Source organism: Micromonospora humida (genome assembly GCF_016901255.1).
Lineage (GTDB): Bacteria > Actinomycetota > Actinomycetes > Mycobacteriales > Micromonosporaceae > Micromonospora > Micromonospora wenchangensis.
The window spans coordinates 57,198-151,695 of sequence record NZ_JAFEUC010000018.1; the positions used below are offsets into that span (position 1 = coordinate 57,198).

Sequence of the window (94,498 nt, forward strand, 5' to 3'; positions counted from 1 at the left end):
CCCCCGCCGCATGTTCGGCGTCACCCCCGCCCGGCTCGGCGCGCGCGGCACCGGCGCGGGCTGCACCGTCACCAACCCCGCCGGCCGTACGAAGATCGAGCGCCGGAGCACCGCGTCCCCCTTGGCGTCGAGCTGGTAGACGTCGAGCCAGCACCATCCGTCGTAGGTGATCCAGTCGAGCACCCGGATCACCCGGCACCTGATCGGCCTGACGAACTGCACACTGGCCGTCCGGCTCACGTCCACCAGGTCACCCGCCTTCGGCAGCGGCGCGTTCACCGCCAGCCCCAGACGTGCCGGAACCTGCGCCACTGCCTGATCCGGTGCCGGGCGGCCTCCACCACCGGGCAGAACCCGGCCTCGGCGCACCTCCCGCACCGCCGGTGCCGGTGCTGGTCCAGGCAGTCCCACGCCAGCCGGACCAGCAGCGGCACCTCGCGGTGGGCCGTCACGACGCCGCCCCGGGCCGGGCACCGCGCTCGTCGCTGGCACACATCGGGTGTCCTTTCCGGAAATAGCGCCGCCCCGCCCGCGCGCTATTCGCAACGAGCGGGACAGCGGGCTATTGTCGACGTCATTTTCGACGCCCCGGATCACCGTCCGGTGATTCACACCCTGCGACACGACCGACACCTTGCGCAACAACTCCCCTTCCCCCTAATGTCGTGTCGATTTGACGCGCGAGGGACGGAGGACAGAAATGGCGCAGGGGAAACAATTGTTGTTGCACCAGGGGTGCGGTGATGTTGCATGACGGAGGAAACAAGCGGTTCCACCGTCCCCCGGCGGCAGCTCGGGCGGCTGCTCACCCAGCTCCGGGAGGACGCCTCGGTCTCGCTGGACAGCGCGGCCGAGGGGCTGGACTGCTCCCGGCAGAAGGTGTGGCGCATCGAGAAGGGCCTGGTGCCGGTGCGGGTGGTGGACGCCCGCGCCATGTGTGCGATGTACCGGGTGCCCGAGGAGATGACGTCCATCGTCGCCGGGCTCGCCCGGGAGACCCGCGCCAAGGGCTGGTGGCATTCCTACGGCGACGTGGTCCCGTCCTGGTTCTCGCTCTACGTCGGCCTCGAATCGTCGGCCGCTCTCATGCGCCGATACGATTCGGAACTGATCCCGGGCCTGCTCCAGACCCGCGAGTACGCGGCAGAATTGTTTCTTCGCAAGAATCCCACCATGAGCCCGGCGGATCGCGAAAAGCTCGTCGAAGTCCGGATGCAGCGCCAGCACGTCCTGACCCGCCGGCTGCCCAGCGCGCCCACCCTCAGGGTGGTGCTGAGCGAGGCGGTGCTGCGGCGCACCCTCCCCGACCGGCAGGCGATGGCCGGGCAGCTCCGGCACCTGCTCCACATGGCCGCCCTGCCCAACGTGAGCCTGCGCGTCCTGCCGTTCGACGCCGGCCCGCCGCTGGCCAGCGAGACGGGCACCTTCGTCCTGCTGGACTTCCCGCAGGCGTTCGGGCGGGCATCGACGGAGCCGACTACCGTCTACCTGGAGAACATCACCGGCGCGCTCTATCTGGACAAGCCGGCCGAGGTCGCCGCCTACGACCGCGTCTGGGCCGACCTGGAGACGCTCGCGGCGGACGAGGCGGCGACAGAGAAGATCATCCGGGCGATCATCGAGGAGTGGGCATGACTGACCTGGCCGGGGCCGTCTGGCGCAAGAGCACCCGCAGCGGCGGGAGCGGCGGCGACTGCGTCGAGGTGGCCGACAACCTGCCCGGCCTGATCGGCGTACGGGACAGCAAGGACCAGACCGGCCCGGCGTTACGGTTCGCCCCGGCGGCCTGGTCCACCTTCGTCCGCGCAGTACCCCGCCGGCCGCGCTGAACCCCGTCGGGGCCGCCCGCCCGGGTGGGCGGCCCCGACGTCCCACGTCGGCGGCACGGCGTTGCCCGGAGAACGTCGGGGCCGCCCGCTACGGTGCTGCCCATGAGCGACACGGAAACCGCGAACCGCCTGCCCACGGCCGAGGAGGAGGCCCGGTTCTGGGCCCTGGTGGAGGCCGCCTGGGAGCGCCTCGGCCCCGAGCCGGCCGCCCTGCGCCGGGCGCTGCTCACCCGCGACCGGTCCGCCTCCGACGACGACGCGTACGCGTTCGACGGCTGGCGGGACGCCTTCCTCGACCAGTTGGGCCAGCTCTGCGCCGACCTGTCCAGCCCCGAGCTGACCGCCCTCGACCGGGTCGTCGAACGCAAGCTGTACGACATCGACCGCGCCGACGTACACGCGGTGGTCGACGGCTCCGACGACGGTTTCCTCTACGCCCGGGGGCACGTGGTGGCGCTGGGTCGGGAGTTCTACGAGGCGGTCCGGGCCGACCCGGTCCGGGCGGTGCCCGACGCCCACCTCCAGGGCATCTGCTACTTCTTCGCCCACCTGCACGACAAGCGGTTCGGCGACTGGCCCCGCACCGGCTCCGGCATCTCCCGCGAGTCGTTCAGCAACCCGGCGGGCTGGGTCGGCCAGTGAGCCGCCCGGCCGTGCCGAGCGAGCGCGACGTGCCGCTGCCCGACGGCGGCACCCTGCACGTCTACGACACCGGCGACGACGGCACCGGCCGGCTGCCGGTCGTCTGGCACCACGGCACCCCCAACATCGGCGCACCGCCGGCCCCGCTGTTCGCCGCCGCCGACCGGCTCGGCCTGCGCTGGGTGTCCTACGACCGGCCCGGATACGGCGGTTCCACCCGACGCCCCGGGCGGGACGTGGCCTCAGCCGCCGGTGACGTCGCCCGGGTCGCCGACGCGCTGGGCCTGCCCCGGTACGCCACGATGGGTCACTCCGGCGGCGCACCGCACGCGCTGGCCAGCGGCGCGTTGCACCCCGACCGGGTGGTCGCCGTCGTCGCCGTCGCCGGACTCGCCCCCTACGATTCGGCCGGGCTCGACTGGTTCGCCGGGATGACGCCGTCCGGGCAGGAGTCGCTGCGGGCCGCCACGCGGGGCCGGGCGGTCAAGGAGCGGCACGCGGCGTCCGACACCGACTACGACCCGGAGTTCACCCCGGCCGACCTGGCCACCCTGGCCGGGCCGTGGGCCTGGCTCGAAGAGGTGGTGGGTCCGGCGGTGCGGGGCGGCCCGGACGGCCTGGTCGACGACGACCTCGCCTACGTCACCCCGTGGGGCTTCGACCCGGCCCGGGTGGCCGTCCCGGTGCTGCTGCTGCACGGCGCGCGCGACCGGGTGGTGCCCGCCAGCCACAGCCGTTGGTTGGCCGGGGTCTGCCCGGCGGCCGAGCTGCGGATCACCGACGACGACGGGCACCTGTCGGTGCTCGGCGGCGCACCTGCCGCCCTGGAGTGGCTCCGCCGCTGATCGACGCCGGATGCTGCCCGACACGTTCACCAAACGCAACGCGACACGCCGCACACCAAAGGTGAACAGTTAGGGCAGCTCATGTTATTCTCCGGCTTCGATGCACCGCCGAGCAGACCCGGACGGGTCACCGCCCGAAGGACGCACTCCCCCCGATGTCGGCCCTACCCGCTCCGACCTCGTCACCGTCGTTACTGGAGCGGCCGGCCGGTGGCGCGCTCCAGCTCATCTTCACCACCCTGCCGGCACTGCTGCGGCTGACCTGCGGGCTGTTCGGTGCGGTGACCGCGCTCGCGGTGCGTACCCCACCGGTGCGGGTGCCGCTGCTGCTGGCCGCCGTGGCCGCACTCACCGGCTGGTCGCTGTGGTACGCGGCACGCGCCCTGCGGGTCGGCATCGGCCCGGGACTCGTCGCCGGGGACGTCACGGTCACCGTCACGGCGAGCCTGCTGGCCCCGGTGCTGGTCGCCCCGGAGGTACTGCCCGGCGAGGGTAGCTGGCTCGCGGTGCTGGCCAGCACCACCGTGATCAACGCGCAGGCCACCGCGCCGGCCCGCTGGTCAGTGCCGGCGGGCCTGCTGGTCACCGCCGGGTACGCGGCCGGCACCTCGGCCGCCGGCAACACCGTCGAGGCCGGCGCGCACGCGGCGACCCTGCTCATGCAGACGGCCTGCGCGGCGATGATGGCGGCGGTGATGCGCCGCTGGATAGGCCGGGCCGACACCTCCTTCGCCGACTTCCAGCGCCTGCGCCGGGACGCGGTGCTGGCCCGCACGGCCCGCGAGGTGGAGCGGCGGCAGAACCGGGACCTGCACGACACCGTCCTGGCCACGCTCACCATGGTCGGGCTGGGTGCCCTGCCGGCCGGCTCGGCGGCGCTGCGGGACCGGGCCGCCGCCGACCTGCGTACCCTGGTCCGCCTCGCGCACGCCCGGTCCGCCCCGGCGGGCGATCCGGCCGACGCCGGCCCGGTCGACGTCGACGCCGGCCTGCGCGCGCTGCTCGCCACCCACCCGCAGTTGCGGGTGACGGCCACGCTGCCGCCCTGCGCGGCACCGTCGGGGGTGACCGCCGCCCTGGTCGACGCCACCGCCGCCGCGCTGGCCAACGTGGCCCGGCACGCGCCGGACGCCGCCGTGACCCTGCGGCTGAACCGCGACCACGGCGGCATCGTGGTCGAGGTGGTCGACGACGGTCCCGGTTTCGACCCGGCCACCGTCCCCCTGCACCGGTACGGGGTACGCGAGTCGATCCGGGGCAGGATGGCCGAGGTCGGCGGCCGGGCGGTGGTGACTTCCGCCCCTGGCGTGGGCACCCGGATCAGGCTGGAGTGGCCGCATGTCGACTGACCTCGGCACGACCGACCTCGGCACGACCGACCTGGGCACGACCGCGTCGGCCCGCATACCCCGGCCGGCACAGAAGAGGGCGGCGGACCCGGCGGCGGCCGACGGCCCGGCGGCGGACGTGGGCCGGGCCTCGGACCGGGGGGCCCGGATCGCGGCGGTGGTCATCGCCCTGGTGTGGCACCTCGCGATCGGGCTGCCGGCGGTGCTCGGTGCCTGGTCGACGCTGGCCGCCCCCACGGTGGTCGCGGCCGGCTGGCTGGCCGCCTGCGCCCTCGGCGGGTACGCCGCACACCGGCTGCTGCACGGCGTGCCGCCACCGGCGCTGCCACTGGCGGCGGCCCTGCTGACGGTCGACGCGGCGGTCTTCGCGGCGGCCGGCCGGGAGCAGCTCTTCGCCGCCGCGAACTGGGCGTGGACGGGGCTGGCCTGGTTCTTCGTGGTGGTGCTCTGGGGTCGCCCGATCCGCTGGATGATCGTCCTGCTGGCCGGGCACGCGGCGATCGCGCTCGCCGCGCTGGTCGGTGACGGGGCGACCGCCCCCGCCGACCTGACCCGCTTCACGATGTACGTCTACGGCACCTCGTCGCTGCCGGTGGCGGTCTTCACCGGTGCGGCGGTGATCGCCACCCTCGCCCGGGAACGCGCCGACACCGCCACGGCGACCCTCGCCGTCCGCGCCGAACGGGACGCCGCCGAACGGGCCTGGGCGGACCGGCGGGCCCGGCTGGCGCTGGTCGGCGGTGCCGCCGAGCAGGTGTTGGCGGAACTGGCCGACGGTCGCGCCGACCCGGGCGACCCGTTCGTGCAACGGCGGTGCGTGCTCGCCGCGACCCGGCTGCGTCGCCTGATCGCCGAGTCCGACGACGTGCCGGACCCGCTGCTGCACGAGTTGCGGGCCGCCGCCGACCTCGCCGAACGCAACGGGCTGCCGATCGAGCTGATCGCCATCGGTACGCCGCCGCCCCTGCCCGTGGAGGTCCGTCGACGGCTGGCCGATCCGCTGGCCGCCGCCCTGGCCGATGCCACCGGTTGGGCCCGGCTGACCGTGGTGGCCGGCCCCGACGAGGTGGCGGTCAGTCTGGTCACCCCGGACGGGCAGGGCCCGGGGACGGCCGATCCGCCGACCACCCCGGCCGGCGACGACCAGGTGGAACACGTACATGAGCGGGACGGGGAGATCAGGTGGACGCAGACCCGATGGCGCAGGCCATGAGCGGGGAGCGCCCGGTCGGTGTGTCGATAGTCGACGACCATCCGGTGGTGATCGACGGTGTGCGGGCCTGGCTGTCCACCGAGCCCCGGCTGCGGGTGCTCGCCACCGGCGACGATCCGGAACTGGTCCTGCGGGCCGCCCCGGAGGCCGACGTGATCCTGCTGGATCTGCGGCTACGCGGGCGGATGGTGCTGGACAAGCTGGCCGAGCTGAGCACCGACGGCCGGCGGGTGGTGGTCTACTCCGAGCACACCGACCCGGCGACCATACTCACCGCGCTCGACGCCGGGGCGACCGCGTTCCTGGCCAAACACGAGGGGCGGGAACACTGCGTGGCCACGGTGCTCGCCGCCGCCAGCGACCGCCCGTACGTGCCGCCGGCCCTGGCCGGGGCGATGGTGGGCGATCCGCGCCCGGACCGTCCGGCCCTGTCGGACAAGGAGCGGGAAGCGCTGCTGCTGTGGTTCCAGTCGATGTCGAAGGCGTCGGTGGCCCGCCGGATGCAGATCAGCGAGCACACCGTCAAACAATATGTGGACCGCGCCCGGATCAAGTACACCCGGGCGGGTAGACCGGCCGCCACGAAGGCGGCGTTGCTGGCCCGGGCGATCGAGGACGGTCTCATCCGGCCGGAGGAGATCGGCATCTACCGGTCGCAGGCGTCGTACGACCGGCCGACCCCCTAACGGGTGTCATGACAGCCCGTCACGCCTCGGCGAGGCTGGAGCGCCAGGAGACCACTGCGCGGGGGAGGTCGTGACGATGCGCGAGAACATGTCCCCGTTCTTCATCGCACCGCACCGGTTCGATGCGCCGGAGAACGATTCCGCTCCCGTGCTCGACAGGCGTTACGAACTCGTCCCGGAGCCCGGCGAACGGGTGCTCGGCCGGTATCCGACGTCGGTGGCCGGCTGCCTGATCAGCCCGACCGGGGCCCGGCGGCACTGGGTGCTGCCCGGTCCCGCCTCGATCACCGTCACCGACCGCCGGCTCGCCTACGTCTGCCTCGCCGGTGACCTGGCCCTCGTCGCCGGGAAGATCGACGCGACGGGGGTCCGGCACCGGCGCAACGTCCGGCTGCCGCGCCTGGTCAGCGGGCAGGTCCGCTGGCAGTGGCCGTCCCGGTTGGAGCTGCGTACCACCGGCCGGCCCACGGCCCACGGCACCGCCGAGGCGGAACTGCTGGTGGTCTGCGACGCGCTGCGGACGATCCAGCAGCCGGCCCTGGCGCTGGGCGGCGCGGTGGGCCCGGTGACCGAGCTGGCCCGGCTGATCCGCCGGACGGTGGCCTGCTTCCGGGTCACCCACCCCGAGCTGGTCGAGCTGGCACCGCCGGAGCGGGACGTGCTCATCCGCCGGGCGACCGCCCCGCCGCTGACCGGTGAGACGCGGGTGACCCTGCCGGGGTCGCTGCCGGTGGAGTTCCTCTCCCGCGACGACTACTACCGGGTTCCCGAGCCCGGTAGCAGTCGGGACGCGGTCGGCAGCTGACGGTCAGGACGCCGTCGAGCGGCGGGGACGGCGGTCCAGCTCGGCGGCCTCCTGGAGGGTGGGCGCGGTGCCGCCCAGGTGCGCCGGCTGCCACCAGGAGTCGTCCGGGCCGGCCGGCTTGTCGGGGTACTCCTGCTGGGCCCGGTCGACGAGCGCGGTCAGCCGGGTCTTCAGCTCCGCCGTCATCGTATTGGCGTCCGGGTACGCCGCCGGGTCCATCGGCTCGCCCAGCAGGATGGTGATCGGGGTGTGCCGCCGGGTCAGCGTCTTCGGCCGGCCCTTCGTCCAGAGCCGCTGCGTCCCCCACAGGGCCACCGGGACCAGCGGCACCTCCGCCGACTGCGCCATCCGGGCCGCCCCGCTCTTCAGCTCCTTCACCGTGAACGAGCGACTGATCGTCGCCTCGGGGAAGACGCCCACCACCTCGCCGCGCCGCAGCGCGTCCACCGCCGTGTTGTACGAACCGACCCCCGCCGCGCGGTTCACCGGGATGTGCTTCATGCCGCGCATCAGCGGGCCGGACACCTTGTGCGCGAAGACGTCGTGCTTGGCCATGAACCGCACCAGCCGCCGGGACGCGTGCGCCCCGTACCCGCAGAAGATGAAATCGAGGTAGCTGACGTGGTTGCTGGCCAGCACCGCCCCGCCGGTACGTGGGACGTGGTGGTCACCGTCGACGGTCAGGCGCAGGTCGAGGACCCGGAACAGCGTCTTGGCGGTGGCGATCACGGGCGGGTACACGAGTTCCGGCATCCGGGTACTTTACCCCGCGTAGGTTACGCGACCGTAGGGCGGATTCGACCGACCGTGGCGACCACCCGACGCACCGTCAGTCGGCCAGTTTGTGCAGATCCAGGCGACCCCGGGCGAAGGCGTCCACCCGTCCCCAGCGGCCCGGGATGTCCAACACCTCGATCCGTCCCATCCCGACCGGCAGCACCGGCTCCACCGCCAGGTGCCCCTCGTGCGGCTCCAACCCGAGCATGGTGCGCAGCAGCAGCAACGGCGCCCCCGTCGACCAGGCCTGCGGGCTGCACGCCGTCGGGTACTCGACCGGGAACTTGGTCTGCTCCCGGGGATAGCCGCCGAACGCCTCGGGCAGCCGCCCGTCGAAGTAGGTCGCCGCGTCGAGGATGCCGCTGGCGATGGTGGCGGCCTCCTCGGCGAAGCCGTACCGCCGCAGCCCCCAGGCGATGAACGAGTTGTCGAACGGCCAGATCGTGCCGTTGTGGTAGCCGATCGGGTTGTACCGCACCTCCCCCTCGGCGAGGGTGCGCACGCCCCAACCGGTGAACAGCCGGGGGCCGACCATGTGCTGGGCGATCTTCTCGGCCCGGTCGTGGTCGACGATCCCGCTCCACAGCAGGTGCCCGATGTTGGAGCTGAGCACGTCGCACTGCCGGCCGTCCGGGTCCAGGGCCAGCGCGTAGAACTCCCCGTCGGCCACCCACCAGTCCCGGTTGAAGCGCTCCTTGAGCGCCGCCGCCTCCTGCTCCAGCCGGTCGGCGAACGCCGGGTCACCCCAGAACTCCCGGGCCATCCGGGCCGCCCGCAGCTTCGCGTCGTACGCGTACCCCTGCACCTCGCAGGTGGCCCGGGGGAACGGCGGCAGGCTGCCGTCGGCGTACGAGATGGAGTCCCAGGAGTCCTTCCAGCACTGGTTCTCCAGGCCGGTCTCGGTGTTGCGCCGCTCGTACCAGATGTAGCCGTTGCCGGCCAGGTCGGCGTAGTCGTCGATCCACTTCAGCGCGGCCCGGCACTCCCGTTCCAACTCCTTGACCAGGGCGACGTCACCGCTCCACCGCTCGTACTCGTCGAGCAGGACGACGAACAGCGGGGTGGCGTCCACCGACCCGTAGTACGGCGAGTGCGGCTGCTCCTCGAACGCGGCCGTCTCGCCGTAGCGCATCTCGTGCAGGATGCGGCCCGGGTCCTCGTCGCGGAAGTCGTCGAACCGGCTGCCCTGCAACGACGCCAGGATCCGCAGCGTGGTCTTGGACAGGTCGGGGGCGAACGGCAACACCTGCAGGCAGGTCAGGATGCTGTCCCGGCCGAACATGGTCATGAACCAGGGCAGGCCGGCGGCGGGCAGGGTCTGGCCACCGAGCGACAGCGGCGCGAACCGCAGCGCCGCCAGGTCGATCAGGCTGCGCCGGTAGGTGGCGGCCACCCGGTCGTGCTCGCTGTTGACCTTGGGGGCCTTGGCGATCCACTCCTGGAGGTCGTGCTGGAGGGCCAGCCGTTCGTGGCCGTGCGCGGTCACCCCGAGCCGCAGGTCACGCCCCCCGGGGCCGACCGCGAAGGTCTGCACGTCGATCTCGGCGTTCCACTGCTCGTTGGGCTCCAGGTGCACCGAGTACGCGAACCCGTTGCGGTCGTAGCGGGCCGGTCGGGACGATGAGATGACCGTCTCCCGCACGAAGTTGCCCCGCCGGTAGCCCAGCCGCAGCCGGTCGGACTCCGCCTCGGCGTACAACTCGCCCTTCTTGTTCAGGATCTCGTCCTTGACCTGGAAGAGGTCGGCGAAGTCGGCGCCGGCGTCCATCCGGATCTCCAGGTCCACCGCCTTCTCGTCGTGGTTGAGGATGGTCAGCTTCTCGCGGAAGCTGCCGCCGACCGCACGCTCCCGGATGATCGACAGCTTGGCGTCGACGTAGTGGGTGGCCATCCCGGGCACCAGGAAGAACCGCGCCTCGTAGTACTGGAGGTCGTCGTAGGACAGCGCGTTGAGCCGTTCCCCGTTGATGGTCAGCACCCAGCGGGACAGGAACCGCATGTCCAGGGAGAACAGCCCGGTCGGCTCGGTCGGGGTGGCCTCGATGTCACCGGTCTCCTCGGAGACGACGAACGTGTTGCCGTCCAGGATCCGGATCGTGTTGCTCTGTCCCATCACCGCACCTCCCGCTGGTGGAGCCGGCGCGGCCCCTGCGCGTCCGGGGAACCGGGGAAGATCCGTTCGATCTGCACCACCAGCCGGGCGTCACCGGTCACCGTCATGTCGCCGCGCAGCACCGCCGCCAGGCCGTTCTCCCGCCCCGCAGCCATCTCCTCGAACAGCGCCGGCGTGGTGCCTACGACCGTGTCGGCCTCCCGGTCCTCCTGGCTGACAGTGAGCTTCCCCCGGTCGACCCGCAGCAGCCAGTGGGTGGTCTGCGCCCCCTCGTGCAGATCGAAACGCAGTGTCCCGACCGCCTTGTCCAGCAGCGGCTCGTGATCCCGCCGGTTCAGGCTCTCGAAGAACCTCGTGGTCGCGTCCACCATCGGGCCCTCTCCCCCGTCGTCGCATCGACCTGCCGGTACCCGCACGGGGTCCCCGCCCGGCCCGGCGTCAACCTCGCCCGGATCGGGTGAGCCCGACCGGCGCGCACGACGACGCCGGCCCCCGGAGTGTCCGGGGGCCGGCGTCGGTGGGGCGGACGTCAGTTGTTGGGGTCGTCGGCGCTGATGTCGGCGAGCACCGACTGGGGTTCCCGTTCCACCGCGAGGTCACCCATCGACACCAGGCCCACCAGCCGACCGTCGTCGACCACCGGCAGCCGGCGTACGGCGTAGGTGCGCATCAGGTCGGCGGCGGCGACCGCGTCGTCGTACTGGCTGACCGTGATCACGTCCCGGCTGATGATCTCCTGGAGCCGGGTGCGGCTCGGGTCGCGGTCCTCGGCGACGCCCCGGACGGTGATGTCCCGGTCCGTCACGATTCCGACGACGTCGTCGCCGTTGGTCACCACCACGTCGCCGATCGCGCTGTCCCGCATCTCCTGCGCGGCGGCGGCGAGGGTGTCGTTGCCGTCCATCGTCACCAACCGGGTCGTCATGAACTCTCCGACCGTTGTCATGGTGCTCCCCTCTCGGTGTCGGCACGGCGGTCTACCCGCCGACCCCGAGCAGGTAACACCCCGCTCAGCGCAGTTCGGCCGCGACCAGCTCGGCGAGCTGCACCGCGTTCAGCGCGGCACCCTTACGCAGGTTGTCGTTGGCGCAGAACAGTGCGAGGCCGTGCTCGACGGTCTCGTCGGCGCGCAGCCGGCCGACGAACGTCGGGTCCTGGCCGGCCGCCTGCAACGGCGTCGGCACGTCCGACAGCGCCACCCCCGGCGCGCCGTCGAGCAGTTCCCGGGCCCGCTGCGGGGTGATCGGCCTGGCGAACCGGGCGTTGATCTGCAACGAGTGGCCGGTGAACACGGGCACCCGGACGCAGGTGCCGGAGACCTTCAGCTCGGGGATCTCCAGGATCTTGCGGCTCTCGTTGCGCAGCTTCTGCTCCTCGTCGGTCTCGAACGAGCCGTCGTCGACGATCGAACCGGCCAGCGGGAGCACGTTGAAGGCGATCGGCCGGGCGAACGAGCGCGGCGCGGGGAACTCGACGGCCGACCCGTCGTGGGTCAGCGCGGTGGCCCCCTCGACGACCTTGCGGACCTGCTCGTCAAGCTCGGCGACACCGGCCAGGCCGGCCCCGGAGACCGCCTGGTAGGTGGCGACGACCAGGCTGACTAGGCCGGCCTCGTCGTGCAGCGGGCGCAGCACCGGCATCGCGGCCATCGTGGTGCAGTTCGGGTTGGCGACGATGCCCTTCGGCCGGTCGGCCAGGGCGTGCGGGTTGACCTCGGCGACGACCAGCGGCACCTGCGGGTCGGTGCGGAACGCCGACGAGTTGTCGATCACCACCGCGCCGGTCGCGGCGACCCGGGGGGCCAGCTCCTTCGCGGTGCCCTTGCCGGCGGAGAACAGCACGATGTCCAGCCCGGAGTAGTCGGCCGTGGCCGCGTCCTCCACGGTGACCTCGCCGTCCCGCCAGGGCAGGGCACGCCCGGCCGACCGGGCCGAGGCGAACAACCGCACCTGCTCCGCCGGGAACTCGCGTTCCGCCAACACCTGCCGCATGACCCCACCGACCTGGCCGGTGGCTCCCACAATGCCGATCCTCATGCCCGCGAGGCTACCCAGCCGCAGGCCCACACCGGGAAGCCTTTCCCACCGCCCGGGTCGCCGCCCGCCCGTCCGGTCACCGCCCGTACCGGTCGCCGTACCGGAAACCACCCGACGGTACGCCCCGAAGCCCTGGAAGATCGGCCGTGACCGGGCCGTCCGGCCGCAGCATCCGCACCGCCGGTCCGACCCGGCACTCCCGGGGCGGCGCGACCGGAATCACACCGCCCCGGTCGCGCCGACGCCGGTCAGCCGACGTAGTCGGTCACCTCGCCGAGCCCGGAGGCGACCAGCTCGTCCCGGATCGCCGCCGCGTCGCCCTCGATGACCAGGGTCAACGACTCCGGGTGCAGGTGGGTGGCGGCAGCGGCCGACACCTGCTCGACGTCGGCGGCGAGCAGCGCCTCCCGCAGCCGGGCGTGGTAGTCGTCGGGCAGGTCGTGCACGACCAGGGTGGTCAACGCCGAGGCGATCGCCCGGGGGCTCTGCAACTCGACCGAGAGCTGCCCGGCCCGCCAGGACCGGGCCACCGCCAGCTCGTCCTCGGTGACCCCGCCGGCCCGGGTACGGCTGATCTCGCCGACCGCCTCGACCAGGGCCGGCGCGGTCACCGCCGTCTGCACCCCGGAGCTGACCGCGAACCGGCCGAACCGGCGGGACGAGGCGAAGTCGCCCCGGATGCCGTACGTGTAGCCGCGCACCTCACGGATCAGGTGGTTGAGCCGCGAGGTGAACGCCCCGCCCAGCACGGTGCCGGCGAGCGTCGTCGGCACGTGGTCGGGGTGGGCGCGGTGCGGTGCCGGGTGGCCCAGCCGCAGCGTGGACTGCACCGAGCCGGGCCGGTCCACCAGGATGATCCGCCGGCCGGCGGGCAGCGGCACCTCGATCGGGCCGCCCTGCTCGGCGGGGCCGCCGCCGGTGCCGGCGAACGCCGCCGCACCCAACGCGTCCAGGTCGAGGCGGTCCAGGTCACCGGCGACGATCAGGGTGCCGGGGCGCAGGAACCACTCGGAGTGGAAGACGGTGACGTCCTCCACGTCCAGCCCGGCCACCGAGCCGGGGTCGCCGTAGAGCGGGCGGCCCCACCGGTTGTCCGCGCCGAACAGGTCGGCGCGCAGCACCGCGTCGGCGCGCGGGCCGGGGTTGGCCCAGTCCATCCGCAGCGCGGTCGCCTCGTCGTCGCGGACCCGGCGCACGTCGTCGGGGTCGAGCCGGGGCGTGCGTACCGCCTCGGCGAGCAGTTCCACCGCCGCGCCGAGGCGGTCCACCGGCACCTGGACGCTGACCTGGAAGCTGTCCCAGTCCAGCCCGGTGGCCAGTTCGGTGCCGAGGCCCTCGACGGCCAGCGCGAACCCGGTGGCGTCCCGCTGCGCGGTGCCCTCCTCCAGCGCCTTGGCGAGCACCGCGCCGAGGCCCTCCTTGCCGACCGGTTCCCGGCCGGCGCCCGCGTCGAGCAGCAGCAGCGCGACGGCGAGGTTCTGGCCGGGCAGGTGCGCGGCGACCACCCGGCCACCGGCGACGTCCCGCCGGACCACGGTCGGGAACCGGTACGGGCGGGCGGTGCCCGGACCCGGCCGGGTGGTGATCAGGGTCATCGGGTCTCCTCCGGCAGGTAGGTCAGGGTCACCCGGTCGGCCGGGGTGAGCAGGTCGGCGGCCAGCTCGGCGATCTGCCCGGCGGTCACCGACAGCCAACCGGGCAGCCGGTCGGCGGTCCTCGCCGGGTCGCCGAACTGGGTGGCGTACCGGCCGAGCGCGTCGGCCCGGCCGTCCACCGTGGACATCTGCCGCCACCAGGCGGTGCTCAGCAGCGCCTTGGCCCGGTCGAGTTCGGCGGCGGTGACCGGCACGGTGGTGAGTTCGTCGACCACCTCGGCGACCCCGGCGGCGAGCTGTTCGGCGCTCACCCCGGGGCGGGCGGTGGCGGTGGCGATCACCGGTGCCGGGGCGTGCGCCAGATCCACCCCGTACGCCCCGACCAGGTCGGGTTGGGCGAGCCGTTCGCCGTCGGCGAGACGCTGGTAGAGCCGGCTGCCCCGGCCGCTGCCGAGCACCGTGACGGCCACCGTGGCCACGTCGTAGCCGGGACTGCCGAACGGGTGGGTGCGGTGCGCGACGTAGACCCGGGCGGCCGGCACGTCGCCGGTGACCGTCTCGACGACGGGTCGGCCGGTGCCGGCGACGGTGTGCCCGTCCGGTGCGGCGGGGATGTCACCGCGGGCCGGGATCGCCCCGAAGTACCGCTGCGCCAGCGTGAACACCTCGGCGGCGGTGGCGTCGCCGACGACGGTCAGCACGGCGTTGTCGGGCGCGTAGTACGTCTGGTGGAACGCCTGGAAGGTGGCCAGGTCGGCGGCGTTCAGGTCGGCCATCGACCCGATCGTCGCGTGGTGGTACGGATGCCCCGGCGGGTAGAGCAGCGGGAGCAGCCGCAGCCAGGCGTCGCCGTACGGGACGTTCTCGTAGCGTTGCCGCCGCTCGTTCTTGACCACGTCCCGCTGGTTGTCCAGGGTCTCCTGGGTGAGCGCGGGGACCAGCCCGCCCATCCGGTCGGCCTCCAGCCACAGGGCCAGTTCCAGGTGTTCGGCCGGGACGGTCTCGAAGTAGTTCGTCCGGTCCGGGTTGGTGGTGGCGTTCAGCGAGCCACCGGAGCCCTGGATCAGTTTCATGTGTTCGGTCTTGGCGACGTTGACCGAGCCCTCGAACATCAGGTGCTCGAAGAGGTGGGCGAAGCCGGTCTGTCCCGTCGGCTCGTGCCGGGAGCCCACGTCGTACCAGAGGTTGACCGCGACCGCCGGGGCGGTGCGGTCCTCGCTCACCACCACGCGCAGGCCGTTGTCCAGTCGGGTCGTCTCGATGGGCCAGGGGTAACCGCTGTCGGGCATGACCCGACGCTATCCGATCTCCACGCCCCGGTGGCGACGTGTCGCCACCGGGGCCTGCGGGTCAGCGGTCGGGACGGGTCAGTCGGGGGGTTCGATCGGGGGGACTGTCTGCTCGGAGGTGCGGTGCTCCAGCACCGTGTCGGGGGCGGCCCCCTGGTCGGCCTCGCGGAGGTCCGACTCGGCGAGGATCGCCTCGGCCTGGGCCTGCGGGTCGTCGCTGCCGACCGCTGCCTCCTCGGGCAGCAGGTGGGCCCGGGACTCCACCCGGTCCTGATCGCTCTGCTCGTGGGTCATGGGCATCCTGTTACCCAGCCGCCCCGCCCGTCACTCCGGCCCACCGCCGCCGACCCACCGGGTCAGCGGAACGGGCCGCGCACCTCGTAGGTGATGCCCCCGGCGGAGATCCCGGCCGTGCCGCGCTGGGAGGAGAAGTAGAGCCGGCTGCCGTCCGGGGAGAACGCCGGGCCGGTGATCTCCGACGAGGACTGCCCGGTGATCCGCAGGAACGGCGTCACCACCCCGGTCGGGGTGATCAGGTTGATCTCCATGTTGCCGCCGTCCTCGGCGACGTAGAGGTCACCGGAGCGGGTGCCGGTGATGTTGTCCACCCCGGTCAGCGGGGCGGTGCCGCCGGTCACCAGCGAGTCGTCGTACGCCAGGTCGATGCGCTGGCCGACCGCGTCGTACGCCCAGACCCGGTTGTCGCCCTTGGTGGTGAACCAGCAGGTGCCGTCGGCGTACCAGCAGCCCTCGCCGCCGGTGAACCGCTTCGCCCCGGCGACCTGGTTGCGGGTCGCCGTCGGTGAGCCGTCCGGGTCGGGCACCCGGGCCCAGCTCACCGCGCCGCTGGTGGCGGTGCCGGCGACCAGCACCTCCAGGGTGCCGGCGGAGAGGTCGCCCCAGACGGTGGGGCGGAACCGGTAGAAGCAGCCGTCGGTCTCGTCCTCGGTCAGGTAGACCACCTGGCGGACCGGGTCGGCCGCCGCCGCCTCGTGCTTGAACCGGCCCAGCGCCGGGCGCTGCACCGCGGCGGTGCCGCCCTGCGGGTAGGTCTCGTAGACGAAGCCCCGGCTGGTCTCCTCGCAGGACAGCCAGGTGCCCCACGGCATCGCGCCACCGGCGCAGTTCTGGTTGGTCCCGGACAGGATGCGGTACGCCGAGGTGACCGTGCCGTCGGCGGCGAACCGCAGCGCCGACGCGCCGCCGCTGGGGGTGACCTCCGAGTTGGAGACGTAGATCCAGCCGGTGCCGGCGGCGAAGCAGGCCCCGCCGTCGGGCGCGGGATGCCAGGTGTACGAGGTGCCCGGCACCGTCTGCCGGGAGCGGGCGACCACCCGGCTGGTGAAGCCGGCGGGAAGCTGGATGCCGTTGCCGTCGGCGCTGCCGAGCGGCCCGTAGGGACCGCTGCCGGGTTGGGCCGGTGCGGCCGACGCGACGCCGGACCAGAGGCTGCCGGCGAAGGCGGCGGCCCCACCGGCGACGGTGGCGCGCAGGACGGTACGACGGTCCATCGGATACCTCCGGGGGATGCGAGCGGTGCCGCCGAAGTTACCGACGGTGGCAGTGACGGAGGTGAACGTCAGGCGAGGGTTGGCCGACGGGCGGATGAGTCCTTGCCTCTGGTCGGGTACGCTTACCGGCGTGACGCGTACGTATCCATGGTTTAGGCAGCCGGCTGCGGAGCCGGTGACCTCACCATGAGCTGACGTCACCGCGTTTCGAGCCGGCCGGGCAGGAGCTTCGAGCTTCCTGCCCTTCTGTTTACGAGCAGCCGGCTCGACCCGGGCACCGGCCCCGGGCACGGTCGGCGGAAGGATTCCCACCGTGACGACCCCGGACAACGGGCCCACCCCGGACAACGGCGCGGTCATCGACCAACGGATCGACCGTGTCGTGCCGCTGACCACCCCCGCCCTGCTCCTGCACGAGCTGCCCCTGGACCCGCCGCTGGCCTCGGCCGTGCTGGCCGGTCGGCGCGACGTCGGCCGGGTGCTCGACCGCGCCGACGACCGTCTGCTGGTGGTGGTCGGCCCGTGCTCGGTGCACGACCCGGCGGCGGCACTGGAGTACGCGCACCTGCTGCGTGAGGCCGCCGACCGGCACGCCGACGACCTGCTGGTGGTGATGCGGGTCTACTTCGAGAAGCCGCGCTCCACGGTCGGCTGGAAGGGCCTGATCAACGACCCGGCGCTCGACGGTTCCGGCGACGTGAACACCGGCCTGCGCACCGCGCGGGCGCTGCTGCGCGACGTGGTCCGGCTGGGGCTCCCGGTGGGCTGCGAGTTCCTCGACCCGATCACCCCGCAGTACATCGCCGACACGGTGGCCTGGGGCGCGATCGGCGCCCGGACGGTGGAGAGCCAGGTGCACCGGCAGCTCGCCTCCGGCCTGTCCATGCCGATCGGCATGAAGAACCGCCCCGACGGCAGCATCGGCACCGCCGTGGACGCGATCCGGGCCGCCGGGGTGCCGCACGTCTTCCCCGGCATCGACGTCTCGGGCACCCCGGCGATCATGCACACCCGGGGTAACGCCGACGGGCACCTGGTGCTGCGCGGCGGCGGGGGCCGACCCAACTACGACGCCGCATCGGTGGCCGGGGCGTTGGACCTGCTGCGGGCGGCCGGGCTGCCGGAGCGGCTGGTGGTCGACGCCAGCCACGCCAACAGCGGCAAGGACCACCGCAACCAGCCGAAGGTGGCCGATGACGTGGCCGCCCAGCTCGCCGCCGGGCAGCGCGGCATCGTCGGCATCATGCTGGAGAGTTTCCTGCTGGAGGGCCGCCAGGATCTCGACCCGACCCGGGAGCTGACCTACGGCCGGTCGGTCACCGACGCCTGCATCGGCTGGGACACCACGGCCGAGGTGCTGGAGCGGCTCGCCGTCGCGGTGCGGGCCCGCCGGGCCACCCTGCCCACCCCGGCCTGACGGGTTTGACCGTTTCGGCCCCGGGTAGCAGGGCGGGGTGACCGACGACGCAGCCGCGCCCGACGACCTGCCCGGGACCGCCCAGCCGGACCTCCGGCAGCTCGACGAGCTGCTGGACGAGATCTACCACGGCCAGGAACGGCTCAGCCAGGCCGACATCTACCGCTCGGCGGTCAGCGCGGACCTGCCGGCGGAGCTGCTCACCCGGGTCGCCGCCCTCCCCGAGGGGGAGTACGCGGTGGACGAGGTGGCCGACCTGCTGGGCGGGTCGGCGGGCTGACCGGCGACACCGGCGAGAGGAGATCGAGATGTCCGACCAGACCGAACACCACGAGCGGGTGCCCGCCCTCGGCCAACCCCCCGAGGGGCTGGACACCCTGCCCGAACCGGACTTCGCCAACGAGCACGACAGGACGGCGGTCGACCGCGACGTGATCACCGGCGCGGACGCCGACGAGCGGGAGCCGGAGGCGTCGCGCGGCTGGGCCGGCGAGGACCACGGCACCACCCCCACCTGAGCGGGCGGCGACGGATGACGGAAAAGGGGCCGGCGGACACGATCCGCCGGCCCCTTCCGTGTGGTCACCGCTCGTCGTGCCGCCCGCCCTCGGCGGCCTGCTGCGCCACCGCGTACCCCATCTGGAGGAAGTCGGACGCGGCGACGGCGGTCAGCGCGGTCGCCACCAGCCGGGTCAGCCGGGGGGCCAGCACCAGGCCGCCGGTGAGCCCGGTGGCCACCCAGACGGCCAGGCAGAACGGGCAGCTCAGCAGCTCACCGATCGCGTGTCGGGTGGAGCTGCCCTGGTCGCGGACCTGCTCCATCACCTCGCCGCTGCCGATCGGGCGGTCGTAGCGGGTGAACGGGGCCCGCAGCGGGCTGGTCACCGCGTCCTTGGACAGCAGCCGGCTCAGCTTGTGGGTGGCGACGGCGAGCAGCACCACGTCACCCGGGGAGGGCCGTTCGGGCACCGGCCGGCCGGTGGCCTTCACCAGCGCCGCGATGGAGGCGGTCACCCCGGCGTACGTGCCCATCGCCGCCAGGTAGCCGCCCAGCGGCCGGTGCTCGTGCGGCGCGTACGCCTGGCGCAGCCGCGCCACCTTCTGCTTCAGACCACCGTCGGTCACCGGGTCTCCTCGTTCGTGGGCCGCACCGTCGGGTACGGCGCGTCGGGGTGGGGCGGGTGGGGTCAACCCGCGGTCAGGTTCTCGGCGACCTCACGTTCGAGGTTGGCAAGCGATTCGTCGGCCAGTCCGGCGTCCGCGCCCGCGGGCAGGTCCAGCCGGACCCGGGCCCCACCGGCGTCGGCCGGGGCGACCCGCAGCTCGGCCGTGCCGTCCGGGCCGTCCCAGCGGGCGTGCAGTTCGTCGTCGGAGCGGCTGCTCGGGGCCGGGCCGTCGGCCCGCAGCGCCCCGGGCAGCCAGGCGCCGACCCGTTCGGGGTCGGTGGCGGTGCTGAACACCACCTCCGGCGGCGCGGACATGCCGCGCTCGGCGCGGGTGCCCATCAGGCGTCCCGCAGCCGGTGCGGGTCCACCTCGCGGCCGGGGTGCCGGGCCAGGTACTCGGTCTCCAGCTCGGCGGTGCGGCGCAGGTGGTTGGCGAGCGCCGAGTCGGCGGCGTGCCGCAGCGTGTCGAGGCGGGTGCGGTGCAGGCTCTGCAACTCGCGGATCAGGTCGTCGTCGGCGAGGTCTGCCGGGTCCACCCCGAGCAGCTCGCCGTCGGTCTCGGTGACCACGGTGGCGGCCCGGTGGACGTGGTCACCGTCCCATTCCGGCATTCGCTGTTCGGTGCTGGAGTCGTCGGAGCGGTGTGCTGAGTCGGTCATGTCGTCCCCCTCGGGTTCGACCGGTCTGGCTGTCTAGACGGTTGCCCAGCCGGGCTGGCACCAAACCAGCGGCGCGGCGGCGGCGAACCGCCCGGCGGCGCGGCGACTACGACGTCGCGTCGGAGACGCCGGGTCCTCCCGGTACCCTCGACGGCATGAAGCGGCTCTGGACCCCGGCGTGGATCGTCCGCCACGTGGCCCTGGTCGTCCTGGTCACGGGCTTCCTGGCGCTGGGGTGGTGGCAGATCAGCCGGGCCGCTTCCGGTAACACGCTGAGCTGGGCGTACGCGGTGGAGTGGCCGATCTTCGCCGGTTTCGTGGTCTTCGTCTGGTGGCGGGAGGTCCGGCACGCGCTGCGCGCCCCCACCGCCGCACCCCCGCCGGCCGGGGCGGCACCGGCCGAGCCGGCCACCCCCGGGCCGGGCACCCCTGTGGTACGGCGTCCGGTGCGGGTCGCCCGGGTGCCGGCGACCCCGGTCGACGGCGCGGACGACGCCGACCTGACCGCGTACAACCGCTACCTGACCTGGTTGAACGACAATCCGGGCGCGAGGCCCGGCGACTATCCCGGCTGAGGCCGGTCGGAAGGACGGACGACGGTGGGCGGAGCCCTTACCCGGTACCGCGTGATCGCCTGGATCGTGGGCGTGGCGCTGGCCGTGCTGGTGCTGATCGGCATGCCACTGAAGTACGTGTTCGACGAGCCGATCGTGGTGGCAGTCGTCGGCACCGCGCACGGTTGGCTCTACCTGCTCTACCTGGCCGCCACCTTCGACCTGGGCCGGCGGGTGGACTGGCCGCTCAAGCGGATGCTGCTGGTGATGCTCGCCGGCACGGTGCCGTTCGTGTCGTTCGTCGCGGAGCGCAGGGTGACCCGCGAACTGGCCACCACCGCGCCGACCCGTACCCCGGAGCCGGTCGGTCGCTGACCCGGAACCGGCCGCCGCCGACCGGACCGCGCTGACGCAGGGGTGTCCGGCGGCGGCCCGGCCGCACCGAGGGCGGCGCGGACGGCCGGCCTCAGCGGGCCGGCCGCCAGTAGGTTGCCGTGGGTGACGGGTCGTCCGCGTCGGGGTAGCGGTGCTGCTCCCGGGCCTGGTGCAGGGCGTCGACCACCTGCTCGAACTGCTCCCGGTCGTCGCTGCTGAACAGCAGCATCTCGATGCCCTGGCAGTGGCCGTACAACTCGTGCGCCGGTGGCCGCCAGCGGTCGCCGAGCAGCACCAGCAGCACCGGCAGCAGGCACACCACGCCCAGCGCCAGGTAGGCCCCGGCGGTGAGTCGTTCCAGCCCGCCGGTGAAGCCGAGCAGGACGCCGACGGTGCCCGCCCCGACGGCGGCGCAGGTGACGACCCGGACGGCGAGCCGGTCGTGCGGCCCGCGGCCGGTACGCAGGTGGGTGAGGTCGGCGACGGCGTAGCTGCTACGGCCGGCGGTGAACCGTTCGGTGGTCACCACGATGCCGGGCCGGGCGTAGAGCAGGGTGGTCGGTCGGGACCAGTGTGGCGGTCGGGTGCTGGCGCGGTCTGCCTGCACGGCGTCCTCCCGGGGGCCGACGGAGCCGGTCGCCCACCATCACGCCACCTGCGTACGGCGGGATTCCCGGCCGGGGCTCCATTCTGTTGCCGACCCGCCCGGGCCGCTCTCCGATTTCCGACACATCCGGCGAGCGCGACGTCCCCGCGTCGCCGGCATCTGACCACCATTCCGGTTTTATCCGACTATTACCGCGCGATCCACACCGGTATCCGTCTGGAACGACGAATCAGACCTTCCTCGCCTACCTCGCAGAACCCGGTTACCGGCCGTCCGCCCCGCATCAGCGGTGTCACCTGCCACAACGACCCGCCGGAGCGCTCGGCCAACATTCGCCGCTGCTTTGTCTGCGCGTCACTCCCGCCACAGGTTAGGTTGATCGGGCCGGCTCGGTACACGGCCGTCCATCCGGACGGGCCCGGGCCGGTGTCGCCGGGGGCTCAGCATCCTCCGGTGACCGGTGGGAGAGGAGTCTTCCGCTCTTGTCGTCCTTACGGATGCTGCTGCGCACCCTGGTGGTCGCCGGCCTGTCGGCCGCGTTGATCGCCCCGTCGGCCCCGGTCCGGGCCGAGCCCTCGGTCGCCGACCTCACCGCCCGGATCGAGCGGTCCTCGGCCGAGCTGGAACGGATCGTCGAGTCGTACAACAAGCTCAACGAGGAGATAAAGACGAACCAGGCCACCGCGGCCGGACTGCACGCGCGGATCGGCCCGCTGGAGGTCCAGGCCGCCCAGAGCCGGGCGGCGGTGGGCGAGATCGCGGCCACCGCGTACAAGACCGGTGGGTTGCGGACGGCCGAGGCGATCCTCGACCCGGCCGGTGGCTCGCTGGTCGACCGGCTCGGCACCCTCGACCAGCTCACCCGGCACCGGCAACAGCAGATCGACGGGTACACCGCCGACCAGCGGGCGCTGCTCGACCAGAAGGCCAAGCTGGACGCGACGCTCGCCAGGCAGGCCGCCCAGTCGAAGGCGCTCACCAAGACGAAGAAGCGGATCGAGCAGGATCTGGCGAAGCTCTACGAGATGCGGCGGGCGGCGTACGGCCGGGCCACCGAGGCGCCGGCGAAGAAGCCGAAGAGCGCCGCGCCACCCGACACCTCCGACACGCCTTCGGTCTCCGGTGGCGCCGGGGCCGCCGTCCGGTACGCCTACGGGGCGATCGGCAAGCCGTACGTCTGGGGGGCCGAAGGACCCGGCGGGTACGACTGCTCCGGCCTGACGCTCGCCGCCTGGCGGTCCGCCGGCAAGCGGCTGCCGCACAACGCGGCGATGCAGTGGAACGCCACCTCCCGGGTCAGCCGTGGCGAGCTACGCCCCGGTGACCTGGTCTTCTATTCGGGGCTGGGGCACGTCGCGCTCTACGTGGGCGACGGTCAGGTGATCGACGCGCCGAGCGCCGGGCGCAACGTGCTCAAGCGGAAGATGAACATGATGAGCATCGCCGGCTACGGCCGGGTCCGCTGACCGGCACGACAACGGCGAACGGCCGGCGTCCCCCTATCGGACGCCGGCCGTTCGCCGTCATTACTACCAGCTCAGGCCGCCTGGAGGCCCTCCGCGCGGGCCAGCTCACGCAGCCGGCCGAGCGCCTGGATCTCCAACTGGCGGATACGCTCCCGGGAGAGCGAGAAGCGGGACGCCACCTCGGTGAGCGAGTGCTCCCGCCCGTCCTCCAGGCCGTACCGGGCCCGCATGATGCCGGCGGACCGGTCGTCGAGGTGGTTGAGCAGGCCCTCGATGCGCTGCCGCTCCAACCCGGTGAGGACGATGTCCTCCGGGGACGGGGCGTCGCTGTCGGCGACCAGGTCACCGAGGTTGGTGTCGCCGTCGTCGCCGACCGGGGTGTCCAGCGACACCGTGTCCTGCGACCAGCGGACCAGCTCGTTGACCCGCTCGACGGTGACGCCGAGGGCGGCCGCGATCTGCTCCGGCTCCGGGTCGCCACCCAGCTCACGGGTGAGCTGCCGGGCCACGTTGCGCATCCGGTTGACGTCCTCGACCAGGTGCACGGGCAGCCGGACGGTGCGCTCCTGCTGCGCGATGGCCCGGCTGATCGCCTGCCGGATCCACCAGGTGGCGTAGGTGGAGAACTTGTAGCCCCGCTCGTAGTCGAACTTCTCGACCGCGCGCACCAGACCGGTGTTGCCCTCCTGGATCAGGTCCAGCATGGGCATCCCGGAGCGCACGTACCGGCGGGCGATCGACACGACCAGCCGCAGGTTGGCCCGGATGAAGAGATCCTTCGCCCGCTCCCCCTCGACGACCAGCCGCTCCAGGTCGTCCCGGTCGGCCCCGGCGGGGACGCGGTCCTCGCCGAGCAGGTGCTCGGCGTAGAGACCCGCCTCGATCGCCTTGGAGAGGTCGACCTCCTTGGCGGCGTCCAGCAGTGGCGTCCGGGAGATCTCGTGAAGGTAGACGCCGACCAGGTCACGCTCCTCGGCGACCTCGTCGGTTCGCATGCCGATGTTCTTGTCCACGGTGTCCACGGTCCCCTCGCTCGCGCCGGTTGCCCGGTTCGTTGCCATCCCCACGTCCATCAGCCCTCCCCCGTGCAACGCCCCTGCTGCCCGCCGGTGCTGACACCTGCACAACAGTCGAGACGGGTCGGGGATTCCATGTCGTGAGTCGAAAGTGTCACGAATGCCTGAGTACCAGCTGAAAGCCCGGTCCACGTTTGCTGTCAGCGGCCCCGTGGGGCCGGCTGCCGGCTGCGCGATCGCCGCTGGTCGGCACGGGTGTCGGCGGCCGTACGCCGGGCCCCGCGTCATTGCGGCGCCCCGGTAAACCGCGACCCTCGTCACCGCCCGGCTGCGACCGGAGTCACTGCCAGATACGGGCCGGTGGACCGGTCGGTTCACCAGACGGTCCTGGATTACCCCACGCCCGGAACAACAATCCGTGGCGTGGCCGACGTCCCGGCGACACGGTGTTCTGTGTCACCCCCGCAGGGTGGCACCCCTGCGCACCCCCGGCAGGTCGGCTGGCGGGGCGGTCAGGAGGCGAGCAGGGCGATGGCACCCCGGACCTGGTGCGCGGTCCGGGCCAGCGCGGCGCGGGCCGCGTCGATCTCGGCCCCGGACAGCAGCGAGACCAGGGCCGTCTTCAGGTCGCCGTCGGCCTCGTGCAGGGCCCGCCGGGAGACCTCCTCGGAGCAGCCGGTCGCCTCGACCAGGATGGAGATCATCCGGCCCCGCAGCTTGGCGTTGGTGGCCACCATATCGATCATGAGGTTGGAGTAGACCCGACCCAGCCGCACCATCACCGCCGTGGAGAAGGTGTTCAGCACCAGCTTCTGCGCGGTGCCCGCCTTCATCCGGGTCGAGCCGGTCACCACCTCGGGGCCGGTGTCGACCCCGATGACCACGTCGACCCCGGCCGCCGCCCGGACCTCCGGATTGGCGCACAGCAGCACGGTCGCGGCCCCCCGCTGCCGGGCCGCGTCGAGTGCGCCCAGGACGTACGGGGTGCGTCCGCTCGCCGCCAGCCCCACCACCAGGTCCCCGGCGGTGACGCACCCGGCGGCCTCGCCGGCCCCGCCGGCCAGGTCGTCCTCGGCGTCCTCCACGGCCTGCCACATCGCGTCCGGCCCGCCGGCCAGGTGGGCGCAGAACCAGCCTCGCGGGGAGTTGAAGGTGGGCGCCAGTTCGGCGGCGTCGATCACCCCGAGGCGGCCGGAGGTGCCGGCCCCGAAGTAGTGCACCCGGTGCCCGCCGCGCAGTGCGGTCACCGCGAGGTCGACGGTCACCGCGATCTCGTCCAGGACGGCGGCCACCGCCGCCGGCACCCGCCGGTCGGCGTCGTTGATCACGGTGAGCACGTCCCGGGTCGACATCAGGTCGAGGTCGGTGCTGTGCGGGTTGCGCTGTTCGGTCGGAGCGCCGACGCGGACCACCGGCCGCAGGTCGACCACGCCCTCGCCGCCCCGCTGCCCCACCACGTCGTCCGGTCCGACCCGACCGGCGGTCACGAGCGCCTCCGACCGCCGCCGACCCGGCGTGTTCGCACCGCCTCGGCGGTGACCTCCAGCGCCCGCCGGGTCCGGGTCCGGTTGCGGGCGGCCACCCCGACGAAGAGGCAGTCCACCACGGTGAGCTGGGCGAGCCGGCTGGCCATCGCCCCGGACCGGTAGGTCGTCTCGCGGGCGGCGGTGGTGAGGACGAAGTCGGCCCGTTCGGTGATCGGCGAGCGGGGGAAGTTGGTCAGCGCGACGGTGACCGCACCCCGGGAGCGGGCCTGTTCGAGCACCTCGATCACGTCGGAGGTGGTGCCGCTGTGCGAGATGCCGATCGCCACGTCGCCCCTGCCGAGCAGGGCGGCGGAGGTCAGCGCGGTATGCACGTCGGGGAAGGAGAACGCGACCCGACCGATGCGGTGCAGCTTCTGCTGGAAGTCCGAGGCGACGAACCCGCTCGCGCCGGCACCGTAGACCTCGATCCGGCCGGCGCTGACGATCGCCTCGACGACCTGCTCGCAGACGGCCGGGTCGAGCTGCTCGGCGGTCTCCTCGACGGCCCGCGCGTCGTTGAAGGAGATGGTGGCGATGATCTGGGCCAGGTCGGCGCCGGGCGGGATGTCCCCACCGACCACCCGGGCGTCCGGCGGCTCGATCCGGCGCGCGGCCTCGGCGGCGAGCCGGATCCGCAACTGCGGGTAGCCGTCCATGCCGACGGACCGGCAGAACCGGATGACGGTGGCCTCGGAGGTCTCGGCGGCGGTGGCGAGGTCGGTGATGGTCCGTCGGGCGGCATCGGCCGGGTCGGCGACGACCAGTCGGGCGACCCGCTGCTCGGCGGGGGACAGCGACGGAAGCAGGCCACTGATGTGGACGATCAGTCCACCCGGCTCGTGACTCGCGGAAATCTTCGGACTTTTCGCCACGGATGAAACTTACTTTCATGAGCCGCGAGCGTCAACCACGACCGCGCGTATCCGACAGGAAGTATCCCCGGTCCGGGGGCGTGCCGGCCCAGACTCCCATTTGCGCAGCCTGGTGCACCTCCGCCGGTCCGGTGGAATCGGCTCGGTCTACGGGCGGGTCTGCGCGGCGACCGGCTCCCGGGGCCCGCCTTCGGCCTGCGGGGCGGACGGCCCGGTGCCGTCCGGCGGATCATCGACCACCGGCCCGGCCTCCTCCGGCGGCAACCAGCGCGCCAGGTGCGCGCGGATCCGCCTGGACACCTCGTCGGGCCCGCCGCCGGCATCGACCACCACGAAACCCGGGTACTCGGGCAGCGACCGGTAGGCCGCGTCGGCGGCGGTCAGCCACCCCATCGTCTCGTGGTCCTCGCCCCGCCGCTCGATCCGCCGGTACGCCTCGACCGGGTCGACGGTGAGCAGGAAGGTGACCTGCGGTGCGGGGAAGACCCGGTAGCCGGCCCGGGCCAGCCGTTCCCACCGCTGCCCACCGTGCGCCCGGATGCTGGCGTACTGGCAGGCCGAGTAGCGGTCCATCACGGCGGTCCGGCCGGTCACCAGGCAACTGAGCAGCGCGGCGGCGATCGCCAGCCAGCGCAGCACGGACTCCACCGCGAGCATCCCGTCCCGGCCCACCAGCAGCTGCGCGTCGGCCCGACCGAACCGGGCGGCGAGCCGGCCCAGCCAGCGCCGGCCGCCCGCGTTGCGGTGGTAGGTGGCGGGTCGCCCGGCCGAGGTGAGGGCGGCGGCGAGCCGGTACGCCTGGGTGGTCTTGCCGGAACCGTCGATGCCGATCAGCGCGACGCGCCGCAGTCGGGTCCCACCGTCGGTCGCGCGCCGCGATCTGGCCACCCTGCACAGGATATCCGACCGGCGCATCCCTCCCGTCCGGTCGATACCCGCACGGGCGCGGTGACCGGACCGGCACGCCCGGCAGGTGTGGGCGGGCGGACCGCCGGGTACGCAACGTCATTTCCCACCGACCGTTCACGACGGGAGAGACCAGATGGCCGAGCGCGGGGACGTCAGCCTCCTGCACACCCTCAAGCGGGTCGCCGCCGTGCTCAAGCAGAACGAGATCCCCTTCGCCCTCGGCGGCAGTTTCGCCGTCTACGCCCACGGCGGCCACTCCAGCGAGCACGACGTGGACTTCCTGCTCCCCGAGGAGTATGTCGAGCGGGCGTTGGAGGCGCTGACCGACGAGGGCTTCACCGCCGAGCGCCCGCCGGAGGACTGGCTGGTCAAGGTCTACGACGACGGGCGGATGGTGGACCTGATCCACCGGCCGGTGGAGACCCCGGTGACCCGCGAGACCCTCGCCGACACGGTGGTCCGCCCGGTGGACGCCATCCGCATGCCGGTGCTCTCGGCGACCCGGCTGATGGTGCACAAGCTGCTCAGCTTCTCCCAGCACTACTGCGACTTCGCCCGGGGGCTGCCGCTGGCCCGGTCGCTGCGCGAACAGATCGACTGGGAGCGGGTACGCAAGGAGACCCAGCACTCGCCGTACGCCGAAGCGTTCCTGATGCTGCTGGACCGGCTCGACGTCGTCCCGTACGGGGGCACGCCGGTGCCGTACGCCCGCATCCCCGAGGGAAGGGAGACCCCGTGACCGAGCACAGCGCCGGCCCGCCGGACGCCTACGTCGAGGCGGAGATCCAACGGCTGCTGACCGAGGACCCGGACGTCGCCGAGCAGGGCATCACCGTGGTCCGCCGGGAACCGGGACTGGTCCTCACCGGCGAGGTGGAGAGCCCGCAGCGCCGGGCGGAGATCCTGCGCCGGGTGGCCGAACGGTTCCCCGACGAGGCGATCACCAGCGACATCGGGGTGATCCGCACCCAGGCGCCGGTGCAGGTCGAGGAGCTGCCGTGAGGAGGACCCGATGATCCGGATCGCCGCGGTCGGCGACGTGCACCTGGACGCCGACGTGCTGGGCCGGTTCCGCCCGGCCCTGGAGGAGTTGCCCGACTGCGCCGACATGCTGCTGCTCGCCGGCGACCTGACCCGGCACGGCACCGAGGCCGAGGCACGCTGCGTCGCCGAGGAGTTCGGCGGGCTCGGGGTGCCGGTGGTCACCGTGCTGGGCAACCACGACCACCAGTGCGACCAGGTACCGCAGGTGGTCAAGGTGCTGGAGGATGCCGGGATCACCGTGCTGGAGGGGACCGGGACGGTGCTGGAGTGCCCCGGCGGCCGGCTCGGGGTGGCCGGCGTCAAGGGCTTCGGCGGCGGGTTCGCCGGGCGGTGCGCCAGCGACTTCGGCGAGCCGGAGATGAAGTCGTTCGTCCGGACCAGCAACGAGAGCGCGGCGGCGTTGGGCGAGGCGCTGCGCGGGCTGGACTGCGACCTGCTCGTCGCGCTGACCCACTACGCCCCGGTGCCGGACACCCTGGCCGGCGAGCCGCTGGAGATCTATCCGTTCCTCGGGTCGTACCAGCTCGGTCAGGCGATCGACTCGGCGCCGACCGCGCTCGCCCTGCACGGGCACGCGCACGCCGGCAGCGAGCGCGGCGTCACCCCGGGCGGGGTACGCGTACGCAACGTCGCCCATCCGGTGATCAAACAGGCGTACAGCGTCTTCCACCTGGGCGGTGACCAGATCGACTGAGAACCAGGTTTTCGGAATCGGGGCGCCGGGTATTCAGCAGCCATGGAGCTGATTCTCTGGATTCTCGCAGTCGTACTCGTGGTCGCCGGCATCCTCGCGCTGTTCCGCCGGCAGATCCTGTGGGGCATCGTCCTCATCGTGGTCGGCCTTCTGGTCGGCCCGGGTGGTGTCAGCATCTTCAATTGACGCCGGTACCCGCACCTGACCCGCCGGGGTCGTCGCCCCCGGAAGCTCCGTCCTCCCAGACAGGAGCGTCCGGCACCGACGACCCCGGCGCTGTGCTGTCCGGGGGGCGCACCGGGGTTTGGGAGGGCGTACCCGGGAAATATCTTGACCATGGAGATAACCCGGATCGACCGGCGAACCGGCACGGCGCGAACCTGGTGGGTGCTGCTCGGCTTCGGCGCGGCCGTCGCGGTCGCCGCCGCGATCGGCGGGTTGGGGGTGGCCGGCACCCGCGACGAGTACGCCTCGCTCCAGCAGCCGGCCTGGGCCCCGCCGGGTTGGCTGTTCGGCCCGGTCTGGACCGTGTTGTACGCGCTGATCGCGGTCGCCGGCTGGCTGGTCTGGCGGCGGGTCGGCTTCGGCCCGGCGCTGTGGGCGTGGACGGTCCAGCTGGTGCTCAACGCGATCTGGACCCCGCTGTTCTTCGGCGCGGGACGCTACGGCCTGGCCTTCGCCGAGATCGTGCTGATGTGGCTGGCGATCGCGGTGACGGTGGTCGCCTTCTGGCGGGTCTCCCGGCCGGCGGCGGCCCTGCTGCTGCCATACTGGGCCTGGGTCACCTTCGCCGCCGCGTTGAACTTCTCGATCTGGCAGCTCAACAGCTGACCGGGCACCGGGCCCGGCGGCCCGGTGCCCGGCGGGCTCAGCAGCGGGGCACGTTGGGGATGTAGCCGTCGTGGCCGGTGTAGACGTAGGCGTCGGCGATAAACCGGCCGGAGCCGATCCGGTCCCAGATCGCGCTGGTGCCGAAGGTGCCGGTGACCGTGGTGCCGCTGGTCTGGCAGCCGATGGTGACCTTGGCGCCGTCGGCGACCGTGCCGACCGACGCGTAGCCGGTGCCCGGCCCGGACCGCACGGTCAGCGGGGAGCCGGCGGTGTCGACCGTGCCCGACCCGGTGCCGCTGGAGCAGCCGTTCCCGCTGGTGTACGTCTTGGTGCCCCAGTACAACGCGAGCGTGCCGTTGAACTTGACCTTGATGTCGTCGCCGTTGAGGCGCTGCTCGTAGTGCAGGTGCGGGCCGGTGGAGCCGCCGGTGCTGCCGACCCAGCCGATCACCTTGCCGTAACCGACCTGCTGACCGACCGAGACGTTGAAGCCGTTGAGGTGGGCGTAGTAGGTCGTGTAGCCGCCGCCGTGGTCGATCCGGACGTACTTGCCGTAACTCGTGCCACCGAGGTCGGTGACCCGGTCGACGGTGCCCGGGGCGCTGGCGACCACCGGGTCGCCGAGGTCGTCGGTGCGGTTGAAGTCGATCGCGTTCGCCGGGCTGTGGTCCGACCGGGTCTGGCCCGACCAGGACTGGTTGCAGGGGAAGGGCACCTTGAACGTGGGCGCGGCCCAGGCCGGGCCGGCCGGGACCAGGGTCCCGGTGACCAACAGGGCCGCCGCCAGCAGGCTCCACCGTCTGCGCACCGCACACCTCCGATGTCGAGATCCTTCAATGTCTTGCGTCGAGGGTGGCAGATATCGCCATCGATGCCAACCCGCGCCGACCCCTGTCGACCCCTACTCGGTGAGCACGGGTGGGAGCGCATCCACCTGCGACGGGGGGTTTCGGGATTGTTACCGGGCCGTGTCCGCCAGGGGGTGGACCGATCGGGATGCAAGCGCTTACATGTGAGGACGACTCATCGGACCGGCGTCGGGTTCCCCCACCTGTGGGCGCGCCGGCAAGGAAGGAGAACGGCATGGCGTTTGCCAGATCACGCCAGGCTCTCGCGATCGCCGGCGTGCTGGGGCTGGCGCTCGGCGCCGCCGCCTGTGGCACCGGCAACGACAAGAAGAGCAGCAACGCGGGTTCGGCCGAATGCGCCGCATACGAGAAGTACGGTGACAACGACGGCAAGAAGGTCACGATCTACTCGTCGATCCGGGACATCGAGGCCGACCGGCTGGCCCAGTCCTGGAAGCAGTTCGAGGACTGCACCGGCATCGAGATCGACCACGAGGGCTCCGGCGAGTTCGAGGCCCAGCTCCCCGTCCGGGTGCAGGGCGGCAACGCGCCCGACCTGGCCTTCATCCCGCAGCCGGGCCTGGTCAAGCGGTTCGTCGACGGTGGCAACCTCAAGCCCGTCGCCGCCGCCACCAAGACCGAGGCCGAGGCGAACTTCTCCCCCGACTGGCTGAAGTACACCACCATCAACGGCCAGTTCTACGGCGCCCCCCTGGGCTCGAACGTCAAGTCGTTCGTCTGGTACTCGCCGAAGACCTTCAAGGAGAAGGGCTGGGCGGTCCCCACCACCTGGGACGAGCTGATCAAGCTCTCCGACACGATCGCGGCCAGCGGCACCAAGCCGTGGTGCGCCGGCATCGAGTCCGGTGACGCCACCGGCTGGCCGGCCACCGACTGGATCGAGGACGTGCTGCTGCGTACGGCCGGGCCCGAGGTCTACGACCAGTGGACCACCCACGGCATCCCGTTCAACAGCCCGCAGGTCGCCGACGCCCTCAACCGGGCCGGCACCATCCTCAAGAACGACAAGTACGTCAACGGCGGCTTCGGCGGCGTGAAGAGCATCGCCACCACCTCCTTCCAGGAGGCCGGCGTGCCGATCACCACCGGCAAGTGCGCCCTGCACCGGCAGGCGTCCTTCTACGCCAACCAGTGGCCCGAGGGCACCAAGGTGGCCGAGGACGGCGACGTCTTCGCGTTCTACTTCCCGTCGATCGACGCGGCCAAGGGCAAGCCGGTGCTGGGTGGCGGCGAGTTCGTCGCGGCCTTCACCGACCGTCCCGAGGTCCAGGCGGTGCAGACCTACCTCGCCTCCGGCGAGTACGCCAACAGCCGCGCCAAGATCGGTGACTGGGTGTCGGCGAACAAGAAGCTCGACCTGGCCAACGTCCCGAACCCGGTGGACAAGCTCTCCGTGGGCATCCTCCAGGACCCGAAGACCGTCTTCCGCTTCGACGGCTCCGACCTGATGCCGGCCGCGGTCGGCAACGGCACCTTCTGGAAGGGCATGGTCGACTGGATCAACGGCAAGGACACCACCACGGTGCTGAACGGCATCGAGAACAGCTGGAAGTGATCTGAGACGGGTGGCCCGGTCCGCACGGTGCGGACCGGGCCACCCGTCGGATACGAACCCTTGAGAGGGAGGGTCGATGGAGTTCGACTTCGCTGAGGAACAGCCGAAGTTCCTCATGCTGATGTACGGGCTGATCGCTTTCGTCGCGGTGGTGGGCGGTCTGCTCCTGCTCCTCGACGTGGTGCCGGCCTGGTTCGCCCGCCGTCGGGAGGCGCAGCTGGTCGCCGCCTCGACCGGTGGCGGCCCCCTGCCCCGCCGACGCAAGCCGAGGGAGGGCCTGTTCGCGCTCTTCTTCCTGCTGCCGACGCTGCTGCTGCTTTCCGTCGGGCTGGTGGTGCCGGCGCTGCGCACCGTGCTGCTCTCCTTCATGGACGCCGGCAGCGACAACTGGGTGGGGCTGCGCAACTACGGCTGGATGTTCTCCGAGGACTCGATCGTCCGGGTGCTGCTCAACACCCTGATCTGGGTGCTGCTGGTGCCGCTGGTGGCCACCACGTTCGGCCTGCTCTACGCCGTGATGGTGGACAAGGCCCGGTTCGAGTCCATCGCCAAGTCACTGATCTTCCTGCCGATGGCGATCTCGTTCGTCGGGGCCAGCATCATCTGGAAGTTCGTCTACGCCTACCGCAGCGAGGAGCAGGACCAGATCGGCCTGCTCAACCAGATCGTGGTCAGCCTCGGCGGCGAACCCCGGCAGTGGCTGCTCGACTCACCGCTGAACACCTTCCTGCTCATCGTGATCATGGTGTGGATCCAGGCCGGTTTCGCCATGGTCGTGCTCTCCGCCGCGATCAAGGCGATCCCGGCGGACATCGTCGAGGCGGCCCGCCTCGACGGGGTCAGCCCGTGGCAGATGTTCTGGCAGATCACCATGCCGAGCATCCGACCGGCGCTGATCGTGGTCGTGGTGACCCTGTCGATCGCCACCCTGAAGGTCTTCGACATCGTCCGGACCGCCACCAACGGCAACTACGACACCAGCGTGATCGCCAACGAGATGTACAACCAGGCGTTCCGGTACGGCGAGAACGGGCAGGGCTCCGCCCTGGCGGTCTTCCTCTTCATCCTGGTGATCCCGATCGTGATCTACCAGATCCGCAACCTGCGTCAACAGCGGGAGGGCTGAGATGACCACCGCCACGCCCACCGTCGGAGCCGGGGCCCAGGCCACCGGGAAGCCGACAAGCACCGCCGGCCGGGTCCGTAGCCGGCTCAACAGCCGTACGGCCACCCTGGTCTCGATCGTCATCGCGCTGCTCTGGACGATCCCGACGTTCGGCCTGTTCGTCTCCTCGTTCCGGCCCGAGGCCGAGATCAAGTCCACCGGGTGGTGGACCTTCTTCACCGACCCGCAGTTCACCCTGGAGAACTACCAGGACGTCCTGTTCGGCTCCTCCTCGTCGTCGGGTCAGCTGGCCAGCTACTTCATCAACTCGCTGGCCATCACCATCCCGTCGGTGCTCTTCCCGCTGGCGTTCGCCTCACTCGCCGCGTACGCGCTGGCCTGGATCAACTTCCGGGGACGGGACTGGCTCTACATCGCGATCTTCGCGATGCAGATCGTGCCGTTGCAGATGGCCCTGGTGCCGCTGCTGAAGTTCTTCTCCACCGGGGTCACCCTCGCCGGCGTCCAGCTGATGCCGGCCTGGAACCTGGTCGACGAGCAGAAGTTCGCCCAGGTGTGGTTCGCGCACACCTGCTTCGCCCTGCCCTTCGCGGTGTTCCTGCTGCACAACTTCATCTCCCAGCTCCCCCGGGACCTGATGGAGGCGGCCCGGGTCGACGGGGCCACCCACCCCAAGATCTTCCGCACCATCGTGCTGCCGCTGATCACCCCGGCGCTGGCGGCGTTCGGCATCTTCCAGTTCCTCTGGGTCTGGAACGACCTGCTGGTCGCGCTGATCTTCGCCGGTGGCGGCAACGAGACCGCCCCGCTCACCGTGCGCCTGGCCGAGATGGCCGGCACCCGGGGCAACGAGTGGCAGCGGCTCACCGCCGGCGCGTTCGTCTCGATCGTCGTACCGCTGGTGGTGTTCCTGTCGTTGCAGCGCTTCTTCGTGCGCGGCCTGCTCGCCGGGAGCGTCAAGGGTTGACGGCCGTCCGTCGCCGCCCGGTGCTGCCGGGCGGCGACGGGGGTCGGCCGGAGCGGGGGAACGACAGGGTGACGAGAATCGACGACGTGGCCCGGCTGGCCGGGGTCTCCACGGCCACGGTCTCCCGGGCGTTGCGCGGCCTGCCGACGGTGTCGGCCGCGACCCGCCGCCGGGTGCTCGCCGCCGCCGAACAGCTCCAGTACGCGGTCTCGCCGAGCGCCTCCCGGCTGGCCGGTGGCCGCACCGGCACGGTCGCCGTGGTGGTGCCCCGGATCACCAGGTGGTTCTTCGGCACCGTCGTCGAGGCGGTCGAGGAGTTCCTCCACCATTCCGGCTACGACCTGCTGCTCTACAACCTCGGCGGGCGCGAGCAGGTGCGGCAACGGGTGCTGCGCACCGCCAACCTGCACAAGCGGGTGGACGCGATCATGCTGGTCGCCACCCCGCTGCGCCCGGCCGACCTGACCGCCCTGGCCGAACTGGACCTGCCCGGCATCACGATCAGCTCCGGCAGCACCGTCCCCGGCTGGCCCTGCGTGCGGATCGACGACGTGGCCGCGGCGCGGACGGCCACCCGGCACCTGCTCGACCTGGGCCACCGGCGGATCGCCCACATCTCCGGCGACCCCGCCGACGAGCTGGCCTTCACCACCCACACCGACCGTCGCCGGGGCTACCAGGAGGCGCTGCGCCGCGCCGGGCTACGCCCCGACCCCCGCCTGGACATGGAGTCGCAGTTCACCATCGACGGCGGCAACCGGGCCACCGTCGAACTGCTGGCCCGGGGCGAACCACCGACGGCGATCTTCGCCGCCTGCGACGAGATCGCGATGGGCGCGATGACCGCGCTGCGCGACGCCGGGCTGCGCGTCCCGCAGGACGTCAGCGTGATCGGCGTGGACGACCACGACCTGTCCGCCGTGCTCGGGTTGACCACCATCGCCCAACCCGCCGCCGAGCAGGGCCGGCTCGCCGCCCGGATGCTGCTCGACCCGCTGGGCGTCGGCATCGTCGGGCCGGACGCCGACCGGGTGCCGGCCCCGCGCGGACCCGGCGGGTACAGCCCCGCGCCGGCCCCGCCGGTGATCCTGCCCACTCGCCTGGTGGTACGGGAATCGACCGGCCCGCCCCGGGCAAACTGAACGGATTCGACCGCACGGCTCGACCGGCTCGACACAGGGAGAAGGCTCTGAACACCGACGCGAGGCAGCAGGAACAGTCCGTGGGCGTGGCACCCGGATGGTGGACCGAGGCCGTCATCTACCAGATCTATCCGCGTTCCTTCGCCGACTCCGACAGTGACGGCATCGGTGACCTGCCCGGCATCACCGCCCGGCTCGGGCACCTGGCCGAGTTGGGTGTCGACGCCGTCTGGCTGTCGCCGTTCTACCCGTCGCCGCAGGCCGACGCGGGCTACGACGTCGCCGACTACCGCGACGTCGACCCGCTGTTCGGCAGCCTGGCCGACGCCGACAGGTTGATCGCCGAGGCCCGTGCGAAGGGTCTCAAGGTCATCGTCGACCTGGTCCCCAACCACACCTCGTCGGCGCACCGGTGGTTCCGGGCCGCTGTCGCCGCCGCCCCCGGCAGCCCCGAACGGGGCCGGTACATCTTCCGCGACGGGCTCGGCCCGGACGGTGCCGAGCCCCCCAACGACTGGCAGAGCGTCTTCGGCGGCCCCGCCTGGACCCGGCTCGTCGAGCCGGACGGCCGGCCCGGCCAGTGGTACCTGCACCTGTTCGACACCGCCCAGCCGGACCTCAACTGGGACAACCCGGAGATCCGCGCCGAGTTCCTCGACGTGCTCCGGTTCTGGCTGGACCGGGGCGTCGACGGTTTCCGGGTGGACGTGGCGCACGGCCTGATCAAGCAGGCCGACCTGGCCAACTGGGAGGAGCCGCAGGAGATCCTCTCCGGCAACGAGGCGGACAAGCCACGCCCGCCGATGTGGGACCAGGACGGCGTCCACGAGGTCTACCGCGAGTGGCGGCGGGTGCTGGACTCCTACGACGGCGACCGGATCCTCGTCGCCGAGGCGTGGGTGGAGCCGGCCGAGCGGATCGCCCGCTACGTCCGCCCCGACGAGATGCACCAGGCGTTCAACTTCGAGTACCTGCTCGCCGCCTGGACGGCTCCCACCCAGTACGCGGTGATCACCCGCTCGCTGGAGGCCACCGACGCGGTCGGGGCCCCCACCACCTGGGTGCTGTCCAACCACGACGTCATCCGGCACGCCTCCCGGCTGGGGCTGTCCGCCCAGGGCGGCCGGCCCAACGGCATCGGCATCGGCGACCCCCAGCCGGACGCCGCGCTGGGCCTGCGCCGGGGCCGGGCGGCCACCCTGCTGATGCTCGCCCTGCCCGGCTCGGCCTACCTCTACCAGGGCGAGGAGTTGGGGCTGCCGGAGCACACCACGCTGCCCGACGAGTCCCGGCAGGATCCGACCTGGGAGCGCAGCGGCCACACCCAGCGCGGTCGGGACGGCTGCCGGGTGCCGATCCCGTGGGAGGCCGACGCCCCGTCGTACGGCTTCGGCCCGACCGACGCCAGTTGGCTGCCGCAGCCGCCGCTGTGGGCCGAGTACGCCCTGGACCGGCAGCGGGGGGTGGCCGGCTCGACGTACGAGACGTACCGCACCGCGTTGCGGCTGCGCCGCGAGCACGCCCTGGGGCGGGGGACGCTGGAGTGGCTCTCCTCCGGCGACGAGGTGCTGAGCTTCCGCAACGGCGGGCTGACCGTGCTGACCAACTTCGGCACGGCCGCGGTGCCGCCACCGGCCGGGGAACTGCTGCACAGCAGCGCGCCACTGGACGCCGACGGTCGGGTCCCCACCGACGTCACGGTCTGGGTCCGGCACTCCTGACCTATTCCCGGCCCTGAACTCCGGCCCCGGCGCTCAGCCGGTCCGGGGCCGGAGTTCGGCCCCGGACCGGAGTGGGTTCGACTCCGGACCGGGCCGGGGGTGGCCTGGTGTCGGGGGTGGCCTGGTGCCCTGGTGGCAGGGGTGGCCTGGTGGCAGGGGTGGCCTGGTGGCAGGGGTGGCCTGGTGGCAGGGGTGGCCTGGTGGCAGGGGTGCCTGATGCTGATGCCGGGGGCGTGCCGGGGACCGGTGCGGACGGGGGCGGGGCCGTCACCACCAGGTCAGTGGCGGTCGGCGCGGTCGTGCAGCAGGTCACCCACGGCGGCGATGTCGCCGGGTGACGTGCGGGAGGCCAGCCAGTACATCAGCCCGGTGGGGATGAAGAAGAGCTGGAACGCGGCCAGCCCGACGGCGTAGTTGAGCGGCGGCGGGAAGGCCGCCCGCAGCGCGTGGAAGGCCGCGCCGACCAGCCCGTTGCCGGCGGCCCGGCCGACCCCGTTGACCAGGTTGCCCAGGCTGTAGACGGTGCCCCGGTGCTCCGGCGGGTTGACGTCGGCGATCAGGGCGAACCAGTTCGGCGAGTTCGCCGAGGTCAACGCCAGCGCGACGACGGCGGTGAGCAGGCTCAGCCCGACCGTCGGCTCGGTCACCACGCTGGCCAGCACGGCACCCACCACCGCGCCGGTGCCGCCGCCGTCCGGCACGTCGATCCGGATCGGCACGAAGAACAACACCAGGTAGAACGGCAGCGCCGCGAGCACGCCGACCGCCGCGACCAGCGCCCTGCCCCGGGGGGTACGCCGTTGCAGCGCGTCCCCGACCAGCCCGCCGACGATGGAGAACACCCCACCGAGCTGGAACAGGGTGGCGAAGACGCTGCCCACCACGACCGCCGTCGCCGTCGAGTAGCCCTGCTCCTGCGCCCGCTCGGCGAACAGCACCGGCAGCCACACCAGCGACCCGAACGCCGCCTGCGCGGTGAGGCCCTGCAGGATCAGCCACCGGTTGGTCCGTCGCCCCAGGATGCGCGGCAGGTCGGAGCGGGTGATCCGGTAGTCGTACTCGACGCCGGCCTCGATCGCCGCGGCCAGCTCCGGTTCGCTCTGCCCGCGCCGGATGTCGTAGGTCAGCAGGTAGGCCACCGTCGCGCCCAGGCCGACCACGGTGAGCAGCAGGAACGGGCGTCGCCAGTCGGTCGCGCCGAGCAGCCCGCCGGTGAGCGTCCCGGCCAGGGTGCCGACCCCCTGGGACAGCCCCCAGAAGCTCATCACCAGCCCCCGGCGGCGCGGGGAGATCAGGTCGGTGACCACGGAGAACCCGACCGAGCCGACCGCGCCCAACCCGACCGCGGCCACCAGTTGCGCGGCGAGGAACGTCGGGAAGCCGGTGGCGAGCGCGCTGCCACCGGTGCCGGCCGCCCAGACCAGCGTGCCGACCATCAGCAGCGGCTTGCGGTTGGTCCGGTCGCCGACGTACGCCCAGGCCACCGCCGCGACCGCACTGACCAGGAAGCTCACCGCCGTGACCAGGCCGAGCATCCGCTGCGGCACGTCCAGCGCCCCGGAGATCGGCCCGTACAGCGGGGGCACCAGGCCGATCGCCACGTTGTCCAGGGAGGCGAGCACCACGAACACCACGACGCTGTAGAGGCGGTGCGCCGCGTTCCCGCGCCGGGAGATCCTGCTGCCGGTCATATGCGGCAGCCAACCAGGTACGCCTCCCGGCCCGACGGGCACCCCCGCCGGGCCGGTCCACTCAGGGCCGGACCGGCCGACGGCCGGTGACCGGCCCCCCGTGCGCCGGTCACCGGCCGACGTCGTCGGTCGGGTGGGTGGTCACTCCCCCGGCACGGCCACCCGGTCGAGGGTGTGGTCGCGGGCCTCGGCGTACCGCTGGCGGATGGCGGGGACGGGCTCCGCCGCGTACTCCTCGGTGTCCTTCGGTGCCCAGTCCGGTGGCGTCGCGCCACCCAGGGCGACCCAGGCGGCCTGGCGGGCCGCGCCGTCGGCGACGTACTCCCCGGGCGGGGGCACCACCACGGGACGGCCGAAGACCTGCGGTGCGATCCGGCGGACCGCCGCCGAGCGGGCCCCGCCGCCGACCAGGATCACCCGCGCGACCGTCGCGCCCTGGGCCACCAGCGCGTCGAGGCCGTCGGCCAGCGCGCAGAGCATCCCCTCCACCGCCGCCCGGGCCAGGTGCGCAGGGGTGGCGGTGCGCAGGGTGAGGCCGTGCACCGAGCCGGTGGCGGTGGGGCGGTCCGGGGTCCGCTCCCCCTCCAGGTAGGGCACCATGACCAGGCCGTCGGCCCCGGGTGGGGCGCTCAACGCCAGCTCGGACAGGGTGTCGAGGTCGACGCCGAGCAGCGTCGCCGCCGAGTCGAGCACCCGGGCCGCGTTGAGCGTGCAGACCAGCGGCAGGAACCGGCCGGTCGCGTCGGCGAACCCGGCCACCGCGCCACCGGCGTCGGCGGCCGGCGTGTCCGCCACCGCGAAGACCGTGCCCGAGGTGCCGATCGAGACGACCACGTCACCCGGACCGGCACCGACCCCCAGCGCGGCTGCGGCATTGTCCCCGGTGCCGGGGCCGAGCAGGACGTCCCCGCCCGGCACCGCCCGGCCGTCGCCGAGCACGGCCGGGTCGAGCACGCCGGCCTGCGCGGCCGGACCGAGCACCGTGGGCACCTCGACGACCCGACCGAACGCCTTCTCCAGCAGGTCCGGGCGGTACTGCCCGGTCACCGGCGACCAGTAGCCGGTGCCGCTGGCGTCACCCCGGTCGGTGCGCAGCGCCGCCAGGCCGGGAGCACCCGCCAACCGCCAGGTCAGCCAGTCGTGCGGCAGGCAGACGGCGGCGACCCGGGCGGCCCGCTCCGGCTCGTGCCGGGCCAGCCAGCGCAGCTTGGTGGCGGTGAAGCTGGCCACCGGGACCAGCCCCACCGCGTCGGCCCAGAACCGGCGGCCGGTCTCCCCGCCGCCGGCCTCGGCGATCAGGTCCCGGGCCGCGTCGGCGGACCGGGTGTCGTTCCACAGCAGCGCCGGCCGGACGACCTCGCCCGCCTCGTCGAGGCAGACCATGCCGTGCTGCTGACCGGCGACCGACACGGCCGCCACGTCGGCCAGCCCGCCGGCCGCCTCGACGGCGGCCAGCAGGGCATCCCACCAGGCCCGTGGGTCGACCTCGGTGCCGTCCGGGTGCGGCGCGCGGCCCTCACGGACCAGCGCGCCGGTCTCCGCGTCCCGGATCACCACCTTGCAGGACTGGGTGGACGAGTCCACCCCGGCGACGAGCGGCATGCCGGGCCGCCTCAGCGCGCGCCGAGCAGGTGCTCGACGGCGAGCTGGTTGAGCCGGACGAACGCGAAGCCCTTCGCCGCCGTCGCGTCCACGTCGAACTCCTCGAACGCGGACCGGTCGGCGAGCAGCCCGGCGTAGCCCTCACCGTCGCCCAGCGTCGGGCTGGCCAGCTCGCCGACCTTGCTGGCGGTGAGCGCCTCGACCACCTCCGGGTCGGCCCGGAACGCCGCCGCCCGCTCCTTGAGCAGCAGGTAGGTCGCCATGTTGGCCTCGGCCGACGCCCACACCCCGGCGATGTCCTCGGTGCGGGAGGGCTTGTAGTCGAAGTGGCGCGGGCCGTCGTACGCCGGGCCACCGTTGGGGCCGCCGTTCTCCAGCAGGTCGACCAGGGCGAACGCGTTCATCAGGTCGCCGTGGCCGAAGACCAGGTCCTGGTCGTACTTGATGCCGCGCTGGCCGTTGAGGTCGAGGTGGAACAGCTTGCCCTGCCAGAGCGCCTGGGCGATGCCGTGGGCGTAGTTGAGGCCGGCCATCTGCTCGTGCCCGACCTCCGGGTTGAGGCCGACCATCTCGGGGCGGGCCAGCTCGGAGATGAACGCCAGCGCGTGCCCGACGGTGGGGAGCAGGATGTCGCCGCGCGGCTCGTTCGGCTTGGGCTCGATGGCGAACCGCAGGTCGTAGCCCTGGTCGACGACGTACTGGCAGAGCACGTCGACGGCCTCGCGGTAGCGGTCCAGCGCGGCCCGGATGTCCTTGGCGACGTCGTACTCGGAGCCTTCCCGGCCACCCCACATGACGAAGGTCTTGGCGCCCAGGTCGGCGGCGAGGTCGACGTTGCGCAGCACCTTGCGCAGCGCGTAGCGGCGGACGTCACGGTCGTTGCTGGTGAAGCCGCCGTCCTTGAACACCGGGTGGGTGAAGAGGTTGGTGGTGACCATCGGCACGACCAGGCCGGTCTCGTCGAGGGCCTTGCGGAACCGGGCGAGCTGCGCCTCCCGGGCGGCGTTGTCGGCGCCGAACGGGATCAGGTCGTCGTCGTGGAACGTGATGCCGTACGCGCCCAGCTCGGCGAGCCGGTGCACGGCCTCGACGGCGTCCAGCTCGGGGCGGGTGGCGTCGCCGAACGGGTCACGGGCCTGCCAGCCCACCGTCCAGAGCCCGAAGGAGAACTTGTCGGCGGGGGTGGGACGGGGTGCCATGGCAGACCTCCGGTGGGGATGATGGTGGCGGTGGGTGGGTGACCCGCAATTTGTTCAGTGGTTGAATTAAATGGCCGTGCTGTGGCACTGTCAAGGGGTGACCGAGACCCGGACCGTCGGCGCGGTCCGCCAGGGAAGCCTGCGCGAACTCAACCTCGCCGTGGTGCTGCGACGGATCGCCAGCACCGGCCGGCCGCCGTCGCGGGCCGAGATCGCCGCCGACACCGGCCTGACCCGGGCCACCGTGTCGGCCGTCGTCGACGACCTGATCGCCGGCCGGCTGGTCACCGAGGCCGACCCCGCGCCCCGCACCGGCGCCGGCCGCCCCGCCCGGGGACTGCTGCTCGGCGACACCGGGCCGGCCGGACTCGGCCTGGAGGTCAACGTCGACTACCTCGCCGCCTGCGTGGTCGACCTCACCGGCGCCGTCCGGCACCACGAGGTGCGCCGGGTCGACCTGCGCCCGCTCTCCCCCGCCGACGCGCTCACCGACCTGGTCTCCCTGGCCCGCCGGGCGCGTACCGCCGCCGACGCCGCCGGGCTCGGCCTGGCCGGGGCGGCCCTGGCCGTGCCGGGGCTGGTCGACGCGCGCGGCCTGGTCCGGCTCGCCCCCAACCTCGGCTGGCGCGACGTCGACGTGCCGGCCCTGCTCGCCGACCATCCCGCCCTCACCGACCCGGTCGACGGGGTGCCGCCGCTGGTGGTGGAGAACGAGGCGAACCTCGCCGCGCTGGGCGAGCTGCACGCCCGCCCCGGTGGCCCGCAGAGCTTCCTGCACGTCTCCGGCGAGATCGGCATCGGTGCCGGGATCGTGCTCGACGGGGCGCTGTTCCGGGGCTCCCGGGGGTGGAGCGGCGAACTGGGTCACGTACCTGTCGACCCGGGCGGCCCCACCTGCCGCTGCGGGGCACGCGGCTGCCTGGAGACGTACGCCGGGCAGGAGGCCGTGCTGGTCGCGGCCGGGCTGGCCGGGGTGGACCTGCCGGCCGACACCGCCGCCCGCCGGCTGGCCGACCTCGCCTGCTCCGGTGACCCGGCCGCGCTCGACGCGCTGCACGCCGCCGGCACCGCGCTCGGGGTGGCCGTCTCCGGGGTGGTGAACCTGCTCGATCTGGACACCGTCGTGCTCGGCGGCGGATACGCGACCCTCGCGCAGTGGCTGTGCCCGCCGGTGCTGGCCGAACTCGACGCCCGGGTGCTCACCAGCGGGTGGTCCCCGGTGACGGTCCGGCCGGCGGCGCTCGGGGCCGAGTCCGCCGCCGTCGGCGGAGCCGGTGCGGTGGTACGCCGGATCATCGCCCGGCCGTCCGGCTGGCTCTCCCGCCCGGGATGACCCCCGGTTCCTCGCTGGCCGATCGTCGGCCCACCTCGGTACGCTTTACCTGAGGCAACGATTTCCTACCGAGGAGAGCACTCCCAGCATGCGCAGAGGTCGACAGACCGACGCGCCCGGCGACCGGCGGTGACGACGACCCACCGGGGCGGGCACGCCGGCCCGGTGAGCGGGGGCGGACAGGTGTCCCGCGCACCGGCCCACCCGTCGCCGGACGGCCCGCTGCCGGCCGACCCGCAGCTCGCCCGGGAACTGCTCGACGGGCTCGCCGAGGCGGTGGTCACCACCGACCGGGCCGGGCGGGTCACCCTGGTCAACGCGATGGCCGGGCAGCTCCTGCCCGAGCTGGTCCCCGGCACCGACCTGACGTCGGGCACCGTGCCGGCGCTGGCCCGCGCGGTCACCGGGGACGCCGCGACGTTCGACGCCGAGCACCGGGGACGCCGGCTGCGCGGGTTCTGCCGCCCGCTGGCCGGCGGGGGCTGCGCCTGGTACGTGCGGGACGTCACCGACGAACACGCCCGCACCGACGCGTTGCTCGCCGAACGGTCGCGCACCGCGTTCCTGGCCCGGGCCGGCAGCCGACTCGGGCTCTCGCTGCACCGCGAGCAGACCCTGCGCAGCGCCGTCACCCTGCCCGTGCCCTACCTGGCCGACGCGGCACTGGTCGTGCACCGGCCCCCGCAACCCGGCGAGGACGTCCCGCACTGGCTGCGGTACGCCGACGGCGACCCCGCCCCGGTCGGTGGGGTCGCCGGCCCGGAGCTGACCGGCGCGGTCCCCGGGCTCGTCGAGGCGCTCAGCGGCGCGACCACCGACCCCAGCCCCTGGCTCGACGCCGAACTGGCCGACCTGGGCGCCGTCCTGCCGCCGGACTTCGGCCGTCCCGGCACCGTGCTGATCAGCCCGATGCCCAGCGCCGGCGGGCCGGCCGGCGCGTTGATCCTGGTCCGGCGGGTCGGCCGACCCGGCTTCGACCAGCGCGACATCGAGCTGGCCCGGGAGTTCGCCGCCCGTGCCGGCTCCGCGGTCGCCGCCGCCGAACTGTACGGCGAGCAGGCCCACCTGGCCCGGGTGCTCCAGCACAGTCTGCTCCCCCCGGAACTGCCCCAGGTGCCCGGCGTCACCCTCGCCGGCGGCTACCGTTCCGCCGGGGACAGCCTGCGCATCGGCGGCGACTTCTACGAGGTCTTCCGCACCGCCACCGGCGCCCTGTTCGCCCTCGGCGACGTCTGCGGCAAGGGGGTCGGCGCGGCCGTGCTCACCGGCCGGGTACGCCAGTCGCTGCAGACCCTGCGGCTGGTCGAGCAGCGTCCCCGGGAACTCGTCACCCTGCTCAACCGGGCGTTGTTCGACTCCCCCGACGCCGCCCGGCGCAGCCAGTTCACCACCCTGCTGCTGGGCACCACCGAACCGGAGGCCGACGGCGGCCTGCGGGTCCGCATCGCCGGCGGCGGGCACCCGTCCCCACTGGTGGTACGCGCCGACGGCAGCATCGTCGAGGCCCGGGTGGGCGGGATGCCGATCGGTGCGTTCGCCTCGGCGACCTTCGTCGAGGTGGAGGTGCACCTCGCCCCGGGTGAGCTGCTGCTGGCGTACACCGACGGGGTGACCGAGGCACGCGGCGGCGCGGCGGCCGTCGAGATGTTCGGCGAGCAGCGGCTACGGCAGGCGCTCGCCGCGGTGGCCGGCCTGCCGCCCGCCGCCGTGATCGACTGGCTGCTCCAACTCGTCGACGAGTGGCTGGACGGGGAGAGCCACGACGACATCGCGCTGCTGGCCGTCCGCGCGGCGGACCCGGCGTGAGCCGACCGGCCGGGCCGGCCGCTACGGCTGCGGGCCCGCCGGCCGGGCCGGCCGTGGTGGGCCCGGAGGTCGTCGCGGCGTACCTCGACTGTCTGGACCGGGCCGACCTGCCCGCCGCCACCCGGATCGCGACCGGGTTGCTGGACGCCGGCTCGTCGGTGGCCGACGTCCTGGTGGACCTGGTCGCCGTGACCCAGCGCGAGGTGGGGCTGCGCTGGCTGACCGGCCGGTGGAGCGTCGCCCAGGAGCACGCCGCCACCCACGTCAGCGAGCAGGTGGTCGAGGCGGTCGCCGCCCGCAGCGGCCCCACGGGCGAGCGGGGGCACGTGGTGATGGCCTGCGTCGAGGGCGAGTGGCACGCGTTGGCCGCCCGGATCGTCGTCGAGGTGGTCCGCGCCGCCGGCTGGCGGGTCACCTTCCTCGGTGCCAGCGTGCCGGTCCGGCACCTGGTCTCCTACCTGCACCAGACCGGCCCGGACGCGGTGCTGCTGAGCTGCGTGCAGCCGAGCCGGCTGATCCGGGCCGGGCGGATGATCGAGGCGTGCCGGGCGGCCGGGGTGCCGGTGGTGGCAGGTGGCCCGGGTTTCGGCCCGGACGGCCGCTGGGCCGCCGCCGTCGGCGCCGCCGCCTGGGGGGCGACCGCCCGGGACGCGGCCCGGCTGCTGGCCGGCCCGCTGTGCCCGGCACCGCACGCCGGCTCCGGGCCGGCGACCGGCACCGACGAGTACGTCGCGGTGCTGCGCCACCGCCGCGACCTCGTGCAGCTCGTGCTCCGCGAGGTGACCCCCGCGCCCGACCGGGTCGAGGAGGTCGCGGGCGCGGTCGCGCAGCTGGTCGACGCGCTGGCCGCGGCGACCCGGGTCGGCGACCCGGGGCTGCTGGTCGAGTTCGTCCGCTGGCAGACGGAGCTGCCCGACGCCCGGGACGGCTCCCCACTGCTGGACACCACGCTCCGGGTGTGCGCCACCGCGCTGACCGAGCACCCCCGTGCCGGGGACTACCTGCGTCGGGCCCGGACCCTGTTGACCACCGCCCCGTGACCGCCGGGTCAGGCCGAACGGGCCGCCGGGGTGCCGTCGCCGGGCCGGCTCCGCGGCGCGGACGGCGCGGACGGCGCGGACGGCGCGGACGGCGCGGACGGCGCGGACGGTAACTCGACCACCGGCCCGCCGTCCCTCTCCCGGGCCCGCGCCACCCGGTCGAACTCCACCAGCCCGCGCAGCAACGCCCCCCGGCCCTCCCCGCTCATCCCGGCCAGCACGGCGGCGAGCCGCTGCCGGCGGTCCCGGCGCAGCTCGGCCAGGAGGCGGGTCGCCTCCGGGGTCAGGTGCAGGGCGATCTCCCGCCGGTCCGACCGGCCCGGCTCCCGCTCCAGCATGCCGGCGGCGACCAGCCGGTCGCAGAGCCGGCTCGCCGAGGAGAGCAGCATGTTGAGCAGGGTGGCGAGCCGGCGCAGGTTGATCCCGTCGTGCCGTTCGACCACCATGACGGCACGTAACTGCGCGCTGGACAGCCGGCTGGTGGTGCTCTCCCGGGCCGCCTCCCACACGGAGAGCAGGGCCCCTGTCGCGGCGTCCAGCTCGGCGGCCATACTCACGTCTGGTCCGCTAGGACCGCTTTCTTCGGCCATGGTGGGCCCGAGACTACCCCCCGTACCAGGGGATCTGCGCTGTCAGGAGGCGTACATGACAAGCGGAGCCGAGTGCCGGGTCCGACGGGTGCTGACCGAGTCACCCGCGGACCTGCTGCTGGCACGGCTCGCCGACGAGCTGGGGCGGACGTACCGGATCACCGACGTGGAGCTGTTCCAGGTCGACTACCGGCTGTCGGTGCTGCTGCCGCTGGGCGGCGGCGACCCGCTGACCGGGCCCGGTCACCCGGCCTGGCGCTGCTACGACCACCAGCAGCCGGTGCTCGCCGACGGGATCGGCTGGTTCCCCGTCGGCATGCGGGGTGAGCGGCGCGGGGTGCTGCGGTTGACCCCGGTGCCCGACGACCGGACGGCGGTCGAGGAGCTGACCCGCATCGCCACCGCCCTGGGGCACGAGTTGGCCGCGGTCACCGCCGGCACCGACGTCTACCGGGCCTCCCGCCGGGCCCGCCGGCTCACCCTCGCCGCCGAGATGCAGTGGGAACTGCTGCCGGGGCGCAGCCGGGACCGGCCGTCGTTCCGCCTCGCCGGCCAGCTCGAACCGGCCTACGCGGTGCGCGGGGACAGCTTCGACTGGTCCGACGACGGCACCCGGCTGTGGCTGTCGGCCATCAACGGCACCGGTGAGGGGGTGGCCGCCTCGATGCTCACCGCGCTTGCCACCCACGCGTTGCGCAACGCGCGCCGGGGCGGACTGGCCCTCGCCGACCAGGTCGCCCTCGCCGACCAGGCGGTCTACGCCCTGCACCGGGGCGAACAGCACCTGTCCGCCCTGGTGATGGAGCTGGATCTGGCCACCGGGGTGCTGACGGCGGTGGACGCCGGGTCGCCCCGGCTGGTGCTGCTGCGCGACGGGGAGGTCAGCGAGCAGGTGCTCGACAAGCAGTTCCCGCTGGGCATGTTCGAGGGCACCGACTACCGGCACCAGAGCTTCGAGCTGCGCCGTGGCGACCGGCTGTTCGTGCTCAGCGACGGCGTGATCGACGCGACCGGGCAGCACGTCCGGTACGGCGAGACGGCGCTGGACCGTTTCCTGCGGCGTACCGGACCGATGACGCCGCTGGACGCGGTCCGCTCGCTCATCGGCGACCTGCGCGCCTTCGTCGCCGGTGATCTGGTCGACGACGCGGTGGTGGTCTGCCTGGACTGGACCGGCCCGCAGGAGTGAGACCGGCGGGCCCGGCGCGTACGGCGCCGGGCCCGCCCGTCAGTACGCTCCGCGCCCGCGCAGCACCGCGCCGAAGGTCTTCCACAGGATGGTCAGGTCGGCGGCGAGCGACCAGTTCTCCACGTAGTAGAGGTCCAGCCGGATGCCGTCCTCCCAGCTCAGGTCGGACCGGCCGCTGACCTGCCAGAGGCCGGTCATGCCCGGCTTGACCAGCAGGCGGCGGGCCACGTCGCCGTCGTAGCGGGCCACCTCGGACGGCAGCGGCGGGCGCGGGCCGACCAGGCTCATCTGGCCGAGCAGCACGTTGACCAGTTGAGGCAGTTCGTCGAGCGACCACTTGCGCAGCAGCCGCCCGATCCGGGTGACCCGCGGGTCGTCGCGCATCTTGAACATCAGGCCGTTGGTCTCGTTACGGGCGACCAGCTCGGCCAGCATCGCGTCGGCGTTGACCACCATGGTGCGGAACTTCAGCACCCCGAACTCCCGGCCGCCCTGCCCGACCCGGGTCTGCCGGAACAGCACCGGCCCCCGGCTGTCCAGCCGGACGGCCAGTGCGATCAGCGCCACCAGGGGCAGCAGCAGCGCCAGCGCCACCGCTGCGGCGGACCGGTCGACGAACTCCTTGACCAGCTTGCGGGCCCCCCGGAACTCCGGTGCCTCGACGTGGATCAGCGGCAGGCCGGCCACCGGGCGGGTGTGGATGCGCGGACCGGCGACGTCGGTGAGGGCGGGGGCGACGACCAGGTCGATCCCGGTGCCCTCCAGCTGCCAACCCAGCCGGCGCAGCCGGGTCGCGGTCAGCTCGCCGGACGCGGTGACCGCGACGGTGTCCGCGCCGATCGCGGCGGCGGCCTCGGGGATGCCCCGCAGGGAACCCACCACCGGCACGTCGCTGAGCCGCTGCGGTACGGGTGCGAGCAGCGCGTCGGGGATGCACGCGCCGACCACGTGGTAGCCGGCGTACGGCTCCCGGCGCAGGGTGTGCACCAGCTCCAGCACGTGCGCGGTGTCCCCGACGACGAGGACCCGGCGGGACCAGCCGTCGCCCCGGCAGCGGGCCCGGTGCAGTGCCTTGCGGGCGGCGAACCGGGTGGCCACCAGCCCGACGGTGCCGACGGCGAAGGAGATGCCGAGGAAGCCCCGGGAGACCCCGGCGTCGAAGATGTAGCCGGCGATCGCGACCCCACCGGCCAGTCGCAGGCTCGCCCCGCTGACCCGCCGGTACTCGTCCGCGCCGTAGCCGAGCACCCGGTCGTCGTAGCAGCGCAATGCCTTGAGCGAGACCAGCCAGACCAGCACCAGGGCCGGCGCGACCAGCACGTACGGGATCTCCGAGCCGCGTGGCACGGCATCACCGAAGCGGGTGGCGTAGCCGGCGAGGACCGCCAGCGACAGCACAGCGGTGTCCAGCACCACGAGCGTCCGGACGTAGCCCCGCTGACTGGTCCGGGATCGAGTACCCGCCGATCGGCCACCGGGCGCCGACGGCGGGGTACGGACGGGCGTGGACAGCGTCGCCGAGGTCACCCAACCTCCCCCACATCACACTGGTCGGCTCCGAGCCCGGTGCTCACCTCTGGAGGGGGTGGCCGGCCGGAGCGCTCCCGACATCCTGCCCCACAATGATGCTCACCTATTGCTTCGGACGCATTACTGTCAGTTTTCTTTCGCCGCCGAGACGGAGGAATCCCACCACCGCAACCGATTCTCACCGAATGCAGTGGCCCCTGTGCACTGTGCGAGGGCTCAGCGCGGTGCGTTCGGGCGCAACGCGATGGCCTTCAGGAAGATGTCACCGATCTTGGACGGGTCCTCGGTGACGAAGGCGCCGCCACCGGTGACGTTGGTGATGGACTGGAGTTCGGCCTTGGAGACCTCGCTGCCGATGCCGATGATGACCACCTGCACCGGGCGCTCCGGATCGTTGAGCTGCTTGAGCCGGCTGATCAGCGAGCTCTGCGAAATACCGTTCTTGTCCTCGTTCTTACCGTCGGTGAACAGCACCACCGAGTTGACCCGGCCGGGCTCCCACCCGTCCTGGACGTTCTTGTACGCCGCCAGCATGGTGTCGTACAGGCCGGTGTCGCCGCTGGACGGGCGGATACCGGCGAGCCCCTGCTCCAGCTTGCCCCGGTTGCCGGACAGCGGGTTGATCGGCTCGATCTCCCGCCAGTCCCGCGAGCCGACCAGCTCGGTGGAGAAGGTCCACAGCCCGATCGACCAGGAGTCGTCGAACAGGTTCAGGCCCCGGCTGGCCGCCGCCACGGTCACCTGTTCCCGGCTGGCGTTGTTGGCCGACGGGACGGGGGTCTTCATCGAACCGGAGACGTCGATGACGCAGAGCATCCGCCCGGACTGGGTGGCGATCGACCAGCCGGAGACCGCACGGTCTATGGCCACCGGGTCCAGGCCACCGGCGGCGGTCCCGCCGGACGGGGGCACGGCGGTACCGCCGCCGGCCGGGCTCGGCGCGCCCTGCGGCGCCTTGAAGCCGTCGCCCCAGTTGCCGTCCGGGGCCCGCAGCGACTGCACGGCCAGCCGGTTCTTGAAGCTCTGCGTGGTGAGCAGTTCGAAGAGCACCTTCGCCGCCGACGCCTTGCTCTGGTCGATCCCCGGGAGCACCGCGTACGGGTAGTCCAGCGGCATCGGCGACGGCTCCAGGTAGAGCGCGGCCAGCGGGATCGGCGGCTTGGTGTTGTTGTAGGCGATGACGTCCTCCTCCGACAGCGCGGCGGCACCGAGCGCGCTGGCGATGGAGGTCGGGTCGTTGGAGCGCGGGAACCGGGCCAGCAGGTCCTGCCGCAGCGCCGAGCGGCCGGTGGCCAGCGCCCGCAGGGCGGCCGTGGTCGCCTGCTGGGCGTCGCCGCCCCCGCCGCTGGCCGCGGCGGTCAGGGAGAGCAGGCCGGAGAGCCCGGCGGCGTCCTGGGTCGGCTCGACGATGCCGGCCCGCAGCGGCTTGTCGCTGCGGACGGCACGCAGCATGTCGTTCCAGGTGAGCTTCTTCTCCGGCCAGCCGAACTTGGTGCTGGCCACCGGCTGCGGCATGGCCACCACGATGGGGCTGCGGGCGATCGAGGCGCCGTTGCCGGGGGCGAACGCGGTGGCGCCACCGCTCTTGAGGCGCAGCAGCCAGGTCGACGAGTCCGGAATCCACACGTCGGGCGTGACCGCGGTGCCGCTGGCCTGCCCCACCCCGGCGAGGCTGGCCCCGTGCTTGCTGGCCACCGCGGCGGCGACCTCCACCGGTTCGGAGGCGGTGACGTTCACCTTGATGCAGGTGCCACCGACCGCGGCCCCGTCCGTCGTCCACTGGGCCGCCGCCGCCTCGACGGCCGGCGCGACCTCGGGCGCGGCGGCCACGGCGAGCTGGATCTCCCCTGAGCAGGACGGTCCGGCCAACTGCTGGTAACCGACCCAGGAGCCGCCGACCACGACGACGAGTGCGGTCGCCGCCACGGCGGCGCCCGCTCCACGGATACTTGAACGCATGCGATGGCGGCCAGACACGCTGACCATCTTGCGTATCTCGTTCGCTTTCTGCCATGACCGTTCGGACGAAAGTTACGCAGGAGAAACAGTTGATCACTATTTCGACACCGTGAGTAACTAAATCGTCTCGTGACGTGGCACCCCTCCACCCCGGACGGACTTACGTCAGGGCAGTACGCAGGTCGGACTCCCGGTGGGCACCGGCTCGCCCACCGGCGACGGCACGCCCGACTCGGGGTCGACCCAAAACACCCGGACCATGTCGGCCCGCTCGTCGGCGACGTACAGGTGCCGGCCGGCGAACGCGAAGTGCCGGGGCCACTCCCCGCCGGTGTCGACCTCGTCGACCAGCCGGGGCAGCTCCCCGTCGAGGGCGAAGACCGCCACCGTGCCGACCCCCCGGTTGCCCAGGTAGAGGAACCGGCCGTCCGGGCCGACCGTGATCTCCGACGGCTGGACGTGACCGGACCGGCCGCTGGCGTCCACCCGGCCGAGCTGATGCAGCGCCCCGTCGACGGTCAGCTCGTAGGCGGTCACCGTCGCGTCCAGCTCACCGGAGAGCCAGCAGCGCCGCCCGTCGGGATGCCGGGCCAGGTGCCGGGGGCCGGTGCCCGCGACCGTGTGCACCCGGGGGGCGCGCGGGGTCAGCCGGCCGGTAGCGGCGTCCAGGTCGTACCGGTAGACCGAGTCGGTGCCCAGGTCGACGGCGAGCAGCGGGCCGGTGCCGGGATCGGGCGACACCATGTGGCAGTGCGCCTGCTCCTGCCGCTGCGGGTCCGGGCCGTGCCCCTGGTGGACCACCAGATCGGTACGGTCCCCGGGCACCCCCTGCCCGTCCAGCGGCAGGACGGCGACGCTGCCCCCGCCGTAGTTGGCGACGAAGAGGTGCCCGCCGTCCGGGGCGACCGCCAGGTGCGCCGGCTCGGCACCACCGGTCGACCGGACCCCCAGCGGGGTCAGCCCGCCGTCGGTACCGACCGCGAAGGCGCTCACCTGCCCCTCGGGCAGCTCGTTGACCGCGTAGAGCACCGGCAGGGACGGGTGCCGGACGAGGAAGGACGGCGCCGGGGTCACCGCGACCGTGCCGAGCGGGGTCAGCCTCCCCGACTCCGGGTCCCGCCGGGCGGCGACGATGCCCTCCCCGCGCCCGCCCGTGTCCGCCGTGTAACCGCCGATGTGGACGATCGTTCCCGTCACCGGACCACCCCTTCGCCGAAATCCCGCCGTCGCTGCCCAGGCTTCCCGCAATCACCCGCCGGCATCCCCGGTTTCCCGGGTTTCCCACCCCGGCGGGGCGCGGGGCCGGTCAGCCTACCGGGACCGGTTCGCCGCGCTGCCGGGCCACGTGCTCGACCAGCGAGATCAGCACCAGCTTGCCGGACTGCCGGTCCCGGGCGTCGCAGAGCATCACCGGCACCTCCGGTTCGATGTCCAACGCCTGTCGCACCGCGTCGACGCCGAACCGGCGGGTGTCCTCGAAACAGTTGACCCCCACCACGAACGGGATGCCGCGCTGCTCGAAGTAGTCGATCGACGGGAAACAGTCGGCCAGCCGGCGGGTGTCGGCCAGCACCACCGCGCCGAGCGCGCCGAAGGCCAGCTCGTCCCAGAGGAACCAGAACCGGTCCTGCCCGGGGGTGCCGAACAGATAGACCTGGAGATCGTCGGTGATGGTGATCCGGCCGAAGTCCATCGCCACGGTGGTGGTCGACTTGCCCTCCACCCCGGACAGGTCGTCGGTGCCGATACCGGCGTCGGTCAGCACCTCCTCGGTCTGCAACGGCCGGACCTCGCTGAGCGCGCTCACCAGCGTCGTCTTGCCGGCGCCGAAGCCACCGGCAATGAGGATCTTGAGAGCCAGCGGCAGCCGGCCCGCTGAGGAGTCGCGATCAGAGCGCACGTAGTCCACTGACCACCGCCTTGAGGATGTCGTCGTCGGGAAGGCCGGCGGCGGCCGGCGGTTCGTGCACGGTGACCAGCCCACGGGCGAGCAGGTCACCGAGGAGTACCTGGACCACCCCGAGGGCGAGATCCAGGTCGGCCGCGAGATCCACCACCGCCACCGGCTGCCGGGCGTACTCCACCAGCCGACGGTGCTCGGGTTGCAGCCCCGGCTGGCCGTACGGGTCGACACCCGCTGCGGCCAGCACGTACGCCACCAGGTCGAAGCCGCCGACGGCGGGCCGCACCCGGCCACCGGTGAGGGTGTACGGGCGCACCACCGGACCGGCCGCGCCGTCCAGCCACTCGTGCTGGTGACCCGGCTGCTCAGCCCGCATCGGCGATCCCCGCCGCCGCCCTGGCCGGCGCGGTCAGGTTCTCGCCGACCCGGACGACCAGCATCGCCATCTCGTAGGCCACCAGGCCGATGTCGGCGTCCGCCGCGCAGGCCACCGCCAGGCAGGCACCCTGCCCGGCGGCGGTGACGAAGAGGTACGCCTCCTCCATCTCCACCACCGTCTGCCGGACGCCACCGGCGGCCAACTGCCGGCTGGCCCCCTTGGCCAGGCTGGAGAAGCCCGAGGCCAGCGCGCAGAGGTGTTCGGCGTCGGACCGCTCCAGCCCGGCGGACGCACCGAGCAGCAGGCCGTCGGCGGAGAGGACCACCGCCTGCTGGGCCGCCGGCACCCGCTCCACCAGTTCGTCGAGCAACCAGCCGAGATCGGCGTTCTGCCGTGTCGTGTGCACCACTAGGCGTCCCTCTCAGTCGCGGTCGAATCGGGCGTCGCCACCGGGCCGGCCGGCGACGGGGATGCCCCGGCGTCGGACCGCCCCGGGTCGCCGCCCGCGGTCGGGGCGGGCCCGGCCGGCGCGACCGGGTGGACGCCGCTGCTGTCCAGCCGCCCCCGGGCGGTGCCGGCCTGCAGGGCCGACATCTGCCGCCGCACCTCCTCGGGAGAGCGGGTGGTGGTCGGGTCGGGGCCGGCCGTCGGGCGCGGGGGTCGGGCCACCGGACCCCGGCGACGGACCCGGCGGGGCAGACCGTCGCCGTCGGCGGCGGCCTCCACGGCCGAGGTACGGGCCGGCGCGAACGGCAGCACCGTCTGGTCCGGCCGTTCCCGGGTGGTCCGGGTGGTCCGCGGTCGGGGCAGGGTGGTCAGCCGGGTCACCGACGCCGCCGGGCGGTCCCGGGTCGGCGGGGCGATCGGCGGCTCCTCGGTGATCAGGTCGGCCGGGAGGCTCACCAGCGCGGTGAGCCCGACCGGCGTCCCGGCCCGCAGGGTGACCCGGACGCCGTGCCGGGCGGCCAGCCGGGAGACCACGAACAGGCCGAGCCGGGCGCTGTCGGCCGGGTCGAACTCGGGCGGGCTGGCCAGCCGCTTGTTGGCGTCCTCGACCGCCTGCGGCGTCATCCCGAGCCCGTGGTCGGTGATCTCGACGAGGTAGCCGTCGACGGCCGGTGCTCCGGCCACCTCGACCCGACGCTCGGGCGGGGAGAAGGCGGTCGCGTTCTCGATCAGCTCGGCGAGCAGGTGGATGACGTCGGCGACGGCCCGGCCGAGCAGCCCGGCCGGCTCGACCCGGCTGATGTCCACCCGGTCGTACGCCTCGACCTCGGAGATCGCGCCACGCAGCACGTCCAGCAGGGCGACCGGCTGCCGCCAACCCCGGCCCGGCGCCGCCCCGGCCAGGATGACCAGGTCCTCGGCGTGCCGACGCAGCCGGGTCGCCAGGTGGTCGACGCGGAACAGCTCGGCCAGCTCGTCCGGGTCCTCGGCGCGGCGCTCCATCCGGTCGAGCACGGCGAGCTGCCGGTGCACCAGGCCCTGGCTGCGCCGGGCGAGGTTGAGGAAGACCTCGTTCAACCCCCGACGCAGCGTCACCTCGTCGATCGCCGAGCGCACCGCCACCCGGGAGACCTCGGTGAACGCCCGGCCGACATCGCCGATCTCGTCGGCACCGTAGGACAGCGGCGGGGCCTCCCGGGCCACGTCGACCTGCTCGCCCCGGCGCAGCCGGGCCACCACGTCGGGCAGCCGGTGCCCGGCCAGTTCCAGCGCCGCGTTGCGCACGGCGGACAACCGGCGGGCCAGCGTCCGCCCGACCCGGAAGGCGACCAGCAGCGACACCCCGATCGCGACGAGGCCCAGCACCCCGGCGACGCCGAGGCGCAGCAGGATCGTGACGGCGACCGGCACGGACCGTTCGGCCAGCCCGTCGGCCTGGCTGAGTTCGAAGTCGCGCAGCTCCTGCTGGACGGCCTCCTGGCTGACCTGCCAGGTACGCGGGTCGATCGGCGGGAGGCCGGACGGCCCCGCGCTGAGCAGCTGCTCCTGCATGGTACGGAGCCGGACGAACACCTCCCCCTCCACCAGCCGCTGGTAGGCGGCCCGGTCGGCGGCCGGCAGGTCGGCCACCGCCGACTCGGCGAGGAACCGTTCGTTGGCGATGGTCTGCACCAGCCGCAGGTGCTCGCCCTCGGTGAACCGGCCGGCGACGAACGCCCCGGCGAGGATCGCGTCGGTCTGGCCGAGCAGTTCGCGGGAGCGGCCGACCGCGGTCAGGGCGAGCGCCTGCCGGTTCAACTCGGCGTCGGGCAGCGCCGCCGTCGCGGCGAACGCCTGGAAGGCCGAGGAGATCATGCCGCTGTACAGGCCGATGGCGCCGGCCCGGTCGACCTGCCGGCGGTCGATGAACCCCCGGCCGGCAGGCAACGCCTCCAGGGCGGCGCCGAGCGCGTCGAGCCGGGCGTCGAGCAGGTCACCGGCGGCGTCCCGCAGCGCGTCGCCGTCCATCCTCCGGCGCAGCTCGACGATCGCCTCGTCGGTGCGTCGCCGCTGGTCGGCGAGGGCGGGCAGGGTGCCGGTGCCGGCCAGTTGGATCACCGAGGCCCGCCGCTCCCGTTGCAGCTCGGCCACCACCCGTTCGCCGGGGCGGCCGAAGTCCGCGAGCAGGGTCCGGGCGGCGAGCAGGTCGAGCGCCGGCCCGAAGGTCAACGTCGTGGCGAAGATCCAGAGCGCCAGGAGGGCGGCCACCGGGGTGACGACCAGGGCGGTCAGCTTGGCGCGGATCGGCCAGTCGCGGGTGTCCATGAGTCCTCGCCCGGGCGGGAGTGTCGGCGGTGGCGCCGGCACCGACCGGGCGGTTCCGGCATCGATGCCGGGCACCGGCACGGCACCTTGGGCAGGATACGTAATCCTGACGCTCAGCACTACCGTGCGTCTTGCGGCGTCACCGCTGCGTCGCCGCCCCACCGCCCGCCGGGCCGTCCCTGGCCGACCGGGATCCGACCAGGCCGTAACCGGGTTGATCAGGCATCGGCTCCGGCCGGCGGGCACCCGCACCGACTCCCCGCCGGCCGGCGGGAACCGATGGAAAAATGTGATCGGATTTCCACCCGATCGGGCCCGGACGCACGCCGTGGCCGCTTCGTCCCGGTCAGGATCGGCATGTGCGGAGGAATTTCGCCGGATCGGGATTGGTGATCAGTGTGGGGAGGGAATACCGCAGGGCGAAGGAGGAGCCATGTCGCCCACGCAGATAGTCCTACTGGTTCTCGCCGTACTGGTGGTGGCGGCGCTGGTCGCCGTGGCCGTGGTGGCCACCCGCCGACGCGCCCTGCGGTCCCGGTTCGGCCCCGAGTACGACCGGGTGGTCGCGGAGCAGGACAGCCGCGGTGCCGCCGAACGGGAACTGCGCGAGCGGGAGCGCCGCCACGCGGAGTTGACGCTCACCCCGCTCAGCCCGACCGACCGGGCCCGGTACGCCGCCGCCTGGGAGGAACTCCAGGTCCGCTTCGTCGACTCGCCGGCCGAGGCCGTCGGTGACGCCGACGAGCTGGTCAGCCGCCTGATCGCCGACCGGGGCTACCCGACCGGGGAGTTCGCCGAGCAGGCCGCGCACCTGTCGGTGGAGCACGCCCGCACCCTGACCCACTACCGGGAGGCGCACGAGATCCGGCTGCGCAACGAGCGTGGCGAGGCCGGCACCGAGGATCTCCGGCAGGCCGTCGTCCACTACCGCACTCTCGTCGCCGACCTGCTCGGCGAGGAGCCGGTCGGGCACCGCCTCCCGGAGCAGCAGCACCCGGACAGCCCGCAGGACGCCACCACCCGCTGAGGAGAACACCGCCATGCGCCAGGACGAGCAGCAGTCGACCACCGACCACCCCGAGGTCGTCAGGTCCACCCCGGTGGCGGTGCCGCCGCCGGACGCGGTGGACGCCGACCCCGTCGGCCGGCACGCCACGGCCCGCGACCACCGGGACCGCGACGGCGTCGACGACCGGGACGCCGTCGACCACGACGACGACGGCACCGACGGTGACGGCTTCGACGACCGGGACGGCTTCGACAACCACGACGGCTACCACGGCCCGCGGAACGACGACGGGTTGCCCCTCACCCGCCCGCGCTCCGGTGAGGACGCCGACCTGGCGACCGACCGGGAGACGCCGGCCGGTAGCGACCCGGACGGGGACCGGCGGCCGGAGTTCCACGAGCCCGCGCCGCTGCCCACCGCCTTCGGGGCGACCAGTGTGGGCGACGCGGTGGCCGCGTCGGCGCTGGCCGGCGGACGACCGCAGGACGAGCGGGACGCCCGGGACGAGGACCTCGCCGTGCCCGGTGACGGGGCGCCGGGGCGGACCGGGCCCTTCGACGACGAGCGGGCCGACCCGACCGCGGCGGACCGCATCCACGACCGGGACCGCTGGTCGGCCGACCGCGCCGCCGACGACGACATCGACACCGGGGACGTCAACGCCACCGGTCCGGACCGGGACACCGACCGGCCGGCACCGGTGACCGACGCCGCCGGCTACGGCAGCGCCACCCCGGCGATGGTCGACCCGGACGCGACGCCCGACGGTGACGGGTCGACGGCGGCCGGCGTCGGCGCGGCCGGTGCCGCCGCTGCGGTGGCCGGTGCCGCCGACCGGTCGACGGGCGCGAACGTGCCCAGCGACGCCGCGACCCTGTTCGAGGCGGACGCCGCGCAGGGCTTCCGGGACCGGTGGCGCGACGTGCAGCTCCGGTTCGTCGACGACCCCCGGGGTGCGGCCGGCGAGGCGCAGTCGCTCGTCGAGGAGGCGATCGCGGCGCTCTCCGAGGCGCTCGCCGCGCAGAAGGAGAAGCTGGGCGGCTGGCAGGGTGCCGACGAGGCCGACACCGAACAGCTCCGGGTGGCCGTCCGGCGGTACCGCGACTTCCTGGACCGCGTGCTGGGCCGCTGAACCTTCACCGAACCGCCGGGCGGACGGCTCCGGCACCGCACCGGACGGCCCAGCGCCGGTGCTCCACCTCCATCGACGCCCCGGCCGGGACACTCCCGGCCGGGGCGTCGACCCTCCGCCCGCCGAATCGACCCGGACGTCCGGCATGAAAGCCCGCAGGAGGGGTAATAGCGCGCCCGGCGAGCGTGGACGGCGCATCGAAGGGTGGCGGACGATGGACGGTGCCGGGCTCAGACTGAACATGAACGTGCTGGACTACGGAATCCTCGCGCTCTACTTCGTCACCGTGCTCGGGGTCGGTTTCGCCGCCCGCCGGGCGATCCGCACCAGCGTCGACTTCTTCCTCTCCGGGCGTTCGCTGCCCGCCTGGGTGACCGGCCTGGCCTTCGTCTCGGCCAACCTGGGCGCCCTGGAGATCATCGGGATGGCCGCCAACGGCGCGCAGTACGGCATCATGACCGTCCACTACTACTGGATCGGCGCCGTCCCGGCGATGATCTTCCTGGGCATCGTGATGATGCCGTTCTACTACGGCTCCCGGGTGCGCAGCGTCCCGGAGTACCTGCGGCTGCGGTTCAACCGCCCGACCCACCTGCTGAACGCGATCAGCTTCGCGATCGCCCAGGTGCTGATCGCCGGGGTCAACCTGTACGCGCTGGCGCTGATCATGCAGGCGCTGCTCGGCTGGCCGCTCTGGCTGGCGATCGTCGTCGGCGCGGCGATCGTGCTGGCCTACATCACCGTCGGCGGGCTCTCCGGCGCGATCTACAACGAGGTGCTCCAGTTCTTCGTCATCATCGCCGGGCTGGTGCCGATCACCGTCATCGGCCTGGTCAAGGTGGGCGGCTGGTCCGGCCTGATGGACTCGGTGCGCGACACGAAGCTGGGCGAGGCCGGGCTGCACGCCTGGGAGGGCACCGGCAGCACCGCGAACCCGCTCGGCGCGCACTGGCTGGGCATCGTGTTCGGGCTCGGTTTCGTGCTCTCCTTCGGCTACTGGACCACCAACTTCGCCGAGGTGCAGCGGGCCCTGTCGGCCAAGAACATGAGCGCCGCCCGGCGTACGCCGATCATCGCCGCGTACCCGAAGCTGGTCATCCCGGTGGTGACCGTGATCCCGGGCCTGATCGCGCTGGTCACCGTCAAGGGGCTGGGGGCCGAGTCCGGTGACCTGGTCTACAACAACGCGATTCCGCTGCTGATGCGCGACCTGCTGCCCAACGGGGTGCTCGGGATCGCGGTCACCGGCCTGGTCGCCTCGTTCATGGCCGGCATGGCGGCCAACGTCAGCGGCTTCAACACCGTCTTCACCTACGACATCTGGCAGGCGTACGTCCGCAAGGAACGGTCCGACGAGTACTACATCCGGATCGGGCGGATCGCCACCGTGGGCGGGGTCGTGGTGGGCATCGGCACCGCGTTCATCGCCGCCGGGTTCAGCAACATCATGAACTACATCCAGGCGCTGTTCTCCCTATTCAACGCCCCGCTGTTCGCCACCTTCATCATCGGCATGTTCTGGAAGCGGATGAGCGCGCTCGCCGGTTTCTGGTCGCTGCTGGCGGGCACCCTGGCCGCGCTGGCGACCTACCTGCTCTACAAGGCCGGCGTGGTGCACTTCAACTCCGACCTGGAGGAGAGCTTCTGGGGCGCGGGCATCGCCTTCGTCACGGTCGCCGTGGTCGCGGCGGTGGTCACCCCGCTGACCCGCCCCAAGCGGGCCGAGGAGTTGCAGGGTCTGGTCTACGGGATGGGTGGGGTCGACCTGAAGGGCGACGTGCTCGCCGGGGACCAGGTCTGGTGGCGGTCGCCGGTGCTGCTCGGTGCGATCGCGCTGGTGCTGGCCGTGCTCTTCTACATCCCGGTCTTCTGAGCCCGGTCCGTCACGAGAGGGAGGCGCAGGCGTGGACCAGCACAGCGAACGCGCGAACGACCCGCAGGTCGCCGAGACCGAGAACGAACGCAAGCGGTCCGCCGCCGCCCGGCTGTTCGACATCCGCCGGGTCATCGGTGGTCTCTTCGTGGTGTACGGGGTGATCGTCGGCCTGGTCGGTCTCTTCGACTCGGCTGCCGAGATCGACAAGGCGCAGGGCGTCCGGATCAACCTCTGGGCCGGGCTGGCGATGCTGGCCTTCGGGCTGTTCATGCTGGCCTGGCAGTGGCTGCGCCCGGTGGTGCCGCCCAGCGCCGAGGAGGCCCGGGAGGTTTGATCCGCCCGGCATGGGGTCGCCCGGAGGGGGTACCCGGGACGCGGGAAGCGTCTGGGACAGGAGGGCGGCACCATGACCGACCGTGACCCGAACCGACCGCTGGAGGAGCGCCCGGAGGTGGCCGCCGCGGTGGACGACGACTCCACCGTGCCGCGGTTCTCCCGGGGCGGCGCCGGTCCCGCCGACCCGGCGTTCGTCGCGCCGGGTGACCAGCCCGGTGGTACGACCGAGGAGCTGATCGGTGACCCGTACGCCGCCGGGACCGGAGCCACCGGTACCGGCACCGGGGCCGGTGGGGACAACATCCGTACCGGGGCGGAGCAGCCCTGGGAACCGGAGGACCTGGTCATGGCGCGCGGGCAGGACCTGACCCCGGAGAACCTGGAGCGGGCCCGGCGTGACCTGGCCGAGATGGGTCGGGCCGCGGTGGAACGTACCGTCCCCTGAGCCCCGGCCGGGCGGACCCGGTCCGTCCGGCGGACACGGGTGGGCCCCCGGCCCGACCTCTCGGTCGGACCGGGGGCCCGGGTGCGCCCGCCGCGTCAGTGCCTCACTCCAGCCGCGGCGGGCTGGTTCGTCAGAGCGCCGGGTAGGCGTTCTTCATGAGCTCCTGGAACTGCGCGGAGAACCAGGCGCCGGAGATCGGAGCGTTGGGCAGCGCGCCGCTCATGCTGTTGCCGTTGCGGGCGTTACCGGTGTAGGTCGGGTCGCACATCCGGTCGAAGCCCTTGCCCTCGTTGTTCGGGATGAGGGAGCTGGAGCCGTCGGACTCACCCGGGGGCTTCACCCAGACGTAGGCGTCGATGCCCGGCTCGGGGTTGGCCTTCGGCCGCTCGCCGAGACCCGCACCGGCCTGGTTGCACCAGTTGCCGGCGTGGAGCCGACGGTCGACACGGCCACCGTTGACGTAGGTGTCGACGCTGGTCGTCGCGCCCGGGCCGGTGGGCCGGGCGGTGCCGCCCCAACCGTTACGGGAGGTGTCGATCAGCATGCCGATGTTGCTGTTGAAGCCGACCGAGACCAGCTTGTCGCGGAACGCCTGGGCGAACGACAGCTCGTCGACGTAGTAGTTCCAGTCGATCCACTTGGACTGGCGGACGGTCTGGCCGTTCACCGAGTCGGTGATCTTGATGTACGGCTCCTTCAGGGCGGAGTAGTTCGCCGTGTTGGTGATGAAGCCGTGCACGTAGTTCACGTTGCTGCCGGAGGCGACGGCGGCGGTCTTCAGGATGTCGGCGGTCGGGCCGAAGTTGGTGTCCCAGCCCAGCCAGCCGTGGTGACCGGCGTCGATGTAGTTGTAGACGTTGCCGATCGGGCCCAGCTTGGACAGGGCGTAGCCGACGCCGTTGACGTACGCGCCGTTGGCCTTCACCACGTCACACTGCACCGTGCCACCGGCGTTGCCGGAGGTGTTGGTGACCAGGTTCGGCAGCGAGTCGATCTCGATGATGTTGATGATCCGCAGGCTGGCGTACTTGGCGTCCCGCTGGATCGCGGCGATCGGGTCGATGTACTCCGCCTTGTACCGCGGCAGCTCGTCGGCGGCCAGCTCACCGTTGGAGGCGAGCGCGGAGCAGTCCCGGCCGGGCAGGTTGTAGATCACGAACTGGATGTAGCCGGCGCCCTGGGCGAGCGCGGCGTCCAGGTGGTCCTTGACGCCCATCGCGCCGTTGGAGCTGCTGTCGGTGGTGCCGTTGATCGCGGCGATCCGGTCCAGCCACACGGCGGTCGGGTTGTTGGAGACCCGGCTGCCACCGGCCTCGGCGTCCGCCTTGGCCTTCCACTCCGGGTTCACGTAGCCCTTGACCCCGGCGTAGGGGTTGTCCACCTTCTGCCCCGGCGGGGGCGTGGTGGGCGGAGGCGTGGTGGGCGGCGGGGTGGTGGGCGGAGGCGTGGTGGGCGGCGGGGTGGTCGGCGGAGGCGTGGTGGGCGGCGGGGTGGTGGGCGTGGTGCCACCGTTGCAGACCACACCGTTCAGGGTGAACGAGGTCGGCTTGGGGTTGCTGCCGCTCCACGAGCCGTTGAAGCCGAGGGTGGTGCTGCCGCCGCGACCCAGCGAGCCGTTGTAGGACTCGTTGGTGGCGGTCACGTTCTGGCCGCTCTGGGACCACTTGGCCGACCAGCCCTGGGTCACCCGCTGGCTGCTGTTGGGGAAGGTGAAGCCGAGGGTCCAGTTGCTGATCGGGTCACCCACGTTGCGGATGGTGACGTTCGCGGTGAAGCCACCGGACCAGTCGTTGGTGGTGTAGTCGATGCTGCACTGGGTGGCGGCCTGCGCCGCGGTGACCGGGAGGGTCACCAGCCCGCCCGCGACCAGCACGCTCGCCCCGGTGAGGGCGAACGCCCGGCGTCGGGCGGACAGACTTCTCCACAGATTCATGCCTTTTGCACTCCTTGGGCGAGACCGGCACCACGAGGGGACCGGCAAGTGGCGCGTGAGCGTCCTGGGGTACGGACGAGCCCGGCGCCAACGGGACATCTCGGGGGGTGCCCGACCCGGAGGACGGGCGTGGTGGTGGTGAGCTTCACCGGCCCGCACGGACCGGTCGGCGGCGATGTCGTCCGGTGCACCGGTTGCCCTCGACCTCTGCCGTGCGCGGTGTGGCTCCCCGAACCGCGTGCAGCGATTCTTGCATGGGAGCGCTTCCATGGCAATGGCTCGATACTTCGCGGCAACCTGGCCGCAACGCCCGGACCGGCATCCGGGCCGCTACGAGCCTATCTCCGCCCAGCCCGGCCGGCAGCGCCCCGACCGCGCAGCCGGGTGGTAACACCGACACAAGCGGCCCAGGGGGCGTAAGGCGCGCATCATCGGTAAAGCCGAAAACACGAATCTTTCCCCGAATAAGTCATGAAACCGTCTAACGTCGGTCATAGCTCGACTGTCGTCGGGCTCAGGACAACAGGGGATGGAGTGACGCAGGTCATGGCTAACAAGATGCTCGGGAAGGTTGTCGCGGGTGCCGCTCTCGGTGGCGCGTCCCTTCTGGTGTTCACGCCGGGGATCGCGTTCGCGGACGGTCACCACGACGGCGAGAGCCGGGACGGCAAGGTCATCGCCAAGCCGCATGTCGTCAAGCCCGGCGACAAGGTCAAGCTCATCGAGATCTGCCCGGAGGCGCAGGAACACGCCTTCGTCTGGTCCAAGGTCACCGGCAAGGTCAAACTCAAGCCCGCCGAGGGCCGCGGCGAGGAACACGGCGGCTGGAAGGACGACGAGGGCAGGGGCGAGGACCACGGCAAGGGCGAAGAGGGCAAGGGCGACGAGCACGGCAAGCCCGAGGAGGGCAAGGGCGAGGACCACGGCAAGGGTCCCGACGACAACGGCCCCAAGCCGCAGCCCCCGGCCGAGGGTGGACAGCCCCCGGCGGACGGCGGTCAGCCCCCGGCGGGCGGCCAGGGCGGTGGCTTCATGGCCGCCGACCAGGGCCCGGACCACGGCGGCAAGCCCGACGAGGGCAAGGGCGACGAGCACGGCAAGCCTGACGAGGGCAAGGGCGAGGAACACGGCAAGCCCGAGGAAGGCAAGGGCGAGGAACACGGCAAGCCCGAGGAAGGCAAGGGCGACGAGCACGGCAAGCCCGACGAAGGCAAGGGCGAGGAACACGGCAAGCCCGGCGAGGAGTCCGGCGAGCACGGCAAGCCCGGCTGGGACGAGGAGTCCGACGAGGGCGACTGGCAGGGCCACGAGGGCTACGGCCAGGACGACGAGTCCGGCTACGGCCACGACGAGGAGTCCGGTTACGGCAAGGACGAGGGCGGCTGGGAGCACAAGAAGGACTTCGTCTACTACGGCGAGGCCGAGGTGTCCCGGGACGCCCGTCCGGGCCGGTACGAGCTGAACGGCTCGTGCGGCGAGGGCGAACTGGTCGTCCTGCCGAAGGGCCACGTCGACGGCGGTGACGGTGGGATGACCACCACCGGTGCCGACCGGGGCATGGTCGCCGGCGGGGCCGGCATGATCGGCGCGGCCGCCCTCGGCGGCATCGTGCTGATGCGCCGGCGTCGGGCCGATGAGCTCGGCTGACCCGACGGCGACACGGGCCGGCGGCCGTCACGGGAGACCGTGGCGCGCCGCCGGCGCGGCCGTCGTCGTCCTCCTCGCCATGGCCGGCTCCGGCATGATCGGCGCCTCCATCCGGACCACGCCCCCGCCCCGTCCGCCGCAGCCGGCGGCCCAGGCCGCGCCGCAGACCGCCCCCACGGACACCCCGGCCGGGGACACCGGGCCGGTCGACGACCCGGACGCGCAGGTCCCCGCCGACGCGAGCGTGCCGCCGGGCCCCGACCCGCTGCCCCGCTCCGCCCCCACCTCGATCGTGATCCCCAGGATCGGGGTCAACGCGGGGATCATGCCGCTGGGCACCAACCCGGACGGCACGGTCCAGGTGCCCCCGCTGGACCAGGCCCAACAGGCCGGCTGGTACGAGCCGGGCGTCAGCCCCGGCGAGACCGGCAACGCGGTGATCGTCGGGCACGTCGACTCGGCGCAGCTCGGGCCGGCGGTCTTCTTCCAGCTCGGCTCGCTCCTGCCGGGCGACACCGTCGCGGTGGCGCGGGCCGACGGCAGCACCGCCACGTTCACCGTCGACGAGGTGCGATCCTACCCGAAGACGCAGTTCCCCACCGACCTGGTGTACGGCCCGAACGACCGTCCCGGACTGCGGGTGGTGACCTGCGGCGGCCAGTTCGACCAGGCCGCCGGCAGCTACCAGGACAACGTGATCGTCTTCGCCACGCTGACGTCCTGAGCCGGTCCGGTCACCGCACGACCGCGCCCGTGGCGGAAGTCCCGCCACGGGCGCGGTCGGCGTACGGTCAGGCGGCGGCGGACGTCCGCACCAGGGTACGGATCTGCCGCAGCAGCACCGAGAGCGAGGCGAGATCCGCCCGCGACTCGTCGAACTCCCCCATCGCCCGGTGCGCCCGGTGGATCGAGGTGGCGTTCGACTGCTCCCACTGCAGCACCCGCTCCTGCGGCGGCAGGTCGCCCGGGGTGGATTCGAGCACCTCCCCGGTCAGCGCGGCCAGCGCGGCGTACAGGTCGTAGCGCAGCGCCATCCGGGCCAGCGTCTGCCAGCGGTCCTCGCGCGGCAGCAGGGAGATCTTCGACAGCAGCGAGTCGACCCGGAACCGGTCGGAGAGCACGAAGTAGACCGAGGCCACCTCGCCGACGTCGCGGCCACTGGTCCGCGCCGTCTCCACCACGTCCAGCAGACCGAAGCTGTACATCAGCCGGGTCGCCCGCCCGGCCAGCTCGGCCGGCAGCCCCCGGGCGGTCATCGCGTCGATGTGCTCCTGCAACGACTCCCGCTCGCTGCCGTGGAACCGGTCCTGCAGGTCGGGCAGCAGCCGGGCCACCCCGTCGCGGAGCCGCTCGATCTCGGCCGGCACGTCGATCGGGGACCGCCGGTTGGTCACCAGCCACCGGACGGCCCGGTCGAGCAGCCGGCGGGTGTCCAGGTAGACGCTGGTCTGCAACTCCGGCGGGACCTGGTTGTCCAGCGCCTCGACCGCGTCCCACAGCTCGCGCAGCCCGAAGACCTCCCGGACCACCACGTACGCCCGGATCACGTCGGCCGCCGACGCGGCCGTCTCCTCGACGACCCGGAAGACGAACGAGATGCCGCCCCGGTTGATCGCCTCGTTGACCAGGACCGTGGTGACGATGTCCCGGCGCAGCCGGTGCCGGGCCATCCGGTCGGCGAACCGCTCGCGCATCGGCGTCGGGAAGTAGTTGACCAGGACGTCGGTCGTCCACTCCTCGTCCGCGAGGCCCTCGGCCAGGATCTCCCGCTCCAGCACGATCTTGACGTACGCGAGCAGCACCGCGAACTCCGGCGCGGTGAGCCCGGACTCGGTGCGTACCGCCAGCTCCTCGTCCGGGGGCAGCGCCTCCAGCGCCCGGTCGAGCTGGCCGGCCCGCTCCAGTTCGCTGATCATCCGACGGTGCACCGGCAGCAGCGAGGCGGCCTGGGCCTGCGAGTTGTTGATCGCCCGCGCCTGGTCGTAGTTGTCCCGCAGCACCAGCTCGGCGACCTCGTCGGTCATCTGGGCGAGCAGTTCGTCGCGGGCCGGCACGTCCAGCGCGCCGTCGGCGACCGCCGTGTTCAGCAGGATCTTGATGTTCACCTCGTGGTCGGAGCAGTCCACCCCGGCCGCGTTGTCGATGAAGTCGGTGTAGATCCGGCCGCCGGTAGACGCGTACTCGATCCGGCCGAGCTGGGTGCAGCCCAGGTTGCCGCCCTCGCCGACGACCCGGCAGCGCAGGTTCCTGCCGTCCACCCGGATCGCGTCGTTGGACTTGTCGCCCACCTCGGCGTTGGTCTGGCTGGACGCCTTCACGTAGGTGCCGATGCCGCCGTTCCAGAACAGGTCCACCGGCGCGGTGAGGATCGCCTTCATCAGCTCCGGCGGGCTGAGCTGGGTGACGTCGTCGGCCAGGCCGATGGCCGCCCGCACCTGCGGGGTGATCGGGATCGACTTGGCCCCGCGCGGGAAGATCCCGCCGCCTTCGGAGATCAGCTTCGGGTCGTAGTCCTCCCAGGACGACCGGGGCAGCCCGAACAGCCGCTGACGTTCCCGGAAGGAGGTGGCGGCGTCCGGGTCCGGGTCGAGGAAGATGTGCCGGTGGTCGAACGCGGCCACCAACCGGATGTGTTCGGAGAGCAGCATCCCGTTGCCGAACACGTCGCCAGACATGTCACCGACGCCGACCACGGTGAAGTCGGCCGTCTGGGTGTCGTGGCCCAGCTCGCGGAAGTGCCGCTTGACCGACTCCCAGGCGCCCCGGGCGGTGATGCCCATCTTCTTGTGGTCGTAGCCGGCGGACCCGCCGGAGGCGAACGCGTCGCCCAGCCAGAAGCCGTGCGCCGCCGAGATCTGGTTGGCGATGTCGGAGAACGTGGCGGTGCCCTTGTCCGCCGCCACCACCAGGTACGGGTCGTCGGGGTCGTGCCGCACCACGTCCACCGGCGGCACGATGTCACCGGAGACGATGTTGTCGGTGACGTCGAGCATCGCGCCCACGAACTCCTGGTAGCAGGCGACGGCCTCGTCCCGGTCCCCCGGCTTCTGCTTGAGCACGAAGCCGCCCTTGGCGCCGACCGGCACGATCACGGCGTTCTTCACCATCTGCGCCTTGACCAGGCCGAGCACCTCGGTGCGGAAGTCCTCCCGCCGGTCGGACCAGCGCAGTCCGCCCCGGGCCACCGGCCCGTAGCGCAGGTGCACGCCCTCGAACCGGGGCGAGTACACGAAGATCTCGAACTTGGGCCGGGGCGCCGGCAGGTCCGGGATGGCCTGCGGGTCCAGCTTGAACGCCACGTACGGCTTGGGCCGCCCGTCGGCGCGCTTCTGGTAGAAGCTGGTCCGCAGGGTGGCCTGGATCAGCGTCAGGTAGGCGCGCAGGATGCGGTCCTGGTCGAGGCTGGCCACGTCGTCCAGGGCGACACCGATCGCGTCGACCAGTTCGCCGCTGCGTTCCCGGCGCTGCTCCGCCTCGCGCCCGTCCGGGGCGAACCGCGCCTCGAACAGTTCCACCAGCAGCGCCGCGATCCGCGGGTACGCGATGAAGGTCTGCTCCATGTACTCCTGGGAGAAGACCGCCCCGGTCTGCCGCAGGTACTTCGCGTACGCCCGCAGCACCACCACCTGCCGCCAGGTGAGGCCGCCGCGCAGGACCAGCTCGTTGAAGCCGTCCACCTCGGCCTCGCCCCGCCAGGCGGCGGCGAACGCGTTCTCCACGTGCGGGCGCACCTCGGCCAGCTCCTGGTGGCCCTCCGGCAGGCGCAGCCCGAAGTCGTACAGGAAGACCCGTCCGTCGATCCGGTCCACCTCGTACGGGTGCTCGTCGACCACCCGGACGCCCAGCGAGTGCAGCACCGGCAGCACGGCGGAGAGCATCATCGGCTCGCCGTAGCGGTAGACCTTGAACCGGACGTCCATCGCCTCGTCGGCCGGCTGCCCGGCCCGGGGCGCCCACTGCTTGCGGAACAGGTGCATCTCCAGCTGGCCGGGTTCCTCCAGCAGCTCCAGCTTGGCGAGGTCCTTCATCGCCTCGTACGGCGTGTGGGTGTCCTTGTAGCCCTCCGGGAACGCGTCGGCGTACCTGGTGAACAGGCGCTTGGACTGTTCGTCGCCGAGCTTGCGTTCCAGCACCAGCCGGTAGTCGTCGTCCCAGAGCCGGGTGGCGTCGGCCAACTCCTCGGCGAGCAGGTCGGCGTCGATGTCACCGGGCGGGTTGTTCGGGTCGGTCCGGACGATGAAGTGCACCCGGGCCAGCATCGACTCGGTGACCCGGGTGGTGTAGTCCACCCCGACCCCGTTCAGCTCCCGCAGCAGGATGTCCTGCATGCGCAGCCGGTTCTGGGTGGTGAACCGGTCCCGGGGCAGGTAGATCAGGCACGAGATGAACCGCCCGTACGCGTCGCGGCGCAGGAACACCCGCAGCTGCCGCCGGCCGGCCATCCGCAGTACGCCGGTCACCGCGTGGTACAGGTCGTCGGTCTTGATCTGGAACAGCTCGTCGCGCGGATAGGTCTCCAGGATCTGGAGCAGGTCCTTGCCGGAGTGGCTGCGCTGGCTCAACCCGGAGCGGTCCAGCACCTCGGCCACCTTGCGGCGGACCACCGGCAGCTCCCGCACGCTGGTCCGGTACGCCGCGGTGGAGAACAGGCCGAGGAACCGCCGTTCGCCGACCACCGCACCGGTCGAGTCGAAGATCTTGAAGCCGATGTAGTCCAGGTAGGCCGAGCGGTGCACGGTGGCCCGCGAGTTCGCCTTGGTGATGATCAGCAGCCGCTTCTCCATCACCTTCTCGTGCGCCTCGGGCGTCATCGACGACAGCGCCCGCGCCTCAGGCGAATCCGACCGCAGGATGCCCAGCCCGGTGCCGAGCACCGCCTCCAACGCCGGGCCACCCTGGCCCCCGGAGTCGACCAGCCGGTACTCCCGGTAGCCGAGGAAGGTGAAGTGGTCGTGGGCGAGCCACCGCAGCAGCTCCACCGAGTCGGTGATGTCCTTCTCCGGCACCGGCGGGCGGTCGTCCGCCGTCCGGGCCGAGGCCAACTCGTCGGCGAGCGCCAGGGCCCGCTGGCGCATCTTCGGCCAGTCCTCGACGGCCTCCCGCACGTCGGTGAGCACCCGCTGCAACTCGCGGCGCAACTGGTCCCGCTGGTCGGCGTCGCGGACCGGATCGATCTCGATCCGCATCCAGCTCTCCACCAGGTCACCGGCGATCGCGTCGTCCGGCTCCACGTCGGCGGAGACCTCGGTCAGCCGGCCCAGCGGCTCCCGCCGGACCACCACCAGCGGGTGCACCAGCAGGTGTACGTCGAGGTGGTGGGCGTTGAGCAGCGCGGTCACCGAGTCGACCAGGAACGGCATGTCGTCGGTGACGATCTCGACGACGGTGTGGTGCTGGTCGGCGTCGGGGGGCAGGATGCGCAACTTCAGCTCGCCCGGCACCCGCTGCTGGGCCAGGTCCCGGTGCGCCCGCGCCGCGTCGAGCATCTCCTCGGCGGTGAACCCGATCAGCTCCTCGTCCGGCGCGAACCGCCAGAACCGGCCCACCAGGGTCGCCGCGTCGTGGTCGTCACCGGCCAGCGCCACCGCCTGCGCCACCAGGCGCTCCGCGTTGGGCACCGGCTCGTCGAGTTCGGCGTCCTCCACGTCCTCACCGAGCGCCTCCACCGGAAGGCCCAGGTCGTAGAGGGTGTCGATGCTCGAACCGGTCATCCCGGTCACGCCGCTGTCGAGTCGGCCGTAGCCGTCCCCGTCGATCGGCGGGCTGTCCCCGTCGGTCGCCGAATCGAAGCTGTCGTCCCGGCCGGTGTCGCTCTGCCGGAGGTCGGGTACCGGTTTGATCGCCGGACGCCGGTCCATCGGTGCCACTCCCCTCGACGACCCACCGCGTTGTGGGTCACTCTGCCGCCCCACCATAGGCCCTGCCGCTTCGTGCCTCGGCCGGTGGACCACCGGTGGGACGTCCGGTTCGGGACTCTGGCCTGGCATCCGTGGCAGATGCACGATCGGCCGGGTGTCGAGTACCCCGCCTCGGGATGTTCATCACACCTTCGGGTCCACCACTTCGGGCGGCCCGCCGGGCCCGACCGACCCCGGCCGGCGCCCGTCGCGGCGACCGGGCAACGCCGACGTACGGCCTGGCCGGACGGCCCCGGCGACCGCACGGGGCGGTACGGGCGGCGACGGCGTACTAGCGTGCAGGGCAGCCCGCCGTCCGGAAGGTGCAGCTCCATGCCCCTGTCGTACCCCTACCGCCGCCCCGGCACGCCCCTGCGACGGGGGCTCGCGGCCCTGACCGCCACCGTGCTGGCGGCCGGCGCCCTCGTCGGCTGCTCCGCCGACGACGGGCTGACGGGCAGCGCGGACGCGTTCCTCGCCGGCTGGCGTTCCGGCAAACTGGACACCGTGGGCTTCGTCGACCCGACCGGGGCGAGAGTGCCCGCCGGCACCGTCGTCGAGGAGATCAAGGCCCTTTCCGGCGACCTCGCCGCCACCCCACCCGCCCTGCGGCGCGTCGGGGAGGCCGAGGTCACCAAGAACCTCGCCACCACCACCGTCGACATCCGGTGGACGCTGCCGGGCGGGGCGGCCTGGGCCTACCAGCGGCCGCTGCGGTTGCGGCAGAACTCCGGCGACGACAAGTGGCAGGTGATCTGGGAACCGCAGGTGCTGCACGAGCAACTGACCAAGGGCGACCGGTTGACGCTGCGGCGGACCGCCGCACCCCGGGCCGGGCTGCTGGACGGTGCGGGACAGCCGATCGTGACGCCCCGGCCGGTGGTCCGGATCGGACTGCAACCCGGCGAGATCCCGGACGTCGCGGCGCTGGTGGGGCGGCTCGACGCGGCGTTCCGGGCGGTCCGGCCGCCGATCAGCCCCCCGGTCGACCTCGCCGACCTGCCGCAGCGGCTCCGCGACGCCGACCCGGACGCGTTCGTCGAGGTGGTGACGTTGCGGGACGAGGCGTACCGGCAGATCCGTTCCCGGATCTACGACCTGCCGGGGACGAAGTTCCGGTCCGAGAAGCTCGACCTGGCACCGACCCGGGAGTTCGCCCGTGCCCTGCTCGGCACGGTCGACCCGGCGCAGGCCGACGACCTCGCCGCCCACCCCGACCGGTACGCCAAGGGCGACCTGGTCGGCCACGGCGGCCTCCAGGGCCGCTACGACGAGCGGCTGCGCGGTGCTCCCGGCACCACCGTGGAGATCCGCCGGCCTGCGCCCGAGGGCGGCAGCACCGTCGTCACCGAGGCGTTCCGGCAGGAACCGGGCCCCGGCCAGCCGGTCCGCACCAGCCTCGACGTGGCCACCCAGAACGCCGCCGACGGCGCGTTGCGGGGCGAGAAGCGACGCTCCGCCCTGGTGGCGGTACGGGTCAGCGACGGCACGGTGCTCGCCGCCGCCAACGGCCCCGGGGCGGCCGGGGAGAACCTGGCGTTCACCGCCCAGGTGCCACCGGGCTCCACGTTCAAGACGGTCAGCGCCCTGGCCCTGCTGGACAAGGGCGCGGTGACCCCGCAGACCACCGTCGACTGCCCGAAGACCCGCGTGGTGGACGGCCGCCCGTTCAAGAACTCCGACGACTTCGTGCTGGGCAAGGTGCCGTTCCGTACCGACTTCGCCAAGTCCTGCAACACCGCGTTCGTGGCGCTGGCCCCGCAGCTCGGTCCGGACGGGCTGGCCGCCACCGGTCGTACCCTCGGCTTGGAGGGCTCGTGGGACCTCGGCGCCGACGTCTTCACCGGCAAGGTCTCCACCGGCGGCGGGCCGACCGAGCAGGCCGCCGCCGCGATCGGTCAGGGCACCACCGTGGTCAGCCCGCTGGCCATGGCGGGGGTGACCGCAGCCGTCGCCCGGGGGCGTTTCGAGCAGCCGAAACTGGTGCTCGACCCGGCCCCCGCCGCGCCCGCCGCGGCCGGCCCGCCGCTGCGGGCCGAGTCGGTTGCGGCGCTGAAGACGATGATGCGCGAGGTGGTCACCGCCGGCACCGCCAAGGCGCTGGCCGACGTGCCGGGTGGCCCGGTGTACGGCAAGACCGGCACTGCCGAGTACGACGACGACCCGGCGCACACCCACGCCTGGTTCGTCGGGTGGCGGGGCGACGTCGCGTTCGCCGTCTTCGTCGAGCAGGGCGGATCGAGTACGGCCAGCGCCGTCCCGATCGCCGAACGCTTCCTCCGCGCCCTCCGCTGACACCTCCCCGCCCCACGCCCCGGTCCAGGTGCTCAGTTGGGCCGATGTTGCGGTATCCCGGCGAGCGGATAGCGCAACACCGACCCAACTGAGTTGATCATGTGCGGGGACACCGCAATATCGACCCCGTTGAGGGGGTCGTGCTCAGGAGACCGGCTCCTCGGCGCGGCCGGGTGCGTCAGCCGGCCCGGAAGCGCGGGTCCCATAACCGGACGGCCCAGACGCGGTCCCGGAGACGGACGACCCGGAGTCTGACGATCCAGGGACGGACCGCCGGGAAGCAGGCGGCCCGGGGACGGACCGCCCGAACGTGGACGATCCGGAGTCGGTGGATTGCGGCGGGGATGGCAGCAGTCGGGGCGCGACGGCGTCCGGGGCGACGACCGGGGCCAGCCCGGCGACGACCGTGTTGACGATCTCGGCGGCGTACGCGCCGTCCGGGTCGTAGTCGGGGTCGAAGACGGTCAGCTCGACGCCGAGGCAGTGCGGGGTGTCCACCAGCCCGGCGAGCAGGATCTCCAGCTCGGCGAAGGCGATCCCGCCCGGGTCGGGGGCGTCCACGGCCGGCATCACCGCCGGGTCGAGCACGTCCACGTCGATGTGCACCCAGTAGCCGGCGCAGTCGGCGAGCTGCTCGTGCGCCCACTGTGCGCTGCGGGCGGCCCCCTCGGCGCGCAGGGCCGGCACCGGCCGGGTGATGATCCCGGCGGCCTGGAGGTCGAGCCGGTACTCGTCCTGCGCCCGGATGCCGAGCACCACCACGTCGATGTCCCGGAAGTACGGTCGACGTCCCTCGATGGCGGCCAGGTCGGCCTGCCCGCGCCCGGTCACCAGGGCGAGGTCCTCGCCGGCCGCCGCACCGACGTAGGAGGCGTTGCCGGGGTGCCGGAAGTCGGAGTGGCCGTCGACGAAGACGAGCCCGATCCGCCCGCCGACCGCCTCGCCGAGCCGGTGCATGGCCAGCGCCGAGCCGAGCAGCACCGAGCAGTCCCCGCCGAGGACCAGCGGGAACTCGCCCCGGTCGATGATCGCGCCGATCCGGTCGGCCAGCGCCGTCGAGTACCCGGAAATCTCCCGGGCGTGGCAGACCCCGTCGCCGGGCCGCCAGTCGCCCGGGTCGTACCGGGGGGCGGTGAGGCAGCCGGCGTCGCGGGCCCCGAGCCGGGCGAGCAGATCGTGGTCCCGTAGCGCCCCGGGGGCCTTGCCGCAGCCGGGGACGGAGGTGGAGGTGGGTGGGCGCAGGCCCAGGTTGGTCGGCGCGTCGAGGACGGCGATTCGGCGCATCACGGGCTCCCGTCCTCGATGGTCGGCGGGCCGGCCGGGTGGCCGGCCCGCGCGGGGTGTCAGGGGATCAGAACAGGGCGCTGGCCAGGGCGCGACGGGCGGAGGCCACGGCGGGGTCGTCCGGGCCGGCGATGCTGAACAGCGAGACGAGGTGTTGGCGGGCCCGGTCCCGGTCGTCACCGGCGGTCCGCCGGACCAGCCCGACCAGTCGTTCGTACGCCTGCTCGGCCATCCCGCTGAGCACCTCGATGTCGGCGGCGAGGAGCTGGGCCTCGACGTCGTCGGGGTTGGCCTGCGCGGCGGCGAGAGCGGCCTGCGGGTCGGCGCCGGCGACCCGCCGGGCCACCCCGACCTGGGCCAGGCCGGCCTCGGCGGCGGCGTCCGCCGGGGATTCGGCGAGGATCTTGCGGTACGCCTGCTCGGCGGCGTCGAGGTCGCCGCTCATCAACGCGTCGTCGGCCTCGTCGAGGCGCGGGTCCTCCGGTTCGGCGACGGCGACGCCACCGGCCTTGAGCACGGCGGCGAGCCACTGCCGCAGCTGCGGCTCGGGGATCACCCCGGGGAAGGCGTCGATCGGCCGCCCGCCGACCACCGCATAGACGGTGGGGATCGCCTGGATCTGGAACATCTGCGCGATCCGCGGGTTCTCCTGGACGTCGACCCGGGCCAGGACCCACTGGCCGGCCCCCTCGGCCGCCAGCCGCTCCAGCACCGGGGCGAACTGGTCGCTGTCCGGATAGCCGGCCGCGCCGAAGAAGACCACCACGGGGGTGGTCATCGACCGTTCGAGCACCCCGGACTGGATGTTCGCCTCGGTCACGTCGAGCACGGCGGCGCCGCCTGCTGTGGCGGGACCGCCCGGTGCGCCGGTGGGTGCGCCGGTCTGGCTCGGTGTGGCGGGACGGGAACTGGCCGGGGCGGTGCCGCGCAGCGCGCTGAGGTCGACCGCGCCGCGGGTGAAGATCGACGAGGTGATCCGTGGGTCGCTCATGGTTACCTAGTCTCGCACGATCCCCACCGTTGTCGGCTCAGCCGCAACGCCCACAGTTGCCACTCTCACCTCCCCTTCTCCGCCCGGTCGGCGGGTGCGGATCAGAAGCGGGCGGGTTCGCGGTAGGTGCCCCATTCGGCGCGCAGGGCGTCGCAGATCTCGCCGAGGGTGGCTTCGGCGCGGACGGCGTCGAGCATGGGCGGGATCATGTTGCCGCCGGTGCGGCTGACCTCGACCATGCGGGTCACCGCCGCCGTCACCGCGGCGTCGTCGCGGGCGGCCTTGCGCTCGGCGAGGACCCGGCGCTGCTCCAGCTCCACCTCGTGCGAGATGCGCAGGATCTCCAGCTCCTTGGCGGTCGTGCCGGTGTGGCAGTTGACTCCGACGATCTTCTTGTCGCCCTTTTCGAGGGCCTGCTGGTAGGTGAAGGCCGACTCGGCGATGTGGCCGGTGAACCAGCCGTCCTCGATGCCGCGCAGGATGCCGGAGGTCATCGGGCCGATCCGGTGCGGGCCGTCGCCGCCGAGCTGCCGGATCCGGGCGAAGATCGCCTCCGCCTCGGCCTCGATGGCGTCGGTGAGCGCCTCGACGTACCAGGAGCCGCCGAGCGGGTCGGCCACGTTGGTCACCCCGATCTCCTCCATCAGCACCTGCTGGGTGCGCAGGGCGATCTCGGCGGATTCGTCGGTGGGCAGGGCGAGGGTCTCGTCCAGGGCGTTGGTGTGCAGCGAGTTGGTGCCGCCCAGCACCGCCGCCAGGGCCTCCACGGCGGTGCGTACCACGTTGTTGACAGGCTGCTGCGCGGTCAGCGACACCCCGGCGGTCTGGGTGTGGAACCGCAGCCAGAGGGCCTTCTCACTGGTCGCGCCGTAGACGTCGCGCAGCCAGCGGGCCCAGATCCGGCGGGCGGCCCGGAACTTGGCGATCTCCTCGAAGAAGTCCAGGTGCGCGTCGAAGAAGAAGCTCAGCCCGGGGGCGAAGACGTTGACGTCCAGCCCGCGCGAGAGCCCCAGCTCGACGTAGCCGAACCCGTCGGCCAGGGTGTACGCCAGCTCCTGCGCGGCGGTGGAGCCGGCCTCGCGGATGTGGTAGCCGGAGACCGACAGCGGCTTGTAGCGCGGGATCTCGGCGGCGCAGTACTCCATCAGGTCGCCGATCAGGCGCAGGTGCGGCTCGGGGTCGAACAGCCACTCCTTCTGCGCGATGTACTCCTTGAAGATGTCGGTCTGCAACGTGCCGTCGAGCCGGGACAGGTCGATGCCCTGCCGCTCGGCGGCGACCAGGTACATGCAGAACACCGGCACCGCCGGGCCGGAGATCGTCATCGAGGTGGTGACGCCGGCCAGGTCGATGCCGTCGAAGAGCACCTCCATGTCGGCGGCGGAGTCCACCGCGACCCCGCAGTGCCCGACCTCGCCCAGCGCCTGCGGGTCGTCGGAGTCGCGCCCCATCAGGGTCGGCATGTCGAAGGCGACGGAGAGCCCACCGCCGCCCGCGCCGAGGATCATCTTGTACCGCTCGTTGGTCTGCTGGGCGTTGCCGAACCCGGCGAACTGCCGGATCGTCCAGGCCCGACCCCGGTAGCCGGTCGGGTGCAACCCCCGGGTGTACGGGAACTCGCCCGGCCAGCCGATCCGTTCGAACCCGGGGTAGGCGGTGCCCTCGGGCGGCCCGTACACCGGTTGCACGGTGGTGCCGGACAGGGTGGTGAAGTCCGCGTCCCGCTTGCGCGCGGCGTCGTACCGGGCCTGCCAGCGTGCCCGTCCGGCGGCGATCTCGTCGGCGTTCATCCGCGGGGCTCCTCCTCGAGTCCTCGACCGAACCCCGAGTGTAGAACGAAGCCTGAACGATCGCTAAGGAAGCTCACCCACCCCGCCCGACCCGCCCCGCTCCGCCCCGGTGATCAAGAGGTTTGCGTCACGATCCGCGGGGCAGGCTGACGCGAATCTCTTGATCACCGGAGCGAGGAGGCGGTCTTCCGTGGGCCCTCGCCGAGCACGGCGCGCCCGAGCCGGCCGGCACCGCCGAACTCATCCGGGCGATCGTCCACACCGCCTCCCACATGATCGAGAACAGTGTCGGGGAGGCCAGAGCGCGCGGACTGCTGGAGCGGCCAGCGGAACGGTCGTTCCCATTCCGCGACGGCGCGGTCCGGATCAGGTGTAGAGGACCAGGTGCCAGTGCGGGTTGTGGCTGGCGGAATAGTTGCAGGCATAGTCGCGGTACCGCGAATTCGGCAGCTCGACCGCATTGCTGCCGGCCTGGTAACAGGCGGTGCTGTTGGTGAACCAACCGCCGCTCACCGAGCCGGCGCTCGCGGCGGCCGCCGTCGTCGCCAACGTCAGCGACACGGCGCCGACGACGAGCGCGCCGGAGACGCCGAGCCGGGTGGCCATTGTTCCGATCCTGGTCACGGTGTTCCTTCCCTTCCTCGGTTCGGAGACCGCGCCCCGGGCGTACAGAATGCGCCCGGGCCCGAGATCAGTTTCACCGTTCCTGTATACACGCGTACATCACGGCATTCAAGAGCAGCAATACGTCCCCCGAAAAGGGGCGGGTGGTGTCCGGCCCGCAGGCCCGGTCAGGAGCTGATCTGGGCGAGGAGTTCGTCCGCCGCCGCGTACGGGTCCAGCGCACCTTCGGCCACCTTTGCGGCGAGCGTGCTCAGCTCCGTACCGTCGCGCAGGGAACCGATGCGGGCGCGCAGGATGCCCAGCGCGATCGCCTCGATCTCGGCGGCGGCCCGCTTCTCCCGGCGGCGGCGCAGCTCGTCGTGCTGCTCCAGCCAGGCCCGGTGCTTGTCGATCGCGGCGGCGATGTCGTCGATCCCCTCGCCGCGCGCGGCGACCGACCGGACCACCTGCGGACGCCACTGCCCCGGCCCGCGCTCGCCCAGCGCGATCATGCCCTGGATGTCGCGGACGGTGTTGTCCGCGCCGTCCCGATCGGCCTTGTTGACCACGAAGACATCGGCGATCTCCAGGATGCCGGCCTTGACCGCCTGGATCGCGTCGCCCATGCCCGGGGCGAGCAGCACCAGCGTGGTGTCGGCGAGCGACGCCACCTCCACCTCGGCTTGGCCCACCCCGACCGTCTCCACCAGCACCACGTCGCAGCCGGCACCCTCCAGCACCCGGACCGCCTGCGGGGTGGCCGCGGACAGCCCGCCGAGGTGACCCCGGCTGGACATCGACCTGATGTAGACGCCCGGGTCGGTGGCGTGATCCTGCATCCGCACCCGGTCGCCGAGGATCGCCCCGCCGGTGAACGGGCTGGACGGGTCGATGGCCAGCACCCCGACCCGGTGCCCGCCCGCCCGCAACGCCCGCACCAGCTCGTTGGTGGTGGTCGACTTGCCCACCCCCGGGGAACCGGTCAACCCGACCACCTGGGCCTGCCCGGCGTACGGCGCGAGCGCCGCCGCCACCTGCGGCAGCACCTCGTCACCGGACTCCACCAGGGTGATCAGCCGGGCCACCGCCCGGGGGTCACCCTCGCGCGCCCGGGCCACCAGCATCGGTACGTCCCGACTGCGACGAACCGGGACAGCGGCCGGGGCGGGGGCGTTCTCGACAGTCACTGGGCCACCTTCGCTCACGACTGCGGGGCTCGCAAACCCCGCTCACTCCTCGCGCTCACCACCGAGCCACCTTCGCCCCACGACTACGTGGCTCGCAAACCCCGCTCACTCCTCGCGCTCACCACCGAGCCACCTTCGCCCCACGACTACGGGGCTCGCAAACCCCGCTCACTCCTCGCGCTCACCACCGAGCCACCCTCACTCACGACAGCGCGGCTCGCCAACCCCTGTCGCTCCCCACGCTCGCAGACCCGGGGCGCGGGTCAGCCCTGGGCGTCGGCCGGCACGTGGATGATCAGGGCGTCGCCCTGGCCGCCACCGCCGCAGAGTGCCGCCGCGCCGGTACCGCCGCCGCGCCGCTTCAGCTCCAGCGCGAGGGTGAGCACCAGCCGGGCGCCGGACATGCCGATCGGGTGCCCCAGCGCGATGGCGCCGCCGTTGACGTTGATCTTGTCGGCGCCGACCCCGAGGTCCCGCGCGGACTGGATGCCGACCTGGGCGAACGCCTCGTTGATCTCGATGAGGTCGAGATCGTCGATGCTCAGGCCACCCTTCTTCAGGGCGTGCTGAATGGCGTTGGACGGCTGCGAGTGCAGGGAATTGTCCGGGCCCGCCACGTTGCCGTGCGCACCGACCTCGGCCAGCCAGGCCAGGCCCAGCTCGTTCGCCTTGGCCTTGCTCATCACGACCACTGCCGCCGCGCCGTCCGAGATCGGCGACGAGGTGCCGGCGGTGATCGTGCCGTCCTTGGCGAACGCCGGGCGCAGCTTGGCCAGCGACTCGGCGGTGGTGTCCGGCCGGATGCCCTCGTCCTCGCTGATCACCAGCGGGTCGCCCTTGCGCTGCGGGATGACCACCGGGGTGATCTCGTCGGCGAAGTGGCCGTTCTTCTGCGCGGCGGCGGCCCGCTGGTGGCTGGCCGCCGCGAACGCGTCCTGCTCCTCGCGGGTGATGCCGTGCCGTACGCCGAGCCGCTCGGTGGACTCGCCCATCGAGCAGCAGTCCCAGGCGTCACTGAGCCCGTCGTGGGCCATGTGGTCCTTGATCGTCACGTCGCCGTACTTGTAACCGGCGCGCTGGCCGAGCAGCAGGTGCGGGGCGTTGGTCATCGACTCCATGCCACCGGCCACCACGATGTCGAACTCGCCGGCCCGGATGAGCTGGTCGGCCAGGGCGATCGCGTCCAGGCCGGAGAGGCACACCTTGTTGATGGTCAGCGCCGGCACCGACATCGGGACGCCCGCCTCCACCGCCGCCTGCCGGGCGGGGATCTGCCCGGCACCGGCCTGGAGCACCTGGCCCATGATCACGTACTGCACCTGGTCCGGGGCGACCCCGGCGCGCTCCAGCGCCGCCTTGATCGCGATGCCGCCGAGTTTCGTCGCCGGCAGGTCCTTCAGGTTGCCCAGCAGCCGGCCCATCGGGGTCCGCGCGCCGCTGACGATGACCGATGCCACTGTCTGCCTCCGAGGGGGGGGGTACCGAGCTGTACGCCTTAACGGCTGTTCGGCCAGACTAGCGTCATGGCTGAGAACTCCCCCGTCGAGCCCGCTGCCGACTACGTCACAGACATCGGGCTGCGCCGTATCGACCACGTCGGGGTCGCGGTCGCCGACCTGGACGCCGCGATCGACTTCTATCAGCGCACCTTCGGGATGCGCTGCATACACGAGGAGACCAACACCGAGCAGGGCGTACGCGAGGCGATGATGGCCGTCGGCCCGACCGCCGAGGGCGGCTGCGTGCAGCTGCTCGCCCCGTTGTCGCCGGAGTCGACCATCGCCAAGTTCCTCGACCGCAACGGCCCGGGGGTGCAGCAGGTGGCGTACACGGTCGCCGACATCGACGCGGCCTGCGCGATCCTGCGCGAGCGCGGCGTACGGCTGCTCTACGACACCCCGAAACGCGGCACCGCCAACTCCCGGGTCAACTTCGTCCACCCCAAGGCCGCCGGCGGCGTCCTCATCGAACTCGTCCAACCCGCCGACACCCCCCACTGACACTGTCCTCTCCCCGCGTCCCCACCCCCGCCCCTTCCGTGTTGATCAAGAGGTTTGCGTCATCTCGATCTCCAGACCTGACGCAAACCTCTTGATCACCGGGGCGGGGCGGGGGTGGGAGCGGGGCGGGGCGAGGGAGGGCGGGGGGCGGATTGGCGTTTTCGGGGGGTGGTGGGGGCATTGTGTGGGGGTGGCATTTCGGGGGCGGCGGGGAAAGGGTCGGGCACTGCCGGGATAGCGGGCGGTAGCGGCGGTGGGGCCGCCCGGACCTGCCAAGATCGCCGTTTGGTGCCGGCCGCCGGTACGACCCGGTGGACCATGTAAAGAGGACACGAAAGCTCGGCACCGCTCTTGCGAACGACCCCGGGGGGTCTGCAAGTATGTCCCAATGCCCCAGCAGCAGTCCTCCCCTCTCGCGTTCTTCGATAACGCGAACTCGCAGCCCGACTTCACGGTGGGCCTGCGTGGATACAACACCCACCAGGTCGACGACTTCCTCGGTCGGATGACGGCCGCGCTGACCCAGTCGGAGCAGGCCCGCGCCGAGGCCGAGCAGCGGATGAACGACGCCCAGCGTCGGCTCCGCCAGGCCGAGCAGCGGCAGGCCGCGCTCGAGCAGAAGCTCACCGACACCAACAAGCAGCTCGAGGAGAACAGCCGGCCGACCCTCTCGGGTCTCGGCACCCGGGTCGAGCAGATCCTGCGGCTGGCCGAGGAGCAGGCCAACGACCACCGCAACGAGGCCAAGCGCGAGTCGGAAGGGATCCTCTCCGCTGCCCGGCTGGAGGCGCGGGAGATCACCGACAAGGCGCGCGCCGAGGCCGCCGCGATGAAGGCCACCGCCGAGCGGGAGGCCGGCACCGTCCGCACCGCCGCCGAGCGGGAGGCCGCCGAGGCCCGGGTGCAGGCCCGTCGGGAGGCCGACACGCTGCGCGCCGACGCCGACCGGGAGACCAAGCAGCTGCGTACGGTCACCGCGCACGAGGTGGCGGAGCTGAAGTCCACCGTCGAGCGGGAGGTCGCCACCCTGCGCGCCACCGCCGAGCGGGAGATCACCCAGCAGCGGGCGAAGGCCGCGCGGGAGGCCGAGGAGAAGCGCGCCGAGGCCACCAAGCTGCTCACCGACGCCCGCGACAAGCGGGACAAGGACCTCCAGGCGCTGGAGCTCCAGCTCGCCGAGCGGCGGGAGAAGGCCGAGCGCGAGGAGTCGGAGCGGCACGCCGCCCAGGTGGCGCAGACCCAGAAGCTGGTCGGCGAGGCCGAGCAGCGGGCGCGGGCCGCCCAGGAGCGGGCCAAGGAGATCGAGCAGCGCGCCGAGGCCCGCCGGGTCGAGTCGGAGCGCACCGCCAACGACACCGTCGACAAGGCCAAGGCGTTGGCCGAGAAGACCCTCAACGAGGCCAAGGCCGAGGCGAAGCGGCTGCTCACCGAGGCACGCACCGAGGCGGACCTGACCACCCAGGCGGCCCGCCGCGAGGTGGAGGACCTCACCCGCCAGAAGGACGCGGTCACCTCGCAGCTCGGCCAGATGCTCTCCGGCCTGGCCGGGATCGTGCCGGGCGTTCCGGCCCAGCAGCAGGCCGCCGCGCCGGCCAAGGCGGAGCCGGCCAAGGCCGACGCCGAGTCCCGGGCGACCGCGGAGACCGCCAGCTGACCGAACGCATCGACGGGGCATGAGTCGCGGCGCGGAGGGACACCGGATACCGGTGCACCCCCGCGCCGCGCCCGTTCCCGCCCTGTGACACCCTGTCGCGGGACAGCACTGAAACAGCTCCCCACAGCGGCGTCCGTATCGCCCCCGGAGGGCCGGATGCGTGTGAGGATGGGGGCATGTCGCACGGCGAGGAACTGTTCGCTCTCGGCGGGGATGTGACGACGGAGCCCAGCTTCGAGTCCGCTCTGCGGGGATACGACAAACGACAGGTCGACCGGTACGTCGCTCGTGCGGAGCACGAGATCGCCACGCTGACGGGTGAGCGGGAACAGGCGTACACCCAGATCCACAAGTTGGCCGGTCAGGTCGAGCACCTGCAGCGGGATCTCGCCCAGGTGCGCAAGCAGGTCGGGGTGGTGGACCGGGCCTCCTTCAAGCATCTCGGCCCCCGGGTCGAGCAGATCCTCGCCCTCGCCGAGGAGCAGGCGGACGCCATCCTGGTCGCCGCCAACGAGGAGATCGAGGCCCGTCGGGCCGCCGCCGAGCACATCATCGACGAGGCCCGTGAGCAGGCCGCCCGGGCCCTCAAGGACTTCGAGATCGCGCTCGCCGCCCGGCGTGCCGAGGAGGAACGGCACACCACGGCCCGCAAGGCCGAGGCGGACGCCGCCGTGCGTACCGCCAAGCAGGAGGCCGCTCGGCTGCGCAGCACCGCCAAGGACGAGGCGACCCTGCTGCGCGCCACCGCCGAGGACGAGTCCAACCGGTTGCGGACCGCCGCCCAGGAGGCCCTGAACCGGGCCCAGCAGGAGGCCACCCAGCTCCGCGACACCGCCAAGGAGATCCACACCCGGGCCCAGCAGGAGGCCACCAAGCTCCGCGAGACGGCGAAGGCGGCGCTGGCCAAGGCCCAGAAGGAGGCCACCGACCTGCGCGAGGCCGCCAAGGAGGTGCACCTCAAGGCGCAGCAGGAGGCCCGGCGGCTCGTCGATTCGGCGACGGAGACCAGCCGCGCCACCCACGCCAAGGCGCTCCAGCAGGCCAAGCAGGTCACCGACGACGCCGACGGCGCGGCCAAGGCGACCCGGGAACGCGCCCGGCAGGAGGCGCAGCGGCTGACCACCGAGGCGACCGAGACGGCCCAACGCAGCCGGGCCGAGGCCGAGGCGTACGTGCAGCGGATGCGCACCGAGACCGAGGCGTACGTGCAGCAGTCCCGCGCCCAGACGCAGCAGGAGCTGGGGGCCTGGCGCGCGGGGGTGGAGCAGGAGGTCAACGGCCGGCGGGAGGCTGCCGACCGGGAGCTGGCCCAGCGCCGGGCCGCCGCCGAGCAGGAGTTCGCCAAGCGCCGCGACGAACTGGACCGCAAGCACCGGGCCCGGCACGACGAGCTGGAACAGCAGCACGGCACGCGGCAGGCCGAGCTGGAGCGGGAGTGGGCCGCCCGGCGGGACGAGATCGAGCAGGGTGCGGCCGAGATCCGCCGGGCCGCCGAGGCGGACGCGGCGACGCTGCGCCGCACGGCCGAGCAGGAGACCACCGAGCTGCGTCGGCGGGTGGAGCAGGAGACCACCGAGCTGCTCGACCGGGTCGAGCGGGAGACCGCCGAGAAGCGTCGCCAGGCCGACGAGCACGTCGCCGCCTCCCGCCGGCAGTTCGACGAGTACGCGGCCACGACCCAGCAGCACCTGGCGACCACCCAGCAGCACCTCGCCGCCACCCAGCAGGAGGCGGCGGCCGGCCGGCAGCAGCTCGCCCGGGTGATGCTGGAGATCGCCCAGGCCCAGCAGCAGCTCGCCGACCTGCGTCAGGAGACCTGGCAGGCGCGGCAGGAGCACGACGACCTGCAACGGGAGGCCACCGCCCTGCGGGCGAGCGCCGCGACGCCGGTGGGCGTCGACGCGGTGGTGCCGTCCCCGGACGGCGACCGGCCGGGGACGGGTCCGCTCGGCAACGGCAGGAAGCCGAAGCCGACGCGCACCGCCGACGCCCCGGCACCGCAGCCGGCGGGCTCCGGTGCGGTCGACAGCGCGAAGCCCTCCGCCGACGGCGACGCCGGAAAGAAGCCGGTCGTCGCCGGTGCGGACTCGGTCGTGGCCGTCACCAGGCCAGCCGGCGGTCCGGGCGCCAACGGCACGAAGCCGACCGGCGGTACGGACGGTGCCGCGAAGCCGAAGGCCGAGCCGGTGACCACGGTGGACGGCGGGACGGCGAGCGCCGGAGTGGACGGCGAACCGACGGTCGCCGCGGTTCCGGGTGCCGCCGGCCGGGGCGCCACCCCGACGAAGATCACCAGTACCGGGGAGAACGGCAAGCGGCCCAGCAAGCCGACCACCGACGAGCGCAGTGCCAAGCCGAGCACGGTGACCGTCGAGTCCGAGTGACCACGGTGGGGTGCCCCGGGGTGGCCGGCGCAGCACCCGTCCCACTACCCTGCGGGCAGGAGCCCGTACGGTAGGTGCCCGCCGGGTGGGTCGGCTGATCCGCTCCGGTGTGCCGCGTCGGGGCGGAACTGGGGAGGTCCGGTGGCACAGCACGGCCCGGCACGCGACGACGCGACCCGGGACAGCACCCCTGAAGTCGTACCGACGGACGCCGACGCCCCCACCCCCCGCCCCACGGCACAGGACGAACCGGCACGGGACGAGCCGGCGCGGGGCACACCAGCGCGGGACGAGCTGGCGCGGGGCACACCAGCGCGGGACGCCCCCGGGGACGACGACGCCGGGTCGGTCGCCACCGGGTCGGGGCGGTTCGGTCGACCCGGTCGGCCACTGCGCCGCAGCAGTTTCCTGGTCGGCTTCACCGGGGCGCTCGGCGTGCTGCTGGCGTACACCGTGTTCCTGGGCATCCGCAATGCCGGCGGCATCCTGGTCCTGGTGGTGATCGCGCTCTTCCTGGCGGTGGGGCTCAACCCGGCGGTGGTCCGGCTGCGCCGCTGGGGGTTGCCGCACGGGCTGGCGGTGACGGTGGTGGCGCTGACCCTGGTGCTGCTGATCGTCGCCGGGCTGGTGGCGCTGGTGCCGCCGGTGGTGACCCAGACCGGGCAGTTCATCGAGCAGCTTCCCAGCTATGTCGAGGAGCTGCGCCGCAACCGCACGGTCAACGACCTGGTGGTCCGGTACGACGTGATGCGGCGGGTGCAGGAGCTGGCGAACGCGGACACCGTGGGCCGGGCGCTCGGCGGGGTCCTCGGCGGCGCCCAGTTGATCTTCGGCACGATCTTCCGGGTGCTCACCGTGCTGGTGCTGACGATCTACTTCCTGGCCTACTTCGACCGGCTGCGCGATCTCGGGTACGCGTTGGTGCCGAGGTCACGCCGGCAGCGGGTCAGCCTGATCGGCGACGAGATCCTCACCAAGGTCGGCGCGTACATGGTGGGGGCGCTGAGCATCGCGGTGCTGGCCGGCGCGACCAGCTTCGTCTTCGCCCTGGTCGTGGGGCTGCCCTATCCGTTCGCGCTGGCCGTGGTGGTGGCGGTGACCGATCTGATCCCGCAGATCGGGGCCACCCTCGGCGCGGTGGTCGTCAGTCTGGTCGGCTTCGCCACCGCGCTGCCGATCGGCATCGCCTGTGTGGTCTTCTTCGTGCTCTACCAGCAGGTGGAGAACTACCTCATCTACCCGAAGATCATGCGGCGGTCGGTGGAGGTCAACGAGGTGGCCGCGCTGCTCGCCGCCCTGCTCGGGGTGGCTCTGATGGGGGTGGTCGGCGCGCTGATCGCCATCCCGGTGGTGGCCGCCCTGCAGCTCATCCTGCGCGAGGTGGTGCTCCCCCGCCAGGACCGCCGCTGAGCCGACCGGAAGGGCTCAGTCGGCGGCGGGCCCCGGCACGGGGGTGTCGGCGAAGGCGGCCACCGTCCGGTCGGCGTACGCGCTGACGTCGCCGGTCTCCATCGGGCCGTCCCAGCTCGTCGGCAGCGGCAGCGGCACCGCCGGGTTCACCCGCCTGACGATCTCGTCGAGCACCCGCTCGGCGTCGCCCACCCAGAGGTGCTTGGCCCCGGGCACCCCGACGACCTCGGCCTGCGGCACCGCCGCGAAGCGCTGCCGGGCCTCCTCGGGGCGCAGGTAGTCGTCGAACTCGGGCACCAGCGCGGTCAGCGGCCGACCCGACTCCGCCCAGACGGCCAGGTCGCCGGGCTGCGAGAAACGCAACGGCGGGGAGAGCAGGATCGCCCCGGCCACCGCCGGGTCGCAGCCGTACTTCAGGGTCAGGTCGGTGCCGAACGACCAGCCCACCAGCCAGATGTTCGGCAGCTCGTGGAACTCGGCGTACTCGATGGCGGCGGCGACGTCGAACCGTTCGCCCACCGCGTTGTCGAAGGCGCCCTCGCTGGTGCCCCGCACGCTGCCGGTGCCCCGGGTGTTGAACCGGAGCACCGCCAGGTCGGCCAGGGCGGGCAGCCGCCAGGCCGCCTTGCGGAAGACGTGGCTGTCCATCATCCCGCCGTGGGTGGGCAGCGGGTGCAGGCAGACCAGGGTGCCCGCCGGCGTCCGGTCGACCGGGCGGGCCAGCTCCCCGACGAGCCGCAGGCCGTCGGCGGTGTGCAGCTCGATGTCCTCCCGGTGGCCGGGCAGGATCGACGACGCGCGGATCGGTGTGCTCACCGCCCCAGTCTGACCCGAACCCGCCGCCGTCGCTCGCCCGGGGCGCAACCGGGGTGATCCAGATCGCCCACCCGGCCGGAAACCGGGTCATCCGTAGCGGGGAGCGCCCCGGCCGCGTAGCAGGTTCGGTCCCCGCCGGTCCCGGGCCCGCCAGCAGCCGTTGTGCCAGTGCCGCCGGTCGGTGAGGTCACCCGCGCCGTCGGCCGGCCAGGCCACCAGGTGCGCCACCCCGGGTCGGATCTCCTGGTCACATCCGGGGCAGCGGTACGTCTTGACGGACGCCCCGCCGCTGATCCCGCGTACCTGCCACTCGCCGTCGCGCCACTGCTGCACCGACTCCACGCCGTGCCGGGCCCGTTCGGCGTCCAACTGGCCGGTGTCCTCGCGGCGGGGACGGTTGCGACGGGGGCTCACCGTGCCAAGGTTACGGTCAGTCCCAGGTCGCCGGACGGGTGAGGTCGTCCGCCAGCACCGCCCCGCCGAGGACCGTCGCCGCGTCCGCTTCGGTGAAACCCCGACGGGGCGGGCCGAAGCGGACCGCGAGCCTGGCCCCGGTCAGTCCGAGCAGTTCCAGTTCGTCGCCCCTCGGATGCAGGTAGCCGGCCCTGTCACCGATCGTCCGGTTCCCTTCGGTACGGCGGCCGACGAACTCCGCGTGGTACTCCAGGCGGACGTCGAGCCGCTGGTCCTCGCCACGCAGCACGGTGAGCAGGACGTCCACCGAGTCGGGCAGGTCGACGAGGTTCACCGCGCAGCGGGCGAGCCGGGCATCCGGCGGCAGCGCGGTGAGCCGCAGCGGCGTGGCACACCGGTACGCCTCGTCCAGCCGCAACGCCTGCGCCACCGTCCGCAGGTCACGGTCGTTCGGACCGACGGTGGTCACCCGGGCGTAGAGGCCCGCCACGGGCTGCCAGCGCAGGATCCACCCGGGCTCGCCGCCGGGACCGGCCGGGGCGACCGTCCGGACGGTGCCGTCGAAGTCCGCCGCGGTCACCAGTTCGGACTCCGCGTCCGGCACCGTGCCGTAGCTCATTCCCTCGTGCAGCGCCTGTTCCACGTCCGCCGGCGTACGACCGAGGTCGAGGACGACCTGCCGGCCCCCGCTGACGGCCAACCGGACGCTCTCCACCCCCTGCCCGGCCTCCCAGCCGAGATAGCCGGCCCGCGCCGGGTCGATGCCGAAGTGCAGCAGGGTCGGGTCCGTACCCACCAGGTCCGGCCGGAGGGCGGCCGTCGCCGCCGTCGGTGCCCGAGGCGGCACGACAGTCGCCGGCGACGGCTCGGCGGACGTCCAGGGCAGTCTCCCCGAGTGGTCCGCCACGGTGGGTACGCCGAGGCCGAGCACCACCACCAGGCCCAGCGCGACACCCACCCCGACCCGCCGACGACGACGCCGGGCGCGGCCCCCGACCACCGCCCGGACGGTCAGCCGGTCGATGTCCACCAGCCCCTCGGCCCGCTCCCGCAGGGTTTCGCTGATCCGCTGGTCCAGCTCGGTCACGACCGGCTCCCGTTCGTCGTGGGGACACCGAGGCGTGCCCGCAGGTGGGTGAGCGCCCGCAGCGCGTGGGTCCGGACGGTGCCCGGCGAGCAGTCCAGGATCTGGGCGATCGTCGCGTCGTCGAGGTCCTCGTAGTAGCGCAGCACCAGCACGGCCCGCTGACGGTCGGGCAGTCGGCGGATCAGTCGCCACAACTCGTCCCGGTCGGCCGCCTCGCCACCGACGTCCGCCCGCCCGGCCCGCTCGACGAAGCCGTCGACCACCAGCTCACGGTTGGACCGCCGCCGCCACCAGGACCGGTTGGCGTTGACCAGCATCCGGCGTACGTACACGTCGGGACGGTCGGTGCGGACGATCCGCCGCCAGTGCACGTACGCCCGGGCCAGCACGTCCTGGGTGAGGTCCTCGGCCCGGTGCGGGTCGCCGGTCAGCAGCCGGGCCAGCCGGACGAGCGCCGGCCCCCGGCTGCTGACGTACTCCTCGAAGGTCACACCCGTCAGACGCCGTCACCGGCGTCCACCGTTGACCCGGATCAGCGCCCGGTGTGCTCGCGGAAGCCCCGGCCGGCGGCGCGACCCAGGTGACCTGCGGTGACCAGGTGGTGCAGCAGCGGCGCGGGGGCCAGGCCCGGTTCGCGCGATTCCCGGTACAGGGCCCGCTGCACGGCCAGCGCCACGTCCAGGCCGATCGCGTCGAGCAGCGCGAAGGGGCCCGTCGGGTAGCCGCAGCCGAGCGTCATCGCGTGGTCGATGTCGTCGACGCCGGCATAACCGGCCGCCAGCATCTGCACCGCGTCGTTGAGGTACGGGAAGAGCAGCGCGTCGACCACGAAGCCGGCCCGGTCGTCGCAGACCAGCGTGGTCCGGCCGAGGGCGGCGCAGACCGCGCGGGCGGTGGCGGTGGCCTCCGGCGACGTCCGGACGGTGGTCACCACCTCGACCAGCGTGCGTGCCCGCACCGGGGTGCAGAAGTGCAGGCCGAGGACGTCGGCGGGACGGCGGGTGGCCATCGCCAGCTCGATCACCGGCAGTGTGGAGGTGGTGGTGGCGAGCACCACGCCCGGCTTGCAGACCTCGTCGAGGCGGGCGAACAGCGTCCGGGTGGTGTCCGGCTCCCCCGCCGTCGCCTCGAGCACCAGGTCGACGTCGGCGAGTTGCTCCAGCGCATCCGCCCAGGTGATCCGGGCCAGGGCGGCGTCCCGGCCGGACGGGTCGGGATCGTCCCGGGTGACGCCCTCGTCGAGCGCGGTCCGGACCGCCCCGGCGGTCCCGGCGGGCCCGTCCGCGCCGACGGCGACCACCTGGTGGCCGGCGGCGGCGAACACCGCGGCGAGATCGGCCGCCGTCGTCCCCGAGCCGACGACACCGACCCTGGTCACGGCCGTGGTGCCCGGCGCGTCGTCGACGGCGGTCGGGGTCGCCGGATCGGGTACGACCTGCGCCGAGCCCGGCTTGTCGTAGGTGTAGAAGCCGCGTCCGGTCTTGCGGCCGAGCAGTCCCGCCGTGACCATCTGCCGGATCAGCGGCGCCGGGGCGTGCCGGCGGTTGCGCCCGCCGTGCCGGTACATGGTGTTCAGGATCTCGTAGGCGGTGTCCAGGCCGATCAGGTCCAGCAGGGCGAGCGGACCCATCGGCAGGCCGCAGCCCAGGGTCATCGCCGCGTCGAGGTCCTCGCGGGTGACGTGGCGCGCCTCGAACAGGCTCACCGCCTGGTTGAGGTAGCCGAACAGCAGGGCGTTGGCGATGAATCCGGCCCGGTCGTCGATCGTCACGCCGACTTTGCCGAGCCGGGTGCAGAGCGCCTCGACGTCGTCGACCACGTCGGCGGCGGTGACCACGGTGCGGACGACCTCGACCAGTTTCATCACCGGTGCCGGGTTGAAGAAGTGCAGGCCGACGACCTGCTGGGGGCGACCGGTGGCGACGGCGATGTCGGTGACGCCCAGCGAGGAGGTGTTGGTGGCGAGGATGGTGTCGGGCCGGCAGATCCGGTCCAGTTCGGCGAAGATCCGCCGCTTGAGGTCGAGGCGCTCGGGGACCGCCTCGACCACCAGGTCCACCGCGTGCAGCGCGTCCAGCCCGACCTGGAAGTCGACCCGGGCGTGCAGGGCGTCCCGGTCGGCCACGGCCAGCCTGCCGCGCGCCACCGCCCGGTCGGTCGACCGGGTGAGGGTGGCCCGGCCCCGGGCCAGGGCGTCCGGGGAGATCTCCACCGCGACGACGTCGACACCGTTGCGGGCGAACACCTCGACGATGCCGGCACCCATGGTGCCCAGACCCACCACGCCCACCCTGGTGAACTCCCGCGCCACGACCGGCCTCCCTGGTTGATTCCGCCGTTGCCGACTTGAACGAACGCTAAGGCTATCCGTCGGGGCCGGGGCGGGGGAGGTCGGTCCCCGTCCGCCTCAGGCGTCGACGGCGCTGGGCGCGGGGGCCGGGGCGGCCGGCAGGGCGTCGGTGGAGCCGGGAGGGCGCGGCGGCAGCGGCAGCGTGGGCCGGTGGTCCCGGCGGCCGAGGGACCCCCCGGCGAAGCGCAGGCCGACCGGATCGGTGGTGGCCAGTCCGGGGTCGAAGTAGCGCAGTTCGGTACGGCCGAGCCGGATCACGTCGCCGTCGGTGAGCGGTTCGGCGTCGGTGATCCGCCGGTCGTTGAGCCAGGTGCCGTTGGTCGATCCCAGGTCGACGAGGACCACCCCGTCGTCGGTCAGCCGTACCTCGGCGTGCCGCCGGCTCAGGTGCGCGTCGGCGACCGCGATGTCGGCGGTCGGTGCCCGGCCGATCACCTGCGGCTGGGGCCGGACGCGGAAGCTCGCCCCGCGCATCGGGCCAGCGGCCACCGTCAGCAGTGGCCTCAGTTCCGGATGATCCTGCATGGACAGTCAGCTCCCCACCCACCGTCGCCCCGCGGTCAGCCTGCCAGCTTCGCGTGACCAGCTCACCACCCGCCCGGTCATCTCCACGACCCCTGGCGGACATCCGGTGTCCACCGAACAGGCGGCGACGGAGCGATAGCTGAGCGGCATTCACAACTACCGGCGGGTAGCTTCCGGGGCTAGACTGCCGCCATGACGGCTGTGCAGGTCCCGGGTACCCCGGTCATCTCCGACGGGCGGCTGGTCTCGACGAGCCCGGCCACCGGCGACGAGGCCGGCAGCGTGCCGGTCGCCACCGCCGGGGAGGTCGGCCGCGCGGTCGCCCGCGCCCGCACGGCCGGGCAGTGGTGGGCCGGGCTCGGCTTCACCGGCCGCCGCACCCGGCTGCTGCGCTGGCGGGCCCTGCTCGCCCAGCGGGTCGAGGAGCTGGCCGAGCTGATCCACGTCGAGGGCGGCAAGCCGGTCGGGGACGCCGTCGTCGAGGTGCTCACCGCCATCGAACACATCGACTGGGCGGCCCGCAACGCCCGCCGGGTGCTGGGACCGCGCCGGGTCCGCTCCCGGCTGATCCTCGCCGAGTTCGCAGGTCACCTCGAATACCAGCCGCACGGCGTGGTCGGGGTGATCGGCCCGTGGAACTACCCGGTGTTCACCCCGGTCGGTTCCGCCGCCTACGCGCTGGCCGCCGGCAACGCGGTCGTCCTCAAGCCCAGCGAGTACACCCCGGTCGTCGGGCAGTGGCTGGTCGACACGTTCGCCGAGGTGGTGCCGGAGCAGCCGGTGTTCACGGCGGTGCACGGCCTGGGCGACGTCGGCGCGGCGCTGTGCCGCTCGGGCGTCGACAAGGTGGCCTTCACCGGGTCCACGGCGACCGCCCGCGCGGTGATGGCCGCCTGCGCCGAGTCGCTGACCCCGGTGCTGCTGGAGGCCGGCGGCAAGGACGCGATGATCGTCGACGCCGACGCCGACCTGGACGCCGCCGCCGAGGCGTGCGTCTGGGGCGCGCTCACCAACGCCGGGCAGACCTGCATCGGCATCGAACGGGTCTACGCGGTGGCACCGGTCTACGACGAGTTCGTCGGCAAGGTGGTCGCCCGCGCCGAGCGGCTGACCGTCGGCGCGGACTCCGCCGACCTCGGTCCGATCACCATGCCGAGCCAGCTCGACGTGATCCGCCGGCACATCGACGAGGCCATCGCCGCCGGGGGGCGGGCGGTGGTGGGCGGTCCCGCCGCCGTACAGCCGCCGTACGTGCACCCGACGGTGCTGGTGGACGTCCCGGAATCCGCGTCGGCGATCCGCGAGGAGACCTTCGGCCCCACCGTGACCATCACCCGGGTCGCCGACGCCGACGAGGCCGTACGCCGGGCCAACGCCCTGCCGTACGGCCTGGGGGGTTCGGTGTTCGGGCGACGCGACGCGGTGGCGATCGCCCGCCGGCTGCGCTCGGGGATGGCGTCGGTCAACTCGGCGCTCACCTTCGCCGGGATGTCCACGCTGCCGTTCGGCGGGGTGGGCGACTCCGGCTTCGGCCGCATCCACGGTGAGGACGGGCTGCGCGAGTTCGGCCGGGCCAAGTCGGTCACCCGCCGGCGGGCCCGGTCGCTGCTGCCCGCGATGACCTTCGAGCGGACCCCGACCGACGTGGCCCGGATCGTCAAGATCACCAAGGCCCTGTACGGCCGCCGCTGACCCGCCCGGCGGGTGGTTCCCCGCCCGGCCGGCCGGCGGTCAGAACAGGGTCAGCTCGTCGCGCACGATGCCGCGCAGCCGGTCGTAGTCGACCACGACGCAGCGGATGCCCCGGTCGGTGGCGAGGACCCGGGCCTGCGGCTTGATCTCCTGGGCGGCGAACACGCCGGTCACCGGGGCGAGCAGCGGGTCCCGGTTCATCAGTTCGAGGTAGCGGGTGAGCTGCTCGACGCCGTCGATCTCGCCGCGCCGCTTCACCTCGACGGCGACCGCGCCGGCGTTGGCGTCCCGGCAGAGCAGGTCGACCGGGCCGATCGCCGTCATGTACTCCCGCCGGACCAGGGTGAAGCCCTCCCCCAGCGTCTCCGGGTTGGCGGCCAGCAGCTCCTGCAGGTGCGCCTCGACGCCGTCCTTGCGCAGGCCCGGGTCGACGCCCAGCTCGTACGAGGTGTCCTGGAAGACCTCCTCCAGGGTGATCCGCAGCTCCTCGCCGGCCTTGTTGACCACCCGCCACACGCCGGGGGCCTCCTCCAGCCGGCAGGGCGGGCTCATCCAGTTCAACGGCTTGTACGCACGGTCGTCGGCGTGGATCGACACCGACCCGTCCGCCTTCACCATGAGCAGGCGGGTGGCCAGCGGCAGGTGCGCCGAGAGCCGTCCGACGTAGTCCACCGAGCACTTCGCAATCACCAGACGCACCCGACGAGGGTAGCCGAGGACCGACCCGTCGCCGTCGCGCGGCACTGGCGCGCCGGTGCGATGCTGAGATGGTGTTCGAAGTCCTCACCGGTACCGGGCTCGCCGCCTCGGCGGGTCTGAACGCCTACATCCCCCTGCTCACCATGGGTCTGCTCGCCCGCTACACCAGCCTGATCGACCTGCCCAGCGGCTGGCAGTGGCTGGGCAACGGCTGGGTGCTGGCGATCCTCGCGGCGTTGCTCGCGGTCGAGGTCGTCGCCGACAAGGTGCCCGTGGTCGACCACGTCAACGACGTCGTGCAGACGGTGGTCCGCCCCACCGCCGGTGGCCTCGCGTTCGGCGCGGGGTCGGGCTCGGAGACGGTCACGGTGAGCGACCCGGGCGGGTTCTTCTCGTCCCACCAGTGGGTGCCGGTGGCCGCCGGTGTCGCCATCGCGCTCGGGGTGCACCTGTTCAAGGCGGCGGCCCGACCGGTGGTCAACGCGACCACCGCCGGTTTCGGCGCACCGGTGGCCAGCACCGCCGAGGACGCGACGAGCGTGCTGATGTCCCTGGTGGCGATCATCCTGCCGGTGCTGGTGCTGGCGTTCCTGCTGGGCATGGTGGCGTTCGTGGTCTGGTTCCTGCGCCGACGCCGGGAACGCCGCCGGGACCGCGAGGCGGCCCGCGCCGCCGGCTACCGGGTCTGACCCGCCGCCACACACGCCGATGGCCGGCACCCCGGATGGGGTGCCGGCCATCCTCGTGTTTTGACCATCGTGGGGATTTGTGGTGGTCGAGGTCTAGCGGAACAGGGAGAACCCTGTCCATGATCTGAGTTCTCACACAAAGATCATCAATGGGCAGGGTTCTCGATGAGGAGCG

87 protein-coding genes and 1 pseudogene are annotated in these 94,498 nt (G+C 73.0%); 42 read left to right on the forward strand and 46 right to left on the reverse strand.

Annotated elements, in window-relative coordinates:
- Positions 1–24: 24 nt before the first annotated feature.
- Positions 25–267, reverse strand: a pseudogene (locus JQX11_RS28785) (hypothetical protein); the annotation flags it as partial.
- 8 nt (positions 268–275) lie between these two features.
- Positions 276–452, reverse strand: a complete 177-nt coding sequence (locus JQX11_RS28790; RefSeq protein WP_204928063.1) for a hypothetical protein — start codon at positions 450–452, stop codon at positions 276–278.
- 298 nt (positions 453–750) lie between these two features.
- Here JQX11_RS28790 and JQX11_RS28795 point away from each other — a divergent pair, with 298 nt between their 5' ends.
- The 8 genes from JQX11_RS28795 to JQX11_RS28830 all read left to right on the forward strand — a co-directional run bounded on the left by JQX11_RS28795 (position 751) and on the right by JQX11_RS28830 (position 7,369).
- Complete coding sequence (locus tag JQX11_RS28795; RefSeq protein ID WP_204928064.1) at positions 751–1,635, forward strand: helix-turn-helix domain-containing protein; 885 nt, start codon at positions 751–753, stop codon at positions 1,633–1,635.
- A complete protein-coding gene (locus JQX11_RS28800; protein ID WP_204928065.1) occupies positions 1,632–1,829 on the forward strand; it encodes a DUF397 domain-containing protein in 198 nt (65 codons plus the stop codon). Before JQX11_RS28795 ends, JQX11_RS28800 begins: the two co-directional genes overlap by 4 nt.
- Positions 1,830–1,931: 102 nt before the next feature.
- Positions 1,932–2,471, forward strand: a complete 540-nt coding sequence (locus tag JQX11_RS28805) for a DUF4240 domain-containing protein (RefSeq protein WP_204928066.1) — start codon at positions 1,932–1,934, stop codon at positions 2,469–2,471.
- A complete protein-coding gene (locus tag JQX11_RS28810; RefSeq protein WP_307826404.1) occupies positions 2,468–3,316 on the forward strand; it encodes an alpha/beta fold hydrolase in 849 nt (282 codons plus the stop codon). The genes JQX11_RS28805 and JQX11_RS28810 overlap by 4 nt, the downstream gene beginning before the upstream one ends.
- Before the next feature lie 155 nt (positions 3,317–3,471).
- Positions 3,472–4,665 carry a sensor histidine kinase gene (locus tag JQX11_RS28815; RefSeq protein ID WP_204928067.1) on the forward strand — a complete coding sequence of 398 codons (1,194 nt, stop codon included), beginning with the start codon at positions 3,472–3,474 and terminating at the stop codon, positions 4,663–4,665.
- Positions 4,655–5,878, forward strand: coding sequence for a hypothetical protein (locus tag JQX11_RS28820; protein ID WP_232378789.1), 1,224 nt, complete (start codon positions 4,655–4,657; stop codon positions 5,876–5,878). Before JQX11_RS28815 ends, JQX11_RS28820 begins: the two co-directional genes overlap by 11 nt.
- Complete coding sequence (locus JQX11_RS28825) at positions 5,848–6,564, forward strand: response regulator (RefSeq protein ID WP_204928068.1); 717 nt, start codon at positions 5,848–5,850, stop codon at positions 6,562–6,564. The genes JQX11_RS28820 and JQX11_RS28825 overlap by 31 nt, the downstream gene beginning before the upstream one ends.
- A gap of 76 nt (positions 6,565–6,640) precedes the next feature.
- Entirely contained in the window at positions 6,641–7,369 is a 729-nt protein-coding gene (locus tag JQX11_RS28830; RefSeq protein ID WP_204928069.1) for a hypothetical protein, read from the forward strand.
- Between the two features lie 3 nt (positions 7,370–7,372).
- Here JQX11_RS28830 and JQX11_RS28835 read toward each other — a convergent pair whose 3' ends face one another.
- The 9 genes from JQX11_RS28835 to JQX11_RS28875 all read right to left on the reverse strand — a co-directional run bounded on the left by JQX11_RS28835 (position 7,373) and on the right by JQX11_RS28875 (position 16,690).
- Positions 7,373–8,122, reverse strand: coding sequence for a lysophospholipid acyltransferase family protein (locus tag JQX11_RS28835; protein ID WP_204928070.1), 750 nt, complete (start codon positions 8,120–8,122; stop codon positions 7,373–7,375).
- A 76-nt stretch (positions 8,123–8,198) separates the two neighbouring features.
- Positions 8,199–10,259, reverse strand: a complete 2,061-nt coding sequence (locus JQX11_RS28840) for an amylo-alpha-1,6-glucosidase (protein ID WP_204928071.1) — start codon at positions 10,257–10,259, stop codon at positions 8,199–8,201.
- The gene (locus JQX11_RS28845; RefSeq protein ID WP_204928072.1) at positions 10,259–10,630 is read right to left on the reverse strand and encodes an SCP2 sterol-binding domain-containing protein; all 372 of its coding nucleotides are present in this window, start codon (positions 10,628–10,630) and stop codon (positions 10,259–10,261) included. Before JQX11_RS28845 ends, JQX11_RS28840 begins: the two co-directional genes overlap by 1 nt.
- A 158-nt stretch (positions 10,631–10,788) precedes the next feature.
- Positions 10,789–11,205 carry a CBS domain-containing protein gene (locus JQX11_RS28850; RefSeq protein WP_204928073.1) on the reverse strand — a complete coding sequence of 139 codons (417 nt, stop codon included), beginning with the start codon at positions 11,203–11,205 and terminating at the stop codon, positions 10,789–10,791.
- A gap of 64 nt (positions 11,206–11,269) precedes the next feature.
- Positions 11,270–12,295 (reverse strand): aspartate-semialdehyde dehydrogenase, encoded by a 1,026-nt coding sequence (locus JQX11_RS28855; RefSeq protein ID WP_204928074.1) that lies wholly within the window; start codon positions 12,293–12,295, stop codon positions 11,270–11,272.
- A 248-nt stretch (positions 12,296–12,543) separates the two neighbouring features.
- Positions 12,544–13,890 carry a M16 family metallopeptidase gene (locus tag JQX11_RS28860; RefSeq protein WP_204928075.1) on the reverse strand — a complete coding sequence of 449 codons (1,347 nt, stop codon included), beginning with the start codon at positions 13,888–13,890 and terminating at the stop codon, positions 12,544–12,546.
- Entirely contained in the window at positions 13,887–15,179 is a 1,293-nt protein-coding gene (locus JQX11_RS28865) for a M16 family metallopeptidase (RefSeq protein ID WP_204928076.1), read from the reverse strand. Before JQX11_RS28865 ends, JQX11_RS28860 begins: the two co-directional genes overlap by 4 nt.
- 78 nt (positions 15,180–15,257) lie before the next feature.
- Positions 15,258–15,473, reverse strand: a complete 216-nt coding sequence (locus JQX11_RS28870; protein WP_204928077.1) for a hypothetical protein — start codon at positions 15,471–15,473, stop codon at positions 15,258–15,260.
- Between the two features lie 62 nt (positions 15,474–15,535).
- Positions 15,536–16,690 (reverse strand): alkaline phosphatase PhoX, encoded by a 1,155-nt coding sequence (locus tag JQX11_RS28875; protein ID WP_204928078.1) that lies wholly within the window; start codon positions 16,688–16,690, stop codon positions 15,536–15,538.
- Positions 16,691–17,003: 313 nt separating this feature from the next.
- Here JQX11_RS28875 and JQX11_RS28880 point away from each other — a divergent pair, with 313 nt between their 5' ends.
- Genes JQX11_RS28880 through JQX11_RS28890 form a run of 3 tightly spaced genes read left to right on the forward strand, consistent with a single transcriptional unit; the run spans position 17,004 to position 18,625 of the window.
- Complete coding sequence (locus JQX11_RS28880; protein ID WP_204928079.1) at positions 17,004–18,107, forward strand: 3-deoxy-7-phosphoheptulonate synthase; 1,104 nt, start codon at positions 17,004–17,006, stop codon at positions 18,105–18,107.
- Between the two features lie 37 nt (positions 18,108–18,144).
- On the forward strand, positions 18,145–18,387 hold the full coding sequence (locus JQX11_RS28885) for a hypothetical protein (protein WP_204928080.1): 243 nt from the start codon (positions 18,145–18,147) through the stop codon (positions 18,385–18,387).
- 28 nt (positions 18,388–18,415) lie between these two features.
- Complete coding sequence (locus tag JQX11_RS28890) at positions 18,416–18,625, forward strand: hypothetical protein (RefSeq protein WP_204928081.1); 210 nt, start codon at positions 18,416–18,418, stop codon at positions 18,623–18,625.
- Between the two features lie 64 nt (positions 18,626–18,689).
- Here the strand turns inward: JQX11_RS28890 and JQX11_RS28895 are convergent, their stop codons facing one another.
- From JQX11_RS28895 to JQX11_RS28905, 3 genes are all read right to left on the reverse strand, one after another.
- A complete protein-coding gene (locus JQX11_RS28895) occupies positions 18,690–19,232 on the reverse strand; it encodes a DUF1360 domain-containing protein (protein WP_088642719.1) in 543 nt (180 codons plus the stop codon).
- 62 nt (positions 19,233–19,294) lie between these two features.
- Positions 19,295–19,612, reverse strand: a complete 318-nt coding sequence (locus tag JQX11_RS28900; RefSeq protein WP_204928082.1) for an SRPBCC family protein — start codon at positions 19,610–19,612, stop codon at positions 19,295–19,297.
- A complete protein-coding gene (locus JQX11_RS28905; protein WP_204928083.1) occupies positions 19,612–19,932 on the reverse strand; it encodes a DUF6158 family protein in 321 nt (106 codons plus the stop codon). The genes JQX11_RS28900 and JQX11_RS28905 overlap by 1 nt, the downstream gene beginning before the upstream one ends.
- A 155-nt stretch (positions 19,933–20,087) precedes the next feature.
- On the opposite strand from JQX11_RS28905, the gene JQX11_RS28910 reads away from it, so the two are divergent.
- Both JQX11_RS28910 and JQX11_RS28915 read left to right on the forward strand, forming a co-directional pair.
- The gene (locus JQX11_RS28910) at positions 20,088–20,507 is read left to right on the forward strand and encodes a hypothetical protein (protein WP_204928084.1); all 420 of its coding nucleotides are present in this window, start codon (positions 20,088–20,090) and stop codon (positions 20,505–20,507) included.
- Positions 20,508–20,531: 24 nt separating this feature from the next.
- Positions 20,532–20,861 (forward strand): DUF3817 domain-containing protein, encoded by a 330-nt coding sequence (locus JQX11_RS28915; RefSeq protein WP_204928085.1) that lies wholly within the window; start codon positions 20,532–20,534, stop codon positions 20,859–20,861.
- Between the two features lie 91 nt (positions 20,862–20,952).
- Here the strand turns inward: JQX11_RS28915 and JQX11_RS28920 are convergent, their stop codons facing one another.
- The gene (locus JQX11_RS28920; protein ID WP_204928086.1) at positions 20,953–21,468 is read right to left on the reverse strand and encodes a DUF6232 family protein; all 516 of its coding nucleotides are present in this window, start codon (positions 21,466–21,468) and stop codon (positions 20,953–20,955) included.
- Positions 21,469–21,950: 482 nt separating this feature from the next.
- Here JQX11_RS28920 and JQX11_RS28925 point away from each other — a divergent pair, with 482 nt between their 5' ends.
- Positions 21,951–22,934, forward strand: coding sequence for a C40 family peptidase (locus tag JQX11_RS28925; protein ID WP_204928087.1), 984 nt, complete (start codon positions 21,951–21,953; stop codon positions 22,932–22,934).
- Between the two features lie 71 nt (positions 22,935–23,005).
- Here the strand turns inward: JQX11_RS28925 and JQX11_RS28930 are convergent, their stop codons facing one another.
- The 4 genes from JQX11_RS28930 to JQX11_RS28945 form a co-directional block, all read right to left on the reverse strand.
- Entirely contained in the window at positions 23,006–23,995 is a 990-nt protein-coding gene (locus JQX11_RS28930; protein ID WP_204928088.1) for a sigma-70 family RNA polymerase sigma factor, read from the reverse strand.
- A 467-nt stretch (positions 23,996–24,462) separates the two neighbouring features.
- Entirely contained in the window at positions 24,463–25,437 is a 975-nt protein-coding gene (murQ, locus tag JQX11_RS28935) for an N-acetylmuramic acid 6-phosphate etherase (RefSeq protein ID WP_372444649.1), read from the reverse strand.
- Positions 25,434–26,348, reverse strand: coding sequence for a MurR/RpiR family transcriptional regulator (locus JQX11_RS28940; protein ID WP_204928089.1), 915 nt, complete (start codon positions 26,346–26,348; stop codon positions 25,434–25,436). Before JQX11_RS28940 ends, murQ begins: the two co-directional genes overlap by 4 nt.
- A 147-nt stretch (positions 26,349–26,495) precedes the next feature.
- On the reverse strand, positions 26,496–27,236 hold the full coding sequence (locus JQX11_RS28945; RefSeq protein ID WP_204928090.1) for a dTMP kinase: 741 nt from the start codon (positions 27,234–27,236) through the stop codon (positions 26,496–26,498).
- Between the two features lie 154 nt (positions 27,237–27,390).
- Here JQX11_RS28945 and JQX11_RS28950 point away from each other — a divergent pair, with 154 nt between their 5' ends.
- The 5 genes from JQX11_RS28950 to JQX11_RS28970 all read left to right on the forward strand — a co-directional run bounded on the left by JQX11_RS28950 (position 27,391) and on the right by JQX11_RS28970 (position 29,826).
- Positions 27,391–27,996, forward strand: a complete 606-nt coding sequence (locus JQX11_RS28950) for a nucleotidyltransferase (protein WP_204928091.1) — start codon at positions 27,391–27,393, stop codon at positions 27,994–27,996.
- Entirely contained in the window at positions 27,993–28,259 is a 267-nt protein-coding gene (locus JQX11_RS28955) for a hypothetical protein (RefSeq protein ID WP_204928092.1), read from the forward strand. The genes JQX11_RS28950 and JQX11_RS28955 overlap by 4 nt, the downstream gene beginning before the upstream one ends.
- Before the next feature lie 10 nt (positions 28,260–28,269).
- Complete coding sequence (locus tag JQX11_RS28960; RefSeq protein ID WP_204928093.1) at positions 28,270–28,995, forward strand: metallophosphoesterase family protein; 726 nt, start codon at positions 28,270–28,272, stop codon at positions 28,993–28,995.
- Between the two features lie 42 nt (positions 28,996–29,037).
- Positions 29,038–29,181 (forward strand): GPGG-motif small membrane protein, encoded by a 144-nt coding sequence (locus JQX11_RS28965; RefSeq protein WP_007464364.1) that lies wholly within the window; start codon positions 29,038–29,040, stop codon positions 29,179–29,181.
- A 150-nt stretch (positions 29,182–29,331) separates the two neighbouring features.
- The gene (locus JQX11_RS28970) at positions 29,332–29,826 is read left to right on the forward strand and encodes a TspO/MBR family protein (RefSeq protein WP_204928148.1); all 495 of its coding nucleotides are present in this window, start codon (positions 29,332–29,334) and stop codon (positions 29,824–29,826) included.
- 37 nt (positions 29,827–29,863) lie between these two features.
- Here the strand turns inward: JQX11_RS28970 and JQX11_RS28975 are convergent, their stop codons facing one another.
- Entirely contained in the window at positions 29,864–30,634 is a 771-nt protein-coding gene (locus JQX11_RS28975) for a peptidoglycan DD-metalloendopeptidase family protein (protein ID WP_204928094.1), read from the reverse strand.
- 275 nt (positions 30,635–30,909) lie between these two features.
- On the opposite strand from JQX11_RS28975, the gene JQX11_RS28980 reads away from it, so the two are divergent.
- From JQX11_RS28980 to JQX11_RS29000, 5 genes are all read left to right on the forward strand, one after another.
- Positions 30,910–32,250 (forward strand): ABC transporter substrate-binding protein, encoded by a 1,341-nt coding sequence (locus JQX11_RS28980; protein WP_204928095.1) that lies wholly within the window; start codon positions 30,910–30,912, stop codon positions 32,248–32,250.
- Between the two features lie 76 nt (positions 32,251–32,326).
- Complete coding sequence (locus JQX11_RS28985; protein WP_204928096.1) at positions 32,327–33,376, forward strand: carbohydrate ABC transporter permease; 1,050 nt, start codon at positions 32,327–32,329, stop codon at positions 33,374–33,376.
- Between the two features lies 1 nt (position 33,377).
- The gene (locus JQX11_RS28990) at positions 33,378–34,343 is read left to right on the forward strand and encodes a carbohydrate ABC transporter permease (protein ID WP_204928097.1); all 966 of its coding nucleotides are present in this window, start codon (positions 33,378–33,380) and stop codon (positions 34,341–34,343) included.
- Positions 34,344–34,411: 68 nt separating this feature from the next.
- A complete protein-coding gene (locus tag JQX11_RS28995) occupies positions 34,412–35,485 on the forward strand; it encodes a LacI family DNA-binding transcriptional regulator (RefSeq protein WP_204928098.1) in 1,074 nt (357 codons plus the stop codon).
- A gap of 47 nt (positions 35,486–35,532) precedes the next feature.
- Positions 35,533–37,206, forward strand: coding sequence for a glycoside hydrolase family 13 protein (locus tag JQX11_RS29000; protein WP_232378823.1), 1,674 nt, complete (start codon positions 35,533–35,535; stop codon positions 37,204–37,206).
- Positions 37,207–37,484: 278 nt separating this feature from the next.
- On the opposite strand, the gene JQX11_RS29005 is transcribed toward JQX11_RS29000, so the two are convergent.
- The 3 genes from JQX11_RS29005 to xylA all read right to left on the reverse strand — a co-directional run bounded on the left by JQX11_RS29005 (position 37,485) and on the right by xylA (position 41,698).
- Positions 37,485–38,897: an MFS transporter gene (locus JQX11_RS29005; protein ID WP_204928100.1), complete on the reverse strand. Its 1,413-nt coding sequence runs from the start codon at positions 38,895–38,897 to the stop codon at positions 37,485–37,487.
- Between the two features lie 141 nt (positions 38,898–39,038).
- The gene (gene xylB / locus JQX11_RS29010; RefSeq protein WP_204928101.1) at positions 39,039–40,499 is read right to left on the reverse strand and encodes a xylulokinase; all 1,461 of its coding nucleotides are present in this window, start codon (positions 40,497–40,499) and stop codon (positions 39,039–39,041) included.
- A gap of 11 nt (positions 40,500–40,510) precedes the next feature.
- The gene (xylA, locus tag JQX11_RS29015) at positions 40,511–41,698 is read right to left on the reverse strand and encodes a xylose isomerase (protein ID WP_204928102.1); all 1,188 of its coding nucleotides are present in this window, start codon (positions 41,696–41,698) and stop codon (positions 40,511–40,513) included.
- Positions 41,699–41,768: 70 nt separating this feature from the next.
- On the opposite strand from xylA, the gene JQX11_RS29020 reads away from it, so the two are divergent.
- From JQX11_RS29020 to JQX11_RS29030, 3 genes are all read left to right on the forward strand, one after another.
- Positions 41,769–43,031 carry an ROK family protein gene (locus tag JQX11_RS29020; protein ID WP_204928103.1) on the forward strand — a complete coding sequence of 421 codons (1,263 nt, stop codon included), beginning with the start codon at positions 41,769–41,771 and terminating at the stop codon, positions 43,029–43,031.
- Between the two features lie 129 nt (positions 43,032–43,160).
- Positions 43,161–44,837 (forward strand): SpoIIE family protein phosphatase, encoded by a 1,677-nt coding sequence (locus JQX11_RS29025; protein WP_204928104.1) that lies wholly within the window; start codon positions 43,161–43,163, stop codon positions 44,835–44,837.
- Positions 44,834–45,877, forward strand: a complete 1,044-nt coding sequence (locus JQX11_RS29030) for a cobalamin B12-binding domain-containing protein (RefSeq protein WP_307826405.1) — start codon at positions 44,834–44,836, stop codon at positions 45,875–45,877. The genes JQX11_RS29025 and JQX11_RS29030 overlap by 4 nt, the downstream gene beginning before the upstream one ends.
- An 8-nt stretch (positions 45,878–45,885) precedes the next feature.
- Here the strand turns inward: JQX11_RS29030 and JQX11_RS29035 are convergent, their stop codons facing one another.
- Positions 45,886–46,428, reverse strand: a complete 543-nt coding sequence (locus tag JQX11_RS29035; protein ID WP_204928149.1) for a MarR family transcriptional regulator — start codon at positions 46,426–46,428, stop codon at positions 45,886–45,888.
- Positions 46,429–46,522: 94 nt separating this feature from the next.
- Between JQX11_RS29035 and JQX11_RS29040 the strand changes: the two genes are divergently transcribed.
- Positions 46,523–47,656: a PP2C family protein-serine/threonine phosphatase gene (locus tag JQX11_RS29040; RefSeq protein WP_204928105.1), complete on the forward strand. Its 1,134-nt coding sequence runs from the start codon at positions 46,523–46,525 to the stop codon at positions 47,654–47,656.
- Between the two features lie 39 nt (positions 47,657–47,695).
- Here the strand turns inward: JQX11_RS29040 and JQX11_RS29045 are convergent, their stop codons facing one another.
- From JQX11_RS29045 to JQX11_RS29075, 7 genes are all read right to left on the reverse strand, one after another.
- Entirely contained in the window at positions 47,696–49,183 is a 1,488-nt protein-coding gene (locus JQX11_RS29045; RefSeq protein ID WP_204928106.1) for a sugar transferase, read from the reverse strand.
- Between the two features lie 219 nt (positions 49,184–49,402).
- Positions 49,403–51,145: a substrate-binding domain-containing protein gene (locus tag JQX11_RS29050; protein WP_204928107.1), complete on the reverse strand. Its 1,743-nt coding sequence runs from the start codon at positions 51,143–51,145 to the stop codon at positions 49,403–49,405.
- A 165-nt stretch (positions 51,146–51,310) separates the two neighbouring features.
- Entirely contained in the window at positions 51,311–52,342 is a 1,032-nt protein-coding gene (locus JQX11_RS29055; protein ID WP_204928108.1) for a lactonase family protein, read from the reverse strand.
- 109 nt (positions 52,343–52,451) lie between these two features.
- Positions 52,452–53,054, reverse strand: coding sequence for a GTP-binding protein (locus tag JQX11_RS29060; RefSeq protein ID WP_145921422.1), 603 nt, complete (start codon positions 53,052–53,054; stop codon positions 52,452–52,454).
- Positions 53,035–53,424 (reverse strand): DUF742 domain-containing protein, encoded by a 390-nt coding sequence (locus JQX11_RS29065; protein WP_204928109.1) that lies wholly within the window; start codon positions 53,422–53,424, stop codon positions 53,035–53,037. Before JQX11_RS29065 ends, JQX11_RS29060 begins: the two co-directional genes overlap by 20 nt.
- Positions 53,414–53,836: a roadblock/LC7 domain-containing protein gene (locus JQX11_RS29070; protein WP_204928110.1), complete on the reverse strand. Its 423-nt coding sequence runs from the start codon at positions 53,834–53,836 to the stop codon at positions 53,414–53,416. Before JQX11_RS29070 ends, JQX11_RS29065 begins: the two co-directional genes overlap by 11 nt.
- A complete protein-coding gene (locus JQX11_RS29075) occupies positions 53,836–56,178 on the reverse strand; it encodes a sensor histidine kinase (RefSeq protein ID WP_204928111.1) in 2,343 nt (780 codons plus the stop codon). The genes JQX11_RS29070 and JQX11_RS29075 overlap by 1 nt, the downstream gene beginning before the upstream one ends.
- Before the next feature lie 433 nt (positions 56,179–56,611).
- Here JQX11_RS29075 and JQX11_RS29080 point away from each other — a divergent pair, with 433 nt between their 5' ends.
- From JQX11_RS29080 to JQX11_RS29100, 5 genes are all read left to right on the forward strand, one after another.
- On the forward strand, positions 56,612–57,205 hold the full coding sequence (locus JQX11_RS29080; protein ID WP_204928112.1) for a hypothetical protein: 594 nt from the start codon (positions 56,612–56,614) through the stop codon (positions 57,203–57,205).
- Positions 57,206–57,218: 13 nt separating this feature from the next.
- Positions 57,219–58,319 (forward strand): hypothetical protein, encoded by a 1,101-nt coding sequence (locus JQX11_RS33655; RefSeq protein WP_204928113.1) that lies wholly within the window; start codon positions 57,219–57,221, stop codon positions 58,317–58,319.
- Positions 58,320–58,533: 214 nt separating this feature from the next.
- A complete protein-coding gene (locus JQX11_RS29090; protein WP_204928114.1) occupies positions 58,534–60,192 on the forward strand; it encodes a sodium:solute symporter family protein in 1,659 nt (552 codons plus the stop codon).
- Between the two features lie 31 nt (positions 60,193–60,223).
- A complete protein-coding gene (locus tag JQX11_RS29095) occupies positions 60,224–60,529 on the forward strand; it encodes a hypothetical protein (RefSeq protein ID WP_145921429.1) in 306 nt (101 codons plus the stop codon).
- A 72-nt stretch (positions 60,530–60,601) separates the two neighbouring features.
- Positions 60,602–60,976 (forward strand): hypothetical protein, encoded by a 375-nt coding sequence (locus JQX11_RS29100; RefSeq protein ID WP_204928115.1) that lies wholly within the window; start codon positions 60,602–60,604, stop codon positions 60,974–60,976.
- Between the two features lie 130 nt (positions 60,977–61,106).
- On the opposite strand, the gene JQX11_RS29105 is transcribed toward JQX11_RS29100, so the two are convergent.
- A complete protein-coding gene (locus tag JQX11_RS29105; protein WP_204928116.1) occupies positions 61,107–62,909 on the reverse strand; it encodes a glycoside hydrolase family 6 protein in 1,803 nt (600 codons plus the stop codon).
- Between the two features lie 546 nt (positions 62,910–63,455).
- On the opposite strand from JQX11_RS29105, the gene JQX11_RS29110 reads away from it, so the two are divergent.
- Positions 63,456–64,556, forward strand: a complete 1,101-nt coding sequence (locus JQX11_RS29110) for a hypothetical protein (RefSeq protein WP_204928117.1) — start codon at positions 63,456–63,458, stop codon at positions 64,554–64,556.
- A complete protein-coding gene (locus JQX11_RS29115; protein ID WP_204928118.1) occupies positions 64,543–65,280 on the forward strand; it encodes a class F sortase in 738 nt (245 codons plus the stop codon). Before JQX11_RS29110 ends, JQX11_RS29115 begins: the two co-directional genes overlap by 14 nt.
- Before the next feature lie 67 nt (positions 65,281–65,347).
- Here JQX11_RS29115 and JQX11_RS29120 read toward each other — a convergent pair whose 3' ends face one another.
- The gene (locus tag JQX11_RS29120; RefSeq protein WP_204928119.1) at positions 65,348–70,414 is read right to left on the reverse strand and encodes an NAD-glutamate dehydrogenase; all 5,067 of its coding nucleotides are present in this window, start codon (positions 70,412–70,414) and stop codon (positions 65,348–65,350) included.
- Positions 70,415–70,786: 372 nt separating this feature from the next.
- Here JQX11_RS29120 and JQX11_RS29125 point away from each other — a divergent pair, with 372 nt between their 5' ends.
- On the forward strand, positions 70,787–72,748 hold the full coding sequence (locus tag JQX11_RS29125; protein ID WP_204928120.1) for a penicillin-binding transpeptidase domain-containing protein: 1,962 nt from the start codon (positions 70,787–70,789) through the stop codon (positions 72,746–72,748).
- A gap of 144 nt (positions 72,749–72,892) precedes the next feature.
- On the opposite strand, the gene JQX11_RS29130 is transcribed toward JQX11_RS29125, so the two are convergent.
- From JQX11_RS29130 to JQX11_RS29155, 6 genes are all read right to left on the reverse strand, one after another.
- A complete protein-coding gene (locus JQX11_RS29130; RefSeq protein ID WP_204928121.1) occupies positions 72,893–74,035 on the reverse strand; it encodes an arginase family protein in 1,143 nt (380 codons plus the stop codon).
- A gap of 64 nt (positions 74,036–74,099) precedes the next feature.
- Positions 74,100–75,023: a tetratricopeptide repeat protein gene (locus JQX11_RS29135; protein WP_204928122.1), complete on the reverse strand. Its 924-nt coding sequence runs from the start codon at positions 75,021–75,023 to the stop codon at positions 74,100–74,102.
- A gap of 101 nt (positions 75,024–75,124) precedes the next feature.
- Positions 75,125–76,813, reverse strand: coding sequence for a coenzyme B12-dependent isobutyryl-CoA mutase large subunit (gene icmA / locus JQX11_RS29140; RefSeq protein ID WP_204928123.1), 1,689 nt, complete (start codon positions 76,811–76,813; stop codon positions 75,125–75,127).
- A 366-nt stretch (positions 76,814–77,179) separates the two neighbouring features.
- A complete protein-coding gene (locus tag JQX11_RS29145) occupies positions 77,180–77,419 on the reverse strand; it encodes a hypothetical protein (protein WP_204928124.1) in 240 nt (79 codons plus the stop codon).
- A gap of 185 nt (positions 77,420–77,604) precedes the next feature.
- The gene (gene meaB, locus JQX11_RS29150; protein ID WP_232378828.1) at positions 77,605–78,540 is read right to left on the reverse strand and encodes a methylmalonyl Co-A mutase-associated GTPase MeaB; all 936 of its coding nucleotides are present in this window, start codon (positions 78,538–78,540) and stop codon (positions 77,605–77,607) included.
- Between the two features lie 326 nt (positions 78,541–78,866).
- The gene (locus JQX11_RS29155) at positions 78,867–80,060 is read right to left on the reverse strand and encodes an acetyl-CoA C-acetyltransferase (RefSeq protein WP_204928126.1); all 1,194 of its coding nucleotides are present in this window, start codon (positions 80,058–80,060) and stop codon (positions 78,867–78,869) included.
- 66 nt (positions 80,061–80,126) lie between these two features.
- Here JQX11_RS29155 and mce point away from each other — a divergent pair, with 66 nt between their 5' ends.
- From mce to JQX11_RS29175, 4 genes are all read left to right on the forward strand, one after another.
- Positions 80,127–80,603, forward strand: coding sequence for a methylmalonyl-CoA epimerase (gene mce, locus JQX11_RS29160; protein ID WP_204928127.1), 477 nt, complete (start codon positions 80,127–80,129; stop codon positions 80,601–80,603).
- A gap of 388 nt (positions 80,604–80,991) precedes the next feature.
- Positions 80,992–82,257, forward strand: a complete 1,266-nt coding sequence (locus tag JQX11_RS29165; RefSeq protein ID WP_088642764.1) for a DivIVA domain-containing protein — start codon at positions 80,992–80,994, stop codon at positions 82,255–82,257.
- Between the two features lie 176 nt (positions 82,258–82,433).
- Positions 82,434–84,641, forward strand: a complete 2,208-nt coding sequence (locus JQX11_RS29170) for a coiled-coil domain-containing protein (protein WP_204928128.1) — start codon at positions 82,434–82,436, stop codon at positions 84,639–84,641.
- Between the two features lie 294 nt (positions 84,642–84,935).
- Positions 84,936–86,051 carry an AI-2E family transporter gene (locus JQX11_RS29175; RefSeq protein WP_204928151.1) on the forward strand — a complete coding sequence of 372 codons (1,116 nt, stop codon included), beginning with the start codon at positions 84,936–84,938 and terminating at the stop codon, positions 86,049–86,051.
- A gap of 15 nt (positions 86,052–86,066) precedes the next feature.
- Here JQX11_RS29175 and JQX11_RS29180 read toward each other — a convergent pair whose 3' ends face one another.
- The 6 genes from JQX11_RS29180 to JQX11_RS29205 form a co-directional block, all read right to left on the reverse strand.
- Positions 86,067–86,867, reverse strand: a complete 801-nt coding sequence (locus tag JQX11_RS29180) for an alpha/beta hydrolase (RefSeq protein WP_204928129.1) — start codon at positions 86,865–86,867, stop codon at positions 86,067–86,069.
- An 87-nt stretch (positions 86,868–86,954) separates the two neighbouring features.
- Positions 86,955–87,281, reverse strand: a complete 327-nt coding sequence (locus JQX11_RS29185; RefSeq protein WP_088642767.1) for an Rv1322 family protein — start codon at positions 87,279–87,281, stop codon at positions 86,955–86,957.
- 16 nt (positions 87,282–87,297) lie between these two features.
- The gene (locus tag JQX11_RS29190; protein ID WP_204928130.1) at positions 87,298–88,368 is read right to left on the reverse strand and encodes a hypothetical protein; all 1,071 of its coding nucleotides are present in this window, start codon (positions 88,366–88,368) and stop codon (positions 87,298–87,300) included.
- On the reverse strand, positions 88,365–88,859 hold the full coding sequence (locus tag JQX11_RS29195; RefSeq protein WP_204928131.1) for a SigE family RNA polymerase sigma factor: 495 nt from the start codon (positions 88,857–88,859) through the stop codon (positions 88,365–88,367). Before JQX11_RS29195 ends, JQX11_RS29190 begins: the two co-directional genes overlap by 4 nt.
- A gap of 41 nt (positions 88,860–88,900) precedes the next feature.
- On the reverse strand, positions 88,901–90,679 hold the full coding sequence (locus JQX11_RS29200) for a 3-hydroxyacyl-CoA dehydrogenase (RefSeq protein WP_204928132.1): 1,779 nt from the start codon (positions 90,677–90,679) through the stop codon (positions 88,901–88,903).
- Positions 90,680–90,775: 96 nt separating this feature from the next.
- Positions 90,776–91,243, reverse strand: coding sequence for an FHA domain-containing protein (locus tag JQX11_RS29205; protein WP_204928133.1), 468 nt, complete (start codon positions 91,241–91,243; stop codon positions 90,776–90,778).
- 192 nt (positions 91,244–91,435) lie between these two features.
- Between JQX11_RS29205 and JQX11_RS29210 the strand changes: the two genes are divergently transcribed.
- Positions 91,436–92,935: an aldehyde dehydrogenase family protein gene (locus JQX11_RS29210; RefSeq protein ID WP_204928134.1), complete on the forward strand. Its 1,500-nt coding sequence runs from the start codon at positions 91,436–91,438 to the stop codon at positions 92,933–92,935.
- 39 nt (positions 92,936–92,974) lie between these two features.
- On the opposite strand, the gene nucS is transcribed toward JQX11_RS29210, so the two are convergent.
- Positions 92,975–93,634: an endonuclease NucS gene (gene nucS, locus JQX11_RS29215; RefSeq protein WP_145921447.1), complete on the reverse strand. Its 660-nt coding sequence runs from the start codon at positions 93,632–93,634 to the stop codon at positions 92,975–92,977.
- Positions 93,635–93,705: 71 nt separating this feature from the next.
- Between nucS and JQX11_RS29220 the strand changes: the two genes are divergently transcribed.
- Positions 93,706–94,323 (forward strand): DUF4126 domain-containing protein, encoded by a 618-nt coding sequence (locus JQX11_RS29220; RefSeq protein ID WP_145923013.1) that lies wholly within the window; start codon positions 93,706–93,708, stop codon positions 94,321–94,323.
- The last annotated feature ends 175 nt before the right edge of the window (positions 94,324–94,498 follow it).

Excerpts from the sequence above, each read along its gene's own strand:
- JQX11_RS29210 (WP_204928134.1), top strand. The coding sequence starts at position 91,436 with ATGACGGCTGTGCAGGTCCCGGGTACCCCGGTCATCTCCGACGGGCGG.
- JQX11_RS29040 (WP_204928105.1), top strand. The coding sequence starts at position 46,523 with ATGACAAGCGGAGCCGAGTGCCGGGTCCGACGGGTGCTGACCGAGTCA.
- JQX11_RS29120 (WP_204928119.1), bottom strand. The coding sequence starts at position 70,414 with ATGGACCGGCGTCCGGCGATCAAACCGGTACCCGACCTCCGGCAGAGC.
- JQX11_RS29065 (WP_204928109.1), bottom strand. The coding sequence starts at position 53,424 with ATGCGGGCTGAGCAGCCGGGTCACCAGCACGAGTGGCTGGACGGCGCG.
- xylB (WP_204928101.1), bottom strand. The coding sequence starts at position 40,499 with ATGCCGCTCGTCGCCGGGGTGGACTCGTCCACCCAGTCCTGCAAGGTG.
- JQX11_RS28960 (WP_204928093.1), top strand. The coding sequence starts at position 28,270 with ATGATCCGGATCGCCGCGGTCGGCGACGTGCACCTGGACGCCGACGTG.
- JQX11_RS28850 (WP_204928073.1), bottom strand. The coding sequence starts at position 11,205 with ATGACAACGGTCGGAGAGTTCATGACGACCCGGTTGGTGACGATGGAC.
- JQX11_RS28860 (WP_204928075.1), bottom strand. The coding sequence starts at position 13,890 with ATGACCCTGATCACCACCCGGCCGGGTCCGGGCACCGCCCGCCCGTAC.
- JQX11_RS29080 (WP_204928112.1), top strand. The coding sequence starts at position 56,612 with ATGTCGCCCACGCAGATAGTCCTACTGGTTCTCGCCGTACTGGTGGTG.
- JQX11_RS29115 (WP_204928118.1), top strand. The coding sequence starts at position 64,543 with ATGAGCTCGGCTGACCCGACGGCGACACGGGCCGGCGGCCGTCACGGG.
- JQX11_RS29090 (WP_204928114.1), top strand. The coding sequence starts at position 58,534 with ATGGACGGTGCCGGGCTCAGACTGAACATGAACGTGCTGGACTACGGA.
- JQX11_RS28910 (WP_204928084.1), top strand. The coding sequence starts at position 20,088 with ATGAAGCGGCTCTGGACCCCGGCGTGGATCGTCCGCCACGTGGCCCTG.
- JQX11_RS29170 (WP_204928128.1), top strand. The coding sequence starts at position 82,434 with ATGTCGCACGGCGAGGAACTGTTCGCTCTCGGCGGGGATGTGACGACG.
- xylA (WP_204928102.1), bottom strand. The coding sequence starts at position 41,698 with ATGGCACCCCGTCCCACCCCCGCCGACAAGTTCTCCTTCGGGCTCTGG.
- JQX11_RS28815 (WP_204928067.1), top strand. The coding sequence starts at position 3,472 with ATGTCGGCCCTACCCGCTCCGACCTCGTCACCGTCGTTACTGGAGCGG.
- JQX11_RS28905 (WP_204928083.1), bottom strand. The coding sequence starts at position 19,932 with ATGACCGACTCAGCACACCGCTCCGACGACTCCAGCACCGAACAGCGA.
- JQX11_RS29105 (WP_204928116.1), bottom strand. The coding sequence starts at position 62,909 with ATGAATCTGTGGAGAAGTCTGTCCGCCCGACGCCGGGCGTTCGCCCTC.
- JQX11_RS28990 (WP_204928097.1), top strand. The coding sequence starts at position 33,378 with ATGACCACCGCCACGCCCACCGTCGGAGCCGGGGCCCAGGCCACCGGG.
- JQX11_RS29005 (WP_204928100.1), bottom strand. The coding sequence starts at position 38,897 with ATGACCGGCAGCAGGATCTCCCGGCGCGGGAACGCGGCGCACCGCCTC.
- JQX11_RS29125 (WP_204928120.1), top strand. The coding sequence starts at position 70,787 with ATGCCCCTGTCGTACCCCTACCGCCGCCCCGGCACGCCCCTGCGACGG.
- JQX11_RS29135 (WP_204928122.1), bottom strand. The coding sequence starts at position 75,023 with ATGAGCGACCCACGGATCACCTCGTCGATCTTCACCCGCGGCGCGGTC.
- JQX11_RS28855 (WP_204928074.1), bottom strand. The coding sequence starts at position 12,295 with ATGAGGATCGGCATTGTGGGAGCCACCGGCCAGGTCGGTGGGGTCATG.
- JQX11_RS28950 (WP_204928091.1), top strand. The coding sequence starts at position 27,391 with ATGGCCGAGCGCGGGGACGTCAGCCTCCTGCACACCCTCAAGCGGGTC.
- JQX11_RS28805 (WP_204928066.1), top strand. The coding sequence starts at position 1,932 with ATGAGCGACACGGAAACCGCGAACCGCCTGCCCACGGCCGAGGAGGAG.
- JQX11_RS28830 (WP_204928069.1), top strand. The coding sequence starts at position 6,641 with ATGCGCGAGAACATGTCCCCGTTCTTCATCGCACCGCACCGGTTCGAT.
- icmA (WP_204928123.1), bottom strand. The coding sequence starts at position 76,813 with ATGAACGCCGACGAGATCGCCGCCGGACGGGCACGCTGGCAGGCCCGG.
- JQX11_RS28840 (WP_204928071.1), bottom strand. The coding sequence starts at position 10,259 with ATGGGACAGAGCAACACGATCCGGATCCTGGACGGCAACACGTTCGTC.
- meaB (WP_232378828.1), bottom strand. The coding sequence starts at position 78,540 with ATGCTGGTGGCCCGGGCGCGCGAGGGTGACCCCCGGGCGGTGGCCCGG.
- JQX11_RS29165 (WP_088642764.1), top strand. The coding sequence starts at position 80,992 with ATGCCCCAGCAGCAGTCCTCCCCTCTCGCGTTCTTCGATAACGCGAAC.
- JQX11_RS28795 (WP_204928064.1), top strand. The coding sequence starts at position 751 with ATGACGGAGGAAACAAGCGGTTCCACCGTCCCCCGGCGGCAGCTCGGG.
- JQX11_RS33655 (WP_204928113.1), top strand. The coding sequence starts at position 57,219 with ATGCGCCAGGACGAGCAGCAGTCGACCACCGACCACCCCGAGGTCGTC.
- JQX11_RS28865 (WP_204928076.1), bottom strand. The coding sequence starts at position 15,179 with ATGCCCGACAGCGGTTACCCCTGGCCCATCGAGACGACCCGACTGGAC.
- JQX11_RS29035 (WP_204928149.1), bottom strand. The coding sequence starts at position 46,428 with ATGGCCGCCGAGCTGGACGCCGCGACAGGGGCCCTGCTCTCCGTGTGG.
- JQX11_RS28870 (WP_204928077.1), bottom strand. The coding sequence starts at position 15,473 with ATGACCCACGAGCAGAGCGATCAGGACCGGGTGGAGTCCCGGGCCCAC.
- JQX11_RS28890 (WP_204928081.1), top strand. The coding sequence starts at position 18,416 with ATGTCCGACCAGACCGAACACCACGAGCGGGTGCCCGCCCTCGGCCAA.
- JQX11_RS28930 (WP_204928088.1), bottom strand. The coding sequence starts at position 23,995 with ATGGCAACGAACCGGGCAACCGGCGCGAGCGAGGGGACCGTGGACACC.
- JQX11_RS29100 (WP_204928115.1), top strand. The coding sequence starts at position 60,602 with ATGACCGACCGTGACCCGAACCGACCGCTGGAGGAGCGCCCGGAGGTG.
- JQX11_RS28980 (WP_204928095.1), top strand. The coding sequence starts at position 30,910 with ATGGCGTTTGCCAGATCACGCCAGGCTCTCGCGATCGCCGGCGTGCTG.
- JQX11_RS28875 (WP_204928078.1), bottom strand. The coding sequence starts at position 16,690 with ATGGACCGTCGTACCGTCCTGCGCGCCACCGTCGCCGGTGGGGCCGCC.
- JQX11_RS28835 (WP_204928070.1), bottom strand. The coding sequence starts at position 8,122 with ATGCCGGAACTCGTGTACCCGCCCGTGATCGCCACCGCCAAGACGCTG.
- mce (WP_204928127.1), top strand. The coding sequence starts at position 80,127 with ATGGCTGAGAACTCCCCCGTCGAGCCCGCTGCCGACTACGTCACAGAC.
- JQX11_RS28965 (WP_007464364.1), top strand. The coding sequence starts at position 29,038 with ATGGAGCTGATTCTCTGGATTCTCGCAGTCGTACTCGTGGTCGCCGGC.
- JQX11_RS29075 (WP_204928111.1), bottom strand. The coding sequence starts at position 56,178 with ATGGACACCCGCGACTGGCCGATCCGCGCCAAGCTGACCGCCCTGGTC.
- JQX11_RS28820 (WP_232378789.1), top strand. The coding sequence starts at position 4,655 with ATGTCGACTGACCTCGGCACGACCGACCTCGGCACGACCGACCTGGGC.
- JQX11_RS28985 (WP_204928096.1), top strand. The coding sequence starts at position 32,327 with ATGGAGTTCGACTTCGCTGAGGAACAGCCGAAGTTCCTCATGCTGATG.
- JQX11_RS28970 (WP_204928148.1), top strand. The coding sequence starts at position 29,332 with ATGGAGATAACCCGGATCGACCGGCGAACCGGCACGGCGCGAACCTGG.
- JQX11_RS29205 (WP_204928133.1), bottom strand. The coding sequence starts at position 91,243 with ATGCAGGATCATCCGGAACTGAGGCCACTGCTGACGGTGGCCGCTGGC.
- JQX11_RS29110 (WP_204928117.1), top strand. The coding sequence starts at position 63,456 with ATGGCTAACAAGATGCTCGGGAAGGTTGTCGCGGGTGCCGCTCTCGGT.
- JQX11_RS28800 (WP_204928065.1), top strand. The coding sequence starts at position 1,632 with ATGACTGACCTGGCCGGGGCCGTCTGGCGCAAGAGCACCCGCAGCGGC.
- JQX11_RS28845 (WP_204928072.1), bottom strand. The coding sequence starts at position 10,630 with ATGGTGGACGCGACCACGAGGTTCTTCGAGAGCCTGAACCGGCGGGAT.
- JQX11_RS29020 (WP_204928103.1), top strand. The coding sequence starts at position 41,769 with ATGGCCGTGCTGTGGCACTGTCAAGGGGTGACCGAGACCCGGACCGTC.
- JQX11_RS29145 (WP_204928124.1), bottom strand. The coding sequence starts at position 77,419 with ATGGCCACCCGGCTCGGCGTCTCCGGCGCGCTCGTCGTCGGCGCCGTG.
- JQX11_RS28900 (WP_204928082.1), bottom strand. The coding sequence starts at position 19,612 with ATGGGCACCCGCGCCGAGCGCGGCATGTCCGCGCCGCCGGAGGTGGTG.
- JQX11_RS29050 (WP_204928107.1), bottom strand. The coding sequence starts at position 51,145 with ATGCGTTCAAGTATCCGTGGAGCGGGCGCCGCCGTGGCGGCGACCGCA.